The following is a 113,336-nucleotide window of genomic DNA, read 5'->3' as shown; positions in this document are numbered from 1 at the left end:
GCTGCGATCTGGTCGAACCAGTCGAGCGCGAAGTTGAACTCGCTGAAGCGGGGCCACTGAAATTCGCTGTGTGCGCGGGAGTAGTCGGTGCGCAGCTCAAGGAGCCGGTCGCGGGCTGCACGGAAGTCGTCGGTGACTGTCATTGTCTGCCTTTCGCCCTGCGTGGAATGGGTAAACGCGGACCGGGAAGGGACTGCCCGTGTGATCCGCCTCACCTGCAATATACTAGGACATCCAAGGGTTTGGAAGAGGCAGCCGAGCGGTGCTGCGTCCAGTCACGCTGGGCAGGCTTTTGTGGAATGACGACGGTGGCGCCCCCCGCTACGGCGCGGCAGACCGCCGTCGTGCGCTGCAAAAAGTCGCTCGGCGTGACGGCGGCGCGCCGGTTCAGGCGATTGCTATTTCCACCACGTGTCGAAAATCGTGACCGGAACGGTGCGCTTGTGCCGCGTGCGCAGGTACTTCTGTTCGATGGTCTCCGCGACCTCGTCGGAGACGTCCCGGCCTTCGAGGTAGTCGTCGATCTGGTCGTACTTGATGCCGAGCTCGTCCTCGTCGGTGCGGCCGGGCGTGCCGTCCAGGAGGTCGGCCGTGGGGACCTTGTCCCAAATGCGCGACGGGGCGCCCAGCTCGGCGAGGAGTGCACGGTTCTGCCGTTTGTTGAGGCCGAAGAGCGGCAGGATGTCCGCGCCGCCGTCGCCGAACTTGGTGAAGAACCCGGTGACGGATTCGGCTCCATGGTCCGTGCCGATCACCAGGTAGTTGTGCTCGCCGGCGAGGGCGTACTGGGCGGTCATGCGGGCCCGGGCCTTCGTGTTTCCCTTGTGGAAATCCGAGATGCGCGCGCCCGTGGTCTTTTCGAACTCATCCTCGAAACCGTCCACTGCGCGCGAGATGTTGAATGTCCATTCGGTCTTGGCCTGGATGAAGTCGAGCGCGGCCTGGGCGTCGTCCTCATCGTGCTGGGTGCCGTAAGGGAGTCGGACGGCCACGAAGTTCGCCTCGACGCCCTCAGCCTCAAGCTCTTGGACGGCCAGCTGGGCAAGCCGGCCGGCAAGGGAGGAGTCGAGTCCGCCGGAAATGCCCAGGACAAAGCCCTTGGTGTGTGTGGCCTTGAGGTATTCCTTCAGGAACGTGACGCGTTTGCGGACCTCCTCGGCAGGGTCGATCCGGGGCTGGACGCCCATTTCCGCAATGATCGTGGCCTGGAGTGTGCGCATGTCCCCAACACTAGTAACCAGTACTTGAAACACTCAACTGTGTCACCTCAAGTGTCACGCCAATCGAGGAACGCTCGCTCAGATATGGGCGCCAATCGAGGAACGCTCGCTCATGATGTGAGCGAGGGTCGCGCCAAAACGCACTATAAGTGAGCGAGCGTCGGTGGGGATTACGACGGCGCGGTGCCCGTCGATGCCCGGACCGTGAGGTGCGTGGGCATGACCGCCAGGCGCCGGCTGGTGCCGCCATATTGGGGATTGAGCCTGGACAACAGCATGGAGACGGCCACTCGCCCGGCCTGTTCAATGGGCGACGCCATGGTGGTCAGGGGAGGGTTGCAGAAATCGGCTCCGAAGATGTCGTCGCAGCCCACAATGCTCATGTCATCGGGCACCCGAATACCGCGTTCGCGCAGGCGCTGCAGCATTCCGATGGCCAGCAGGTCGTTGAAGACGATGCACGCAGTGGCCCCAGTGTGCACTGCGGCGTCCGCTGCGGCCGCTCCGGAGGTGGTCTTGGGCGCGAACGGCCCCACGCTGAACGTGGTCAGCTTCCGCTCGGTGGTTTCGTCCTGGAATGCCTGCCACCGCTTGGCATTGGACCAGGACGTGGCCGGGCCTCCAACGAAGCAAATACGTGTGTGCCCCAGCGAGACCAGATGTTCCAGCGCCTGGATGATGGCTGACGGCGTATCGATCACCACGGTGGGTGCGATAGCCGGAGCCCGGTTGATGGTGACCAAAGGCTGCTGTGCCGCCGCCTCGGCCAGCTGCGCATCCGTCAGGCGGGACGCGGCAAGGATGAATCCGTCTGCCGAGCGGCGCATTTTCTGCAGGGCATCTGCTTCCATCTCCGCTGATTCCTCGGTGTCTACGAGCAATTGCGTGTAGCCGGCGGCCTTCAACTGGTGCTGCGTCCCACGGATGATGTCGAAGTAGAACGGATTGGTGATGTCCGGAACCAGGACGGCAACTGTCTGGGTGCGTCCGGAGCTGAGCCCGCGGGCCTGGGAGCTTGGAATGTAATTCAGTTGCGCGGCCGCTTCTTCGATCCGCTCGCGCGTTACCCGGTTCACTCGGCCGGGATTGCTCAGGGCCCTCGAGACTGTTGATGTTGCCACTCCCGCAAGCTCCGCCACATCGCGGATAGTGGGCTGCCTGCCTGGTGACTGGAGCTGGAGTTCTGCCATCGCCTAGGTGTTCCTCATCTGCCGCAGCCGCTCTTCAACGAGTGACTTGTCCCACAATTGCAGCACCGATGACAATTTTTGGCAATCGCTTGTCATCGCTGTTGCGCTTCCCTAGACTCGGAGAAATCACCCGATGTGACGCGCACCACGCCAATGAGGCCATCGGGTCTCCAGGGAGGAAAACAATGAAGTTTGCATCGTCCGCCAAATTTGCCGCTGTTGTCGTAACAGCCGCCCTAGCTCTGACCGCCTGTGGAGGCGGAAGCACCAGCTCCGGGGGGAGCGTCGGGCCCGTCGACGGGAAGGGCAAGAAGCTGAGCGTCCTGGTCAACTCCAACGCAAACTATCCGGCACAGCAGAAGCAGTGGTTCACGGATATTGCCGCCAAGTTCAAGGCACAGACCGGTGCCGACGTCGAATTCGAAACGTTCGCGTCGGGAAATGACGAACTCACACGGATCCAGACCTCCGTGGTGTCGGGTCAAGGCCCGGACGTCTATAGCCTCGGTACCACCTTCACCCCCACGGCCTATGCAACCAAGGCCTTTGTGACCTTGTCCGATGACGACTGGAAGAAGGTGGGCGGTAAGGACCGGTTCAACCAGGCAGCCCTGGGCATCTCTGGCCCGGACGCCCAGCACCAAGCGGGGATTCCGTTCGTCAGCCGGCCGTTCGTGATGGCCTACAACAAGGACATCCTGAAGGCGGCGGGGATCGATAAGCCCGCCACCAGCTGGGACGAGCTCGCAGCCCAGGCCAAGAAGATGACCAACCCGGCCACCGGAACTTTTGGGCTCGCTACCGGGTACAAGGACAACTTTGATCCGTGGAAATTCATCTGGGCCATGTCCGTCCAGGCAGGCAACCCGCTCGTGGACGGCAAGACTCTCAAGCTCGACGACCCGACGGTCAAGAAGGCTTACGAAACGTACTTCGGATGGCTCACCAAAGACAAAGTTGTCGATCCGGCGTCTGTTGGCTGGAGTAACAGCAACGCCCTGGCGGCATTTGCGAGTGGCAAGGCCGGTTATCTGATGATGACGACCTCGAGTTCCGTCCCGACGCTTGAGAAGTCCGCTGTCGCCGGTAAGTACGCTTACACGGCCATGCCGACGACGGCCCCGGGCCAGACGTCTCCGCAGGGCGACGCCGCGAATGCGGCGAGCATCCTCTCCGGTGACAACGTGGTTGTCGCCGATTACTCGAAGCAAAAGGACCTGGCCTTCGCTTACATCAACCTCATCACGTCCAAGGACGAGCAGCTGAACTACCAGAAGATCTTCGGAGATCTGCCCGCCAATGCCGAGGCGCTGAAGTCTCTGAATAACCCGATACTCCAACCGGTTGCCGATACCGCCGCCAAGTCCAAGGCAACGCCCTTCACCGGCGCTTGGGGCGACATTCAGTTGGCCCTCGTCAACGTAGTGGTCCAGTCGATCCCTGATCTCTCCAAGGGTTCCGTGGACGACTCGAGCCTCCAGACGCGCCTCAAGGACGCACAAACCAAGGGCCAGGCCTCACTCGACCGGGCATCGAAGTAAGTAGGAACTGACATGTCCACCGATTCACTGACTGCGGGCAAGTCCACGCGCCGCAAGTCGTCCCGCGCTGCCAAGCCGGACCCGCAGTCACCGAATGACACTTCCCGGCGCCGCAAGGGGCTGAGCGAACGCAACCGCCCCTTGTGGATGCTGATTCCAGGCGGCCTGCTGATGACAATCATCATCGTAGTGCCGCTCCTGCTCGGAATCTTCATGTCGGGGCTGGACCTGGACCAGTATTCGCTGCGCAAGTGGGTCAGCGCTCCGTTCATCGGAGTCCAGAACTTCGTCGAAGCGCTGACCGCATCGCCTTTGCTGCACGCCATCTGGCTCAGCGTCAGCTACTCCTTGCTCGCCATGGTGGTCACTATCCCGCTCGGCATCGCCGGGGCAGTCGCCACCCAGAACGCGTTCAAGGGCCGGGCAGTGATCCGTTCCATCTTCCTGATCCCCTACGTCCTCCCTTCTTTCGTGGTGGCGACGGTGTGGCGGACCATGTTCCAGCCGGGCAGCGTCATCGACTCCATGCTGCATTCGGTGGGCATCGACCCCGGACTGTGGCTCAACGGTCCCCAGTCGTATTGGACGCTCATCCTTGTCCAGATCTGGGCGTCGTGGCCGTTTGTCTACCTGCTGGCTTTGTCCGGGCTCCAGTCCGTGGACCATGAGGTCCACGAGGCCTCGGCCCTTGACGGCGCCCTGTGGTGGAACAAGCTCCGCTACGTGGTGTTCCCTTACCTGAAGGGTCCGCTCTCCTTGGCATTCCTGATCGGCATGCTGCACCACATCAACAACTTCACCTTGCCGTTCGTCCTGTTCGGGGTACCTGCTCCGTCCGATGTGGAACTGCTCCCGATCCTCACCTACGTCACCAGCTTCCAGAGCTTCCGGTTCGGGCTCAGCGCGGCCATGGCGTTCATCTCGCTGATCCTGATCGCGATTCCCTTGTTCGTCTATCTGCGTGCCGTCAAACTCGACGACGCCGAAACTCCCGGAGGCAAAAAGTGAGCACCGCAACTACCGCCGTCGGACGCAAATCGAAGGAGGACTTCCGTCCGGGCTCCAAGCGCCAGCATGAAGTCACCCGGCTCATGCCAGGGCCGATGCTCGCCATCATCCTGACTCTGTTGTGTGCCCTGGTGCTGATTCCGGTGGCGTACATCTTCCTCGCGTCCGTGAACTCGGACATCGGCGTGGCCAGGGGCGAGTTCTTCCCGTCCAGTTTCTCCTTTGAGAACTACTCGACCATCTGGACGAGCGTTGGACTGGCCACCGGCTTGGCCAACAGCGTGCTTGTGGCCGGTTCCACCGCCGTGGTCTCCGCGCTCATGTCGATCGCCACCGCCTACGTCCTGGTCCGCTACCAGTTCCGCGGCCGCTTGACGATCCTTCGCGGGCTGCTGGGACTCCAGTCGGTTCCCGGCACCCTCATGGTCCTTCCGGTCTTCGTCCTGTTCTCTTCGTCCGCCACCTATCTGGGCATCCAGGTCATCGGCACGCAGTGGGGCTTGTTCATCACCTATCTGACGTTCGCGATGCCGTTCTCCACCTGGGTGATGGTCACCTATCTGCGCGGCCTGCCGCGCGAACTCGAAGAAGCGGCAAGGATCGACGGTGCCAGCAACCTGGGCGTGCTGGTGCGGATCATCCTCCCGCTGAGCTGGCCCGGCGTCGTCGTTTCCGGCATTTTCGCCTTCCTGCTCGGCTGGAACGACGTCCTGTTCGCCTCAGTCATGACGCGGCCGGAAAGCCAGACCGCCGCCGTCGCGCTCCAGGTCTTCGGCGCCTCGCAGGAAGGCGGCGCGATTCCCTTCTACGGCCAGATGATGGCAGCTTCCCTTGTGTGTGCTGCCCCGGTGGTCATCCTGTACCTGATTTTCCAGCGTTACCTAGTGGGCGGCCTGACCGCCGGAGGAGTCAAGTAACTATGAGCACGCCAGCTGTTGAATGGGAGCTCTCGGGCTTCGGCGACGAGATCGACGACGACCCCAAGATCCAGATTGCCGTGATGCAGGCATTGGGAGCCAAGCACATTGAGGTCCGCAGCGCCTGGGGCACCAACATCGTGGACCTGGATGACGCACAGCTTCGTGAATTGAAGTCCTTGCTGGATGCCGCGGACATGAAGGTTTCCGCGATCGCCTCGCCGATCGGGAAAGTGGACGTTTCCCTCCCCGTCGAGCACGAGGTGGAAAGGCTCCGCCGGGCAGTCAACGCCGCACAGGTCCTGGAATCCCGCTACATCCGGATCTTCTCCTTCTACTACGGCGAGGACGTGGCGGTGGAGAGCATCCGGGAGGCGGTCATCGAACGCATGCGTGCCCTCGCGGACGTGGCGGAAGAGTCCGGCGTCGTTCTTCTGCACGAGAACGAGAAGGACATCTACGGAGACATCCCCGAACGGGTCCTGGACATCATCGAAACCGTGGCCTCTCCCGCGCTGAAAGTGGCCTGGGATGCCGCGAATTTCGTCCAGGTGGGCGTCAAGCCTTTCGAGGACGCCTATGCCAAGCTCCGCCCGCACCTTGAGTACCTCCAGGTGAAGGATGCCTTGTTCTCGAACGCCCACGTGGTCCCGGCGGGCGAGGGCGACGGCGATGTGCTCCGCACTGTCGAGGCCTTGAAGGCCGACGGCTACACGGGTTTCGCGAGCCTTGAGCCGCACTTGGCCGGCGCCCACGGACTGGGCGGTTTCTCCGGCCCGACGGCGTTCGGGATCGCAGCGAGGGCGTTCGCGAAAGTCCTCAATGAAGCAGGAGTGGAGACGAAGTGAGCGAGGCCTCAAACGCTTCCGGCGCTTCCGGCGCGGAGATCCGGGCCGCAATCGTAGGGTGCGGCGTGATCGGCCGCACCCACTCGGCCGCGGTCCGCGAATTCCCGGAGATCGTCATCACGGCGCTGGTGGATGTGGTTTCCGAGGCTTCCGAGGCGCTCGCCACCAAGATCGAAGCCCAGGGCGACCCGAGGCCGGCAGTCTTCCCGACGCTCGCCGAGGCGCTCGCCGCTGTACCCGTGGACCTGGTCATCGTCTCGACGCCCAGCGGGCTGCATATCCAGCAAGCGCTGGAAGCGCTCGACGCCGGCAAGCACGTGGTGATCGAAAAGCCCCTTGATGTTGACTTGGGCAAGGCGGACGAGATCCTGGCTGCGGCCAAGGCCGCCGAGGCCAAGGGCTTGGTGGCCACGGTGATCAGCCAGCACCGCTTCGATCCGGCCAGCCGGGTGGTGGACGAGGCCCGCCGAGCCGGACGCTTCGGTACACTGACCTCGGCCGTCGCCTCGGTCAGCTGGTGGCGGAGCCAGGGCTACTACGATTCGGGCGCATGGCGCGGAACCTGGGCCATGGACGGCGGAGGCGCCATCATGAACCAGGGCGTGCACACCGTGGACCTGCTCTTGTGGTTCCTCGGCCGGCCCCTTGAGATCAGCGCCAAGACCGCCCTTCTCGCCCACGAAGGTGTTGAAGTGGAGGACACCGCCGTAGCTACCGTCACCTTCGAGTCCGGGGCCCTTGCCGTGCTGCACGCGACGACGGCGGCGTACCCTGGCTTGACGGTCCGCCTCCAGGTGATGGGCAGCAAGGGTTCCGCAGTGATCGACAACGACGACCTCGCGTACTTCCACGCATCAGACGCCGCCGATCCTTCGGAGAGCAGTGCGATGGGCATCCTCGGCGGCGGGAACCAGGCCGCCGTCGAGCTCGCCAAATACCCTGACGACACCGTCGAAGCACTGGATCCCACGGTGTACCCGGCCGGACATGTCCGGCAGTACCGCGACATCGTCGCGGCGATCCGGGAAGGACGCCCCGCGGGCGTTACCGTCCGGGACGCCGTGACCGCCTTGGCCACGGTGCGCGCCCTGTATGTCTCGGCAACCCTGGGCCAGCCGGTGCTGATCGACGATGTCATAGCGGGCAAGTACAACAACGTGGAGGTCCGTACCGGCGCGGCCGCTTCCCACCCGGACGCCCGCGAGGAGGTATCGGCATGAAGTTCTCCGTCTTCACCGCATCCACGCCCGAATGGTCGCCGCAGGAAGCCGCCACCAAGCTCGCCGCCCAAGGGTGGGACGGCATCGAATGGCGGGTCACGGACCAGGCAGAGGCAGCAGAACCGGGCTTCTGGGCAGGGAACCGTGCCACCTGGCCCATGACGGGCCTGGAAGATTCGATCCCGGAGATTGCCCGGCTCACCGCCGATTCAGGGTTGGAATTCTCCGGCCTCGGCGGCTACGCCCGCTGCGACAACCACGACGACGTCGATCGGGTCCTCGCAGCGACAGCGGCCTTGGGTGCCGGGCAGGTCCGGGTGAACGTGCTGCCGCTGGGCAACTCGAATATGGGCGGCCCGGAACCCACAGGCCTGCCCTACCCGGAACTCTTTGCAGCCACGCGGGAACACTACGAGTGGGTTGCTTCCCGTGCAGCACACCACGGCGTCAAAGCCCTCGTGGAACTGCACCATGGAACCGTGACGGCGTCGGCTTCCTCGGCCCGTCGATTGTTGGAAGGCCTGGATCCGCGGCATGTCGGCGTTATCCACGACCTCGGCAATCTGCTGATCGAGGGCTGGGAATCACCTTTGCCTGCCCTCCAGCTCCTCGGCCCCTATTTGGCACATGTCCATGTGAAGAACGCCCGCTGGGTCCGCACCGACTCGAAAGACGAATCGGGTGCGGCCGTGTGGGTCAACGAATGGGCCCCTCTTGCCGAGGGCCAGGCGAGTGTCCTCGCCTACTTCCGGGCGCTCGCTGACGTCGGCTACGACTCCTGGGTAACACTGGAGGACTTTTCCACCGAGCTTCCGTTGGAGGAACGGACGGCGTCCAACTTGGCTTATGTCCGGAAGGCAGCCGCCTTGGCGGGGTTCGCCGTCGTCGATCCCGCTTCTGCATCCTGACCGGTCCGGGCGTCCACGATTAAAGCACAGCAGCCGCTTGCCTTTCGGAGGCAAGCGGCTGCTGTGTTGTTTGGAGGTTGCTCAGATGGTGCGCGGTGCCTTCGCCAGGTTGTCCTTGAGTTCGGCAGCGTTCTGCCGCACCACGTAGGCCGGGCGGTCACGCTCCACGCGCCAGCTCTCATCGAGCGGGCCGATGTTGACGGTGTCGAAACCGAACTCGTCGTAGAGCTTCGCCACGAGTTCCGCCGCCTCGGGGTAGTCGCTGGCGGTGGCCAATGCGCGGCGGTTCTCGGCGCCTGACGGGGAGCCGTCAGTGCCGATCTCCTTCGCCATGATGTGGTTGAAGCCCTTGGCCACCTTGGACGTGGGCAGGTGCTTCTGCAGCAGGCCCGACGTGGTGGCCTCGCCCTTGTCGAGCTCCGGGATGCGCCCGTCCCGCTCCCAGTAGTAGTTGTTCGTGTCGATCACAATCTTGCCCGCGAGCGGTTCCACGGGAATGTCCTGGTAGCTCCTGAGGGGAACGGTCACGACGGCGAAATCGCCCGCCGCTGCTGCCTCGGCCGGTGTTGCGGCCCGGGCATGTTCGCCAAGCTCCGCCACCAGTTCCGCCAGGGTTTCCGGTCCCCGCGAGTTGCTGATCACTACGTCATAGCCAAGCTCGACTGCTTTGCGGGCGACTTGGCTGCCAATGTGTCCTGCACCGATGATTCCGATTGTTGTCATATGTGCGGGAACACCGCCTCCCGCGCAGATATTTCACAGGTTACGGCGGGTGACGTGCCGGCGCCGTGGACAGTGCATGACGCTCGCCATTCCCTTGCGTCGAACGGCTTTACGTAGAATGGGCACCATGACTCCCGCTGTTGACACTGCCGCTGCCCGTGCCCGCCTCCTCGAATTGATCAAAGAACTGGCGGTTGTCCGCGGCAAGGTGATCCTTTCCAGTGGTGCCGAGGCGGACTACTACATCGACTTGCGGCGCATCACCCTCCACCACGAGGCTTCGAAGCTTGTTGGCCAGGTGATGCTCTCCATGATCGACGACGCCGGAATCGCCGTTGAGTGCGCCGGTGGCCTGACGATGGGTGCGGACCCGGTCGGGACCGCCGTGATGCACGCCGCGGCCGACGCCGGCCGCGCGGTTGACGCCTTCGTGGTGCGCAAGGCCCAGAAGTCCTACGGCATGGGCCGCCAGGTTGAGGGTCCCTCAGTGGAAGGCCGGAACGTCGTGGTTCTCGAGGACACCTCCACCACCGGCGGCTCGGCACTGACCGCCGTCGAGGGCGTCCGCAAGGCCGGTGGCAACGTGGTGGCCGTGGCCGTCATCGTGGACCGCAACACTGGCGCCAAGGAAAAGATCGAGGCCGAAACCGGCGTGCCGTACCTCTTCGCCTTCGGCAAGGACGAGCTGGGACTCGACTAACTCTGCCAAGGCCGGGCGGGTTTGGGGGGACCGTGTGCCCGTCCGCCGAAGCGCCTAAGCTGGCTGCGTGAACTATCGGGCGGGGAAATTCCCTCGGAGGCAGCAGCGCTGGCAGGACCCGGGCTCCCTTGCCCGGGTGCTCCGCCAAGCCGCCGAGCTGAAGAGCTTTTCCCGCCGTTCCTTCCTGATTGGAGCCGGTGCTTCCACGGCCCTCGCAGCGGACATGCTGTTCACCCGCCAGGTCCAGGCGGAACGCCGCACCACCAAGATCCTCCCGGTCGGGGACGATTTCGCGGAGTCGTACTACCCCAACTCGAGTTGGATCCTCTTTCCCGGCTATAAGACGAGCTGGGAAGAGGCCCAATGGATCCTCAACTCGATCCGCGGTTCGCTCCGGCAGCGCGGCCAGATGGCCGCCGTCGGATACTCCAACCTGGGGATGGAAGTCACTGAGGTGGTGGACGCTGTGCTCGCCTATATCAATGAGCGCAAGCTGAACACCCTGTATTTCTACGGCCACAGTTTCGGCGGGATGTTGGCCACTGAGGTGGCCGCACGCCTGCGTGAACGCAACGTCAGCGTCAAGCTGATCCTGTTGGATTCCTCGCCGTTCAGTAAGTACGACATCCTCGACCAAAGCTGGTTCGACGGCGTCGTGTTCTTGTACGAGAGCGGCTTCCAGGTTCCGTCAGTCCTCCGCGGCGGCTATGAGCTGGGCGAGCGCGTGGTGAACAAGCACGAACGCACATGGGGGCAGATCTGGGACCAGACCTTGGAGCAGCTCTCGCCGATCGCGCCGTCGAGCGTGCTGATCCAGAGCGAATCGGACTACATCTACCACTTTGACGGCACACGGTTTGTCGACGGGCTGGGAGACACCCGCATGGCCTTCATCGGAAACCCGAACGATGACACCGTGAACTACGAAACCGCCCGGGCCGCGTGGGCCAAGGTATTCCCCCTCAACATCGCGTCCACGGGCCGCAGGACCGACGGCGCCCGCCCCGCCCATGCGAGCCCGCAGTGGAATCCCTTTATCTACAATCCGATCATTGAGGACCTGGAGAACGAGCTGTTTCCGCTGCCCCGGGCCGGCTCGCGGGTGGTGTTCTACTGACGGTGCCTCCCTACCTGCGCCGCAGTCCGTCCAGCTCGGAACCGCTGAGGCCGGCGACGCGCAAGTAATCCGCCGCGTCGCCGAACTCGTGCCCGAAACGGTCCAGGAAGTATTCCATCGCGGCTTCGGGGGATTGCAGCAGCATGAGCGAGGGACTGAATGCCTCCTCCGGAACCTCGGGGACAGCCAGCCGCCAAGCTGCTGACATGGTTTCCAGCATTGTGGGGAGGGCCGCGGTGCTTGCGGCGTAGTCCGCCACGACGGCCGCGCGGTCAGCGCCCGTCGCGAGGAGCGCCAGAGCGGATACGACGCCGGTGCGATCCTTGCCGAGCGAGCAGTGGATGAGCGTCCGCTTGCCCTGGGTCGCGGGACGCAGCGATTCGGCCACCCAATCCGGGCGGGCGCGAACCCACCCAAGGTACAGCTCGCCAAGGTCTTCGGCCGTGTGGATCGATTGGAGCCCAGCAGAAGCGGTACGCGGATCGAGGGGGTTCTCCACGAGCTCCACCGCGCCGTTGGCAAGTTGCCAGGGCACGATGGCGCGCTCGTACGCGCTCCGGAGATCCACGACGGCCTGGATGCCATGACGTTCCAGGAACGCGGCCGTCGCCGCGGTGTCCATGCCAAATGGCTGGCTGCCCCTCAGGATACGGCCACCGGCCAGGGACCGGAGGTTCAGCACAGCCATGGCACCGGCCCTTCTTCTTAGATCTGGTTTTTGAGGTCCGCTACCGAGTTCAGGACCTGGTTCGGCCGGAACGGGAAGGCCGCGATGTCCTCCCGCTGGGTGATGCCGCTGAGCACCAGGACCGTGTGCAGCCCGGCTTCCATGCCCGCGATGATGTCGGTGTCCATGCGGTCACCGATCATTGCCGTGGTCTCGGAGTGCGCGTCGATCTGGTTCATCGCGGAACGGAACATCATGGGGTTTGGCTTGCCCACAATGTAGGGCTCGCGGCCGGTCGCCTTGGAGATGAGCGCGGCGATGGCGCCGGTGGCGGGCATCGGCCCGTCCTTCGAGGGACCGGTGGCATCCGGGTTGGTGGCGATGAAACGCGCCCCCGCGAGGATCAGCCGGATGGCCATGGTGATCGCTTCGAAGGAGTAGGTGCGGGTTTCGCCGAGCACCACGAAGTCCGGGTTCTGGTCGGTGAGGATGAAGCCGGCCTCGTGCAGCGCCGTCGTGAGCCCTGCCTCACCGATGGTGTAGGCGCGGTTCCCGGACTCGGAGCCCTGCACCTGGTCCTTGAGGAACTGGGCCGTGGCCAGGGCCGATGTCCAGATGTTCTCTTCCGGGATTTCCAGGCCTGAGGAGCTCAACCGGGCTGCCAAGTCCCGCGGCGTGAAGATGGAGTTGTTCGTGAGGACGAGGAATCGCTTCGAGGTGTCCACCCAGCGCTGGATCAGTTCAGCCGCTCCGGGAACCGCTTGGTTTTCGTGGACAAGGACACCGTCCATGTCCGTGAGCCAGCATTCGATTTCGTGTCCGTTGCGGTAAAGGGCTGAGCTCTTGGGGGCCTCGGTTGCGTTCTCCATGCTTTTCCTCCGCGTAGTGGCTGCTTCTCGTCCCAAGTCTTTCATCTTTCGGTCTCCGAGACACCCGGGTGTCCTGCGTTACGGGGCCGGGTATCGGCGCCGCATGCGGCACTGGCCGGGCTAGGGTTGAGGAGTGACTGACCGGCCCCAGAACCCTGCCCCCACCGACTCCGCTGCTGTCCCGCCCATCCTCTCCTCTACCGAAGGGGAGTCCGAAGCGAAACCGGAGGTCGGCGTCGGGCCCTGGGAAGGCGACTGGCCGGAAGGCGAGCAGTGGGACCCGGACCTCCTGGCGGACGGCGACCGCCGCAATGTCGTGGACAAGTACCGGTACTGGAAGCACGAGGCGATCGTCGCGGACCTGGACGCCCACCGGCACGATTTCCACATTGCCATTGAGAACTGGCAGCACGACCTGAACATCGGCACCGTAGTGCGTACCGCCAACGCGTTCCTCGCCAAGGAGGTCCACATCATCGGACGACGCCGGTGGAACCGTCGCGGCGCCATGGTCACCGACCGCTACCAGCACGTCCGCCACCACCCCACCGTGGAGGATTTCGTGGAGTGGGCGCAGGGGGAGGGGCTGGCCATCATCGGCATCGACATCTTCCCCGATTCCGTGCCGCTGGAAACCTACGAACTTCCGCGCAACTGCGTCCTTGTGTTCGGGCAGGAGGGCCCCGGCCTGACTCCCGAGGTGCACGACGCCGCCGTCGCCACTTTGTCGATTGAGCAGTATGGTTCCACGCGGTCCATGAACGCGGCGTCGGCCGCGGCCATCGCGATGCACGCGTGGATCCGCCGGCACAACTTCGGCCAGCGCGTGTCTTGAGTCAGCCTGTCCTGAGAGGACCCGGCGGCAAAAGGTCCGCAAGTGTTACCCGTCTCCGTGACCGGAAACACGGTGTCGGATTCTTCAGTCGCTAGGATGGTGCCTAGCCGTATAGGTCTACTCCAGGGTCAACAAAACCCACAGACGAAAATCAGCATAGGAGTCAGCATGCCCATCGCAACCCCAGAGATTTACTCCGAGATGATCGACCGCGCGAAGGCCGGTGGATACGCGTTCCCGGCAGTGAACGTGACCTCGTCGCAGACCCTGAACGCCGCCATCCGCGGATTTGCCGAGGCCGAATCGGACGGCATCATCCAGGTCTCCACCGGTGGTGCTGCCTACTGGTCCGGCGCCTCCGTCAAGGACATGGTTGCCGGCTCCTTGGGTTTCGCGGCTTTCGCCCGCGAAGTCGCCAAGAACTACAACGTGAACATCGCCCTCCACACGGACCACTGCCCGCAGGACAAGCTGGCTGATTTCGTCCTGCCGCTGCTGGCCGCTTCCGAGGAAGCCGTCAAGGCCGGCAAGGACCCGATCTTCAACTCGCACATGTGGGACGGTTCGCACGAGACCCTGTCCGAGAACCTGCGGATCGGCCGCGAACTCCTGGAACGCGCAGCTGCGGCCAAGATCATCCTAGAGGTTGAAATCGGCACGGTCGGCGGCGAGGAAGACGGCGTCGAGAACGAGATCAACGAGAAGCTCTACACCACCACCGAAGACGCCCTCGCCACCATCGAGGCACTCGGCGCCGGCGAGAACGGCCGCTACCTGACCGCCCTGACCTTCGGCAACGTGCACGGCGTGTACAAGCCGGGCAACGTCAAGCTCCGCCCCGAACTGCTCAAGCAGATCCAGGCCGAGGTCGGTGCCAAGATCGGCAAGACCAACCCGTTCGACCTTGTCTTCCACGGCGGCTCCGGCTCCACCGAGCAGGAAATCGCTGACGCTGTTTCCTACGGCGTCATCAAGATGAACATCGACACCGACACCCAGTACGCGTTCACCCGCCCGGTTGCCGGACACATGTTCTCGAACTACGACGGCGTCCTGAAGGTCGACGGCGAAATGGGCAACAAGAAGACCTATGACCCCCGCGTCTGGGGAGCCTCCGCCGAAGCCGGCATGGCTGCCCGCATCGTGGAAGCCGCAAAGCAGCTCGGTTCGGTAGGCAAGACCTTCTAATGTCCGACGAATTCCGCAAGAACCTGATGGGCCCGGAGCCGACGCTTCTCCCTGCCGAGACCGAGGTGTACCAGCACCTTGCCTTGGGGCAGGAGGCCCTGGACCTCGTGGCCAAGTACCCCACGTCTTCGTTGCTGTGGGCGATCCTGGCCGAAGAAGCCTGGGCTGACGGCCGGACCATCGATTCCTATGCGTATTCCCGCGTGGGTTACCACCGCGGACTGGATTCGCTGCGGCGCAACGGTTGGCGCGGCGTCGGGCCCATCCCGTGGGAGCACGAGCCCAACAGGGGATTCCTGCGCGCCCTGTACTCCCTCGGCCGGGCGTCGGCTGCCATCGGCGAGGCTGAGGAACCGGAGCGGATCGAGAAATTCCTGAACGACTCCGATCCCGCCGCGAAGGCAGCGATCGAAGGCTAGGACAAGTGAATTAAACGCCGACGGCGGCCTCCCACTCAGGTGGGCGGCCGCCGTCGCGCTTTCCCCACCCAACTAACTCGCATTTGTTGTCGTTATGAGGCGTCATAACGACAACAAATGCGAGTCAGTTGGGTCGGGCGGGTCCTAGGAGACCGGGGTGAGGCCGGTCCGGGCCATGGCCTCGGCGTAGGCGCCATGAATGAGGTCCAGGTACTCCTGCTGGCGCGTGGGGGAGCCGGCGAAGGAACGCCCACCGAGCGAGCGGACCTTGAATGTCTTGAAGCCGCGGCGGTGGATGCTCTGCGGAGCAGCCTTCATCAGCTGGTCTGCCAATCGATGGGCTTCATTGCCGTGGGCTACCAGCACGGACGTGCGCGGCACGATCGCCAGCAGGCGCAGGAGCGGTTTGAGGCCTTCGGTGATGTTGGCAGGAGTCAGCTTGCCCGGTTCGCCGTCGGGCTCGATCCACGGGTAGACGTTCCACGGCATCATGAGTTCGGGACGAAGGCCCAACTGCCACTGCATGCCCACCATGCGGGTGGTGGCATCCGCGTCACCCGGGACGATGAAGCCCGAGCCCTCCGTGGTGCGGGTGTTGGAGAAAAGGCTGATGATGCGGCACTCGTCAACGCTGTGGACGGGGTCCACGTAGAGGACTTCGCTGCCCGGCTTCTGTTCTTTGAGGGAATCGCAAAGCCCCGTGACCTCGGCGATGTGGGGTTCGAAACGTCGGTTCCAGAGCTGCTCTTCGCGTGTTTCAGTCGCCAGGTCTTGCATATGGGCTTGGGTCTCCTACGTGTAGCGAGGCGCACTTATCCGGCCGGGAGCGGTTTGCCGCGACCGGTCAGATTGGGTGCAGTGTTGGGGGCTGGTTAACTCTACCGGAACGGCGGTGAGCTGTGGGGTGAATCGGGACTTCTGTGGTGGGACTCTCGACGGCGGGAGCCGGCTTCCGGGCATGGACCGGGCCGTGCGCTAGGCCGTACGTTAACGGAAACGGCACCATCCCGATGCATTCGGGACGGTGCCGTTTCGGAAGTACCTTGCTACTGCTTGTTCTCGTTCTGGTCGTCGCTTTCCTTGGTCCGGGAGACCACGGTGCCGTTCGATTCGTTGAGGATAAGCTTCACGTCCCGCGCGTTGTCAAAGTTGAACATCGCGTTGATGGAGCCGGCCTTGGCGTCCGCCGAGGAGTCGCCGATCTGGCCGGTGTGCCAGTTGTCCTCGATGAAGCGAAGGATGGATGACTGGTCCGTCTGGGTGTGGTCCACGAAGTTCTTCTTCGCGAAGGGCGAGATCACCACGAGCGGCTGGCGGGGGCCGGGGCCGCAACGGTCCGCATAGCCTCCGGCCATCGGGACACCCTTGTTGTACGCGTTGAGGCACCATGCGGCGTCGTCAGTGGTGTTGGAGGAGTTCTTCACGCCAGCCGCGACGTGGTCGTACCAGCCATCGGAGTCATCGTAGGCGAGGACGATTGCGGTGTTTTCCCAGTTCTTCGAGTTCTGGATGGCGTTCACCTGCTGCGTGATGAACTTCTGCTCGTCCAGGGGATCGGAGTAGCCGGCGTGGCCGTCCTGGTAGTTACCCGCCTTCAGGAAGGAGACGGCAGGCATGTTGTCCGAGTTGACCACCTTCGCGAAGTCCGTGGTGTCGTACTGGTGGTTGGCCTGGCCGTTGTGTCCGATTTCGTCCACGCTGGCCGGAGCAAGGTGGTGGGGGTTGGACGTTGACTTGTAGTACTGGAACGGCTGGTGGTGCGGGTTGTAGTCAGTCACCGTGGCACCCGCGATGTTGGTGTGGGTGGTCATGCAGGCTGCCGGGGTGGTGTCCGTGGCCGGCGTCGTCGGGGCGAAGCCGCCCTGGAACCAGCCCCAGCTGACGCCCTTGTCGTTGAGCAGGTCGCCGATGTTCTTGCCCTGCATGCCGGCGAGATTGTTCTTGCTTGCGTGGCTCTTGTTGGAACAGTCGTCGTAGACCGGATCCGGGTCTTCCGTCATGGTGCCGACGCCGTTCGCGTCAGGGAACTTGACCGTGTAGTCGCTGGTTGCCGGTTTGACGGGCTGTCCGGCGGCGGTGAATTCGGTGACGCCGTGGGTCTGGCCGGACACGAGGTTGAGCGCGCCGGGGCTGGACGGGCCGAAAACGGTGCTGAAGTGTGAGTCGCTCATGGCGAAGTTCTGGGCGTAGTTCCAGATCCCGGTGACGGTGTTGCCGTCGTAGTAGTCCATGGTGAGCCCGGGACGCCCGAACTGGCCACCCGAACAGGTGTCCATACTCGTGTTCTCGACGAACTTGTTCATCAAGCCACCGTTGTAGGCCTTCTGCTCCGCGGTGTATTCGTGGTCCTGGTCGCACGTGATTGCCTGGCCCGGAGTCAGCCGCTGGGGCTGGACCGAGTTGGGATTGTTAGGTGCCAAGAGCTTGTCGTTGGCGAGGGTGGCGATGTTCTTCGGCGTGTTCTTGGCCGCCGTGAACGCGGGAGCCGCTGCGCCGCTGCCTTGCTGGGTTTCGCCTGCCGTGTTGGCTGCCTGCGGATACGTCGCGAAGTAGTGGTCGAAGGAGACGTTCTCGCCGAAAATTACGACGACGTGCTTGATAGGCGTCGCGGTGTCCTTGTGGTCGTTATTGGCCGAGGCCGGCGTCATGCCGAACCCGATCAGGCCGGCAGCGATCGTGGATGCTGCGAGTGCGCTCACTCCTGCCGTGGACAAGAGCCGCTTGTTGCGAAAATTCATCGATTTCCCTTCAGATTCACGGAAGTGCCCGCTGGGGGTGAGGATTCACAAAGAATGTAGCCGCTCGCCTGGGGCCCGAGGGCCGTTTTGGAGGCTCGAAGCGGACTGTTTGGGAAGAGTTCACATTCTGCTCACGGGGAACTTGGAGGGCGCCCTCCCTGTTTTCATGTCGCCTTCCGACCGTGTGACAACAGGTCCAAGAGCCGCATCGGCTAAACTTGGCTGGTAAGAGCCCCGGAACTCTTGCTGATCCCGCCGATGAACTTTTGCGAAAGTCTGCGGGCAGGACCGAAAGATTCGGGGCGTTCTCATGTACGGCGCTGAGCCTTGGTGATCCCGCCAGGACCGGCCCGAAAGAATGGGGGAGGATCCCATGCCAGCTATCGTGATCGTCGGAGCCCAATGGGGCGACGAAGGCAAAGGCAAAGCAACCGACCTGCTCGGTGGCCGCGTTGACTACGTGGTCAAGCCCAACGGCGGCAACAACGCCGGGCACACCGTTGTGGTGGGCGGTGAGAAGTATGAGCTCAAGCTCCTTCCTGCCGGCATTCTGAGCCCCAACGCGATTCCGATCATCGGCAACGGCTGCGTGGTGAACCTTGAAGCGCTGTTCCAGGAGATCGATGGCCTGGAAGCCCGCGGCGCCGACACCTCCCGATTGCGTGTCTCCGCGAATGCCCACCTCGTGGCGCCGTACCACCAGGTGTTGGACAAGGTCACGGAGCGCTTCCTCGGCAGCCGCGCCATCGGCACCACAGGCCGGGGCATTGGCCCGGCCTACATGGACAAGGTGGCCCGCCTGGGTATCCGCGTGCAGGATGTCTTCGACGAATCGATCCTCCGCCAGAAAGTGGAAGGCTCGCTGCGCCAAAAGAACGAGCTCCTGGTCAAGGTCTACAACCGCCGCAATGTGGTGGTGGACGAGATCGTGGATTACTTCCTGTCCTACGCCGAGCGCCTGCGGCCGCTGGTCATTGACAGCACGCTGGTCCTCAACAACGCACTGGATGAGGGCAAGGTGGTCCTCATGGAGGGCGGCCAGGCCACGTTCCTGGACGTCGACCACGGCACCTACCCGTTCGTGACGTCGTCCAACCCGACCGCCGGCGGCGCGTCCGTTGGCTCGGGCATCGGACCCACCCGCATCTCCCGCTCCATCGGCATCATCAAGGCCTACACCACCCGTGTCGGCGCCGGCCCGTTCCCCACGGAACTCTTCGACGAGATGGGCATGTACCTGCAGAAGACCGGCGGCGAGTTCGGCGTGAACACCGGCCGCCCACGCCGCTGCGGTTGGTACGACGCCGTCCTGGCCCGCCACGCATCCCGCGTCAACGGCTTCACGGACTACTTCGTCACCAAGCTGGACGTCCTGACCGGCATCGAGCAGATCCCGGTCTGCGTGGCCTACGACGTCGACGGCGTCCGCCACGACGAAATGCCCATGACCCAGACCGAATTCCACCACGCAGTGCCGATCTTCGAGTACTTCGACGGCTGGACCGAGGACATCACCGGCGCCAAGACGCTCGAAGACCTCCCCGAGAACGCCCGCCGGTACGTGCTGGCCCTCGAGAAGCTCTCCGGCACGCGCTTCTCCGCGATCGGCGTCGGCCCGGACCGGGACCAGACGATCGTGGTGCACGACCTCATCGAGGACTAGTCACCAAAGCTAAATCACGACGTCGGCGGGTCGCCCTTTCAGGGGTGGCCCGCCGTCGTGCGTTCCGCGCCAAAAGGCACACAAAACGCCGTCGGAAAAAACTTTTGGAATCCGCGTAACCCTTTGGGGTGCCCCGACGATTACCTCTTTGAAAGGCCGAGCTGAAATTTGTCCCCCATCATGTTTCAGCTCGGCCCTTTTCATGTCTGAAGGGGTTTCGTGGATGTGCAAAAAGTCCGGGAGAGGCAGGTCCCCGGAACCGAAGGCTGGTCCTTGGGCATAGCGGGAGCAGCGGTTAAGCTAGGTGAGGTTGCCCGGCCCTGCCGCGTTTGGGCGGCACCGAGGATCTCGCATGGATCCGGACATTCGCTCCCCAACGAAAGCCACGCTTCAGTGACCGACGCCTTGACCGATGCAGCATTGCTGGCCCTTCGCGGCCGCGAAGCTGAACTGTTCAGCGCCGTCTACCAGGCCTTTGCGGGCCAGGTGCTCGGTTACCTGACGGCGAAAGGTGTCTCGGATCCCGAAGCTGTCACACAAGACGTTTTTCTTGCCGTCCTGCCTCGCGTCGAGACGATCACGGGCGGCGTCAGCGGTCTGCGGACGTTCGTGTTCTCGGTGGCCCATGCGCGGATGGTGGATGACCACCGCCGTCAAAGCAGGGCACCTGAGCATCACGAGTTTGAACCTGAACGTGACACGCGCCAGTCGAGTTCGGCAGAAGCCGAAGCGATGAACCGCGTGGCGCCCGGGGAAGTCATGGCGCTGCTGGACCTCCTTGGGGAAGATCAGCGGGAAGTCCTGACCCTTCGTATTGTTGCCGGTCTGACCGTTGACCAAGCAGCCGAAATCATGGGGAAAAGCCAAGGCGCAGTCAAACAACTGCAGCGCCGGGCGTTGAATTCACTCCGCGAGCACTCGGTAGTAAAGGAATACGTGGCACCATGATGCGTTGGGATTGCAAGGACATTGACCGCGACGCGGTCATCCTCGAGCTCATGCTTGAGGCTGGCCTCACGGACGCCCCTGAAGTCACGGATTCGTTGAAGGCACTGGAATCGTTTGCCTCCATGCCGGCGCCTGTCCCCGGGCCCGCGCTCGCGGCGATGTTGGCTGGCTCGGCTGTGGGCGAGACTCTTCCCCTCGACGAGCTCGGCAAGCGGCGTCAGTTGCGCAAGCATCGCCCCGCCGTTATTGGTGCTGCGGTCCTGACCGCCATGGGCCTGGGTGTTGGTGGCGTTGCGGCCGCGAGCGGCGGATTCAGCAAGGGAACGCCGGAATTCATGCAGACGCTGATCTCCGGCTGGGCGCCCGCTTGGACCACAGCTCCGCCGTCGCTGGTACCTCCGGCCCCCGCCCAGGACTCCCCGAAGGTTACGACGCACCCGGCGCCCGTTGACCTGCCGCCGGCGGCCCCGGTGGCGGGCCCCTCGGCGGATCCCGTGGTCACTGCTCCAGCTGGTACTGGCGAGGCGGCGCACGAGCCGGAAGCACCGGCGGCCGGTCGGGCTCCGGCAAGCCAGCCAACGCAGGAGCAAGCCCCGAAGGCAGCCCACACCGAGCCTAAGAACGATTCTCAGGGAATCCTTCCGCAGCCCAAAACTGCCATCCCATCAGCCCCCACGGCGAAGGACCTCCAAAACGGAGTGCAGCAAGCAGTCGAGAACACCCAGGACGACGTGTCCCTGAAGCCTGCCGGGCCCTCGCTGCGTTGGCTCCTTGGACTGCTGTCCCGCTAGTAGGCTGAAGCTATGACACATGTCAACGATCCGGCAGTCATAGACCGGCTGATGCGAACAAAGGGCCGCTGGGCCATCGTGGGACTCAGCACGAATGAATGGCGCTCCGCGTTCGAAGTAGCCCTCTATATTCGCGACACCATGGGCATGGAGATCATCCCGATCAACCAAAAGGGCGAAGACGTCCACGGCGAAACCGGGTACAAATTCCTTGCGGACGTGCCCCTCGAGAAACAGCCCATCGACGTCGTCGATTGCTTTGTGAACTCCTCGCGCGTCGGCGCGGTCGTGGACGAAGCGATTGCCGTGGGAGCGAAAGCTGTGTGGCTCCAGCTCGGAGTCATTGACGAGGACGCAGCGGAGCGGGCCAAAGCTGCGGGCCTGGACGTCGTCATGAACGCTTGCCCGGCCCAGATGGGCTGGCGGAGCGGCATCTAGCCGTCGTTTTCTGTTAACCGGCCGCTGGTATGTTTTGGAGGCAATCACCCTTTCGAGACCAGGGAATCCCCATGTGTGACCACCATCCCTCCACCGCCAGCCGACGCACAGCGCTCGGTTTCCTCGGGGCTTCCCTCGTGGCCGGGCTGGGGGCTTGCGCGGTCCCGGGAAACCAGTCCGCGGAAAGCCCGACGGCGGCGCCCCGCACGGTAGGCCTCTCGCCGTCGTCGTCCGCAAGCGCCGCGATGAGTCCCACGCCAAGCCCTGCGGGTCCCGGGCGGCTCCGGAACCCCTTCACCCCCGACTTCACGCTGCCGCCAATCCAAGGCGGACTGGCTCCCGTGATCACCAAAATCCCCACCAAACATCCCGTGGTGTTCCTCACGATCGACGACGGACTGGTCAAGTCCCCGGAAAGCGTCCGGCTCCTCGCGGAGAACGGCTACCCGGCCACGCTCTTCCTGACGAGCAACACGGTCCGCGACAACCCCGCCTTCTTCAAGGCATTCATGGCGCAGGGGAGCCTGGTTGAAAACCACACGGTCAGCCACAACGTCAACATGACCACTCAATGGGGTTACCAGCGGCAGCTTGACGACATCGCAGGAATGCAGGATTTCGCCCTCCAGCAGTACGGCCGCAAGCCCACACTGTTCAGGCCTCCGGGGGGTGCCTATTCGACCGCCATGCGGCAAGCCGTGGCCGCCGCCGGCTTGAAGGCGATCGTTACGTGGGAGGCCAAGGCCAATGCCGGGCGGATGGACTACCAGTACGGCAATTCCCTCCGGCCCGGCGACATCGTCTTGATGCACTTCCGCCCCGAATTCGCGGCGGACTTCGAGGCCTTCCGCTCGGCGCAAGTGGCTGCCGGGCTGGAAGTGGTGCTCCTCGAGGACTTCCTGGACGTTGCGTGAGGCGATCGGTCCGCTAGTCTCGCTACATGGACGCTGCGACACTCCGCCAAATCTGCCTTGGCTTCCCCGGGAGCTATGAAGACTTCCCGTTCGGCCCGGAAACCTCGGTTTTCAAGGTCCGGGCCGCCGTATCCGGCGGATCCAAGCAGGAAGGCAAGATGTTCGCCGCATCCGCCATGGACGACCAGAACCTGGCAGTAAGCCTCAAATGCGATCCCGCCTTGGCCGTGCAACTCCGCTCGGCCCATCCGGAAATCACCGGTGCCTGGCACATGAACAAGACGCACTGGAACGGCGTGCGCCTGGATGGCGCGCTCCCTGACTCCATGGTCCGGGACATGGTGGAGGATTCCTATGACCTGGTGGTTTCCTCGTTGAGCCGCAAGCAGCAGGAGCAACTGGGCTGGGCCCGGCTCGCCAAGGACTGACACGCGGACCCCGCCTGCCGCTTCGGCTAGATTGTGAGTGGACTGCACCTTCCATCGCCTCGAAGCAATCAGGAGGAGCCAGATGCTGGAACAAAAGACCCTCGATGAGCTGTGGAATTTTGAGGACCCCGCGTTGTCGGAAGCCCGATTCCGCGAAGCCATGGCCGATCCCGCCTACGATCCCTTTGAACGGGCCGAGCTCGCCACCCAATTGGGCCGGGCAATCGGCCTGCAGGGCCGCTTCGAGGAGGCGGACGCCCTCCTGGACGGGATCGACGCCGAAGAGGAGCCCACCATTGCGGTGCGGATCCTCCTGGAGCGCGGCCGCCTGCTCAACTCCGCCGGCCACCCTGCCATGGCCGTTCCGCTCTTTGAGCAGGCCGCCGAGATGGGCGACCTCCTGGGCGAAGATTTCCTCGCTGTGGATGCACTTCATATGCTGGCTATCGCGGACTCCGGCCACCAGGAATCGTGGACGCGCAGCGCGCTTGAGTACGCGTCCGCCGTCGAGGATGCACGCACCAAACGGTGGATGGTTTCCCTGCACAACAACCTCGGTTGGGCGATGTACGACGACGGTCGCCGCACCGAGGCGATGGTGGAGTTCCAGCTCGCCGAGCAATGGGCTGAGCGGGTAGGAACCGAGCAACAGCAGCAATGGGCGCGCGAGGCTATCGCCCAGTGCGCAAAATCCCTGAATTTACGGGGCTAAAACACCCAAACGACCCCTCCGGACGGCAGAATCGTCAGATCACATTTTGACAAAAGTTGATTGAAACTGCCCTCAAATATTGCTTTTCAATCACTCGTGGTGAAGTATGTCACACGAAGGGCGCGTCGCAGCGGCGGTGCCCTGACCGATCGACTGCCGGCCGAGGCGCCGTCAGCGTGAGGTACTACGAGTCTCTGGAGGGTTTTAGGATGAACGTTCAGCAGCAGTCTTTTGCACGCCGCGGTTTCCTCCGCGGCGCGCTTGCCGCGGCCGTGCTTGTGCCGTTGGCCGGCTCGATGGCGTCCTGCGCGGGGGGTGGCGGCGGAGGAACAACTGGTCCAACGGGGACCGTTTCGGACACCAATCCCTTCGGCATGGCAGACAAGTCCACCGTTGACGCAGTGATCTTCAAGGGCGGGTACGGAATCGACTATGTCGACTTCGCGGGCAAGGGCTTCGAAAGCGCACATTCAGGTTCCACTGCCAAGATTTCCCCGTCCACGGACATCGCACAGGAACTGCAGCCACGATTCGTCGGAGGCAACCCGCCGGACCTGATCGACAACTCGGGTGCCAAGGCAATCGGCTTCAGCACCATCCTGGCCCAGCTTGAAGACCTCACCAGCGTGGTCAACGCCAAGAACCTCGAAGGCAAGGTCATCAAGGACACCCTCTACGGCGGAGTGCTCGCCCCGGGTACCTTCGAGGGCAAGCTGGCGGCCTTGAACTACGTCCTCACCGTCTACGCGATGTGGTATTCGGATGCCCTGCTCAAGGACAACGGCTGGTCCGTTCCCAAGACCTGGGATGAGATGTACGCGCTCGGCGAGCAAGCCAAGGCCAAGGGCAAATACCTGTTCGTCTGGGGCAAGGAAGCCGCCACGTACTACCAGGAAATGGCGATCGCCTCCGCTATCAAGGAGGGTGGCCACGACGTTCGCCTCGGCCTTGAAAACCTGAAGGCAGACTGCTGGTCCCACCCTGCACTCCAGAGCGTCTTCACCGCCCTGGAAAAGATCGTCAAGGCAGGCCACTTCAAGCCAGGTGGCTCGGGCACGCAGTTCACGGCAGCACAGGCACAGTGGAGCAACGCCCAGGAAGCAGTGTTCTACCCGTCCGGTTCGTGGATCGAAAACGAGATGAAGGACCAGACCAAGGCCGGCTTCAAGATGACCGGTGCGCCCGTCCCCTCGGTGACCACCAGCTCCAAACTGCCCTACGCGGCACTGCACAGCGCAGCGGGCGAGCCCTTCGTGGTTCCATCACAGGGCAAGAACGTTCCCGGCGGCAAGGAATTGCTCCGCGTCATGCTCTCCAAGGACGCTGCGACCAACTTCGCCAAGACCAAGCTGGCCCCCACCATCGTCAAGGACACCGTTCCCTCCGATGGCTTCGGCTCCACGGCACTCGTCTCCCAGACGAAGCTGCTCAGCGACGCGGGCGACAACATCTACACCTGGAACTTCATTGACCTTTACGGCACCAACAAGGACCAGCTGGTTGTGTGGAACACGTTCCTCGATGGAAAGTCCGATGTCGCCACACTGACGTCGGACCTGCAGAAGATCACCGACAAGGTCCGTAACGACAGCTCGGTCAAGAAGATTGAAGTGAAGTGACTTCAGTGAAAGCAAAAACCCTCCGGGTCGACGGCGGCGCGTCCGCCGTCGTCGTTCCGGATACCGCACCACCCGTCTACAAGAGGCGGCGCAAGCCCCTGACGTTCGACAAGGTCAGTTTCTTCGTGGTCTTCCTGGGCCTGCCTCTGGCGATCTACCTCCTCTTTGTGATTTGGCCTTTCATCCAGGCGTTCGGCTACTCCCTGACTGACTGGAGCGGTTTCTCACCCGACCAGAACTTCATCGGACTCGAGAATTACCGGAAGCTCTTCACGGATGACATCTTCATGAAGGCCATGGGGAACAACATCCTGCTGGTCATCTGCCTGCCCATCATCACCATCATCCTCAGCCTGGTGCTGGCAACCTTGGTGACAGTGGGCGGCAGCAGCAAGGGCCAGATCAAAGGCCTGCGCAACTCCAGCTTCTACCGGGTTGTCTCTTTCTTCCCCTACACGATTCCGGCGATCGCCATCGGCATCATGTGGGGCCAGATCTACGATCCTTCCGGGGGTCTGTTGAACGGCATCCTCACTTCCCTCGGCATGGACCAATTCAAGTCCTACGCGTGGCTTGGAGATAAGAACACCGCCATGATCGCCACGATGTTCGTGATCGTGTGGGGCTTCATCGGCTTCTACATGGTGCTCTTCGTGGCGGGTATCAAAGGTATCCCCGCCGAACTGTTCGAGGCCGCCCGGATTGACGGCGCGGGGCGCTTCCGCACTGCCGTGTCCATCACCATCCCGCTGATCCGGGACAACATCCAGACGGCGTACATTTACATGGGCATTTTGGCGCTGGATGCCTTCGTCTACATGGCCGCCCTGAACTCCGGCGGTGGTCCGGACAACTCCACCCTGGTGATGTCGCAGCAGCTCTTCTTCACCGCCTTCACGAAGGGCCAGTTCGGACTGGCCAGCGCCATGGGCGTTGTGCTGGCCGTAGCCACCCTGATCTTCTCCGGCCTCGTGTTCCTGGTCAACAGGCTCACTGGTGGCGACAAGGATGTGTCCCTCTGATGACTACCAAAATAGCCAGCCAGGAAATGAAGTCGCTGCACTTCAACCCGCGCAAACCGGCCACGACACCAGGGGACAAGGTGGTGGGCGCCGTTTCGCACACTGCCTTGACCATCTGGTCGCTGATCGTGATCCTGCCCTTGTTGTGGACTTTCATGTCCTCCTTCAAGACCTCCAGCGAGATCTTCGCTTCGCCGTTCGCCCTGCCCTCCCTGTGGCGCTTCGACAACTACGTCAAGGCCTGGACCGAGGCCGGCATCGGAAGCTACTTCCTCAACTCCGTGATTGTGGTGGGCTGCGCCCTGGTCATCGTCATGGTCCTCGGGGCCATGTGCGCCTACGTCCTGGCGCGCTATGTCTTCTTCGGTAGCAAGGCGATCTACTACCTCATGCTGGCCGGCCTCACGTTCCCGATCTTCCTCGCCATGGTGCCTTTGTTCTTCGTCATGAAGAGACTCGGCCTCCTCAACACCCTCCCGGGTTTGACCTTGGTGTACGTCGGCTTCGCGCTGCCGTTCACGGTCTTCTTCCTGTTTTCCTTCTTCAAGTCGCTCCCTCACGAAATCACGGAAGCGGCTGCCTTAGATGGAGCAGGCGAGTGGCGGACGTTCTTCCAGGTCATGCTGCCGATGGCCAAGCCGGGACTCGCTTCCGTGGCAATCTTCAACTTCCTGGGTTTGTGGAACCAGTTCCTGATTCCGGTGGCCATCAACGCGGCCGGGCCGCGCGTGCTGTCCCAAGGACTGGCCGCTTTCGCCGGCCAAATGGGTTATGCGGTGGACTTCGGCGCCTTGTTCGCAGCAGTCACCGTCACGGTGGTTCCGGTTCTGATCGTCTACGTCATCTTCCAGCGCCAGTTGCAGGGTTCGGTGTCGCAAGGCACGTCCAAGTAGCACAACCTGGCTAAAAAAGCGCCCGACGGCGGTTCCCACCTTTGGTGGGGGCCGCCGTCGGGCGTTTCTGCCCACCACCCGAAGGTTGGGCCCGCTTTCAGAGCCGCTGGTAACGGGAACGGAACAAGGAGTAGACGCCGTAGGCCATCAGTCCGAGGCTGACGAACCCGAGCACCCATCCGCCAAAGGGCTGTTTCAGGAAGGCCTTGAGTGCGGAGTCGAGGCCCCCTTGTTGGGAGGGGTCGTGCTCCGCCGTGGCAATCAGGATGAGCAAGCCGACTGCGCCAAGCGCCACCCCTTTTGCGCAATAGCCCACTACTCCAAGCACCGTGAACGCATCTCCCAAGGCTCCCGACGGTTTTCCCCTCAGGTTCTTTTCGTACCTGCGTGTGATCCCCAGGAAGACGTAGGTGCCGGCAGCCGCCAGCAACGCCACTCCGATGATCACCAAGAGGACAGTTCCCGGAGTGCTGGACATGAGGTCTGCACTGGTCGAGCGGGATTTCTCGCTGCTGCTGCTCGGACGGCTGAGCGCGAAGCTTCCGAAGGTCACCGCGGCAACAGCGAAGACGATCGCCTGCCCGGCTGCCTTGAGCCGATTCATCCAGGGCTTCGAGCTGCCACCCCCGCTCCACCCCATCACGGCGTCGCTCGCCATGTACAGCGCGAGGACACCGCAGGCCACTAGTCCCGCCCATAACAGGACGACGCCGCCAGGCGTGGCAGCCAGCTGGCCGACCGCACCGCTTTGGTCGGCTTGGCCGGATGCGCCCAGCGCGATCCCCAAGGCGATGATCCCGATCAGGAGGTGTATCAGCCCTAAGGCGACGAACCCGGCCCGTGCCACTACCCTGACGGTGCGTGAATCCTTCGCATCGTCTACGGCGTCTCCCACCGAATCGGCACCCCGGGATACTGCGTTGCCGGCCTTGTTCGTATGATCGTCCGCGCCCATGGAGCTCCTTTAGTCTGCCCTTATCTTGCCACCGTGGGCTCCGAAGCGGGAGGGCGCGCGGACTACTGGATACGATGGGCGCATGTGGATCGCGTGGATTGAGTTCGACATCCTCCTCGGCGAGGTGCACAGCCTGAAGGAGAAACGTTCCCTCGTGCGTCCGCTGATCGCCGAGTTGAAACGGCGTTTCGAAGTCTCTGCCGCCGAGACCGGGCATTTGGACCAGCATCGCCGCGTACTCATCGGCGCGGGGGCAGTGGCAGCAGACCGGGCGCATCTCGTCGAGGTGCTCGACGCCGTCGAACGCTTCGTTGCAGCACGCCCGGAACTGGAGCTCCTGAGCGCCCGACGCCGGGACCTCCACAGCGAAGACTGAAAACACAACGCGGGGTCACCTACGGCCCATCCCGAGGGGATTCTTGGGCCGTAAGTGACCCCGCGTTGGGGGTCCCAGGGCTTAGCCGAAGTACTTCGGCAGGGTGGCCTCGTGGGCTTCGTTGAGAGCGTCCAAGGAGAGCTCGTCCACGCCGTTGATCTCCAGCTTGCCGCCGGCAGCGTCGACGACGCCGATCCGGAGGTGGGCGAAGCCGCGGGCCGTGCACATGTCCTTGAAGCGGATTTCCTCGGAGCGCGGAACGGACACGATGGCCCGGCCCTGGGACTCGGAGAACAACGCGGTGAACAGATCCACGCCGTCGCGCTCCACGAGTTCGTCCAGCGCAATCCGGGCGCCGACGCCGTAGCGCAGCGCGGACTCCACCAGCGCAGCGGCAAGGCCGCCCTCGGAGAGGTCATGCGCGGCGTCGATCATGCCGTCGCGCGAGGCGTTGATGAGGATCTCGCCGAGCTGGCGCTCGATGGACAGGTCAACCTTCGGCGGCAAACCGCCGAGGTGTCCGCGCAGGTTGGACCATTCGGAACCGTCCAGTTCCGCGGCCGTGGTGCCCAGGAGGTAGATGGCCTGGCCATCTTCCTTCCAGCCCGACGGCGTGCGGCGCGCGACGTCGTCGAGCTTGCCCAGCACGGCGACCACGGGGGAGGGGTGGATGGGCACGGTACCGGTCTGGTTGTACAGCGAGACGTTGCCGCCGGTGACCGGGACGCCCAGTTCCATGCACGCGTCCGACAGGCCACGAATGGACTCGGCCAGCTGCCACATGACGTCCGGGTCCTCGGGGGAACCGAAGTTCAGGCAGTCGCTGACGGCCATCGGGACGGCGCCGGAGGTGGCGACGTTCCGGTAGGCCTCGGCCAGTGCCAGCTGTGCGCCGTGGTACGGATCGAGGTAGGTGTAGCGGCCGTTGGCATCGGTGGCCAGGGCCACGCCCAAGCCGGTTTCCTCGTCCACGCGGACCACGCCGGCGTCGTCCGGGAACGCCATGGCGGTGTTGCCGCCGACGTACCGGTCGTACTGCTTGGTGATCCAGGCCTTGCTGCACATGTTCGGCGAAGCAATGAGCTCGGTGATGGCGGCAGCCAGTTCCCCGGAAGTGGACGGGCGGCCGGCGTCCTGCACGGAGCCCGTGAAGGTATCGGCCTGGACGGAATCCTGCCATGAGGGGCGGGCAAACGGGCGGTCGTAGACCGGACCGTCGTGGGCGACGGTGCGCGGGTCGACGTCGACAATGACTTCGCCTTCCCACGTGATGATGAGGCGGCCGGTGTCGGTCACTTCGCCCAGCCAGGAGTACTCCACGGCCCACTTGTCCATGACCGCTTCAAACGCGGTGATGTTCTCCGGCGTGACAACGGCCATCATGCGTTCCTGCGACTCGGACATCAGGATCTCGCCCGGGGTCAGAGTGGGGTCGCGGAGCAGCACGGAAGTCAGCTCAACCTGCATGCCGCCGTCGCCGTTGGAAGCGAGCTCGGACGTGGCGCAGGAGATACCTGCCGCGCCGAGGTCCTGGATACCCTCAACGAGAGAACCCTTGAACAGCTCCAGGCAGCACTCGATGAGCACCTTTTCGGCGAACGGGTCGCCTACCTGGACGGCGGGGCGCTTGGAAGGCTTGGTGTCGTCGAACGACTCCGAGGCCAGCACAGAGGCGCCGCCAATGCCGTCGCCGCCGGTGCGCGCACCGAACAGGACTACTTTGTTGCCCTTGCCGGACGCGTTGGCCAGGCGGATGTCTTCGTGGCGCATGACGCCGACTGCCAGCGCATTGACCAGCGGGTTGCCCTGGTACACGGAGTCGAACACCATTTCGCCGCCGATGTTCGGCAGGCCCAGCGAGTTGCCGTAGCCACCGATGCCGGCAACAGCACCGTGCATGACGCGGGCAGTGTCCGGGTGGTCGATGGCGCCGAAACGCAGCGGGTCCATCACGGCCACCGGGCGGGCGCCCATCGAGATGATGTCGCGGACAATGCCGCCGATGCCGGTCGCGGCACCCTGGTAGGGCTCCACGAACGACGGCGAGTTGTGGGACTCGATCTTGAACGTCACGGCCCAGCCGTCGCCCAAGTTGGTGACGCCGGCGTTTTCACCGATGCCCACGAGCATGTCCTTCTTCATCTCCTCGGTCACCTTTTCGCCGAACTGGCGCAGGTGGTTCTTCGAGGACTTGTAGGAGCAGTGCTCGCTCCACATCACGGAGTACATGGCGAGTTCGGCGCCCGTGGGGCGGCGGCCCAGGACCTTGACGACCTCGTCGAACTCGTTCTGCTTCAGTCCGAGCTCGGCCCAGGGGAGCTCGGTGTCCGGGGTCTTCGCGGCGTTCTCGACGGTGTCGATGTTGAACTTCTTGCCAACGGTTTCAGCTGAGGTGGTCACTGTGCGCCTCCCACGATCTTGTTCAGGACGGAAGTGAAGAAGCCCAAGCCATCCGTGCCGGCGTTGGACTCCGGACCGAATCCGGGCTCCACCGCGTGCTCGGGGTGAGGCATGAGGCCCACTACGTTGCCGGCGGCGTTGCTGATGCCGGCGATGTCGCGGCGTGAACCGTTCGGGTTCCAGCCGACGTAGCGGAACACGACGCGGCCTTCGGCCTCAAGGGCGTCCAGGGTCTTTTCGTCGGCGATGTACTGGCCATCCTGGTTCTTCAGCGGAACCGTGATTTCCTCGCCAGCCTCGTAATCCGAGGTCCACAAGGTCTTGTTGTTCTCGACGCGCAGCACCTGGTCGCGGCACAAGAACTTCAAGTGGTCGTTCTTGATCATGGAGCCCGGGAGCAGGTGCGACTCGGTCAGGATCTGGAAACCGTTGCAAATACCCAGCACGGGCAGCTTGGCGTCGCTGTTGGCGGCATCGATGATGCGGGACATCAGCGGAGCGAAGCGGGAAATCGCGCCGGCGCGCAGGTAGTCGCCATAGGAGAATCCGCCCGGGATGACCACGGCGTCCACGTCGGCCAGCTGTGTGTCCGCATGCCAAAGTGCGACGGCGGTGCCGCCTGCGAGGCGGACCGCACGGGCGGCGTCGCGGTCGTCAAGGGTGCCAGGGAAGGTGACGACGCCGATTTTGGCCCCGGCCAAATGGGGTTCGACGGCCACGGGGGCTCCGCCGATCAAAGGAAGTTCAGTCATGTCAGGCCTCGACGACCTCGACGTTGACGACGTCTTCGATCACCGGGTTGGACAGCAGGGTCTCGGCGGCCTCACGGGCTTGGGCGAGGATGGCATCGGTCACCTCGCCGTCAACGGTCAGTTCGAAGCGCTTGCCTTGGCGGACAGCGCTAAAGCTGGTGAAGCCGAGGCGGGGCAGTGCGCCCACGATGGCCTTCCCCTGAGGGTCCAGAATCTCGGGCTTGGGCATGACGTCGACGACGATCCGGGGCATCCGGTAACTCCTGTGCGTGAGCGTTGGTTAAACCTTGGTTAAAGGCTGCCGCGGAGTGGTGCCGTCTCACGCCGGAACTGCCTCCAAACAGTGTTCAGCAACAGTGTTTAACGGCAGGGTCTTACGGAATAAGGGGGGCGCTCCGCGAGCTTGCATGCCCATTCTACCGGCCAAATCGCTACATACCCTATTTGCGGGAGATCGGTGAAGAGGTGGCTACCAAGCAAAAGGTACGCGCCAATTGGCGGCGGCGCCCCGCCGTCGTCGGGGGTTTTGGATGAACGACGGCGGCTCTGGCCACCGAACGACGGCGGCTCTGGCCGGAGGTGGTTTGGCTCACTAGGATTGCGGCATGGCCGAGAACGCTAAGTCGATGGTTTTGCCCGTGGTCCTTGCCGCTGTATTTGCCGGCCTGGGGAGGATGGTTTTCCAAAGGATCATGGCGGACCGGGCGGCCCGGGAAAACCGCATTTCCGTCCCGCCGGATGCTTCGACGAGGGCCAAAATCAGCGACGCGTTGCGAGGGATCCATTCCTAGCGCGGCCTGCCCGCTGGCGCCACGTTGAGCGCAATAGGGTACGCGCAAATGCGCTAATCCTCCGGGTTAAAGGCGCGTATTCGGGAGTAGCTTGGAATTACTGTCCAGGAAATTCCCCGTCCACCAGGAGGAGCAATGACCGAACACGTCGCCGAAGTATCCGCCTGCAGCGTTGGCAGCTGTGGATTCAACCATCATGGCTGCACTGCCTTCGGGATCACCATTGGCGGAACCGCGGACCACGCATCCTGCGCCACCTTCATTGACACCACGCTCATGGGAGGACTCCCCAAAGTCCTGGCGCATGTCGGTGCCTGCCAGCGCTCGGAATGCACCCACAACAACAACCTCATGTGCGAGGCCCACGATGTCCGGATCGGCCCCGGTGCCGAAGCGGCTGATTGCTTGACGTACCAGCACGCCTGAGGCGCCTTTCAGTCCGTCTTCGCCTGAATATTTGAATATCCGCACAGCGGGCACGTCCCCTTCCGACGGGGGCGTGCCCGCTGCTGCGTGCGGATGTATTCTGATGCCGAATGACATGACAAAAAACGTGAAATGTGTCCTATGTCATATTCGACTATCGCTCTGTACTCTATGAATCGGCTGGGCTTTACCTGATTACAAGAACTGTCAATCGGTGCCCATCCTTTGTTGATTGATCTTGACATGACCGCCACGATCGCCCGGAAAGGTGCAATCACTCGTGAATTCACAAGGAAAGAGCTTCATTGGAAGCGGGGGGCTTCGAAAAGCTGCGGCGCTAGCCGTCGGATTACCGGTTCTGCTCTCCTCGGTGGCGTTGACACCCGCACAAGCAGCGCCCGCTTCCGGTTCAACGGTCCTCGGATCAACGGCCGTGGGAGTTGCCCGCAATGTCGACCCCAAGTCTTACCAGGATGGCCGTTACGTTGTGGTGCTGGCAGAGAAGCCAGCGGCAACTTACGACGGCGGAACCCCCGGCTATGTGCCCACCAAGCCGCAGGCGGGCAAGAAACTGGATGTCGGCAAGGCCGAAGTGAAGCAGTACCAGGCCCACTTGCAGCAGAAGCAGCAGGACGTGGCCAAGCAGCAGAGCGTAACCATCAACCGCGACTACACCACAGCCATCAACGGCTTTAGCGCCACGCTTTCCGCGAACCAGGCGGTCAATCTCGCGAAGAATCCCGATGTTCTCCTCGTGGCCCCGGACACGCAGTCTGCTCCTGACTACTCCACCACCGATTTCCTCAACCTCAGCGGACCGAATGGTGCTTGGAATACCCAGTTCGGCGGCCAGGACCAGGCCGGCAAAGGCACCGTGGTGGGCGTCATCGACACCGGCTACACGCCCACAAGCAAGTTCTTCGCCGGCGATCCCGTCCAGCCGCTGGTCGGGGACCCCCAGGTGGGCGTCCCGTACCGCACGGGTGACGGCAAGATCGCCATGCTGAAGGCCAACGGAGACACCTTCGTCGGCGAGTGCCAGAAAGGCACCGACACCGGAGCGGCCTTTGACGGAACTGCCTGCAATTCCAAAGTCCTCGCCGCCCACTACTTCGCAGATGCCTTCCTCCAGACGGTTCCGCCAGCCCAACGGGCACCCCAGGAACAAATCTCGCCCATCGACGTCGTGAGCCACGGTACGCACACGGCCAGCACCGCCGCCGGCAACCCTGGCGTGGAAACGTTCGTGGATGGCCGGAGCTTCGGCAAGACGAGCGGCGTGGCACCAGCTGCCAAGCTCTCCATCTACAAGGTGTGCTGGGAAGACACCGACCCCAATACGGGCGGTTGCTACAGTTCCGCGGCCATCGCCGCCATTGACCAGGCCATCGCCGACGGCGTGGACGTCCTGAATTACTCCATTTCAGGCGCCACGGACACCACCACCGACCCGGTTTCGCTCGCGTTCCTCTCTGCTGCGTCGGCCGGCATCTTTGTGGCGGCATCCGCGGGTAACTCGGGACCTCAGGCCAGCACCGTCAACCACGGCGCACCCTGGATGACCACGGTTGCGGCTACTTCCTTCTCCCAGGAACTCCAGGGAACGGTCGAATTCTCCGACGGCACCAAGTTCCGCGGAGCCAGCATCATGAACCACCAGGTGAGCGGGGCCGGCGTCGTGCTTTCCGCAAACGCCGCCTTAGGCGCCGGTAACGCGGCACTTTGCGCGCCTGGGTCCCTGGACCCGGCGAAAATCGCCGGCAAGGTAGTGGTGTGTGACCGTGGAGTGGTTGACCGCGTCGCGAAGAGCGCCGAGGTGCTCCGCGGTGGCGGCGTGGGCATGATCCTGGTGAACCTCACCAGTTCCTCGTTGGACACGGACAAGCACGCGGTGCCTACTGTCCACGTGAATCCTCCCGCCTCGCAGGCCATCAAGGACAAGGTCGCGGCCAACTCGGCACTTACTATTTCCCTGGTTGACCACGACACCACCGGTCTTCCGCTCGAGGCCCAGCCGCAGATCGCCGGATTCTCCTCCCGCGGCCCGCTCCTCGCCACCGATTCGGATCTCCTCAAGCCGGACGTCTCGGCTCCCGGCGTTGCGGTGCTCGCGGGTGTTTCGCCGATCGGCAGCAAAGGTGATGAGTACGGATTCATGTCCGGTACCTCCATGGCGTCCCCGCACATTGCAGGTTTCGGAGCCTTGATCCTGGCGAAGAATCCCGATTGGTCCCCTGCGACGGTCAAGTCGGCCATGATGACGACGGCGAGTGACGTCAAGCTGGCCGATGGAAGCAAGAACCAGGACGTCTTCGCCACCGGTGCGGGAGAAATGAACCCTGCCAGCGTGCTGGAACCGGGCCTGGTCTACGATGCCGGAACCGAGGACTACCTGAAGTTCATCCAGGGTACCGGCGTCGATCTCGGCAAGCCGGGGCTGGGCTCGACACTGCCCCGCGACATGAACCTCCCCTCGTTCGCCCTGGGTAACCTCGCGGGCAGGATCGAGGTCACCCGCACCGTCACCGCCCTGACTCCGGGACAATACCGGGCCACAGTCAATGTCCCCGGCGTTGACGTCAAGGTCACTCCGTCCGTGCTGAACTTCAACGAAGTCGGCCAGAAGAAGACCTTCAAGGTGACCTTCGAAAACAAGACGGCCGCACTGGGTACTTTCGCGATGGGATCCCTGAAGTGGGAAGGTGCCAACAAGTCGGTGGTCTCTCCAATTGCGGTCCGTCCGCAGTCGGTGCTGGCCTCCAAGAGCGTCGCCTTCACGTCCCAGGAGGCAAGCGGATCGGCGGACATCAACATCGTTTCCGGTTCCGACTCACCCACTGCTGTGACCATTGACGGTCTCTCCAAGGCTGATTCCTCGGCCGCGGAACTTGTTCCGGGTCCCGTGGCTGTTGCGAACAACGCCTCGAACTTCGTCAAGACCGCCACGGTTCCGCCCGGAGCGGCGTTCGCGAAGTTCTCGGTGATTTCCTCCGATCCCACGGCGGATTTCGATCTGTATGTCCTGTCGCCGTCGGGCCAGTTGTTCACGGCAGCGACACCGAGTGCCAGTGAGTCGCTCTCGCTCGACAACCCCCAGCCTGGAACGTACACCATCATCGCGAACCTATATGCAAGCCCTAACAACCGGCCCACCAAGGCCAGCGTTGACGCCGCGATCCTGGGCGCGAACCAAGGCAACGCCACGGTCACGCCCAACCCGATCAAGATGAAGAACGGCAAATCCGGGAAGCTCACTTTCGCGTGGAACAACCTGACTCCGGGTTCCTACATCGGCCGACTCACTTTTGACGGCACCAGCGCGCCGACGTTTGTGTCCGTCCTGGTCTCGGCAAGCGGCACCGTGTCCGTGGTGCCGAACGATGACCAGGAAGGCGAACACGGCAAGGGCAAACTGCAGAACGCGGGGGAGGACCAGTCAAACAACGCGCCGTAGCGCGGCATTAATGGTCTGACGGATATGCGAGGCAGCGGCCGGCGGGATATCCCGCCGGCCGCTTTCTTATCGTCCCCCCGGACGCTCGCTCACCTATATGTCCCTTTTGCCGGACGCTCGCTCACCTTAATGGCCAAACGGCGGAACCTTCTTGCAGATGAAGTGAGCGGGCGTCCGGCTGGGGGGCACTTGTTTGTGAGCGGGCGTCCGGCTCGGGACGGTTGTTTGTGAGCGGGCGTCCGGCTCGGGACGGTTGTTTGTGAGCGGGCGTTGGGTGGGGAGTTAGATGCTTCCCGTGGATCCTGCCACGCCGCCGAGGAGGGCGGCCATGGTGCGCCAACGGGCGATTTCGCAGCCGTCCGTCCGGCTGAAGCGGCTGCTGACCTCGCGCCCGCGGAACCGGCCGGTCACCAAGGCCACTTGCGGACCACCGTATTGCTGGGTGCATATGCGGTCCGGCCGGGGAACGGGAAAGAAGATCTCCTCGCCGAACTGCTCGACGGCGGCAAGCGCCGCCCGGGGGTCCGGAAGGGTCGAGCCTTCGGAGACTTCGCCGCCCGAGCCGAGCAGGACGAACTCGTAGTCCGCGGCGCCCGGTGCCTCCGTCAGCGTGATGGTGAGCTCGACGTCGTACTTTGTGCTTGAAGTCATCGCTGTCCTTCGTGAGACGGTGTTTGTACCAGGAGATCCAGGAGCGGCCGCACGTGGTCGAGGACCCGCGCACGGAGCGCTTGGGCCTCGGCAGCGAACGCCCTCTGATACTCAACGTACTCGGCCTTGCCTTGTGGTGTCTCGATCCTGATGGCCGGGTATCCCCACTCTTCAAGGTCGTAGGGCGAGGCCTGCATGTCCATGGCCCGGATCCGCCAGGACAGTTCGAAACAGTCCATCACCAACTCGCTCGGTAAGGCCGGCGTCAGTTTGTACGCCCATTTGTAGAGGTCCATGTTGGCGTGCAGGCAGCCCGGTTGCTCCATGGTGCGCTGGTTGTCCCGTGTCGGGGTGAGTTCGTTGAGCGGAATGGCGTCCGGCGTGTAGAAACGGAAGGCGTCGAAGTGCGAGCAGCGGATCCGGTTGTCTTCCACCACGGTGTCAGTGCCTTCGGAACCGAGGCGCAGCTTGAGGTATTCGTGGCGAAGATCGAACTTGTCCTGGCGGTAGACCATGGCCCACTCGTGGAGTCCGAAGCAACCAAACTGGGCGGGCCGCGCTACGGTTCCGGCAAGGATGATGCCGGCGAAGCGGATGGCTTCGGTGCGGTCGGCCACGAAGCGGCTGCGATCGAAGGTGACGGCAACGGTACCGGCGGGCAGCCCCGCGGCCGCCAGCGCGCCGTCGTCGAGCACTCGGTAGTACTTCCACCCGGCCCGCTCAGCGGCTTTGGGGCCGGAGAGGACGACGCCGTCGCCCGGGTGCCAGCGCAGCAGCTGGCCGGGCTTCTGGGTGTAGTACGTGAAGAGGAAGTCTTCGACGGGATGTTTCTCGCCTGCGGAGCGCCGGGCCAAGTAGGGCTTGGCATAGCGTTCGACGCGGGCGTGGTGGGCAGCCTCCAGCGCGAGCCATTCCTCTTGCGGGACGTGCTTGTACTTAAGCTCCGGCACCGCTTGAACCAAGGATGTCGGCGACGGCGGCCCACGCGGCAATTTCGCAGCCGTCCGTGAGCTTGTAGGAGGACTCGACGCCCACGCCATCAACGGCCCCGGTGACTATTGCCGTCTGGGGTCCGCCGTAACGCTGGTCGCAGACCTGGTCGCTGGAGCGCGGCGTGCGCGTGAGAAGGGCGGGGTTCTTTTTCAGGGCGGCGCATGCTGCGGCTGCGGTGGGGTGGTGGCTTTCCGCGGAGGGGACGCCGCCGGTGCAGACGAGCGTGTAGCTTTCAGGGGCTGCCGAAGCGGAGAGCTTGACGATGATGGAAAGCTCGGCCTCTGCGGAGCCGGGAGAGCCGGGCGCCGTGGGGGAGATCGAAGGAGTCGGTTTGCCGCTGGGAGACGCCGTTTCGTCGGGCAAAAGCCCGGTAGGGCTGCCCGACGGCGGGGATGACGTGCTGCTACCAGGCGCCGAACTGCTGGGCGAACCGCCCCCGGGGCCGGGCGTGCAGGCGGCAAGACCGGCGACGGCGACGACGGCCAACACAGACCGGACTATTCGCAGGCGCATGGGGTTCTCCTTGATTTATGCCAGTTTATCGCCCGCACCGGCAGTGGGGTGTTGCGTGGCCGCGATGAGCCCGGTCATTGCACGGTGCAGTTCCGCTACTTCGGCACGCGTGAGTTGGAGCCGCTCCATGATGGTTCCCGGCACGGCCGTCGCCTGTTGCCTGAGGGCGGAGCCGGCTTCCGTCAAGGTGATGGCAAGTGCCCGTTCGTTTCCGTGGATGCGGTTGCGGGTGACGAATCCTGCTTCTTCGAGCCGGCGCAGGATGGGCGAAAGGGTGGCAGGCTCGTGCAGGAGTGCCTCACTGATGTCCTTGAGCGTGCGCGGACTGCGTTCCCATAGGGCGAGCATCACGAGGTACTGGGGATGGGTCAGCCCCATCTTTTCAAGCACCGGCTTGTAGACGCCCACCACGCTCCGCGACGCCACGGTCAGGGCGAAGCACAATTGGCGCTCGAGTAGAAGGTCGTCTTCAGGCGGGGCGGCGGTTTCGGGGGCAATGGGTGCGGCCATGGCTTGCTCCGTTCCGTGTCGATGACCGGACTGCGCCGGCCAATAGTTAGTGCACTAATTGTTAGTGTACTCTTAACCACAACATCCTTTTGAGAGAGGGTAGACCCGGTGGCCAAAGAGACCATGACCCAGAGATTCATGCGCGCAACTGGCAAGCTTCGGATCATTTTCGGACCGGCGCACAGCAGTTCCCTGGATCATGAAATGACCGAGGAGAACAAGCGTCTCCTCGTGCGGCGCCAGGCCGAAGCGCAGCAATGGGAGACCGTCCGCCGGCCGGACGGCAGCACCTACGTGGTCCCCAAGAACCCGGACGACAAGTCCCTTCGCTAGGGGCTTCTCGCTCTCAGCGATCGACGCCGACCCCGGGCCTTTTGCCGGTTCCGGGCGTAAAATTGGCCTCACTGGAACCACTCAGCTCCAACCGTGCGGCTGGACCTCGCAGCGGGGAAGGAGGTGGGAATTGTGGGACATGCACTCGATAGTTTCATGAGGGTAACCGATCGACTGCGTTTCTGGTTCGGCCCGGCAACCCGGGGCGACATTGATGCGCCCGTAGTCCACAAGCATGACGACTTCGAGACGGCGTCGGAAGAAGACCTAGGGCATTTCGTCGTCGAAACGGACGACCAGGGCCACCACTACGGAGTCCGCAAGGAAGGCGCCTGAAGCCGCTCGCGGCTCCAAAGCCGCAGGAAAGCAAAAGAACCGGAGCACAAGCTCCGGTTCTTTCACGTTAAGTACTCCAGATTCCGACGGCGGGTGCCCGACGGCGGGCGCCCGGCGGCGGAGTTCGTCTAGCGGCCGCTGCCGCCATAGACGGTTGCCTCGGCGTCGCCGTCGAGCTCGAACGCCTTGTGGATGGCGCGCACTGCGTCATCCAGCAGATCGGCGTGCGTGACCACGGAGATGCGGATCTCCGAGGTGGAAATCATGTTGATGTTGATGCCTGCGTCGGAGAGCGCCTTGAAGAAGGTGGCGGAGACGCCCGGGTGCGAACGCATGCCGGCGCCGATCAGCGAAAGCTTGCCGACGTTCTCGTTGTATTCGATGCTCTCGAAGCCGATTTCAGGCTGCGCAGCACGGAGGGCGGTGAGGGCGTCGGCGCCTTCCACGATGGGCAGGGTGAAGGAAATATCCGTGCGGCCGGTACCGTGCGTGGACACGTTCTGGACGATCATGTCGATGTTCGAATGTGCTTTGGCGATGACCTGGAAAATCGCGGCGGCCTTGCCGGGGATGTCCGGGACGCCGACCACGGTGACCTTGGCTTCTGAACGGTCGTGTGCAACACCGGAGATGATTGGCTGCTCCAAGGCAACTCCCTCTTGAATCGTGATCTTGTCATCGGCGCTGGGCAGGACCCAGGTGCCTTCGTTCTGGCTGAATGAGGACCGGACGTGCAGGGGCACGCCGAATCGGCGGGCGTATTCCACGCAACGCAAGTGCAGGATCTTGGCGCCGGAAGCTGCCAGTTCCAGCATTTCCTCGCTGGAAATACGGTCGATCTTCGTGGCAGTGGAGACCACGCGGGGGTCCGCGGTGTAGATGCCGTCGACGTCCGTGTAGATTTCGCAGACGTCTGCTTCGAGCGCGGCTGCGAGGGCCACCGCAGTGGTGTCGGATCCGCCGCGGCCAAGGGTAGTGATCTCCCGCGTGCTCCGGGTCATACCCTGGAAGCCGGCCACGATGGCGATGTGTCCCTTGTCCAAAGCGGTGCGGATGCGGTGGGGGTCGACGTCGATGATGCGCGCCTTCCCGTGGATGCCGTCCGTGATCATGCCGGCCTGCGAGCCGGTGAACGACTGGGCGGAGGCACCGAACTTGTTGATGGCCATGGCGAGCAGGGCCATGGAGATGCGCTCGCCTGCGGAGAGGAGCATGTCCATCTCACGGGCGGGAGCAGAATCGGTGACTTGGGCGGCGAGGTCCAGGAGCTCGTCCGTGGTGTCTCCCATGGCGGAAACCACTACGACAACCTCGTTGCCGGCCTTTTGTGCGTCAACAACGCGGCGGGCAACACGCTTGATGCCTTCTGCATCGGACACCGAGGAGCCGCCGAACTTCTGCACGATCAGCTGCTTGGTCTTGGCAGGCTGCGCGGTCAGGTCTTCGGTTTTCACATCGGTAGTGGGCAAACTCATGCGCGCACCCTCACTGCTCAATTGGGGATCATACGTTGCGTGGCCAGGTAGCGGCACGGCTACGTGGCTTATGTGGCCAGTTTATCGCCGGGCGCGGCGGGCGGGGGAATTGTGACCAAATCTCGGCCCTTGGGTGCACGCCGAGCGGTTTCGGCTTGGCGTACGATCAAGAAATACGCAGCCTGCGGGCATGTGGGCTCACGGGAGTTGAAGCGTACTTGTTCTGTTTGGGGGAAACAGGTGAGTAGAGCATGTCCATAGCTGAAAGTTCAAGAGTCCCGGTTGGTGACGCCCCGGGAGTATCCGCGGAAGGCGTCTCACGCCGCTTTGGCACGGTTCACGCCGTCGAGCACATCGATTTCCACGCCCCGCCAGGGAAGGTCACGGCGCTCATTGGGCCCAATGGCGCAGGCAAAACGACGCTCCTTCTCATGCTTGCCTCGCTTCTGCGGCCCGACTCCGGGACCATTCGGATCAACGGCTTGGATCCCTTGCACCACAGCGCGGCCGCGCGGCTTCGGATCGGTTGGATGCCGGACACCCTGGGGGTGTGGGAGTCCTTGACTGCACGCGAAATCCTGGTCCAGATGGCGCGCTTCTACCGCCTGCCCAGGGCAGGCATCGCCCAGCGTGTTGCCGGCTTGCTCGAACTTGTCCGGCTGGACACCCTTGCCGACCAGCCCGCCCGGGTCCTCTCCAGGGGCCAGCAACAACGGCTCAGCCTGGCCCGGGCCCTCATCCACGACCCGTCCGTGCTTCTGCTCGACGAGCCAGCGTCCGGCCTCGACCCGGGATCCCGAGTGGAGCTCCGAAACCTGCTGCGCCGCCTGGCCGGGGAAGGGAAAGCCGTGGTGGTTTCCTCCCACGTACTCAGTGAGCTCGATGAAATCGCGGACGGAGCGGTGTTCGTCAGCCAGGGCCGGACCGTGAAACAGCAGACCCTTGAGGAGGCGGCCCTGCAGGGCCGGCGCTACGCGATCACAACCCTCGACAATGCGGCCCTCACCGCAAAGCTCAGCGAACTCGGACTGGAACACCGGGTGGAAGCGGGCCGCCGCCCGTCGGTCACCTTGCTTTTGACGCACGACGACGGCGCTGCCGCCCTCTTGGGCGAACTCGTCCGGTCCGGCATCAGAGTAGTTTCCTTCGCCCCCGCAGCCGGTGCGTTGGAAGAGACGTACATGAACCTGGATACGGAGAGGCCATGAGCGACGTGAGTGAATCCGTGCCTGTTTCAGCGGGACCTCCGGCGGGACCGCAGGGAGCTACGGGAGGCTGGAGCGCCGTCGTCGGCTACCTTGGGGGAATACGCGACGTCGTGGTCCTCGAGATGAAACAACGGTTGCGCTCCCGCGGCTGGTACATCATGTTGGGCATCTGGTTCTTTGTCATCGCGGTAGTGACGTGGCTGACGTGGCTCGCCTGGAACGCGAGCATGGAAGCGCGGCGTTCCACGATGCCGCCTTCGGCGCTGGCGCCCCAGGACGGAGCCGGGTCCATGATCTTCGAGGTCGTGCTGGCCTTCGTGCTCCTCTTTGCCCTGCTTGTGGCACCTGCGCTGTCCGCCAATGCCATCAATGGAGACCGGGCCGGGGGCACGCTCGCCATCCTGCAAATCACCTTGCTGACCCCTGGCCAGATTCTTTGGGGCAAGTTCTGCGCGGGATGGCTCGCGGCGCTCGCCTTCCTGGCGACAAGCGCCCCGTTCCTTGTGTTCGGCATGTTCCAGGGCGGGCTGACCCCTGGGCACGTGGCGGTTTCCTTGTTGATGCTGGCGGTAGAACTGGCCGTTGTGTGCGGGATCGGAGTGGGGATTTCGGCGCTTGCCGGGCGGCCACTGTTCTCGATCGTGGTGACCTACTTGGTAGTCGCGGCGCTGGTGGTCGGCTCGTTGATTTCCTTCGGACTGGGATCGCAACTGGCGCAGGGCACGGTATTGGCCAACTCTCCCGTTGGCCGTGGCGTTTTGTATGCGCCTGTGCAGCCGAATCAGCAGCCGACGGAACCAGCGCAGCCGGCATACACCTGCGAGGGGCCCTTGGTGGAGCACCCGGCCGTCCGGACCGAACGCGTTGCGTGGATGCTCGCGTTGAATCCCTACGTGGTGGTGGCCGACGCCATTCCGTATCCGGACCGGAGCGGGACGGCGTTCTACTCGGTCGGGATGATCGAGGGCATCAGCCAGGGTGCCAGGTCCGCGCTCGCCGGGCCGGAGCACTCTTACCTATGTGCAAACGGCGTGCCGCAGCCGCAGTACCTCAAGCAGACAACGCCTTTGTGGCCACTGGGACTCGGCCTGCAATTGGTCCTGGCGGGGCTGCTCATGTGGCTCGGTTGGCGTTCGCTGCGGACGCCAGCAGGCCGGCTGGCCAGCGGGACGCGGCTCGCTTAAACCGGGCGGCTCGCTTAGGGGTCCGCAACGGCGTCGGGGGTGTTCCTGGAAGCGAGCCGCCTACATGAGGGCGTTGCGGCGGCCCTCGAAGGCCCTACCGAGGGTGACTTCGTCCGCATACTCCAGGTCTCCGCCCACCGGGAGGCCGGAAGCAAGCCTGGTGACGGTGATGCCGATCGACTTCAGCATGCGGGCCAGGTAGGTGGCCGTCGCTTCGCCTTCGAGGTTGGGGTCGGTCGCGATGATGATTTCCTGGATGGCGCCGTCGTTGAGCCGTGTCAGCAGCTCGCGGATACGGAGCTGCTCAGGCCCGATACCTGCGATCGGATTGATGGCGCCGCCGAGGACGTGGTACCGGCCGCGGAAGGACCGCGTGCGTTCCACAGCCAGGACATCCTTGGATTCTTCGACCACGCAGATCACCGAGGGGTCGCGTCGCGGATCGCGGCAGATGTTGCACAGCTCCTGCTCGGTGACGTTGCCGCAGACGGTGCAGAACTTCACCCGTTCCTTGACGGTGGTGATGGCCGCGACCAACCGCTTCATGTCCTCGGGATCGGCCTCGAGGATGTGGAAGGCCAGGCGCTGCGCCGACTTCGGCCCGACGCCGGGGAGCCGGCCGAGCTCGTCGATCAGCTCTTGTACTGCGCCTTCGTACACAATGTCCTCGTTCGTTCGGTGTGGACGCCTTTGCCGTTCGGCGGCGTCGCGGTTTGGTGGCACCCTTTGTGGCGCCGGCGGGGCTCTCGCGCGCAGGGTGTGGTGACGGCGTCCGTTTGTTAGCGACGCATGCTGTCCAGCGACCGTTCTTCCAGTAGCTTTCCGCCCAGAATACGCTCGACCGCGGCCCGTCCAAAGACTCCCGATTCCTCGATGGTTTCATCGTCGGCACTCGGGATGTCTTCCACCACGGTGCCGGGAGCGACGGCGGCCCGTGCAGGTGCTTTCTCGCGGCCGGCCATCGCTTCGGGGCTGTTCGAAAGCCGTTGGTAAAGGCTCTGCTTCCCGCTTCCCGAAGGCGCCGACCCTGTTGCAGGGGCCGCTTGGGCAGCGACAGGGGCAGGGGCTTGCGCGAGTGTTACGGCCGAACGCGCGGGTTCGGCGGCCGGCTCGGTGCTCAGTGCCGGCACTGACGCCTGCGGCTGGTTTGGAACCTGCGCGGCGGCAGGTTCATAGACGGGGCTCGGCGTGGCCGGCGAGGGCGAAGTGGCCTGGCCGTCAGGGTCGGCGGAGGTGCCCGAAGCCGCCGAACCAACGTTGGACTCGGTGCCGACCACCCACGAACCCGGCGCGTGCTCTACAGCCCTGGACCATGGATCTTCCGGGGTCTTCGATTTTTTCCCCGAAGGTGCTTTCTCCGGAGATGCTTGGGTGGAGCGCTTGTTCGTGGGGGCTGGGGAATCAGTGCGTGGCGTAGCGGCCGGGGCGCGGGGGCCCGCCGTGGGCATGGCGGAGAAGCCCGGGGACGCCGACGGCTCCCAATCCACGGGCGGTTCTTCGTCCAGCGGGGGAGCGTCCTCGTCCCGAGGGGGGCCCCAATCATCGTCCGAATAGGAGTAGTCCGCGGCCGGGTCTGCCGGTGCGGTCGAGGCAGCTTCTGCGGCGGACGATGCCCCGGTGGCTGCTGGGGCCGGATCCGGAGCCGCGGAAACGGCTTGGCTCGGAGCGGACCCGGATGCCGGTGCCGCCTCGGGCTTGTCTGCTTCCGGTACGGCAGGGCTTTGGAGCGCAGGGGCAAGTCCCCATGCGCTATCCACAGCAGACGACACAGCCGGGGAGCCGCCACCCCCTACAGGGGGCGCCGGGTCAGCCGGTGCTTTTGGGTTTGGTTCAGAGCTACCTGAGCTGTTGCCTCCGACGACCGAAGTGATCTGGCAGTCGATGCCGATCGTCTTGTGGATGGCCTGGCGAAGGTTCTCGGCATGGTCTGCGCGGCTGAAGGCGCTCGCAAGGCCGTCAGTGCTGAATGCAAGAGTGAGAAGTTGACCGTCGAACTGTGCCACCTGCGCGTTTGCTCCGACCAACGCCCAGCTGCTGCGCTTGATCTTGGTCAGCGTCTGGAGGATTTCGGGCCAAGCCCGCCGGATGACCTCTACATCGGCACCACCGGCAGCGGGGCGAGGCGCCTGAGCGGGCGCTGGCTGCGGGGCGGGCGCCTCCGCGGGCGCCGGCGGTTGTACGGGGGTTGACGCCGGAGCCTGGGCCGGCGAGGGCGTTTGAGCTGGAGCTTGGGCGGCTGGCTCGGGAGCGGGGCGGCTGGCCTGCTGCCTGGATTCGTCCACGGGCCAGTCAGTAGTGGACACCCGTGGCGGCGTCAGTTGTTCCCTGGACGGTTCCCCGGAGGCAGGCGAACGGCCGGGGGCCGGAGCCTCGGCGAACGTGGCTGACAAGGGCGCGGCCAGCCCGGACGCGGCTGCCCCGGGCGTTGGTGAGTGGAGCGCTGGTGAGGCGGGAGCGGGACTGGCGTCCGCCGTCGGGCGTTCCACTGGTTGTTCCGCTGGGCGCGCAGTTGGCACGGCGGAAGTGGAAGGAGCCGCAACAGCTTCCGGCGGCGTCTGGGCTTCCGCGAGGGGAAGTGCCCCGCCGTAGTTGAGACGGCGTTCGACGCGGTCGATCCGGGCCGCGATCCCGCGTTCGGTCTGCTCGGAACTGGGCAGTAGGATCCGGGCGCAGAGCAGTTCGAGGTGCAGACGCGGCGAAGTGGCGCCGGTCATCTCAGTGAGCGCGGTATTGGTCACATCGGCGGCACGGGATAGCTCGGCTGCACCGAGGTTGTTTGCCTGGCTGCGCATCCGGGCTATCTGGTCCGCAGGCATGCCGCGGAGGATGGCTTGGGCGCTTTCCGGCATGGCTTGGACGATGATGAGGTCGCGGAACCGCTCCAGCAAGTCTTCGACGAAGCGGCGGGGATCGTGCCCGGTTTGGATGACACGGTCCACGGCCCGGAAGACGGTGGCGGAATCAGACGCGGCGATCGCCTCGACGACGTCGTCCAGCAGTGAAGCGTGGGTGTATCCAAGCAATGCGACGGCGAGTTCGTAGTCCAGGCCGTTGGGTCCGGCGCCGGCCATGAGTTGGTCCAGTACGGAGAGCGAGTCGCGCACCGAACCGCCGCCGGCCCGGATCACGAGGGAAAGCACGCCGGGAGCCACCGGCACGTTTTCCTGTTGGCAGAGAAGCTCGAGGTACTGCATCAACGGCTCGGGCGGCACCAGCCGGAAGGGGTAGTGGTGCGTACGGGAGCGGATGGTGCCGATGACCTTGTCCGGCTCCGTGGTGGCGAAGATGAATTTGATGTGTTCCGGCGGCTCTTCGACGATCTTAAGCAGCGCATTGAAGCCGGCCGAGGTGACCATGTGGGCTTCGTCAATGATGAAGATCTTGTAGCGGTCCCGGACCGGGGCGAAGGTGGCGCGTTCGCGGAGATCCCGGGCGTCATCCACGCCACCGTGGCTGGCAGCGTCGATTTCGATCACGTCGAGGGAGCCGGAGCCGCCGCGGGCCAGCTCAACGCAGCTGTTGCATTTGCCACAAGGAGTGTCCGTGGGGCCTTCGGCGCAATTGAGGCAGCGGGCGAGGATGCGGGCGGACGTGGTTTTTCCGCAGCCGCGGGGGCCGGAGAAGAGGTAGGCGTGGTTGACCCGGTTTTTGCGCAGGGCCGTCATGAGCGGCTCGGTGACGTGTTCCTGCCCGATAACGTCCGCGAAAGAATCGGGGCGATATCTGCGGTAAAGCGCAGTAGTAACAGTCACAGGGGAAACCTACCTATAGGGACTGACATTTAAATAAGAGACCCCTCATGCACCCGCCAGAGCCCATCTACCCTTGCTACCTTCCGGTCCTGGGGGAGTTCAACAGGATGACGCCACATGAGGGGCCGTCGACAAGCTTACCCGAAGTTTTCGAGCCCTCCGAATTTGCGGACATGTGCCTTGTGGGAGCCAAAAGATGGACATGTCCAGTTAGCGCCAGCCGTTCACGGGCCACGTCATGAACGCGGGCTCCTCATAAGGGTGGGCTGAGCGCAGGGCCTGCACTACGGCGTCGAGCAAGTCCGTCTCAACCACGCACTCGACCCGGATTTCCGGCACCGTTTCGCCTTGCCCCACGGCGCCGATGAACGGTTGTGCCCCTGGCGTGGGGGTGAAGCGTCCGGTGCCTGGAGTGGTGAATGAGCAATGCGAATAGTCGCCGATTCTGCCGGCCCCGGCATCACCGATCGCGGCCAGCAAGCTCTCGCTATGGGATACCGGGACGTAGACAACGAGGGCGTGCAGTTGGCTCATTCCACCATCCTCCCAGCGGCCGCTCAAAAACAGGTCAAAGGATGGTTTCCAATCTCCATTGCCAAACCGCTGAACCCAGCGGACTATTGGTATGTACACCGATTGGGGCAATCTCAAGATTGTGAGCCGCAGGGCCTGGTTTCAGGGGCTGGACCCAGCAGCTCAACGGAGTGCCGGAGGAATGGACGCATTGGGGGCGTCCATTTTTACGTTTAAGCGCACGGAGGGCCCGCTCGACACCATGAATGTCCCGATTGGGCGATGCCGAAATTCTCGGGTACAGTGGAGTCTGCTTTTGATTCAGAAGCATGGAGAATTCGCCTAGCGGCCTATGGCGCACGCCTGGAACGCGTGTTGGGTTAACGCCCTCGGGGGTTCAAATCCCCCATTCTCCGCGTTTGGCCCCGGTCCTTGGACCGGGGCCTTTTTGCGTTTTGGCTCTATTCGGATTGTGGGCGCGAGCGGAATTATCCGTGCAGAATCCGACGGCGCCGGCCAATCAACCCCGGCCCTACATCCGTTCCGCAGCCACCCGTTCCAGCACTTCCCGGCATGCCAGGATTGCGGGGTGGATCCGGCCGGCGGTGCGCGTCGACGTGAAGACTGTCCGCTTGGGGAGCCCGGGGAGGTCCAGCAGTTGGACCGGAGTGGTCCGGCCCGTCCAGACGAGGTCCGGCATGAGGGCCACGGCATTGCCGGACTCGATGAGCCGGATTTGCGCTTGGAGGTCGGCGGTTTCGTACCGGACGTCGGGCTCGAAGCCAGCGGAGCGGCATGCTTGTTCTGCCCAGTGCCGGGACGCCGCACCATGCGGTTCCATGACCCATGGCAGGGGAGCCGTATCCGCGAGCGAGGAAATCGACTCGCCACCGAGGCCAATCGGGGGAGTGGCCAGCCTGATGGCGTCGCTGGTCAGGGTTGCGCGGTCCAGGCCGGGGTGGTGTGGTGCTGCGTGCCCTGGGTATTGCTCGGCCACCACGATGTCGAAGTCTCGGGCCCAGGTTTCATAGAGCGCAGTCTCGGGTTCGCGCTGGATCATTTCCACTCGCACTTCGGGATACTCGCCCTTCATGATGGTGAGGAAGTCCGGCATGAGGGCCAGGGCGGCGGTTTGGAACACGGCGAGCCGCACTGTTCCCGTCACTGTGGAGAGGGACGCCGCGAGATCCGTCTCTGCCCGCTCGAGGGTGGCCAGCAAAGCGGCTGCATGTTCCACGAGGATCTCGGCCTGCGGTGTCAGCTGCACCCGTCGGCCGGATTTTCTCAGCAGTTTCACGCCCGCTTCCTTCTCCAACAAGGTCAACTGCTGGGACACCGAGGACGGGCTGTACTTCATGGCGTCGGCCACTTCTGCGAGCGTTCCGCGGATCTTCAATTCGTGCAGCAAGCGCAGCCTGCGGACATCCAGCATTCGGCTCTCCAGAAGGGTCGAGAAATCTAATGAATATTCTTCAGAAAAGATCGCTTTTCCTAATCTGATTGTAGATCCATACTGATGGAAACAAAGCACTCTCCGCACCAAAAGGAACGAAGCGCATGAGCACACCAACTCGGGATTCGAGCATCGACGCCAGGACACAATCCACCCCGGAATCCGGACACCTCCAGGAGTTGGCCCACGAAGCCATCCAACTGGTTCGACACTGGCTCACCGAAGCCTCGAAGGTACCCGTTGACGTTTCCGCGCAGCGCCTCGCCGGCGTCCTGAAGGATCCGAACGGCCTGGACTTCACGGTGGGATTCGTCGACGGCGTCATCCGCCCTGAGGATCTGTCCGTCGCCGGCCGCAACCTGGCCAAGCTTGCCCCGAAGGTCCCGGCCTTCCTTCCTTGGTACATGCGCGCTGCTGTGCGCACCGGCGGCGTCATGGCTCCGGTCCTGCCGCAGGTGGTCATCCCGATCGCACGCAAAGTCCTCCGCGACATGGTGGGCCACCTGATCGTGGACGCCACCGATGCCAAGCTTGGCCCGGCCATCGCCAAGATCAAGCAGAACGGCGTCCACCTGAACGTGAACCTGCTGGGCGAGGCCGTCCTGGGCGAACGCGAAGCCAGCCGCAGGCTCGAGGGGACCCTCAAGCTCCTGGCCCGTGACGACGTCGACTACGTCTCCATCAAGGAGTCCTCCACGGTGGCCCCGCACTCGCTGTGGGCCTTCGACGAAGCAGTGGACCACGTGGTGGAGAAGCTCACCCCGCTCTACGAGCTGGCCGCATCGTTCCCCAAGCCCAAGTTTATCAACCTGGACATGGAGGAATACAAGGACCTCAGCCTGACCATGGCCGTGTTCACCCGGATCCTGGACAAGCCCGAATTCAAGAACCTTGAGGCCGGCATCGTGCTGCAGGCCTACCTCCCGGACGCGCTGTCGGCCATGCAGGAACTGCAGGAATGGGCTGCGGCCCGCCGGGCAAACGGCGGCGCTCCCATCAAGGTGCGCGTCGTCAAGGGCGCCAACCTGCCTATGGAACAGGTCCAGGCGTCCGTCCAGGGCTGGCCGCTCGCTACGTGGGGCACCAAGCAGGATTCGGACACCAACTACAAGCGCGTCCTGAACTACGCGCTCACTCCAGGACACATCGATGCGGTCCGCATCGGCGTCGCCGGCCACAACCTCTTCGACATCGCGTTTGCGTGGCTGCTCGCGAAGGAGCGCGGCGTTACGGCGGGCATTGAGTTCGAGATGCTCCTCGGTATGGCCACGGGCCAAGCCACGGCCGTCCGCAAGGACGTCGGCAGCCTCCTGTTGTACACGCCGGTGGTGCACCCGGGCGAGTTCGACGTTGCCATCGCCTACCTGATCCGCCGCCTCGAAGAAGGCGCCAGCCAGGACAACTTCATGTCCGCTGTGTTCGAACTCAGCGAAAACAAATCGCTGTTCGAGCGTGAGAAGCAGCGCTTCCTCGCCTCCCTCGCAGAATTGGACGACGCCGTTCCGGGCCCCAACCGCACGCAGGACCGCAACAAGCCCGCGGCCGCCATGCCAAGCCAGGGCTTCGCCAACACTCCGGACACCGATCCTGCCCTGCCCGCCAACCGGGCCTGGGGCCGTGCCATCCTCGACCGCATCCCGGGCTCCACTGCGGGAAACGCGATCGTTGAAGCCAGCAAGGTCAGCGACCCGCAGGAACTGGAACGCATCATTGCCACCGCAGTGGAACACGGCAAAACTTGGGGCGCCATGCCTGCCGCCGAGCGCGCAGCCATCCTGCACCGCGCAGGCGACATCCTGGAATCCCGCCGCGCCGAACTTCTCGAGGTTATGGCCTCCGAGACCGGCAAGACGATCGAACAAGGCGACCCCGAAGTCAGCGAAGCAATCGACTTCGCGCACTACTACGCCGAGCGCGCCAAGGACCTGGAAACGGTCGACGGCGCCAGGTTCGTCCCAGCGAAGCTCACCGTTGTGACCCCGCCGTGGAACTTCCCGGTGGCGATTCCCGCGGGCTCCACGCTGGCGGCACTCGCGGCGGGATCCGCCGTCGTGATCAAACCCGCAAAGCAGGCCCGCCGCTCCGGTTCCGTCATGGTGGACGCCCTGTGGGAGGCCGGCGTGCCGCGCGAAGTGCTGGCGCTCGTGCAGCTCGAAGAACGCGAGCTGGGCACCCAGCTGGTCTCGCACCCCAGCGTTGATCGCGTGATTCTCACCGGCGGCTACGAGACCGCTGAGCTCTTCCGGTCCTTCCGGCAGGACCTCCCGCTGCTCGCGGAAACCTCGGGCAAGAACGCCATCATCGTCACCCCGCACGCCGACCTCGATCTTGCCGCCAAGGACGTTGTGTACTCCGCTTTCGGGCACGCAGGGCAGAAGTGCTCCGCCGCTTCACTGGTGATCCTGGTGGGTTCCGTAGCCACGTCCGAGCGCTTCCACAACCAACTCGTGGATGCCGCCCGCTCGCTCAAGGTGGGCTACCCGGAAGAGGCCACCACCCAGATGGGCCCGATCATCGAGCCGGCCAACGGCAAGCTCCTCAACGCGCTGACCACCCTCGGCGAGGGCGAGACCTGGGCCGTGAAGCCCGAGAAGCTGGACGAGACCGGCCGTCTGTGGTCCCCGGGCATCCGGTTCGGCGTGAAGCGCGGCTCCTACTTCCACCTGACCGAGTTCTTCGGCCCGGTCCTCGGCGTCATGACGGCGTCCACCTTGGAAGAAGCCATCGCAATCCAGAACGAGATCGAATACGGCCTCACCGCCGGGCTGCACTCGCTCGATTCCGGTGAAATGGGCGTCTGGCTGGAGACCATCCAGGCCGGCAACCTCTACGTGAACCGCGGCATCACGGGCGCAATCGTCCAGCGGCAGCCGTTCGGCGGCTGGAAGAAGTCCGCCGTGGGCGCCGGCACCAAGGCCGGCGGACCCAACTACCTGGTGGGGCTGGGTAGCTGGCTCCCTACGGAGCCCCGCGCCAAGCGCGGTGCCACGCTCAAGGGTGCGGCCGCTTCGATCCTGGCCGCCGCCAAGGCCGCAGGCTCGCTTGTCGAAGCCAGCGAGGCGGAGGCCCTGCAGAAGGCGCTCTTCAGCGACGCCGAGGCATGGGCCACGGAATTCGGCACCCGCAAGGACGTCTCCGGCCTGAGCGCCGAGCGCAACGTCTTCCGGTACCGGGCCATCCCCGTGACCATCCGCTTGTCCGAGGGCGGGAAGCTCGTGGACTTGCTTCGCGTCGTGGCAGCCGGTGCAGTGGCGGGTTCGGCGCTCACGGTGTCCTCCGCCGTCGAACTTCCCGAAGCTGTCATCGCAGCGTTCGCGGGGCTCGGCGTGGGCACCCGCATCCAGAACGACGCCGAATGGCTGGTTTCCGCGGCAGGCATCAACGGCGGCCGTATCCGCCTGATCGGCGGGGACAGCAGCGCGCTGAGCGCAGCGACCGGCGGCCGTCCCGACGTCGCGATCTACCACGGCACGGTGACCCCGGCCGGCCGCATCGAGATGCTGCCGTTCCTGCACGAGCAGGCCATCAGCATCACGGCGCACCGCTTCGGCACTCCGAACCACTTGTCGGACGCGCTGATCTAGCGATTCGTCAAGGAAGCCCGGCGGAACGGCCACACCGTTCCGCCGGGCTCCTCTGCGTCTAAGCCTCGTACCCCAGGCGCCGCAATCGTTTCCGGGCGGCCTGCTCGCTGGGGCCGCTGCGGCCCAACGTCAGGCGCACGACAGCGAGCACCACCCGCGCGGCGAGAATCGACGGTAGCGGAATGGGGCCGATACGGGCTTTTTCCAGCCCCAGCAATTCCCGATATCGGGGCTCCAGGCTGGCGACGGCCGCGGCGAACAGAATCCGGTAACCGGGTTGCAGCGACGCTTTCAACGGGGGGTACCTGATGAATTCGATGGTTTCCCTGAGCCGCTCGTCCGCGCGGAGATGTCCGGAGGCGTACCACTGGTCCATTTCCGCCGTCACTTCCGCGAGACTCAAGGGAGGGTCCTCGACTCCCATGAGGCGGCCGGCCTGGGCCCATTCGCGGATGTAGGCGTCGGCGCCGCCGGGGACCGCCCCGCCCCAGATCCGGTGCGCCGCAACGAAGGAATCCGCGTACGCAACGTGGACCCAGCGGAGAAGCTCGGGATCGTTTGCTGAGTACTCGCGGGTTTGGCCCTGGGCGTCAACGTAGTTGCCCTTGACGGAATCGTGCACCCGCCGCACGAAGTGGGTTGCCGTGTGGGCTGCGTCCATGGAGCCGTAGCTCACCGTGAAGATCCAACGGATGGTATTTGCCAGGCGGCCGAGGGGATCCCTTTTGAAGCCTGAATGGTCGTACACCCCCGCCAAAGCGCCGGGATGCAGGGATTGCATGAGCAGCACCCGGATTCCCGCGATGATCGTGGACATGGAACCGTGGACGGCCCAGACGGCCGATCCGGGAAGGTGGTACCCGGGGTCGTTTCCCTCGGCAAGCCGCAGCACCCAGTCAGGCGTGGACTGCGGGTGACCCGTAAAAGTCATCCGCAGTTCCGCTTGCCACTTCTTCAGGAAGTTGACCATGCTCCATTGTTGCGCTTCATTCTGCTGGCGCAAGGTGCCGTCTTGTTTACGCAGCGGTACCGGGCTAACGCAGAAGTGCCGGCCCGCTCTGGAATGAGCCGGCCGGCACCTTTCACGCGAGTCCGCTTAGGCTGCGGGCTGCTCGGCAAGTGCCCGACGGCGGCGCGCCGGGGACGCTGCCACGAGCAGGGCTGCGATCGCCACCGCAGCGCTCAGGACCAGGCCGGGCCGGTACTGATCGAGCATGGCTGCCGCGCTGACGGTGCCGTTTGTGCCTGCGCCGGTGTCATGCCCGCTGACGAGGGCGGTCGTCACGGCGAGGACGAGTGCCGCGCCAACCTGCGTGCTGGTCTGGATGAGTCCGGCGGCCAGTCCCTGCTCCGAATCCCGGATTCCAGCGGTGGCTTGGACATTGATGGACGGGAAGGCCAAAGCGAAACCGATGCCCAGCAGGATGACCGAGGGCAGGATGTCCAGGACGTAGTTGGGCGACGTTCCAACGCGGAGGAACAAGACGTAGCCCAGTCCCATGGCGGTCAGGCCGGTGAGGATGAGCTTCGGGGCGCCGAATTTCTCGATGAACCTGTCCGCGAAGGGTGCGCTCGTTGCCACCAGGAGCCCGGTGGGAAGCAAGGCAAGCGCCATGCCGAGGGGAGACCAGCCGAGCACCGACTGCAGGTACATGGTGAGGATGAACTGGAAGCTCAGGTAGGAGCCGAACAGTCCAACGGCACTCAGGTTGGCGCGGGCCACCCAGCCTTCACGCAGGATGCCGAAGCGGATAAGCGGGTGCTTGACGCGGTTTTCGATGACGGCGAAGGTTGCCAGCACGGCAGCAGAGATGGCGAATCCGGCGATTGTTGCCACAGATCCCCAGCCCTTCTCCGGCGCTGAAACCAAGGTATACACGAGGCCAAGCATGCCGAGTGCGAGGGTCACCGCGCCCCAGACGTCGTGGCCGCTTTCTTCCGTGGACGGCTTATCCCGGGGAATGAACAACATGCCAAGAAGCACGACGGCGACGGCGATCGGTACCGATACAAGGAAGGTCCAGCGCCAGCTCAAACTGGTCATGAGCCCGCCAACCACCAGCCCGAGCGAAAAGCCGCTCGCCCCGAAAGTGGTGAAGATGGACAGCGCCTTGTTGCGCTCGCGGCCTTCGGCGAAGTTGGTAGTGATGATGGAGAACCCGGTAGGGGCAGTGAATGCCGCGGCCAGGCCCTTGACGAAGCGCGTTGCGATCAAGAGGGTGGGATCGTTCACGAGGCCGCCGAGGAGCGAAGCCGCAGCGAACACGGTCAAGGCGATCAGGAAGATCCGACGCCGACCCAGCAGGTCGGCGAGCCGCCCGCCCAGGAGCAACAGGCTCCCGTACCCCAGGACGTAGGCGGAAACGATCCACTGCAGGGAATCGGTTCCGAGGTGGAGTTCGTGGCCGATGGAGGGAAGGGCTACGCCCACCATGGAAACGTCCAGGCCGTCGAGGGCCAGAACGGTGCACACCACCATCAGCAGCAGCCACTGGGCCCGGGTCCAGCGGACGGCTGTATGGAGCTGCTCGGCAGATCTAGTGAGGGTGCTTGGTGAAGTCATGCAGATCAATCTATATGACGCGTCATTCAATGACAAGGAATATGACTAGGAATCTTATGACGTGGACTTTATTTGGGGTTTCGACTAGAATCGGGCCATGGCAACAACGCAGGATCGCCAGCTGGTTGAGCAATGGCGCAGCATCCAGAACTCGTACTTCCGCACCGCGGCCGCGATCGACCGCGCCCTCGAAGCCAAGTTCGACATCGGCCTGAACGAGTTCGAAATCCTCGATCTTGTTGCCGAAAGTGTTGACTCTGCCTGCCGAATGAAGGCGCTCGGCGAGCGGACTCCCATGACCCAGAGCGCTGTCTCCAAGGTTGTTGACCGCTTGGAGAAAGCCGGACTCGTGTCCCGCGTGACCTGCGCGGATGACCGCCGCTCGCTGTACCTCGAACTGACCGACGCCGGGCGCACGCTGCATTCGGATGCCGCCGTCGAGCACCGCGCCCTGCTTAAAGAGAACCTCGGCGAGTAGCCCGCCACGGTCCGGCGAGTGTTTCGCGGACCGGCCAAGTATGAAGTCGAGTGTTCCCATTCGATTTCGCAACGGCCACAATGGGACAAGCGCGCCCGTACTGGGGATGAGCGCCCGTCTCAGGAGCCGCTGTGGGAAAGCATCATGAGTCTGGCCAGGTCGTCGACCTGGTGCTCACAAGAAAATTCGGCCGGGTCCTTTCGGCGTGCTTCCTCGCTGTCGTGGTAATCCTCGCTTTCGGTTTCCAGGGCCCGGGTTTGGGCGGAGCGGCAAGCGATGGATCCTTGGCCACTGGCCAAGTCGAACCCGGAATGCTGCCCACCGATGGTGCCACCTCGAGCGCCGAGGAGACCGTGCCCCCAAGCCCGCCGTCGGCCCCGGTCCAGGCAGGTGACAAAGCCACGGTGTCTTTTGAACGCTCCCCGGTCCAAACCCTCGATAAGAACGGCGTTGGCACTCTCAATGTCTCGTCGAGCTCCCTCGACCGGCCGCCTGCCGGGAAACTCTACGCGCCGCTCGAAATGCTGCTTCCGAGCTCTCCCTTCGGGTTGAGGATCGATCCGTTCACCGGATTGCCGGGCGAGTTCCACTGGGGCCAGGATTTCGCCGCGGCTTGCGGCACGCTGGTCTACGCAGCCGACTCCGGCGTGGTCCGGGCCGTGGGTTGGCACCCCTGGGGCGGCGGCAATCGCGTGGAAATCGATCACGGCAACGGCCTTGTCACCACGTATAACCACCTGCAGGGCATTGCAGTGACCAAGGGGCAATCGGTCCGTGTAGGCGAAGTCATTGCCAGGGTGGGAACCACGGGTTCCTCGACCGGTTGCCACTTGCACTTCGAGACGATCCTCAACGGTGTCTATACCAACCCGATGAACTGGACGTTCCTGCCCACCAAGCAGGTGGATCCCCTCGGCGACATCCCGATGGTCAGCTACCAGCCAGGTTCCGCCACCGCGACCTCGGCCGGGTCTGTCTGGTCCATCCCCGGGGCTGTGCCGACCGACCCGGGAGCCGTACCCTCAAGGGAAGCGGTGACCGGCGGGGTGCAGGAAGCGAAGGTTGTGCCGACCGCGACACCGACGGCGTCACCCAGCGGCAGCCCGACGGCGTCACCCAGCGGGACGCCGACTGCGAGCCCGACGCCGAGTCCGACCGGGACGCCGATTGGCACCCCGACCGGGACGCCAACACCGACCCCGAGCGGCACTCCCACGCCAAGCAAGACACCGAGCGGCACCCCGAGCCCTACCTTGACGCAGGCTCCTACCGGGACGCAACCGCCCACGGCGACGCAGGGGCCGGCAACGGTAGTCCCGCCTACCGTGACCGTACCGCCGCCGGTGGCGCCGACGTCGAGCCTTCCCGTTCCGGTGCCGAGCGTGACCCAGTCCGTGCCCACGCCGCCGGCACCCACCCAGCCCACGCCGTCGGCGCCCAGTAGCCCCACGCCGTCGGTCACGGCAACTACCAAAACGGCGTCCCCCAAGCCGTAAGTCGTCGCATTCCTTGTAGCCTGTCCAAGCGCCCTGCCGCGCGTAGACTCGAAGGCGGCAGTTTGCCAAGGTTCCCCGTGGTAAGGAAGCGATTCAATGTCCCCGCTCTACAGCATCCCCCTGACGTTCAACGACGGCTCCCAGGCCGACTTCGGGCATTTCGAGGGCAAAGCCGTACTGGTTGTCAACGTGGCTTCGAAGTGTGGGTTCACGCGCCAGTACTCGGGACTGGAGGAGCTCTACGGCAAATACCGTGACCGTGGATTCGAGATTCTGGGCGTGCCGTGCAACCAGTTCGCCGGCCAGGAACAGGGTTCGGACGCCGAGATCGCGGACTTCTGCCAGCGCAATTTCGGCGTCTCGTTCCCGCTCGCGAGCAAGGCCAAGGTCCGCGGCAAGCAACAGCACCCCCTGTACGCCGAGCTGACCCGGACGGACGACGGCTCCAAACCGCAGAAGGTGAAGTGGAACTTCGAAAAGTTCCTCGTGAGCCGCGAAGGCGCGGTGCTCGCCCGCTTCCCGTCCGCCGTCGAGCCCGATTCCCAAGAGCTCATCGAGGCACTCGAAGAGGCCCTCGCCTAGGCTCCCTGGACGGAGTCCAGAGTGACTCCCGCCGTAAGCACCTGACGGCCGTCGACAACGATTTCACCGTCAACAACGGTCAGGATCACCGGCGTCTGCGCGAATTCGTCCGGCGCGGTGGTCAAAGGATTGTGCCGGACCACGGTCAGATCGGCGCGTGCCCCGATCTCTACGATTCCGCCCTCTTCACCGACAGACCTCCAATATTGGCTCGTGTAACCTTCGAGCGCGGCACGCGCGGACAGCGCCTGCCGGGGTTGGACGGGTTCGACGTCGGGCCGGCCGGCCGGGCGGCGCGTCTGCGCTGAGGCGATGATCGCCCGCGGGTCGAAGGGAGCGATGGGCCAGTCCGATCCGAGCGCGACGATCGCTCCGGCGTCGCGGAGATCGCGGGTCCGCCACGCGTGGTTGGCCCGTTCGCTGCCAAGCCTGCGGGACCAATTGTCCGTGTGGTCGGCTCGGCTGTAGAGGGCGCAATGGGTCGGCTGCAGGCTGGTAGCGGCGCCCGCATTGATGATTTCCGCCAACACCGAATCCGGGATGGACTCGATGTGCTCGATCCGGTGGACCGTGCCGTTCTTGGGAAGGGCACCGATGGTCCGGGCGACAAAGGACACCGCCTGATCGCCGATGGCGTGCGTCGTGGTGGGGATCCGGTGGTCGTGGAAGAACTTCATGGCCGCGGCGAGGGCTTCAGGATCGTGCCAGAGCGGGTGGAGGGATTCTCCGTGGGCGTCGGGCTCAAAGAGCCACGCCGTGCCGTTGTCGATGGTTCCATCCATCATGAGCTTGATGCCGTGAACGTGCCAGCGCCTTCCGTGCCTGCCCTGCATCGCGAGCATGGCCTTCAGGTCTTCCTCCGTGGCGCCGGGCATGACCCACGGGGAGATCCGCAGCCGGATGGCGAGCTCGCCTCGGCGCTCCAAGGCCTCCAGCACCTCCAAGGTGTCCGGGGCGCCGAAGTCCAGCATCTGGCCCGCCACCAGCCCGGATTCGGCCATGGAACGCAGGAGTTTCTCCAGCCCGTCGACGCGCTGCTCGAAGGAGAGCTCGGGAAGGACGCCGCGGACGAGCTCCTGGGCGGCCATTTCGTAGAGCATGCCGTTGGGCTTGCCGAGCTGGTCGACGCCGACATAGCCGGTGCTCGGCAGTTTCTCCGCTCCGGTGACCCCGGCGAGCTTGAGGGCGGCGTCGGAGACGAGCGAGGCGTGGCCGTCGAACAGGGTGATGAACACGAGTTCGTCGTCGAGGATGCCGTCGAAGAGGGAGTTGTTGAAACCCGTATCCCCGAAAATGACAGGGTCGAGGCCCCAAGCGAACAACCAATCGGAGCCGACGGCGTGCGGCGTGGAAGCGGCATATCGCACGAGGGCGAAGCGGACGTCGTCGAGCTCGGTGATCCCGCCCAGGTCAAGGCCGCGGGCGATTTCCGCGCCGTGGATGGGATGGATGTGGGCGTCGATCAGGCCGGGGCAGACTGTTGCCTCGCCGACGTCGATCACATGTTTGGCTCGTGCCGTCCATTCGGCGGCGGCGTTGGGTGTCTGCTCGCCGTCGGTGCGGCCGACGTGCGCAATCCTCCCATTCGAGACGGCGACGAAACCGGCGGTCTCAGTCAGCGCCTCACCGTGGAGGATGCTGGACGAGAAGATGACGAGATCGATGGGCTCGGGCGTGGTCAAGATATAACTCCTTGTTGTGTTCGGGTTTTCGACGCCGGCCCGGTGAGGATCAGTCGTCGTCGATGGCTGCCTTCAATCCTGCCGAGAGGACATCGGCCAGGAACGCGAAGCGGTCCACAGGGTGCTCTGCCACGGCCTTCTTTGCCGCGAACAGATGGGGATAAGTGCCTTCTTCCTCTTGGTTGATGCTCCATGCGGATTCCATCGTCATTGCGTCGAGGCTCGCGCCGATCGCTGCGCTGTCGAGGGTTTCCAGTGCGGGAATGATGAGGTGCCGTGGCGCCCCCGCGATCTCAAACGCTTCGACGTACTGGTCGTAGCGCTCCAAGGCTGCCGGGTGCGACACCGGCTGCGTGAGCAGGAGGGGAAGGAGCGCCGGAACCAGGCTGTACGCCTTGCGGAGGGAGTCGAAGATCTCGCGGATGACGTCGTCGAGGCTGCCGGACGGCAACTCGGGCATCGGAGCTCTGTCTACGAGCGCGCCACGGGCCAGTTCGATGATCTCCTGCCGACCCGTGACGTGCTTGTAGAAAGATGACTGCCTGACGCCCAGGCGTTCCGCGAGCCGAGGGATCGAGAGGCTCTCTTCCTTTTCGAACATCTCAAGTGCCGCGCGGCCGATCGCCTTCCGTGAGAGCCTCGGTGTCCGGGGCCGTCCTAGCTGGCTGGTTTTGCTCGGAGTCTGCATCCCTCAAGACTAGGCTCCGGGATCACTCGGCGTGTCCGATCCGCTGGTATGCGGCCGGGTTGACCTTGCGCAGCACGAGGGCCAGTACGGTTCCGGCGGCAAACAAAAGCGGGGCGAAAACGAGGAGCGTCGTGTTGACGGCGTCCCCGGCCGGAAGGCCGGTGATCAGTTGGGCATTGTTGGCCATCAGGTAGATGACTACGCACATGATGATCGTGGCTGCCACGGCAGAAGGCACGACGTACCAGCGAAGGCCATGGTCCTTGAGTCGCGTGAAGAAGACCACGACCCCGACGCCGGTGAGTGCCTGCAGGAGGAGGACGCCGATCACTCCCGGGGTGTTCGTCCAGATCAGGAACTGGGTGAAGGGGTCCAGCTGGAAGAGGGCCGCGCCGATCACGAGGGCGAGCGCGAGGAGGGTCTGGTCGAAGCCCGCCACGGACGGCGTGCGATATCGAGGGCTGATCCGGCCCGAGCGCTTCGGGAAGATGCCCTCGCGGCTCAAGGACAACGTGTAGCGGTTGATGGTGTTGTGGAAGGAGAGCTGGGCCGCGAAGATGCTGGTAACGATCAACACGCTCATGAGGTTCACGCACCAGCCGCCCGCGAAGTTGCCCGCTGCGATGTAGGCGGTGTCTCCGGCGTCGAGGTGGCCGGCGGCAAAGGCCTGGACGGCGTCCGCTCCGAAGGCCTGGACGATGATCCAGACGGCGAAGGCGTAGAACGCGCCGATGAAGGCGATGGAGATATAGGTGGCACGGGGGACACTGCGGTCCGGGTCGCGGGCCTCTTCCCGGTACAGGGCTCCGGATTCAAATCCCATGAAGGCGGAGAAACCCAGGCCCAGGACGGCGGCGAACTGCGGGGAGAAGATGGCCTGCGGGCTGAATGATTCAAAACTGATACCGTGTGCGCCGCCCTGGGCCAGGACGAACGCGGCGACGATGGCGACGATCGCGGTTTCGAGGGTGAGCAGGACCGCGAGGACCCTGGCGCCTACGTCGATCCCGCGCCAGCCCAAGTACCAGACGGCTCCGATCGACACGATCGCGTAGAGCCACCAGGGAAGTTCCACGCCGGTGAAGGACTTCACGGCGAGGTTGGCTTGGATCCCCAGCAGTCCATAGAGGCCGATTTGCAAGCCGTTGTAGCTCATCCAGGCGGTGAGGCCGGAGCCGAGGCCAACCACGCGGCCGAGGGTTTTCGAGATGTAGCCATAAAAGCCGCTGTAGGACCGGACATGGCGGGTGAGCGCCATGAAACCGATGGCGAACAGGCCCAGGCCGATAGCCGCGGCAATGTAGATGGCGGGCGCACCGACGCCGCCCACAGCGAGGGCGAGCGGGGCGATGCCGACGACGATGGTCAGCGGAGCGGCCGCTGACACCAACATGAACACAATGTCGCGTGTGCCGATTGCGTTCTTCTTCAATCCGCCGTCAACGCTGACGGTCGCGGACGGCACGAGCGCCGCCTCTTCTTTAGTGAAAGCCATTCGCTTATTGTGAGGGGAGGCACAGGTTCGAGTCAAGAGGGTCTGTTTTGGAGCTCGCTTCCAACCGGCGCCAACGCCACCGACGCCTGCTCACCTATGTGGCCTTTTGGGCGGACGCTCGCTCATTTTTGGTCTTTTGGGCGGACGCCCGCTCACCTATGTGGTCTTTTGGGCGGACGCTCGCTCACCTATGTCGTCTTTTGGGCGGACGCTCGCTCATTTTTGGTGAGCGAGCGTCGGGTGGAATGCGGCTAAAGGTGAGCGAGCGTCGTCGAAAATCGCCCTAAAAGTGAGCGGGGATCGCAGGGGGAGCCCCAGTAATTTTCCAACATTCCGACGGTAAGTTACCCTGCGTTAGCCTTTTGTCTGGTTGGATTGGGTTTATTGGGGCAGACACTGGAGGCGCCGTCTCCTACCGACCCGAAGGTAGTAATGGAGCTCATCGAGGCCGAGCACCCGCGGCCAGGACACGTACTTCTGCACCTTAGCGACTCCCATCTGTTGGGAGGGCCGGAACCCCTTTACGGCGCCGTCGACAGCGAAGCCCATCTCAGGCAACTCTTTTCGGAAGTACACGCGTCAAAGGTCCGTCCCGACGCCGTGATCTTCACCGGTGACCTCGCCGATCAGGGTGAGCCGGGCGCCTACGTCAAACTCCGGTCGATCGTCGAGCCTGCCTGTCGAGAGATGGGAGCGCGGGTGATCTGGGCGATGGGAAACCACGACGACCGGGCGAATTTCCGTGCTGGCCTCTTCGACCAGAGCGACAATGACGCTCCGGTGGATCACAGCTACTTCGTCAACGGGCTGCGGATCATCACGCTGGATACCTCCGTGCCCGGCTTCCATCACGGTGAGCTGAGCCAGAGCCAGCTCGACTGGTTGGAATCGGAGCTCGCGACGCCGGCTCCGGACGGAACGATCCTTGCCCTCCACCACCCTCCGGTCCCGAGCGTCCTCGACCTATCCATCCTGGTGGAGCTGCGCGGCCAAGCGGCACTGGCCGACGTCGTACGCAATTCGGATATCCGTTCCATCCTGGGCGGCCACCTGCACTACTCCACCATGGCCATGTTCGCGGGCGTCCCGGTATCGGTGGCTTCCGCGAGCTGCTACACGCAGGACCTCAATGTTCCGCAGGGCGGCACCCGCGGCCGGGACGGTGCCCAGGCATTCAACCTGGTCCACGTTTACGAGCAGACGATCGTTCATTCGGTGGTGCCGCTGGGCAAATCGCCTACCGTCGGTGAGTACGTCAGCCCGGAAGCTACGAGGCGGCGGCTCGCCCAAGCGGGCATCCGGATTCCCCAGCGAGCCACGCACGAACGCGGTTCCATGGCCGATGCGAAGCATCCGGAGATGACCCGACGCTAGGGGCAGCAGGTCTCTACACGTTCGATGCCCGGACTTCCATTGGCGTGGTGCTCGGCGCCGGGCTTACTGGATTCCGGGCCGTCATGGTGCGGTAAAGAAGAACGGCTCCCACGAACAAGACAGCTAGGTAGGCCACAGTAAGGGGAATCCATCCAAACGGCGGCTGCCACTGGGGCGCCGTCAGCATGTCCCGCCAGTTGGACTCGTCATGGAGACCAATGACGTACCGGCGCATTCCATAGATAAAGCTGTAGAAATGGCCAAATACCAGGATAGCGAGCACTACCGATAGCGCCCGTCGTCCTGTGCGGCGGAAGTCGATATCGAAAGAGCGCATTGCAACCCCGCATGCAGTGATCATCACGGCCACAAGCGCCAGGATGTACCGACCCTGCCAGATAATTCCTACCTCCTTCGCAAGGGGAATCTGTAGCACCGGAGGGAGAACGATGATCGCAGCCACCAGGAAAGCGATGGTCAGCCGCGCTGAACGGCTGGGCACGGACAATGCTGCCACGATCACCCCGATGATCAGCGCCGCCCAGACAGTGAGCACCCCGCTTGGCCCCAAAGTATCCAGCCAACCAAGGTAGGACACGTAACCGGCCGCGAAATCGAACGTCTTGTCCAGCATGATAGCGGCGATCCGGGCCGGTGATGTGTCGATCCCCGCGCCCATGAGGCTTTGCAGGCTATCCGCGCTCTTGAGCCAAAGCACGGCGAGCCCGCACGCGACGGCGACCACGAATGCCATCGCCTGCACAAATCGCAGACGCAACACGGAAACGAGCGGACGAAGCCCGAACATCAAGAGTGACGCCGCCACGGCCAAGGCGAGCCAAAGAAGTGAGGCAGCCCGGGTGTTGGCCAGGACAGCAGCTGAAATCGCCGCAGCGGCAAGGGGTAGCCGCCAATGAGCGCCGGAGGCGATTCTCTCCCACGACAAACACAGTGCGCTGAACACAGCCATCGACGCGGCGATTTCCAGTGAATTGGGGTTCACTCCTCCGGACAGGAACAAAACCATGGGGGTCACGGCTATCGACCCGACAAACAATGGCAGTTTCCAGCGTTGAAGGCTCGCCAAAGCAGTCAGGGCAACAGCAAGGAAGGCAACGCTGAGAAGACCGCCAACGATCCGCATGGCGTAGATGGCCTTGGCGCCGGTAAGGAACAGGCTCGGAAGCCCAGCCACCGCGTAGTACATCGGGTTGTAGTTTCCCGCGCTGGTGTATGCCTTCAGCTCTGAGACGTCATCTGACAGCGTAGGGCTGCAACCGGCGGACACCGCCGGATTCCAAGCGAAGCAAGTTTGGAGTCCATCCACCGTTCCCACGAACGCAGGGACGAGCACCTGGGCCCGATCACCTTGATTCGCGCCAGGTTCCCCTCGCAACTGCCCTCGAACAACGGCCCCTGCCTTCACGGTGTGAGCTGGCTCGTCCGGCACGGACATAAGGGGGCTTGCCAGTGCCCAGATCGAGGTGAGGAGCCCAAGAATGGCGAATATTGCGAGAAAGCGTAGGAACCAACGGGGAAGGCTGAGGGGGTTCAATAGACATGTCTGTTCGTTGATCGGGTGCGGAGATTCACAGCTACTTTACTTCTCCCACGGCGCCTTGACCGGGAAGTACTTCTCCATGAAGTCCGTCACGAGTCCGGCCCTTTCGTCGGCAGCCACCTCGGGGAAGCTGCCATCGTTGAGGCAGAAGAAGTCCACATTGCGTTTGGCGAGCAAAGTGGGCAGGTAGTGCAGCCCGGACCACAGGGTTGTGTCCACATACCTGACCTTGGCTGCCGTCTGCGTCACTGCCCGGCCGGTGAGCAACGAGTAGTAGTGGTAAAACGAGTTGGTCACCGAGATGTTGTCCGCCGCACGGAATCTACTGGCCGCCGTCTTGGCGAATTCGGCGGGAAACTCCCGCTCCATCTCTGCGATTACGCTGCGGCGGAGGGGCGCGGCAGTGTGTTCCAAATGGCGCGTGGTGATGCGCCCGAACCGTTCCCAGAGAAGCTTCCTGTTGACGCGGGCCGCGTTCTCGAAGCCGCTGCGCTCGGCGTCGTTCTCTCCCAATCCGATCCGGGTGGAGGCTTCGATGAACTTGGTGATTCCGCCGGGAGTGAAGAACATGTCCGGTGCTACGGGCCGGCCGAAGAACATGTCGTCGTTGGAATACAGGAAATGTTCGGAGAGGCCATCAATGTGGTGCAACTGGGATTCCACGGCCTGGGAATTGTGGGTGGGCAGCACTGTGGGGTCCTTGAAGAACTCCTCGCTGCGCATGATCCTGACGCTCGGGTGCTCTGCCAGCCACTCCGGCGCGGGAGAGTCCGTGGCGATGTAGATCCGGCGAATCCAGGGCGCATACATGTACACGGAGCGCAGGGCATATTTGAGTTCGTTGATCTGGCGGAAACGGGCTTCGTGCGCGTCGCCCTCGCCCACCACAGCGTCTTTCATCTGCTCGCGGCGGGCCGCGATGTATGCGGGATCGTTGCCGTCCACCCATGAAAAGACGATGTCGACGTCGAAGTCGATGTCGCTCGCGTGGTCCGCGAACATGTTCTCGATGGTCGGCCAGCTCAGCCCGTGGCGTTCCACCGTGCCCCGGACAGCGTCCTGGCGTAGCATGGTCCGCCGGGTCAGGGAGTTCTCCACCGGCAACACGAGTTGTTCGCCGTCGAACTCCCACAGTTCCAGTTGCACGCCCAGCGATGGACCGTATGTCAGCCCGCCCCCGGGTTCCACGCGTGGACGGAAGAGCCGGAAGATCCTGGCCTTCCGGTTGTTCGAGAGCTCGCCGTCGGCCACCAGCAACGTGGATTTCTTCCGTGCGTCGACGGCCATGGAGTAAAACGGCTCGTTCCGGAAAGCCGAGACCAAAGCCTGGCGCAGTTTCTTCCGGAGCTTCCAATCGACGGCGATCACGGGCCGGTGGTCGTTGCCGCGGACCAGGATGAAGTCCAGCCCCGCCGCGTCGAGCGCGGCGCGGATCACGAGAAGGTCTTCGACCATCACCTGCTGCGGAGTGCGGTTCTGGTTCAGCAAGCTGTAGCGGCCGCGATGGCGGACGACGTCGGGACGGTGCTTGAGGCGCGCCTCGACTGCGGGCGACGTCGGTTCGGGAACGACCGCATCGTCGTCGGACGGGGGGCTACCGAAGTAGATTGCTTGCTGGTCCATGTCTGTGATGGCTTTTCTCCGAAAGGTTGTGGTTCGCGCGGGCTTGGTGGACCTAGCCCACCAAGGCTTCGCGCCAACTGCGCAGGAATGCGCCTCCGGCGTCGTCGTGAATGACGTCGTCGCCCAGGCCGAGGTCTGTGGCTGTAAGAACATCGTAGGGCTTGTTTGGCACGCCGTCGGCGGGCCGGACGTCGACGTGCTTGACGCTGTGGTCATTGTGGTGGAGCCAATCCGCCATGGCGTAGTCCGTGCGCGAATCGCCCACTGTCCGCCAGGCCTGCGGGGTGATGCCCTGGGCGGCGAGGAGCTCCACTGCGCGGCTCGCGCCGAGATCCTTGCCGAGCCGGATGGACTCGATGTCGGTGGAGATGATGGTGGGATCCAGGCGGTAGTCGGCGGCGTCGTCGGACTCTGGTGCGTGGTGGTCCAGGAGCGCGGCGGAGAGCCCATGCCTGCCCATGAGTTCCAAGGCATCGGCGTCGAAGAGCTTCTGCTCGGCCAGGTAGTCGTCGCTTGAAACGTCCAGATGCTGTTCCACTGAGACCATGGCGCGCTTTGTCTCATCGAAGAACATGTGCGTCGCATAGTCCTCTGCCACCATGCGGCGGACGTCGTCGCCGTAGGCCTTCGGGACAGCTAGGTCATGATCCACATGGATGGGTCCTGGGCCGCCCGAGGTGTAGCTGAACCACACAGCGCCCTTTTCGCAGATCGCGTGGACCACCGTTCCCGCAGGCATTCCGGCGGCGATCATGGGTGCCATGACCTGCTCGCGGATGAAAGCGTCTGAGCGGCCGGTGTTGAAAATAACGGGGATGCCTGCGGATGCCAAGCCCACGAGGTCGGCGATGATTTCCGGCTTCACGTCGCGCGTCACGGGACTCGCGACGGGGCCGTCGACGTCGAGGAGGAGTGCGAGGGCGGGAGCAGCCGGGTGCGTGCCTGGCATTGAAGCAGTCATGATCCTATTCTGTCAGTCCGCCGTGATGGCGGCAGCGCTGTGACGGCCGACGGCGGGAGGCGGCAACGATTCAGCGCGCACCGCCCGTCAACGGTTACCTTTTGGCCACAACCTTGGTGACCGACTTCTCACAAGTTCCCTTGGAGGCCTTACTTCTTTAGGCTTGCAAAGTGATATTCAAAGCTGTGGGCGAGGGACGCCCGTACCCCGACCATGGTTTTTCCACGCCCAAGGACTGGGCCTCGCTGCCGCCCCGTCCTGTCCGGCTCGACGAACTTGTCACCACCAAACGCACGCTTGACCTGGAAGCACTGTTGGCTGAGGATTCAACGTTCTTCGGCGACCTTTTCCCGCATGTGGTGCAGTACCAAGGCCTGCTGTACCTCGAAGACGGACTCCACCGTGCTGTCCGCACCGCGCTCCACCAGCGCACGGCCATCCACGCCCGGGTCCTGGTGATAGATGGTTAACGAAACAATCCCGGAGGAGCAGGTGGCAGTGCCCGAAAATGCGGATCCGAGGAAGCGCCGGAAACGTCCCGGTCGTCAGAAAGACCCGACGAGTCTGCACGGGCATCGCGTTGTCACAGGGCCGGAGCTTCGGGCAACTTTTGCCGATGCTCCGGGACCCGAGAGCCACCCGGGGTGGTTCAGCCGCCGCCTCCTGCATGGGATCGTGCTCGCGCTGCTGGTCGGACTGGTGGTTGCCGGACTCGTGGGCGCCTGGGCAGTCATCAACGGCGTGATTCGATTTCCCTCCGCCGTTGCAAGCCAGGCGCCGGCGGCGGTATGTCCCGCTACTGTTTTCGACTACACGCCCAATAACAAGATCAGCGTGAATATCTACAACGCCGCCGGCAGGGCCGGTCTGGCCAAGAACGTCGCGGACCAGTTGAAGGCCCGGGGCTACAACGTTGGCACGGTCGATAACTCCACCACCAGCTACAACGGCCCGGCCATGGTTGTTTCGGGATCGAGCGGCCAAGCGGCGGCTTTCAACATCCAGAGGAACATCGCGGGCACCGACTACTTCCAAGACCAACGCACGGATGCCTCCGTGGACCTTATCCTCGCGCCCGGCTTCTCGGCGCTCGTGCCGCCGGAACTCGTGGACAATACCCCTGGCAAGCTCAGCTGTCCCCGCCTTGAGCAGCGGATCGCGGACAACGCCAAGCTGCCTGTGATGCCGACGCCTTAGCGTTGGCCTCCAGCGGAGAGGGCCAGCCCCGCGGCCGGGTCAGGCCAAGCGCGCGGGCCGGCCGTCGTCGTCGAACCTTGCTCCTGCGCCCAACTGGATAAACCGCACGGTCTGGACCAGCCGCTCTTCAAGCTCGTCCAGCTCCGTTCCGTTCGCCGCATTGCCGCGTGCCGCGCTGGAGGAAAGAGTTCCGTGGATGAGCCTGGCGAGCTGGCCGACGTCGGTGGGCGGGAGGTAGCCGGCGGCGATTCCGTCGCGCAGGATGTCCTGGAGCAGCAGGTTGAGTTCGCCCACGTGGTCTGCCAGTTTCGCGAAGGAAGCGGGGGAGAGGACGGCCGCCATCGCAGGACCCGGCGGGAGGTGCCGGCGGCTGAGGTCTTCCACTTGGGCGCGCACGTAGAGGGCCAGACGGTCCACCGGGTTCTGCAGTGCGGCTAGCGATTCACGCAGGTCGCCCAAAAACCGCTCAGTCTCGTCCAGGGCGTACGCGATGAGGAGCTGTTCCATGTCGGCGTAGTAGTTGTACACCGCGGTCCGGCCGACTCCGGCGTGCCGGGCGACGTCGGTCATGGTCAAGCCGGGCAGGCCATGGGTGAAGAGCAGTTCACCGAAAGCTGTCAGGACCCGGCGTCGGGTTTCAGCGCGCTGCGCCGCATTGGTGGCGGCCGTAATCCTAGGCATACAGACACTTTACAGGGATCTGTCAGCAAAGTTGCGTGGGCGTGGCGCGAGCTGGCAGCAGATGCCCTCAAAATCGCGTGCACAGGTCATCAGCTGCCAGTTCGCGCGGGGGATCCTAGATCGCGCAACCGTCCGGGCCGCAGGTTTCGGCGTCGGCGCTGCCGACGGCGACCAGCGGATTCGCTTCCTGCCATGCCTGTGTGAGGGCCTGGGTGAAGACCTCCGAGGGCTGGGCTCCGGAGAGTCCGTACTTGCGGTCGATGACGAAGAACGGCACGCCAGTGACGCCGATCATCCGGGCTTCGGCGATGTCGCCGCGGACGTCCTCCGCGTACTTGTCGGTGCTGAACAACTCTGCGATTTCGGCTTCCGGCAGGCCCAAGTCGCTGCCGAGTTCGGCCAGGTATTCCTGGCTTCCGATGTCCTTGCCGTGTTCGAAATGGCCGCTCAGGAGCAGTTCCTTGGCTTCGTCCTGCTTGCCGTGAGCCGCCGCCAGGTGGATGAGGCGGTGTGCCGTGAAGCTGTTGGCCACCACGACGTCGTCGAAGCGGTAGTTGAGGCCCTCGCCCTTTGCCTGCAACGCCACGTGCTCGAACATCTGGCTGACCTGCCCTGGGTTCATGCCCTTGCGCTTGCTCAGGTAATCGAGCTCCGTGCCGTCGTAGTGCTCCGGGATGCTCGGATCCAACTGGTAGCTGCGCCAATGGATCTCGACCGAATCGCGGTGCGGGAATTCGGCGAGGGCCCTTTCGAACCGACGCTTTCCGATGTAGCACCACGGGCAAGCGACGTCTGACCAGATCTCAATCTTCATGGTGGCGACAACCGGAAGCGGGGGCCGGGCATTCCCGGAATGGCCTGTTGGGCTGGTCACAGCCTGCGCGTTCACGACGCGCTAAATGGTGTGCGACGCAGATACAGGCAGGCGCTACGCGAATTCCGGTCGCGTGAAACTGTTTGCGCGTCGCCGGGAATTTTGCGCGTCGCAGACCGGGCGGCTCAGGTGTCCCAGGTGTCCTAGACCGCCCGCTCCATCACGAAATCGTGTTCCACCGTATCGCCCAGGCGGAACGACTTGGTCCCGACCTTCGTGAACCCGCTCTTCTCATAGAAGCGGATGGCTTTGGCGTTCTGGCTGTTGACGCCTAGCCACACCCCGGCCGCACCTGAGCCGGCAGCGCGGTCCAAGGTGGCCTTCATGAGCTCCGCGGCAGCGCCCAGGCCGTGGTGTTCCGGATGCACATAGCACTTGCTCAGTTCCGTGGAGGGGGTGTGCGTCAGGGCCGTAGCGACGTCGGTATCGCTCGTGGGTCGGGCCACGAGCATGCTGTAGCCGCGGAGTTCCCCGGCGGCGTCGATGGCCAGGATGGTGACGTCCGGATCGGCAAGGTATTCCGTGAACTTCTCCGCACTGAGCGTCCTGCGCAGGTGCGCGGCGATGTCTTCGGGCGAGGAGTCCGGCGGGCAGGCGAGCGGAAAGGTGACGGCGGCAAGCTCCGCCAGCCGTCCGGCGTCGTCCGCTGTTGCTTCACGGATGGTCTGGCTCATGCGGTCCTCCCGGGCGATCGGGCGCAGAAACGCCCCTCAAGACTGATCTTAAGGGGCGTTTCAGGAAAGAGTACGACGGCGGGGGCCCGCCTGGGTGCTTCGTTTCCGGGGTACCGGGCTGCTTAGGCGCTGGCTTCCGCAAGCAGGCGGAGGTCCTCGTCCGGCTCGGGATCCCGGCCCAAGGTGAGGCCGATGATGGTGACCACGGCGGTGACAAGCAAGTATGCGGCGATCAAGATCCAGTTTCCGGTAGCGGCGTAGAGGGCCGTGAAGATCAACGGTGCCACCGCTCCACCCACGACGCCGGCCACCGTGTAGGCGAGGGAACTGCCGGCATAGCGGAGCCGGGCCGGGAATTGCTCTGTGATGAAGGCGGCCTGCGGTCCGTACATGAAGGCGTGCAGTCCGAGGCCGATCACGACGCCGACAGTCAGCACCAGGACGGAACGGGACTGGATCATGAGGAAGAACAGCGGAATGTACACGGCTGTGGCCGCGGCGGTGATGCCGTAGACGAGCCGGCGGTTGAAACGGTCCGTGACGGCTCCCGCGGCCGGGATCAGGAACAGTTGGAAGGCCGAGCCCACCAGGACTGCGCCCAGGACATTGCCGGTGGTCATGCCGAGTTCCTTAGTGGCGTAGACCGCGACAAAGACGGTGAACAAGGCGTACAACACGTCTGGGCAAATCCGGCACAAAGCGGCGGCGAGCAGGGGGCGGAACTGGGTGGTGAGGACTTCCTTGATGGGAGCCTTGGGCCGTTCGCCGGTGGCCTCGATGGCCTTGAACACCGGGGTTTCCTCGAGTTTGAGCCGGATGACCAGGCCAAAGGCAACCAGGATGGCCGAGCTGAGGAAGGCGACGCGCCAACCCCATGCAATGAAGGCGCCGTTGCTCATGACGGCGGCGAGGACGGCCAGGGCGCCATTGGCCAGCAGGTTGCCGGCGGGCGGACCGATTTGGGCTGCGGAAGACCAGAATCCGCGCTTGTTGGGATTTGCGTACTCGCTGGACAGCAGCACGGCGCCGCCCCATTCGCCGCCGACGCCGATGCCCTGGGCCAAGCGAAGGAGCACCAGGATGATCGTGGCCCCGATGCCGATGGTGTGGTAGTCCGGCAAAGCGCCGATGAGGACCGTGGCCGCGCCAATGAGGATGAGGGTGATGACCAGGACGTTCTTGCGTCCGATCTTGTCCCCGAGCCGGCCGAAGACAACCCCGCCAATGGGCCGGGCGAGGTAACCCACCGCGAAGGCCGAGAAGGACAACAGGAGGCCCGTGGTTTCGTCGTTCGTGGGGAAGAAGATCTTGGGGAAGACGAGCGCGGAGGCGACCGAGTAGATGGCGAAGTCGTAGTACTCCAGGGAGGTGCCTGTGACGCTGGCAATGAAGGCTTTGATGGCGCCTGCCGAGGGTTTGCTGCGCCTGGTTGGACTTGGCGAAGTGGTCGCGGACATGGTTCCTCCATGGAACGTTGGGCGGGCTTTGTGATCCCGATCTCAATCGGGGCCTACACCCAATGATGCATCACGCGGAGGAATTGTTCAACAATTTTTTGATAGGAGTTCTTGGTTAGGGTGCGAGATGTTGGCGGATCCCTTCGACAATCAGGTCATGATCCTCCTGCGATGAAAGGCCTGACGCAGTGACGGCCGCGACCACACCGACGCCGCGGACCCGAACGGGAAACGAGCCACCTGTCACGGCATAGTCGGCGCCGAGCCACCCCGTGGCCACCGGATCGATACCGGCGGAGGACAACCGGGCTTCGACGAGTGCGCTGCTTGCTTCCATCCGCAAAACGAGTGCGGATTTCCGGGCGATCCACGATTCCTGGTCCGGTGTGATCCCGGGTAGCGCAGCGCGGAAAAGGATGAGCCCGGGGCGCCGGATGTCGATGCCGACCGCATGGCCGGCCGCCTGGGCCATGCCCGCGAGCCGCGAGCCGAGCCTCCACGCGTCTCCATGGTCGAACGAGGTGAAAATCAGCTCCTCTTCCTGGCGTTTGAGCGCTTCCAGCACATCAAGGGCGGGGACGTCATTCATGGTGCCTCTTCTCAGAGATTGATGGGATAGGCAACCAAAGCAAACCGGTCCGAGTCGGGTGACCAGCTGTTGACGTTGAGGGTTCCCTGGCCGCCGAAGAGGGGCCAGGTGTGGAGCGGCGTCGCCCAGTCACTCGTGGAAACAACGACGACGTCGACCGGCAAGTCGGCGGGATGGCCCACCGTCCCGCCGGGGAAGCGGATGTAGCTGGCCAGGTGCCCGTCGGGTGAGAGGTGCGGGAACCAATCGACGGTGTCGCTTTCAAGCAGGCGCTCCGGCGCGCTTGCGTGGCTGGTCCGCACCCGGGCAAGTTGGGCGTGGCCCGGTTGGTCCGTGAAGGCTTCGGTATTGAAGTACAGCCAGTCCCCATCGGGCGAATACTCGGGACCATCGCAGTGGCCGTCGACGTCGATCGCGGTGGTCTGGCCGCCCCCTGCAGGAATCGTGATGAGCCGGCCCGGCTGCGTGAAGTCACCGGCTTCAATTCCGACGTAGGCCAGCGTCTTTCCGTCGGGGCTGACGCCGTGCAGAAAATGGAACCACCCGTCGTCGTCCGTGATCCTGGCGGCTTCCCCGCCGTCGAGGGCTGCGCGGTAGATGTGGCCGTCATTCGCCGAGAGGTAAATGGTGGCGCCATCGGGTGCGAGGACGTGGTCGTTATTGAGGTCCGGAATGCCAGTGACAGCTATCTTTTCGAGTCCGCCTGTATCCAGTTCCCCGGAAACATCCAACCGCCACAGCGCACCGTCTCCGTTGAGGATGAGGGCCCGGCCATCGAGCGTCCAGTTCGGTGCCTCCAGCAGCAGATCTTCCGTGGCAAAGACGAGCTCGGAAGTGCCGCTGACAGAGGCGATCCATACTTCGCAGCGCTGGCCGGGTTGGAGGGTCCGTATCACTGTGAGCCCCCGCCGGAGCCGGCCGGGAGTTCCTTGATCCGGATGTTCCGCCACCGGCATTGCGCCCCGACACCCCAGCGGGCTTCGCCGAACATGGAGTCGTTGTCGTGGACTTCGAGGGCGATATGCCCGCGGTCGCCCAGCACCTCGAAGACCGCGTCGGCGTCGTAATTGGGCGATTCCAGGGTGGCGGTATCGATTTCGGCGATCTTGACGCCGTTGATCCAGGTGGTGATGACCGGCATGGCACCCACGCAGCGGATCCGTAATTCGTTCCAGTCGTCCCAGCGCCAGACTTTCAGGAAATCGTCGACGTCGGCCGCGTAGCTGAGCCGGTCGCGCTTCGCTTCCGTGACCGGTTCCACAGAGGTGGCCGGGTTGTCGGCAACAAGGCCGGTGGGCCGGCCGGCGTCGTCGCGGACGACGTCGATCGCGAACGGAACCGCCGAGAAACTCGCCAGTCCGTTGCCGAAGAAGCCGCCGATTCCGCCGGACGGGCGATGGTCCACGAGGACCTGGAACCCTTCCCAGCTGTCCCGTTGACGCCGGATCATCACGCCGGTATCCGCAGGCCAATCGGGGCGCATCTCAAGGAGCAATTCGAAGTCCCCGAACGCCTGGTCGCTGACCAGGTAGCCGCCGTAGCCGCTCCCGGGGGCGTCCTGCTCGCCGACAAGGACGCCGTCTTCAACCTTCCAGCGGGCAGGATGCTTCTCCGGTTTCACGGGGCGCTCAAGTCCTAGGCTATCGAAATGCTCAAGGACGCTCGGCCCGCCGGGATACACCGAACCGTAGATCCGAGGTGCGGCGTGCCATCCGGCCAGGCTGACGCCGTCGAACAGCGGGACGAACCCGTCATTGCTCACGTCGGACATCCCTTAGTCCTGGTTGAAGGCGGCGTCGAAGCTGGTTTGGGAGGGCGGGAAGTCGTATTTCTTGAGGTTGGCGAGGGCTTCGGGGGCGCCGTGCAGGCGGTCCATGCCGGCGTCTTCCCATTCCACGGAGATGGGTCCGGTGTAGCCGATGGCGGTGAGGGCCCGGAAGCTCGATTCCCAGGGGACGTCGCCGCGTCCGGCGGAGACGAAGTCCCAGCCCCGGCGTGGGTCGCCCCAGGGGAGGTGCGAGCCCATCACGGTGTTCCGTCCTGTGGGGCGGAGCTTGGTGTCCTTGCAGTCCACGTGGTAGATCCGGTCCTTGAAGTCCCAGATGAAGGAGACGGGGTCGATGCCTTGCCACATGAAGTGGGAGGGGTCCCAGTTCAGGCCGAACGCTTCCCGGTGGCCGATCGCTTCCAGGGTCCGGACGGTGGTCCAGTAGTCGTAGGCGATCTCGGAGGGGTGGACTTCGTGGGCGAAGCGGACCCCGTTCTCGTCGAAGACGTCCAGGATGGGGTTCCAGCGGTCGGCGAAGTCCTGGTAGCCTGCCTCGATGACTTTCTCGGGGACGGGCGGGAACATCGCGACGTACTGCCAGATGGAGGAGCCGGTGAACCCGACGACGGTGTCCACGCCGAGCGCTTTGGCGAGGCGGGCGGTGTGTTTCATTTCCTCGGCGGCGCGTTGGCGGACGCCTTCGGGGTCCCCGTCGCCCCAGACCTTGGCCCCGACGATGGCCTGGTGGCGGAAGTCGATGGGGTCATCGCAGACGGCCTGGCCTTTGAGGTGGTTGGAGATGGCCCAGACCTTGAGGTTGTATTTGTCCAGGATGGCGAGTTTGGATTCGACGTAGCCGGGTTCGTCCCAGCGCCAGGCGTCCAGGTGGTCCCCGGACACGGCGATTTCCAGGCCGTCATAGCCCCAGCCGGAGGCGAGCTTGGCGACTTCCTCGAAGGGCAGGTCGGCCCACTGGCCGGTGAACAGGGTGTACGGGCGGGGCATGGGTTCTCCTTGGGAAAAGTTTCGGGGCGTGCTTCAGGCCAGGGCTATTAGTGGCCGGCGACCTGGATGATGGCGGACTTGGCGTCGGCGGATTCCTCGATGGCGGCCAGGACCTGCTGGACGGCGAGGCCTTCCTCGAACGACGGCGAGGGCGGCGTCCCGGCGTCGATGGCCACAAGGAAGTCACGGATTTCGTGGGTGAAGGTGTGCTCCCAGCCGATCACGTGGCCTTGCGGCCACCAGGCGTCCATGTAGGGGTGTTCGGGTTCGTTGACCAGGATCCGGCGGAAGCCCTGCTCCCGGACGGGCACGGTGGCGTCCATGAAACCGAGCTCGTTGATGGATTCCAGGTCGAACAGGAGCGAGCCCTTGTCGCCGTAGATTTCCATCGTGAGGGAGTTCTTCTTGCCCGTGGCCATGCGGGAGACTTCCACGGAGGCGACCGCCCCGGAGGCGAGGGTCAGCGTGGCCCAGGCGGCGTCGTCGACCGTTACTTGTTCCGGGCCGTCCGCGCCGGGGCGGCTGTCCACGAAAGTGTGCAGCCGGCCGGAGACCTCGGTGACGGTGTCCCCGAGGAGGAAGAGGACCTGGTCGATGGCGTGGGAGGCGATGTCACCCAGTGCCCCGGATCCGGCGGTTTCCTTGTTCAGCCGCCAGGTCATCGGGGAATCGGCGTCCACGAGCCAGTCCTGCAGGTAGGCGGCGCGGACGTGCCGGACGGTGCCCAGCCTGCCCTCGGCGATGAGCTCCTTCGCGAGGGCCAGGGCCGGGACGCGGCGGTAGTTGAAGCCGATCATGGACTGGATGCCGCGCGCGCGGGCGGCGCGCGCGGCGTCGGTCATGGCTTCGGCCTCGGCCAGGGTGTTCGCGAGGGGTTTTTCCACGAGCACGTGCTTGCCCGCTTCCAGTGCCGCGATGGCGATTTCGGCGTGCATCCAGCCCGGGGCGCAGATATCCACGATATGGATGTCATCGCGTTCGATCACCTGGCGCCAGTCCGTGGCGGACTCGCTCCACCCGTACCTGGCCGCGGCCTCGGCGACCTGTTCCGCGTCCCGGCCCACGAGCACTTTCTGCTCGAAGGCCGGGACGTCGAAGTAGCTGGCCACGTTCCGCCACGCATTGGAATGGGCCTTGCCCATGAACGCGTAGCCGATCGCGGCAACACCCAGGGTTGTCTTGCCCGGTTCGCCGTTCTGGGGGGTGGTGGGGGTAGGGGCGGAGCTGGTCATGAGGGATTCCTAGAGGGTGGCGGCCATCGGGTCCCAGTCCTCGGGGAGGGCCTGGGAGGTCACGGCGGAGCTGTCGACGCCTACAAAGGTGCCGGTTTCGGCGGACTCGGAAATGGAGACCAAGGTATCTACCACGTGGTAGGCCAGGGCTCCCTGGGCGCGGTGCGGGACACCGGCGCGCAGGGACCGGGCCATGTCCAGCACGCCCATCCCGCGGCCGTTGGCCGGTCCCGTCGCGGGAATGATTTCCGCTTCCTCGGCCCCCGCGCGCCAGAGCTTGAGGTCGCCGTCGAAGTAGTTCGGATCCGGCAGCTCGAGGGTGCCCTCGGTGCCGGTGATCTCCACGAAGCCCATCCGCAGGCGGGGGGATTCGAAGCTGAAGACACTGTGCGAGGACGCGCCCCCTTCGAACTGCAGCATGGCCGAGATGTGGGTGGGGACCTCGACGGGGAATTCCTCCCCGGCCTTCGGTCCGGAACCGACCACGCGGACGTCCTTGGCTTTGGACCCGACCGCGGCCACCTTGCGGACCGAGCCGAACGCCTGGACCAGGGCGGTGACATAGTACGGGCCCATGTCGAAGAGCGGGCCTGCGCCGTGGGCGAAGAGGAAGGACGGGTTCGGGTGCCAGGATTCGGGGCCGGGGGTCTGGAACATGGTCAGGGCGGTCAGCGGGGTGCCGATGTCGCCGCGTTCGATGATCCTTCGGGCGGTCTGCAGTCCGGCGCCCAGGAAGGTGTCCGGTGCGCAGCCCAGGCGGATCCCCGCGGCGTCGGCCGTCTTCAACAGGGCCAAACCGGATTCGCGGTCCAGGGAGAACGGCTTCTCGGTCCAGACGTGCTTGCCGGCGTTCACGGCGGCCGTGGCCACCTCGACGTGCGCGGCCGGGATGGTCAGGTTGACGATGATCTCGACGTCGGGATGGTTGAGCGCCAGCTCCGGCGAACCGAACTCGGGGATGCCGTACTCCTTGGCCCGTGCCTCCGCGGCTTCCTCGAACAGGTCCGCGATGACGTGGACCTTCAGGTCCGGGAAGACCGTCAGGTTGTCCAGGTAGGCCTTGCTGATGTTGCCCGCGCCGATGACAGCGACGCCAACGGGTCCCCGGCGGGCGGATGGGGTGGACTGGTGCGTTGCGGCGCTCATGCGTTCACGTCCTGTGCTGCGTTGTTCTGGAGGAAGGCGAGGCTCTGGGCGATGCCTTCGAAGATGTCTCCGGCGTAGTCGTCGAACTCCACGACGCCCACTTCCAGGGACGTGGCGGCAGCAACGACGTCGAGCACCGGGATGGTGCCCTGGCCGGCAGGCTGCTGGGCCTTGGTGTCGGTGGTGCCGGGGCCGTCCTTGATGTGGATGAATTTCACGCGGTCACCGAGGCGGGCGAGCAGTTCCACCGGGTTCTGGCCACCGACGGATGCCCAGTAGGTGTCCACTTCCAGGACCAGTTCCGGGTCGAGGAGGCCTTCGAAGTACTCCAGGGCTGTCTGGCCCTCGATGATGGACTCCAGTTCCCAGGCGTGGTTGTGGTAGCCGACGCGGATGCCGTATTCGGCGCCCTTCTTGGCTGCGGCGTTGAGCTTGGCAGCGGTGGCCTGGATGTCCCCGGCGTTCTGCCAGTGCTCGGCAGGCAGGTACGGGTCGATGACCGTGGAGATGCCCAGTTCCTTGGCGGCGGCGAAGATCTCATCCTGGTCCTGGCTCAGCAGCGGCGCGTGGCCGGACGGGGCCGTGAGGCCGTTCTCCTTCAACGCGGCGCCGAGCTCCTTCGCGGTGGCCACGAAATTGTAGGGTTCAACCTGCGTGAAGCCGATCTCGGCAACCTTCTTGATGGTGCCCGGCAGGTCTTCCTGCATGGCATTGCGCAGGGTGTAGAGCTGGATGGAGTAAGACATGGTTTTCCTTTGCGTTGTCAGTTGCGTGAAAAGGTTCGGTTATCGGCCGGCGAGGGATCCGCCGATGCCGCCGACGCTGAAGTACTTGTTCAGCGTGGCGAAAACGATGATGGGCGGGAGCATCATGACGACGGCGAGGGCCATGACGCCGGACCAGTCGGTCATGTTCTGCTGGAAGAAGGACTGCACGCCCACCGGCAGGGTAAAGATCTCGTTGGAGCGCAGGAACACGATCGCGACGAGATAGTCGTTCCAGGCCAGGAGGAAGGCGAAGATCGCGGTGGACAGGATGCCGGGCAGGGAATTGCGCAGCACCACCTTCGTGAACGATCCGAATACGGAGCAGCCGTCGATCCACGAGGCCTCCTCGAGGCTGACCGGGATGGAATCGAAGTATGCCGCCATCATCCACGTGGCCACGGTCATTGTCGAGCCGACGTAGATGATGATCAGGCCGAGCAGATTGTCCACGAGTCCCATGCCTGCGAAGAGGATGAACAGCGGCACCACCGAGGTGATGATCGGCAGCGACTGCATAACGAACAGCAGCAGGGAGTATCCGGAGACGGCTTTCGAGCGGCCGCGGGAGAGGACGTACCCGGCGGGTGCGGCCACGGCGACGGCGACGATCACCGTGGAAAGCGTGGTGACGAGGCTGTTGGTCAACCAGGTGCTGGCGAGGGTCTTGGAAAAGACACCGGTGATGTTTTCCAGCGTGAGGCCGGTAGCGGTGCTGTTCGGACCCGGGGTGAGGGCCAGGATGACGGTGACCATGATCGGGACGAGGACGATCGCGGTGATGGCAAGGATCAGGACGAACCGCCACCAGCGTCCGCGCATGCCTGCTTCGGAGAGGACGCGGCGCGATTTTTCGGGTCCCGCGACACCGAGTGCGGGTCCGGATTCGGGGTGGGCGTGGAGTACTGCGCTCATTATTCGACGCTCGACTTTCGGATCTGGCGGTACAGGAAGACCGACACGACGACGAGGGTGAGGGTCATAAGGAAGGCGATCGCGACGCCGGGACCGGTCTGGAAGTCCTGGAAGACGCTGCGGTAGGCCAGGACCACGAGGGAGGTCGTCGCGTCCACGGGGCCGCCGCCGGTGAGCAGGTAGATGGTGGGGAAGTCGTTGACGCAGAAGATCGTCATCAGGATCCAGCTGATGTACGTGGAGCGGGCGATCATCGGCAGGGTGATCTGGGTGAACTGCTGCCACTTGCTGGCGCCGTCCATGCTGGCTGCCTCGTAGACGGTGGTGTCCACGGAGGCCAGGGCGGCGGAGATCATCATCATCATGAAGGGGAAGCTGACCCAGACCTTGAAGACCATGACCATGACGGCGGCGAGGTGCGGGTCGGCCAGGAACAGCGGTGTGCCGAGTCCGAGGTTGCGGAAGATGGAGGGGATGAGGCTGTCCGGGGTGGCGACGAGCCAGTTCCAAGCGGTGGAGGACACGACGATCGGCACCACCCAGGGCAGGAGGAGCAGGACCTTGAAGGTGCCGCCCGCCGGGATCTTGGTGCGCAGGAGCAGTGCCAGGCCCAGGCCCACCAGCCAGGAGCCGAAGACGCCCACGATCGTGAACCACAGCGTGAACTGTGCGGCCTTCCAGAAGGCGGGCGAAGACAGGACGGTGGCGAAGTTGTCGACGCCGACGAAGTTGCCGGTGTCGATGAGGGAGCCGTCGTGGGTTGCCTGCACACCGGCGTAGATCAGCGGGTAGCCGTTGATCAGGATGAGCAGGACGATCGAGGGCAACAGGAGCCAGAAGAACGTCCGCTTGGTCTGCCCCGACAGTTTGCTCTTGCGGTTTACGGACCCGCCGCCAGACCCGCCGGGAGCGAGTCCCCGACGGGCCCGGGCGAGGCCGGACTGTGTTGTGGTGGTTGACATGGCGACGGCTTTACTTCTTGATGACGGATTCGAGGCCGGTCTTGAAGGCCGTGAGTGCAGTCTTGGCGTCGGTCTTTCCGGTCAGGATGGTCTGGGTGAACTGGTTGAGTGCCTGGCCGCCGTCCAGGACAGCGAGGTTGGCGTTGAGAGAGGTGCCTTGCGCGGCGAAGGTCTTCGCGATGGGCTGGTATTCCTTGACGATCTTGACGTTGTTGGGATCGCCGGCAAACTCGGGAAGTTCAGTGATGGACTTGAAGACCGGCAGTCCGTTCATCAGCTTCTGGCGCCACAGCTCCTTGACCTGGCCCAGGTAGTAGGTCAGGAAGGCCTCGGAAGACTCCTGGGAGGGGGTGTTCTTGTACATCATGATGTTGTTCGGGAACACCAACGCTGCTTTGTCGCCGTGCGGACCGGCCATCGGGCTTGCCACCAGGAGGTCTCCGGAGGTGTCCCCCACGCGCTGCGGCAGGCCCAGCACATACATGCCGAAGGCAGCCTTCTTGCTCTTCCACTGCGCATCGAGGTTGTCCGTGGTGTAGCTGACCGCCGCGGGGTCGACGACGCCGTTGGAGACCAGCTCGAGCAGGAATTCAATGGCTTCGACGTTGCGGTCGTTCATGACGTCCAGCTGGCCGTCCTTGGTGAAGACGCCACCGCCGTTGTTGATCATCATCATGATCATCAAGTGGTTGCCGATGTTGTTGCCCGCGCCGGAACCCGTAGCGAAGCCGACCGCACCGATGGACTTGAGCTTCTTGCCTGCCTCGAGCAGGCTGGGCCAGTCGGTCGGAACCGCCACGCCGGCCTGGTCGAAGAGGGACTTGCGGTACCACAGCGGGCGCATGTCCAGCTGCCACGGAACGGCGACGTAGCCCTTGTCCGTCTTGAAGGGCTCCAGCACGCCCGGCAGGAAGTCGTCGAACTGACCGTTCTTCTTGAGCGCCTCGATGACCTTGTCTGCGTAGGCGATCTGGCCCTGCTGCTCGAATTGGAAGGCCTGGAAACCGCCACCGGTGGATACCGCAGGCCCGGTCTTGGACGCGATGGCCGAGGAAAAGGTCTGATAGAAGTTGTTCCACTGGATGATCTGGTAGCTGGCCTTGCCGTTGCTGCCTGTGGGTACGTAGCTCTCTGCAATCTTCTTGGCGGCATCATTGTAGGCCGGGGTGCCCCATGGCATGTCCCAGAACTTGATCGCGCCACCGGCGCTGGAGCTTGAGCTGGAGCCGCCTCCGCAGGCTGCGAGCAGGGGGACAGCCGCTGCTGCCGCCGTGAGGCCGAGGAAACCCCTGCGGGAGAAATTGCGGCTGGCTTCGGACTGAACATTCATGATGATTCCTTTCGGGACCGCTGCGTGGTCTTCGCGTTTGGTGCGGTCCGGCTCGTCGTCGAGAAGGCTAATGATTGCTTGGTGCTCTGTTGCGCTCGATGGTGCTGGTTGCGTGTTTAAGGAGAGGTGCAGGTTCAGGAGAGGTGCGCGATGGATTCCGTCAGCCGCGCAAAGCCAGCCAGATCGGAGGGGAGAGTACCGGCGTCGAGGTGTTCCTTGAGCCGGCGCCAGGTGGTGCGGTGGGCGGATTCGTAAAGCGTTGGCAGGAGGATTTCCCCCTGTTGCCCGGTAGCGCGGACTTCTGCCGGCCAGGCGGCAAGCGGTTCCGGGACCGCAATGCTGACACCGCCGTCGTCGGTATACAGGCGGAAGTCGACGCCGGCGGCCCGGGAGTTGCTCAGCACGCCTTGGAGCGAAACCGGAGCTCCGTTGGCGAGCCGCCCGGAAACCGCGTAGCCGTGCGCGCCGCGGCGCAAGAGGCGAAGCGCGTCCAGTTGCCCTGTCACGCGTACGACGGCGGCGAGGTGCTCGGTGAGCAGCCGTTCCGGATCCGTTCCTGCCGCGGCCGTCGCGACGGTGTCCAGCATGGCGGCGCGGCCGGCTACCGTGCGGACGGCGTCTTCGGCTCCGGCGAGACCCGGGCTGGATGCCCAGCGCTGATCCAGGACCACCGCGACGCCGGACGCTTCAGCGGCGTCGAGCAGGGCGGCGGTGTTTTCCGGGACCGGGTTGACGACGACGATGCCCGACGCTCCGCCGTCGATCGCCTTGATGGCCTCGGTGGTCCAGCCCGCGGCGCCGTCGATGGCGGAAATCCGTGCGGCCTCCCCGGTTGCTACCGGGCCGAAGCTCGCTGGAAGAGAAGCCACCGCGAGTGCTACGGAGCCGCTCTCTTCCGCCTGCGGGGTAGCAGTGACCGTGTACTGGGTGCTCATGAGCGGGCTCCTGCATGGCTGTTTGCGTGCTCCGCCGCCGCGAGGTCCACCGTGGCGTCGGCAATGGCTATCGCGAAGGTGAGGTCATTGATGAGGCTTTCGGCCGACGGCGGTTGCTTGGTTCCGAGTGCCAGTTGGGCGAGTTCGCGCCATTCGCCCTCGTAGCCGTTGTGCTCGAACGGTCCGTAGGTGGTACTTGTGGTTCCGCGGGTGATGGTTGCGACCGCGGAACCCGCCTGTACATAGGAAGGAGTGAAGTCCACGCGAAGGGCTGCGTCGTCCGAGATCGCTTCGAAGACCCATTCCGGCTTCCATGTCTTGTTCATGGCTGCCCTGAGTTCGATGATCCGGTCACCTGCGCCCGGTTTTCCAGAACGAAGCGAAATCACGTAGCCGAAAGGCCGCACGTGGCGCGCCTGCAGCACCTCGAGGTCTTCGAAATCCGGCGTGAAGCGGCGGACGAGCGGAAGGTCGTGGATGGCGAGGCCCATGATGCCGCCCCGCAGGAAGTTCTTGATGACCTCGATATCGCTGTAGTCAGGGTTGCCGCTGGCTGGCCGGGTAATGATTTCGGTGGCGAAATCTTCGAACCGGGCATTGGGCGGGAGAACGATGGAAGAACGGATGGTGTGGACGTTCTCGGGGAGATCGCCCCAGTTGGCTTCGGCTGCGAGCCAGCCCGGATCGAAGGTGTGCATGGCGCCCACGATGATCGGCACGCCGGTTTCCGCGCTGACCGCCGAAATCCGGGCAGCCTCCTCGCCGCTCATGGCGAAGGGCTTTTCGCAGAGGACGGCCTTCTTTCCCGCGCGGCACGCGGCGATCACTTGGTCCGCGTGGAACTGGTGGGGGCTGCAGATGGCGACGATGTCGACGTCGGGATCGCCCAGGAGTGCGTCAATGCTGGTGCTGTGTTTGGCGCCGACGCGTGCTGCGACCGATTCGGCAACCGCGGAGTCGACGTCCATGATGTGGCGGACTTCCAGGATGTTCCGGAGCCGGGCCAGGGAAGGAAGGTGGATTGCTTGGGTGACCGGGCCGGCGCCAAGGATGCCGACGCCGAGGGGGCCTGGTGATCCCAACGGTGTTGCCTGTGAGTGGCTGGACAAGATCAGTTACCTCTTCGTAAACGGAGTCTCTGAGTTTCAGCGTGGCTTTGTGGGCTACGTGACCCTTCTCACAAACAACCTACGACGACTTTTGTCGATGAGCAAGCAAAAGTTGAAAATCATTCGACAATCTTTTTGCTGCGTGACAGCCATAAGCAATCGTGCTATCACTGATGCATGACTTCAGCACCCGAAAAAGCCCCGGGCAAGGACGGCTCCGTACAGGACGCCGGGAGCCTTTCGCGTGCAGGAGACCTGTTTCAGCTTCTTCGCGACGGCCAGGCACGGACCCGCGCCGAACTCGCCATCACCACCGGGCTGGCCCGTTCCACCGTCGCCTCGCGCATCGACGCCCTCATGAACTCCGGACTCGTGGGTCCCGCCGGCGAGGCAAGCTCCAGTGGCGGCAGGCCGCCGTCGCGCTTTGCCTTCAACCCTGCGGCCCGCGTTGTCTTGGCGGTCGACGTCGGAGCGACGCACGTAATCGTTGCGGTCACCGATCTCGGTGGAACAGTCCTGGCCGAGCGCCGCCTCGCGCAGGAAGTCGCAGACGGTCCCGAGGTGGTGCTCGGCAGGGTGGTGGCGGAAGGACGGGAGCTTCTCACCGAAGCCGGCCGCAGCCTTGACGACCTCGCCGGGATCGGCATCGGGTTGCCCGGTCCGGTGGAACACGACACCGGCAGGCCGATCAAACCGCCGATCATGCCCGGCTGGGACGGATTCGACGTGGTCCGTTACATGCAGCGCTCGCTGCCGGTTCCGGTCCTCGTGGACAACGACGTCAACATCATGGCACTGGGCGAACGCACAGCGTATTGGCCGGACCACGACAATTTGCTCTTCATCAAGATCGCCACGGGCATCGGCGCGGGCATTATCAGCAGCGGCGAGCTGCAGCGCGGCGCCAACGGCACGGCCGGGGACCTCGGCCACGTCCGGGTTCCCCGCGGCGACGACGTGCTCTGCCGCTGCGGGAACTACGGCTGCCTCGAGGCACTCGCCTCGGGACCCGCCGTCGCCCGCCAGCTGCACGCCCAAGGACTCCCGGCCAGCAACGGCGGGGACGTGCTGCGGCTCGTGGCCGAGGGAAACCTCCAGGCCATCCAGGCACTCCGGCAGGCCGGACGCGACGTCGGCGATGTCCTGGCAACCGTGGTCAATTTGCTCAACCCCTCCATGATCGTGATCGGCGGCAGCATGGGGGAGGCCGGCGAGCACCTCGTGGCCGGCATCCGCGAAGTTGTCTACCGGCGTTCCCTTCCCTTGGCCACCTCGCACCTGCGCATCGGCATCTCGATGGCGGGCGACCAGGCCGCGATCCTCGGTGCGAGCCAGATGGTTACCCAGCACGTTTTGTCTCCGGCAGTGATTGAAGCCACGCTCCAAGCAACCGGCTGACGGGCTTTTAACCCCCGCGCGAACTGGCAGCAAATGACTTTGCCGCGGATTTTGGGGTCATCGCCTGCCAGTTCGCGCCGTGGAGGCGTGATAGCAATGAAGGTGATGCCTACTTTCCCCGCCTTGCAGTGCGCCCCATGACCGGTCCATTCCTCGCCAAGGTCCCCCGAGGTTGGCTGATTCTTGCGTGCATAGGCCTCATCGCCCTCAACATGCGGGGACCCTTCGTCGCGGTGGCGCCGGTGGTGGAGTCCCTCAAACGGGATCTTGGATTTTCCCCTGTGGAACTCGGGCTGCTGACGGGCATCCCCGTGCTTTGCTTCTCGCTCGCCGCGCCGCTGGCCTCAATGGCCGGACGCAGGCTCGGCGCCGAATTCGCCGTGATGCTCACTCTTGTGGGTGTGCTGGCCGGCGTCGTGATCCGCTCCAGCGGTGTCGGTGTCCCGGTCATGGTGGGCACCGTCCTTATCGGCCTCGCGATCACCATCGGCAACATCGCGGTGCCACTCATCATCCGCCGCGATTTCGCGCCGCGCCGCCAGGCAACCGCCATGGGTGTCTACACAGCAGCGCTGAACATCGGGTCCTTCCTGACTTCGGTGGCCACGGCCCCCCTCGCGGAACTCGTGGGATGGCGTCTTGCCCTCGCCGCGAGTGCCCTCCTGGCCCTCGCGGCCATCCTGTTCTGGATCCCCACCGTCGGTGCCCGGCAAGCTTTCGTTCCCGCTGCTGTGCCCGCCGCCGGCGGCTCACGAGCGGGGGGCGCCTCCGGGGTTGGCTGGCTGACCGTTGGCCTGACGCTCGGCTTCGCTGGCCAGGCTTTCTCGTACTACGGCGTGACCGCGTGGCTCCCGAGCTTCCTGGCCGACGAGCTGGGCATGGGCACCGCGCAAGCCGGCGCGGGATCATCGCTCTTCCAGATTTTCGCGATAGTCGGTGGCCTCGGCGTGCCGCTGCTCGCCCGTTTCGCCAGTACGACGGCGGTGGCGGCCACCTTGGGTGCCTTGTGGCTCACGGTGCCCTTGGGCTTGTTGCTGGCCCCGGGCTGGTGGTGGCTATGGTCGTCCCTCGGTGGAGTAGCGCAGGGCGGCGGCATCACGGTCATCTTCATCGCCATCATCAAGTTCGCGCGCGACCAAGCTTCGGCAGGCAACATGTCCGCCGTCGTGCAGGGGATCGGCTACTGCTTCGCGGCCTTGGCTCCGACCGTCATCGGCTACGTGCACGGCATCTCCGGCAGCTGGACCGTGCCGCTCCTGGTGATCCTCGGATCGGTCACCGCATTCTGCATCTGCACCACCCTCTCGGTGCGCTGGGTGGCCCGGCAGCGCTAAGTGCGCGCCGCCGTCGTCCCTTAACCCCGCGCGAACTGGCAGCAGATGACCGTTCCCAAGCGGCAAAGTCATCTGCTGCCAGTTCGCACGTGTTGATGAAGGGGTTCCGTCGCTGGGCTGCCGCCCCGACCATCGGGGTCACTTGTTGCGAAGAGTGCAGGCAGCCCAGCGGCGGGGGCTTTATCTACGGGTTCAAGCGGCGACGAGTTCTTCCTTGGTGGCTTCCTCGCGGGCTTCCGTGAGGTAGCGGGCGTAGGCCGGGATGGTTAGGAAAGTGGGGAACTCCTCGGCGAGGGTGACTTCCTCGAAAATGCTGCGGGCATCGTTGAAGCGGTCGTCGTCGAAGCGTTCCAGGCGGGCGAACTCTTCGTCCAGGAGGTCGTTGATCCACTCGCGGGTGATGACTTCACCGGTGTCGGTGATGGCGTGCGAGTAGATCCACTGCCAGAGCTGTGAACGGGAGATCTCCGCCGTGGCTGCGTCCTCCATGAGGTTGTGGATGGCCACGGCGCCGTTGCCGCGCAGCCAGGACTCGATGTAGCGGATGCCCACCTCGATGTTGTTCCGGATGCCGGTCTCGGTGATGGTGCCCGTGGTGGAGGCGACATCGATCAGGGCGCGGTCGTCGGGGGTGACGTCCTCGCGTGAGCGGTCCAGTTGGTTCGGACGCTCGCCGAGTACGCCGTCGAACACTTCGCGGCACACCGGAACCAGGTCCGGGTGGGCCACCCAGGAGCCGTCGAAGCCGTCGCCGGCTTCGCGGGTCTTGTCCGCGCGGACCTTCTCGAACGCTGCCGTGTTGGCGGCCTCGTCCTTGCGGTTGGGAACGGCTGCGGCCATGCCGCCGATCGCCATGGCGCCGCGCCGGTGGCACGCCCGGACGAGTTGCTCGGTGTAGGAGCGCATGAAGGGCTGGGTCATGGAGACCTGGGCGCGGTCCGGGAGCACGAAGCGGGGCCCGCGGGTGCGGAAGTTCTTGATCACGGAGAAGATGTAGTCCCAGCGGCCGGCGTTCAGGCCCGAGGCGTGATCGCGCAGCTCGTACAGGATCTCCTCCATTTCGAACGCCGCGGTGATGGTTTCGATCAGTACCGTGGCGCGGATGGTGCCCTGCGGGATGCCGAGCAGGTCCTGGGCCTGGATGAAGATGTCGTTCCAGAGGCGGGCTTCGAGGTGGTTCTCGATCTTGGGCAGGTAGAAGTACGGGCCCTTGCCCTGTGCCAGCAGGCGGCTGGCGTTGTGGAAGAAGAACAGGCCGAAATCGACCACGCCACCGGCAACGGGCTTCCCGTCGATGAGCATGTGCTTCTCCGGCAGGTGCCAGCCGCGCGGCCGCACCACGATGGTGGGCAGTTCTTCGGCGGCACGGAGCTTGTATTCCTTGCCCTCCGGTGAGGTGAAGTCGATGCGCCGTTCCAGGGCATCGGTGAGGTTCAGCTGGCCCTGGATGACGTTGCGCCACGTGGGGGTGGAGGAGTCTTCCATGTCGGCCAGCCACACCTTGGCGCCGGAGTTGAGCGCGTTGATGGTCATCTTCCGGTCAACCGGCCCGGTGATTTCCACGCGTCGGTCTTCCAAGCCCGGTGCCGGAGGAGCGACCCGCCAGGTGGGATCATTCCGGATTTCCGCCGTCTCCGGGAGGAACCGGGGATCCTGTCCGCTCGCGATCTGGCCGCGGCGGGCGTGCCTTGCCTGCATCAGCTCCTGGCGGCGCTCCGCCGTCGCGCGGTGCAGGGCTGCCACGAACTCCAGGGCATCCGGGGTAAGGACCTCGTTCTGCCGGTGAATGGGCTGGGCGGTCAGCGTGATGCCGTTGATCGTGTAATTGTCGGTGAAACTGTTCATTTCAATCTCTCCTCAGAGAAGCAAATGTTCGACGGCGGGCCTAACTGGGTTCGATACGGTGCGTGGCTGGCTCCGGCCTTCGGACCGGCATTGCTCTGCCTGCTATTCCCCGTTTCCGGGTCCGACCTCGCTGAGCGAGGACGGACCCGGAAACGGGGCCCCTATTACGCAGGCTGCCGCAATACCGGACTCTTCGGCCTCGTGCGCCAGTCGCCAAGCGCCGCAAGGTCGGCGAAGGTGATCCGGAAGCGTGCGTAAAAGGGGCCCTGTCCCCGTCCTCGGCCGAGCTTTGCGAGGCCACAGGACGGGGATGGGGAATAGCACGCGGAGGATTGACTTTGTCGGCCGCACCGCTGGGGCAGCGGCCCGCCGTCGGGAGGTTAGTGGAACTGGCCTTCTTCGGTGGATCCCACCAGGGCCAGGGTGGACGCGTTCGGGTTGAGCGCAGTTGCGATGTCGTCGAAGTAGCCGGTTCCGACTTCGCGCTGGTGCTTGGTTGCGGTGTAGCCGCGGGACTCGGAGTCGAATTCCTTTTCCTGGAGTTCGACGTAGGCGCTCATGCCTTCGCGGGCGTAACCGTGGGCGAGGTCGAACATCGAGTAGTTCAGGGCGTGGAAGCCGGCCAGGGTGATGAACTGGAAGGTGAAGCCCATGGCGCCGAGTTCACGCTGGAACTTGGCGATGGTGGCGTCGTCCAGGTGCTTGCGCCAGTTGAACGACGGGGAGCAGTTGTAGGAGAGCATCTGGTCCGGGAACTCGGACTTGACGGACTCGGCGAACTTGCGGGCCAGCTCGAGGTCCGGAGTGCCCGTTTCCATCCAGATGAGGTCCGAATAGGGTGCGTAGGCCTTGGCGCGGGCGATGCAGGGTTCGATGCCGTTGCGGACCTTGTAGAAGCCCTCCGCGGTGCGTTCGCCGGTGATGAATTCCTGGTCGCGCTCGTCGACGTCGGAGGTGATCAGGGTGGCTGCCTCGGCGTCGGTGCGGGCGATGATCACCGACGGTGTGCCCGCGACGTCGGCCGCGAGGCGGGCGGCGTTCAGGGTCCGGACGTGCTGTTGGGTGGGGATCAGCACCTTGCCGCCGAGGTGGCCGCACTTCTTCTCGGACGCGAGCTGGTCTTCCCAGTGCACGCCCGCGGCGCCGGCCTGGATCATGGATTTCATGAGTTCGTAGGCGTTCAGCGGGCCGCCGAAACCGGCTTCGGCGTCGGCGACGATCGGGACCAGCCAGTCCTCGACGGTCTGGATGCCTTCGGAGAATTCGATCTGGTCGGCGCGGAGCAGGGCGTTGTTGATGCGGCGGACGACGGTGGGGACCGAGTTCGCCGGGTACAGCGACTGGTCCGGGTAGGTGTGGCCGGAGTTGTTGGCGTCGGCCGCGACCTGCCATCCGGAAAGGTAGATGGCCCGCAGCCCGGCCTTGACCTGCTGCACCGCCTGGTTGCCGGTCAGCGCACCGAGGGCGTTGGTGTAACCGCCGGTCTTAGCCTCTTCCGTGAGCTGCTTCCACAGCTTCTCGGAGCCGCGCCTGGCCAGGGTGTGTTCTTCGGAGACGCGGCCGCGGAGGCGGACGACGTCGGTGGCCGAATAATCGCGGGTGACGCCTTCCCAACGCGGGTTGGCAGCCCATTCGAGCTCCAGTGCGGCGGCCTGCTGCTGAGCTATCTGCTGAGCGGGGGTGGGCTGCCCTGGTTCAAATGCTGCGGTCATTGTTCTGTCTCCTTTGACGCTACTGTGGCGTTTTGCTGTGTATGTCGCCCCGGCCGATCTTCGCTGCGCCTTTGCATTTCAGATCGACCGGGACTTCGTGGTTATTACTTTTCAGCACTTCCACGGGGCTTTCTAGATAAAAACCATGGAAAGAAATGCACTTCTTCGCGTATCCTCAAGAAATGCCACCTGTGAGCTGGAACCGCGAAGTACCGCCGCCGTCGTCGTCCGCTTCCACCGCCGAACTGGACGTCATCAGCCTGGGCCGCCGCGTGCGGTATCTGCGCAAGCAGGCCGGACTGACCCTCGACGACGTGAGTGCCGCCGTCGGGACCGCCCCGAGCCAGCTGAGCCTCATTGAGAACGGCAAGCGCGAGCCCAAACTGGGCCTGCTGAAGCAGCTCGCGGCGGCACTGAATGTCGGCATCGAACAGCTGCTCGGAGCGGAGCCGCCCAGCCGCCGGGCGGCCCTGGAAATCGAGCTCGAACGGTACCAGCGCGGGCCCCTGTACGAGTCGTTGAACCTGCCGAAAATCCGTGTCAGCTCGCGGCTTCCACTCGATGTTCTCGAGTCGCAAGTGGGCCTCCTGCAGGAGCTTGAACGCAAGCTCAACGAGCAGGTCGCGACGCCGGAAGAGGCTCGCCGGGCGAACGGCGAACTGCGTGCCATGATGCGCGAGCGCGGCAACTATTTTCCGGAGTACGAGGCCGAGGCGCAGAAGGTCCTCAAAGGCGTTGGATACACGACCGGGCCCTTGAGCCAGCACGTCATTGCGGACATCGCGGACCACCTCGGATTCACGCTCCACCACGTGGGCGACCTGCCCCATTCCACCCGTTCAGTGACCGATCTAAAGAACCACCGAATTTATCTCACGCAGAGCCAACGGCAGGACCATGATCCCCGCTCGGTCCTCCTGCAGGCCCTGGGACACTACGTCCTGGGCCACGAGACACCCAAGAACTACGGCGACTTCCTGGCGCAGCGCGTCGCGACGAACTACTTCGCCGCGGCTCTCCTCCTGCCCGAGAACGCCACCCTGGAGTTCCTGCAGAAGGCGAAGGCCGCCAAGGAGATCGCGGTGGAGGACATCCGCGACGCCTTCGCCGTCTCCTACGAAACCGCTGCACACCGCTTCACCAACCTCGCGACGAAACACCTGGGCATCACCACCCACTTCCAGAAGACCCACCAGAGCGGCATCATCTACAAGGCCTACGAGAACGACGGCGTGGCCTTCCCCCAGGACCATACCGGCGCCATTGAGGGCCAACCGGCGTGCAAAGCCTGGACTTCGCGTGCCGTGTTCGACGTTCCGGACAAGTTCAGCGCCTACAGCCAATACACCGACACCGTCTCCGGCACCTACTGGTGCACGGCGCGCACGGAGCGATCGGCGGCTGGCGAGTTCTCGCTCAGCATCGGCGTGCCGTACCAGCACGTGAAGTGGTTCCGCGGGAGGGAGACGACGGCGCGGGCTACCTCGACGTGCCCGGACCCGAACTGCTGCAAGCGCCCGCCGGCGTCGTTGGCTTCATCCTGGGCAGGCAACGCCTGGCCGTCCGCCCGCGCCCACTCGCACCTGCTGGCCGCCATGCCGCCGGGCGCGTTCCCCGGCGTCGACGAGACCGAGGTGTACGCGTTCCTGGAGGCGCACTCGGGGTAGTTTCGTGCGGGGCTTTTGGGGTCTACTCCTTGAGGACCGGGTAGCTCAAGTGCGTGACACCCACACCCTCGACGACGGTCGGGTTGCCCAAAGTGAGCGGCGCGTTCCCAACGCGGTCGAACATCCGGATACCGGATCCGAGCAGCAGCGGAACCAGGTCGACGCGGATTTCGTCCAGCAGGCCGGCATCGAGGCACTGCCGAATGGTGTCCGGCCCGTGCATGCCGACGATCTTGTCGCCGGCAGCGGCCTTTGCCTGCGCGACGGCGCTTTCCAGTCCGTCGGTGACGAAATGCACCGCCGTGTCGGGGCGGGGCCACCCCTCCGGCATCTGATGCGTCACCACATACGCGGGCACGCCGAACGGGTGCTGGCCGCCCCAAGCGTCGGCGCGGTCGGAGGTGCGTCTCCCGGTGAGCATCGCGCCTACCTCGCCCATCAAAGCCCGTAGGTGTTCAGCGCTCGATTCGGAAACATGGAACGTGAAGCCCGGATTGAAGGTAGGGACGTCGACGTCGCCGGCGAAGTACCAGTCGAAGACCTCGTCAACGCCGTCCTCGAGATCGGCCACGTAGCCGTCGAGGGACATCGACATGAACGCCACTACCTTGGTCATTACCTAGCTCCTTCGGTTTCGGACGGGTTCGGGCCGGCCGGGGCCGGGTCAAACGGACATGGCCCAAGACAAAGCCGCATCCCGTCGAGGCTCGGATGGGTCTATCAGCCTGATTCTGTCCACGAGCCGGACGCGCTCGATGAGGGATGACTCGATGAGTGCAAGAACGAACGCGTGGTCTTTGGGGCGTGCAGCAATGAGCTTCGCCGCGCAGAGATCGTAAGGGTCCAGGCAAAGCCCGGTGCTGTTTCGGGTCCGCTCATTGCGCACGCCGACCAGGCGGTACTCCCAGTCGTCGGGGAGCACCGCGGTCTCCCTTTCGGCCGCCTGGACATAGAACCCGAACTCCTTGTGGAAAGGCGACCACTCGCCAAGCACAGAGTCGATGCTGTCCGCGAGCGTGCCGGCGTCGTCGTCGGAAAACGGCGCGATGTCGACGGCATCCGACATGGTGATTGTGGCAGGTAATTGGTCCTCCGTGAACGATCCCAGAATGGACTGGCTGCCGATCACGATCACCCGGTCGCCGTGGATGATATCCGTGGCGGCCCGGATGGCGTGCTCGAGCTCATCGCGGCGCATGGCTGTACCGTACCCCTGCCCAGGCCGATTGTCAGTACCCGCCCCGTCGCCTCTCGCGCTCAGACAGCAGCGTCGCCACCTCTTCGATGATCTCGTACGGCATAGGCTTCCCGAGGGGGAATTTCAACGTCCCCTTGGCCGCCCGGAACGGGGCGATTTCGCGCTCGAAGTCCTCGCCGCCGTCGGGCACTGGATAGACGGAGATGTGGTGCTTCCACGCCGCGAAATACACGACGTAGTGGCCGTCGAGCGTGATGGTGGGGATCCCGTAACTGATCCTGTCCGCGGCTCCGGGCACTGCTGCCAGGGCCCGCCGTCGGATCTCGTGAAGGATGGGTTGGACCTCGCCGGGTTGCGCCGCGATGTAGTCGTCCACCGTGTCAAAGTTCGCTGCCATGTGCGTCCCTCGCTCCGTTCCGTATCCCGCCGCTCTGCTGGTCTTCGACCAAGCTTGCCGTACCCCGCGCCGCCCCGCCAGAGGGGGTCGAACGGGTCCGGGGCGACCCCGACGCTCGCTCGCTTATGTTGGGTTTGGGCCGGACGCTCGCTCGCTTATGTTGGGTTTGGGCCGGACGCTCGCTCGCTTATGTTGGGTTTTGGCCGGACGCTCGCTCACCTGGGGGTGACACGCGTCGTCGGCGGTGGCGAGTTCGCCTGACAATTCTCGATTCCCCGATGCGAGAATGGGGGAGGCTCCGCGGTTTTGCAGGCGGGTCCACCACCAGTGCTAATACAGCGGGGCGCCGTGCTTACTCCAGCCGCCTGCGCGAACCACTATGAACGGACAAGCTATGACGTCAGCACCAGAATCCCAGACCCTCAGTAAACCCGCGCCGCGCTTCGCGTCGATAGGCTCCCCGTACTTTGGCATCATGCTGGCATGCATGGCCGTCGTGCTGATCCTGTCCAATATTGGCGCTGCCAAAGGCGTCGTCTTCGGTCCGATCATCACCGATGGCGGATTCTTCCTCTTCCCGCTTGCCTACATTCTTGGCGATGTCATGAGCGAGATCTATGGATTCAAGGTTGCCCGCAAAGCGATCATCACCTCGTTCGCGCTGTCAGCATTCGCATCGCTCTGCTACTGGATCATCATCGCGCTGCCGGGTTTCAATGACGACTATGGCAACGCCAAGCAGGCCGCCATCGAAGGCGCACTGGGGCCGGTTCCCCAGATCGTCCTTGCTTCCCTTCTCGCATTCCTGGCCGGCCAGACAATCAACTCCCTGATCCTGGTGAAGATGAAAGCCCGTTCGGGTGAGAGAACTCTCTGGGCCCGGCTCATGGGCTCGTCCGGGGTTGGCGAATTCGTCGACACGCTCATTTTCTGCAGCATCGCGGCCTCGGTCATTGGCATCACGGACTTCGGAAGCTTCGTCAACTACGTGCTGGTTGGCTTCGTGTACAAGGTCGGTGTCCAGTACATCCTCGTGCCGGTGACGTCCTTGGTCATTGGCTGGATCAAGAAGCGCGAGCCCAGCTACTGGGCCTGAGCAGGAAATCCAGGATGGCATTTATGTGAGCGAGCGTCGGGCCGGGATGGCATTTATGTGAGCGGGCGTCGGGCCGGGACGGCATTTATGTGAGCGGGCGTCGGGCCGGGACGCGATATATGTGAGCGGGCGTCCGGCCGTCGGCTCAGGGGAACCGCAGGGAAGTCCGGTAGTTTCAGAGGATGAAGCTGGGAAGCGCCGTTCTGACGGCCGAGAATCTTGTTGCAGGCTATGGCGAGCATGCTGTGTGCGGGCCGCTCGACGTCGAGGTTTTCGCCGGGCAAGTGCTCGGGATGGTGGGCGAAAACGGTGCCGGCAAGTCCACCCTGCTGCGCACGATGATTGGCGCCCAGGCCGCCATTGAGGGCGATGCCCACGTTCTTGGCTTGATGCCGGACGACCGCTCGGCCCTCTTCCGCAGCAAGGTCTCGGTGCTGCTGGATGAGGATGCCTACTTCGATTCACTCACGGTCCGTGAGCACCTTTCCTTGGTGGCCCGTGGGCATGGCCTCGCCAACCCCGACGGGGCTGTGGAGGAAGAGATCGGCTTCTTCGAGCTTCAAACCGCCGCCGATGCCTTTCCCGATCAGCTTTCCTCCGGACAGCGCCGCAAACTCCTCCTCGCCTCGGCATTCATCCGGCCCTTCGAACTGCTTGTCCTGGACGAACCGGAGCAGCGGCTCGATACCCGCATGCGCGGCCTGCTTGCGCAGCGGATCGCCCGGACTGCCAAGAAGAGTGCCGCCGTCGTCATGGTCACGCACGATGCGGACGTCGCCCAAGCGGCGTGCACCCGGGCGGTAATAGTCGACGACGGCGGTGCGCGCGTGGTCAGTACGGACGAGGCTGTGGCAAGGATTCGCCGGTGAGCATGTCCACTGCTGCCGTAGCGCAGCCGGAGTTCGTGGATTTCGACCCGGAGCGTGCCACTCGAAAGGTGATTCGCCCGCGGGGCCAGTCCTTGCTTTCCAGGCTCAACGAACTGTACATCCAGTTCCTGACGTTCGGCGTCGGCCTGATTTACGCGATTGGCCTCCTCAACGGGCTCACTGCCGCAGCGGAGCATGGCTTCGGCGGCCACCTGATTTCGGTCGGCTACGGCGTGGTCCCCGTTGAATACGGCCTGGTGGTTGGGTTCGGGCTCTTGGGCCTCGCGGCCTATTGGGTGGCGGGCAGGCTCGGGCCACTCGCCATCACGGCGAATCAGCGGCACTGGTGGTACTCGCTGGCTATCGACCGCGAGCCGCTTCTAGCCCGAGGATTGCGTCGCGCAGTCTCGGCTGCAGCCGTCGTCGGAGCCCTCGCCACCATTCCGGTAGCAGTCATCAGCCGTTCGAACGCGATGGTGTTTGCCGGACGGGTCCTGGCAGGGGCACTGACAGGTGCCGCTATTCTCGCGCTGGCCGCGTTCGCCCAGACGCGTTCACGGGCGGCGGCCGGGCAAGGTAGGCCGATGAACTGGCTGTTGGCGGCTGCTTCGGCCGCACTCGGCGCGATGCTGTTCGGGACGCTGCAGGGGAACTGGATCTTCGCCGTTGCCCCTGCTGTCGCTTTGGTTGCGGCGGCGCTCGGGATGCGGAACAAGCTTTCCAGCGTCCGCACGACATCGCTGCTCAAAGCCGGGTCCGCGAGGGGACATGTTCAGGCTGCACTGACGCTCATGGACACCGGGGAACTCAGTGCCTCGCTTTCCAGCGGCGGCAAACGGAGCCGGGTCAAGCTCCCCGGCACGCCCAGCACCGCAGCAGGCGCGCTCTTCCACGCGGAGGCAACTGTACTCGCCCGGCAACCCGGGCGGCTGTGGCGCTGGGGCCTGGGTCTCGCCGTCGTTCCCTTGACCGGGCTGGTCCGGACGTTCGATTCACCCGTCATCCTGCTTCCGGTGCTGCTTGCCGCGGCGATCTTCTCGTCCACAGCGGCGGCAGGGCCCCTTTGGCAATTGCGCATGGCCCCCAGCCTCGACGCCCTCCTCCCGATTTCGAGGACAGCTTCGCGCTGGGTCCACGTCGCGCTGCCGGTCATGCTGATGGGTTTGTGGACGACGGCGGCTGCCGGATTTTTCGTGCTGGCGGGCGGCTTCCGGGTGGAGCTCCTCGTCCTGGGTGCGGCGGCGGGAGGCGGTTTGGGCGCGGGGATGCTGCGACGAGCCTTCCGCCAGCAGGAAGACCTGACCAAGCTCGTGTACCTGATGCAGCTTGGGCGGAGCGGACCCGCCATGCTTGGAACCAGGATCCGGGGCTACGTGCTGTGCCTCTTCGCCCTGGCGCCTTTGGCCTTGGGCATGCTGTTCAACGCGCCGGAGGTTTTGGTGACGCCCGCCGTCGTGCTCAATGTGGTGCTGCTGGTGATCGGCGTGGTGACGGCCGACCGCCCCTGAGGCGCCCCTTGGCGCGATCTCGACGACGACGGCAGGTCGCCTGCCCGGGAAGCGACCGGGACCCTAGGAGTAGTACCGCCCCAACGTCTCGGCCTTGAACTCGAAGAAGTCGCCGGATTCGATGGCCAAGCGGGCGTCGTCCACCATCTTCACCACGAAGCGCTCGTTGTGGATGGAGATGAGCGTGTGCGAGAGCAGTTCATGCGCCTTGTACAGGTGGTGGATATACGCGCGCGAATAGTTGGCGCAGGTGTAGCAATCGCAACCGTCCTGCAAGGGTCCGAAATCCGATTTGTAGCGGGCCCCGGAAAGGTTGAACCGACCGGACGGAGTATAAAACGCCGAGTTGCGGGCCACGCGGGTGGGGGAGACGCAATCGAAGGTGTCGGCACCGTTTTCGATGGACGTGAAGATATCGTCCGGCTCGGAGATGCCCAGGAGGTGGCGGGGCTTGTTCTCGGGAAGTTCCTCGTTGCACCAACGCACAATGGTGCCGAGGTTCTCCTTCTCCAGTGCACCGCCGATGCCGAAACCGTCAAAGGGCATCCCACCAAGATCCCGGCAGGCCTTGCGGCGGAGGTCCTCGTATTGCGCCCCCTGGATGACGCCGAACAGGGCTTGGTAGGGCTTGCCCACCCGCTCCGCCGTCAGCCTCTCATGCTCCACCACGCAGCGCTCGGCCCAACGACGTGTGCGCTCCAGGGATTCCTCCTGGTAGCCGCGGGAATTCTGCAGGGTGGTCAGCTCGTCGAAGGCGAACATAATGTCTGCGCCGATCTGGTGCTGCACCCGCATGGAGATCTCCGGCGAGAAACGGTGCCTGTCCCCGTTCAAGTGCGACTTGAACCAGACGCCGTCCTCATCCACGTGCGCCAGCCGCTCCTTGCCAGGGGCCACGGCATCGTCTGGCCCCGACGCATCCACGGAGGTCATGTCGATGACCTTCTTGAACCCCGAGCCGAGGCTCATCACCTGGAATCCGCCCGAGTCCGTGAATGTGGGTCCGTCCCAGTTCATGAAGGCGCCAAGACCGCCCGCCGCGTCGAGGATCTCCGGCCCTGGCTGCAGATACAGGTGGTAGGCGTTGGCCAGCAAAGCCTGCGCGCCGAGCTCCTTCATGGATTCGGGCAGAACGGCTTTGACAGTGGCTTTCGTCCCGACGGCGATGAACGCGGGCGTCTGGATCTGGCCGTGCGGGGTGGTGATGGTGCCGGTGCGGCCCAGGAACTCTCCGCGCTGGCCGCCGTCGTGACGGCTGCCGCCGTCGGCGTTCAGGAAGCCCGACGACGGCGGGCGCGTTTCGCTGAGCCGCGCACCCACCTCGAAGGAAAACGCGGACTGCTGGGCAGCTGCGAGCGTGGACGGATCGGACTCGGAGTTAGACCCGGAATGGGGCACGGAAGAATCGGCTGGCACCGTTACAGTCTGCCAGCCCCGGAGCGTGAATCGTCAGTGCGAATGTACCTCGGTGGGGTAGTTCTCAGCCTTCCAGCTGTCCCAGTGGGAGCGGATCGAGTCCAGGCTGGCCGCGCCCAGGTCGTAGGTCGAAGCGATCACGATCGTGCCGCCGTCGGGCCTCTTCTCCGGAATCACCGGCTGGTCAGCCACAATCAGCAGCCCGTCGCCATGTTCCGCGTAACTGTGGACGGTGAGGCCCACCTGGTGGTTGCTCCGGAACCAGACCTTGCCGGAGAGGGCCTCGCCCGTGGGTAGCGTGAGCGAGTATTCCTCGCCAGGTGCCGGGACGTCGGCCAGTCCAAGTTTCTGGATCCCGGATCCGCTGCCGCCAGGCAGGGAGACAAAATGCGTGCGCCGGTGCCCGTGCGGATGGCGTTCCAGGGCGAATCGGAGCTGGTGCAGGAACGTCAGCCAGCCCTGGGTGATGTCTTCGTCCCACGCAGCCCATTCGGAATCATGGTCCAGGGCTGCCCGCGTCACGCGGACCTCGGTGCCTCCGCTGACCGGGGTGAGCTCGAAGACGTCGCCGCCGTTCACAGTGAGGCTTGTGTGGTCGGGACCCTCGACCACGTCGGTGCTGAAGTAGATCTGGTTGATTTCGTCGCCGAGTTCGTCGGCCTCCCAGCCGTGCCATTGAGCCACGAGCGACGGTTCGCGCAGCGAAGTCCAAACTTGCTGCGCGTCGGCATTAACAACAACGCTCAGATTGTTCGTCATGGCCCGAATCTACCGCCGTTGGCGCGAACGCGACAGGTCTTGCGAAATCCTCCGATAGCGCCTACGCCCGCACGGCCTCGAGTTCGTTCGCGATCCGGTGATCGAGTTCCCCCACGCCCAGGGTGTTCGAGCCGCCGTGCGAGCGGAGGAACAGCAGGGTTTCGAGCCGGAGCAGCCGCCATTCGCGCTCGGCATCGCGGTTGCCGTTGTCGATGGAGCGGAAGATTTCCTTGTCGTAGAGGTTCGGTTCGTTGAGCCCGCGCTGCCGGACTTTGGCGGCGATCCGGGCCTTGAACGGGTCTGTCTCCACGGTGTCCGGGGCTTGCAGGAGTTGATCGTAGACTGCCGCGCGTTCCGTTTGGCCGAGCTCACGGCAAATGAAGCTGGAAAGTGCGAGGGAACGTTCAACGGACATCCACCGGTCGCGGTTTCCGTCGTAGGGGAGCACGTTGAGAATATCGGCCACCGCGAGGGCGCGGTCCGGATCCCGCAGCTCGATGAAAAGGTCGTGGGCCAGGTCGCTCAGGTCCCGCAGGCAGCTTCCCGACTTCGTATTGATGCCCTTCACGAGACGCTCGCTCAGCACCGCGACCCCATTCCGGCCGGGGTGGGCTTCGCCAGCGGCGCCCACGATGTTCTCGGGAGAGTCTGTCGGTTCGGGGATCAGGGCGAGCTGCGCGGGATCCGGCCCCGCCGGCCGGCTGACAGTCGGTGCCACCGGAGGCAAAGGAGGCACGACGACGGCGGGAACGGCTTCCGCGGGCGCGCCGCCGCCGTCGGAGGTACCGCCGTCGGGCGCATCGCTAGTATCCGGCTCCAGGGCCGGCTCTTCGCCGAGCGGGGCCGGAACTTCGGCGAGCGGCGTGTCGGCGACGTCCGGGATGGCGGTCGCTTCGCCCACCGGAACGCTGGACCCGATCGCGATCCGCACGTTCCCGCCGTCGAGCGTGGTCACCAGGATGAGCGCGGGCACGCCAAAATCGTCGTGTTCGAGCTCAATCTGGGTGATTTGCTCCGCGGGACCATCACCAGGGAGGAACAGGTAGTCCCCGATTTGCAGGGCCCCAGCCTGCTTTTCACGGTACTGCTGGTCGGCTGGGCTGTGAGTCATCGGAAGTCCTTTGGTTCTCTTGGGGTCCGCCCAACAGTCTATAAAACCCCACCGAGCAAATCGGGGAGGCGGCTATTACCCGCGCTGCCGCTACTAACTGCGCGGGCTACTGTCCGACGCCGGCGAAGGCCAGAGCCTGGCGCACCAGATTGCCGCGGCCGCCGCTGAATTCCTGCTGGACGTCGTCGCTGAGGATTTCCTGCGGAGTCATCCACGTCAGCTCGAGGGCGTCCTGGCGAGGTTCGCACTCGCCCGTCACGGGGATGACGTAAACAAGGGACACGGCGTGTTGGCGGTCGTCCGTGAAGCCGGTCTGCGACGGTGCCGGGAAGTACTCGGCCACCGTGAACGGCACGGGACTGACGGGCAATTGCGGGAAGGCCAGCGGGCCGAGGTCCTTTTCCATGTGGCGCAACAGCGCGGCCCGGATAGTTTCGCGATACAGCACGCGGCCGGACACGAAGGAACGGACCATGGTGCCGTCAGCGTCGCCTTGCAGAAGGGTGCCTACCTCGTTGACGAATCCGAGCGGATCCAGACGCACGGGAACCGCCTCCACGTAAACCATGGGGAGGCGGCCGCGGGCTTCGAAGAGGTCTTCATCGGAAAGCCAGCCGGAGTACGGGTCAGGGGTACGAACACTCATGGTTAAGTTCTACCCCATCCCGTGCTGTTCCATGCCGTACGAATCAGACAGCTAGGATTGCGTCGAGCCAAACTCCTGCACGCTCGCTCACTTATGTCGTCGAATCGGGCGACGCTCGCTCACGTATGTGGCCAAACTCGGGATCCCTCGCTCAGATGATCTGAGCGAGCGTTTCCGGAAAGGCCGATATACGTGAGCGAGCGTCGGGGTAAGGGCCCATATAGGTGAGCGAGGGTTGGGCGTGAAGTCAGTGGGCTTTCGCCACAGCCTAGCTGGCACCAGAATGGGGCCATGGCTGTTGAACTTGAAGAACTGATCGTCAAAGATGCTGCCGAGTGGCGGTCCTGGCTCGAAAAGAACGGCGCCGATAGCCCGGGCGTGTGGCTCGTGCTGCACAAGAAGGGCGGCAACGTGACGGAACTCGATTACGCCGCGGCCTTGGATGAAGCGCTTTGCTTCGGCTGGATCGACGGCCAAGGCAGAAGGCGCGACGACGAAAGCGTCTACCAGCGCATGACCCGCCGCGGCCCCAAAAGCCCATGGTCCAAGCGGAACGTGGGGCACATTGCCCGTTTGGAAACTGAAGGCAAGATGACTCCGGCCGGATGGGCCGCCGTCGACAGCGCCAAGGCCGACGGTCGTTGGGAAGCTGCCTATGTGGGCCAAGCGGACGCGGAAGTCCCCGAGGACCTCGCTGCCGCCATCGCCGCGGTTCCCGAAGCCCAGGCGATGTTCGATGTGCTGACCGCGGTCAACCGCTATTCCCTGATCTACCGCACCAACTCGGTGAAGAAGGCGGAGACGCGGGCCAGGAAGATTGCTGGCTTTGTCGAGATGTTGGCGAGGCAGGAGACCCCGTATCCGCAGAAGAAAAAGCCCGCGGTGGCAGAGTAGGACCTACTCGGACTTCTCCCGGGACAGAGCGACGATCCAGCCTGGACTGTCCTCACCGAGCCGCTTATCTAGCAAGACCCTGGCCTTGGCAGCGGCGATCTGCACCTTGCGGTCCTCGGCGCCCACCGAGGCAGGACGCTGTGAGGGGACGACGGCGCGGGGTTCGGACGCCGTGGCGGCTGCCAGGAGCGCGTCCTCAGTGCCGACTTTGAGGAGCGAGAGTTCCTCCCGTGACGCGAGTTCGCTGTGGCCCAGAATTTCGATGGCTTTTTGACCCATTTCGGCTTCGGAGCGGCTGCGGGACAGGGACGCGTCGAGGGCCCATTGGGCGCGGCGCCACCACTCGGACCTGTCATCCGCGCGCGCCTTCTGCCGCAGGGACAGGAGGCCTACGATCGCGGCAACCATCGCCGCGACAAGGACAGCGAGCGGGCTGAGCGCGCCAACGATCTGCCACCATTCCGGCGGCGCACCGACCAGAGTGACGGGTATCGGGCTCGGGATCGGGTTCACAGCTCCAGACTAGGCCCCGGCACTGACAATTATTGGACGCGCGCGGCGGCTTCCAACACCATCCACGCCTGCAGCTGGGTGGAGAGTTCGACGGCGGTGCCCGGCGCGTACGTCTCGGCCGCCGGGCGCTGCGGTTCCGTCGAGAAGACGAGCCAACCGCCGTCGTCCTTTCCGGAAGCTTCGTTGGCATCGTCGGTGCGCACCGTCCGTCCCGCCCACAGAGCCTCCGCGGTATCGAGGACCAATTGCCGCGCGGCAGCGCGGGTGGGGGCGGGCAACCGCACGTCTCCGGCGGCGAGCGCCAGGTAGCGGACGAGGATTCCGGTGAAGAGCCCGCCGTCGCCGGTGCCCTCGCCGCGGAGAACGAGCCTCCCCTGAGTGTCAGGCTCACGGACCGTCAGATGTTCGGCCACCGAGCCCACCAGGGCGGCGCCGCGTGCCAGGTTCGCGTCTCCACCGAGTTCCAACAAGGCGCCGAGCACTGGACCCTGGTTGTAGGTGTAGATCTCTTCGGCGACGACGAGCTTGCCCTCCTTGATCCACGCGCCGTCGAGGTATAGGCCGCGCGCGGGTTCGAAGAGCGTGGCGTCGAGCCAGTCCAGGAGCCCCTGTGCCCGCACTGGATGACCGGTCCGGGCGAAGTGCAAGGCCACCGGCGCCGTGGCCGGGGTGTTCTTGAAATCGCGCTTGGTGCTCCAGAAGGTGCCGCCGCCCATGTGTTGGGTGGAAGCCGATTCGAACTGCGGAGAGAGGCTTTTCTGCAACCGGGCGTTGCGTCGTCGGCCAGGCTTCTGCGCCCGCGCGGCCAAGGAATCCAAGCGCAGCACGGCGAGGGCCAGCCACGCCATGTCGTCGTAGTAGCTGTTGACGTAGCGCAGGAAGTTGCGCAGCCGGATGCTGGCGACCACGCGTGAAGCGAGCTCGCCGGCACTAGGGCGATCACCGCCGTCGAACCTTGATCCCGAGGCCAGTTCGCGCAACCCCGCGTCCACGAGGCAATCGACGTAGTGCGCCTGCCACCAGTAGTTCCACGACTGAAACGGAGAATGGCTGGAGGGCCGGACCGACGCCGCAAGATGGGTTCCTGGAAGGAAGAGGAGGCGCCGTCCGAAATGCCGGGTCACCGAGCGTGCGGCGTGGTCGGCCCGCGCGGCCCAATCCGGTGTTCCGGGGGTGCCTTGCGGGGTGTCGGCGGCGGACATGGTGACAGCCTAACGCCGCGCGCTTGGCCGCAGGCCCCTCACCAGTGCACAATCAAAGTGATTCAGTTAACATTCATTAACGGATTTTGGTTCTGCATCGAGGAGGATGGATGGACATCAAGGGCGCAGTTGCGTTGATAACCGGCGGGGCTTCGGGTTTGGGGGCCGCAACCGCAAGGCGATTGCTCGACGCCGGAGCGTCGGTAGTGCTGCTTGACCTCCACTCATCTCCCGGCGAGTCCCTCGCCGCCGAACTCAATGCCGCGGGAGCCGACGGCAGGGCCGTGTTCGTCCCCGCCGACGTCACGAACGAAGAGCAGGTGCAGGCCGCCGTCGATGCTGCCGTCGCGCTGGGCCCGCTCCGGATCCTGGTCAACTGTGCTGGCGTAGCAACCCCGGGCAAAGTACTGGGCAAAGACGGTGTGCTGCCGCTCGAGAACTTCAACAGGGTCATCCAGATCAACCTCGTGGGGACCTTCAACGTGATCCGCCTCGCTGCCGCCGCGATGGCCCGGAACGAACCTGCGTCCACCGAACTTGGTGGCGAGGAACGCGGAGTCATCATCAACACAGCCTCCGTGGCGGCTTTCGACGGCCAGATCGGACAGCCTGCGTATGCCGCGTCCAAGGGGGCCGTGGCCGCGATGACATTGCCCCTGGCCCGTGAATTTGCGCGCTCGCTGGTGCGCGTCATGGCCATTGCGCCAGGCATCTTCGAAACCCCGATGCTGGCCGGCTTGCCCCAGGACGCACAGCTCTCCCTGGGCCAGCAGGTGCCGCACCCGGCGCGTCTTGGCCGCCCCGCCGAGTACGCCAACCTCGTGGCGCACATCGTGGAGAATGCCATGCTCAACGGCGAAACCATCCGCCTCGACGGCGCAATCCGGATGGCACCGAAGTGAGCCAGACGCACAAGCTGGCGGCCGCCGTCGGACACCCGGCTGGTTCCAATAGCTCCCTGCCTTCTTTGCCGGGGGCAGACTTTTTCGATTTCGAGTCCCTCCTCAGCGTCCAGGAACAGCGCAAGCTCAACGAGCTCCGGCAATTCCTGGCCACGGAAATCGCGCCGTATGCCAAGGATTGGTGGGACAAAGCTGAGTTCCCGGCGCACATCCTGCCCAAGCTCGCAGCGCTTCGCCTGAGCACCCCCACGCACCGCGGCTACAGCAACCTGTTCGCAGGGTTGGTGATCGCGGAAATGACCCGCGTGGACACCTCCATTGCCACGTTCTTCATGGTCCACCACGATCTCTTCATTGAGGCGCTCTACGAGTTCGGCTCCAAGGATCAACAGGACCGCTACCTCGACGACGCCTCCAATCTGCGGACCACTGGTGCGTTTGCGCTCACGGAACCGGATCACGGATCCGACGTGGCCGGCGGCCTGCAGACTGTGGCCCGCCGGGTCCCCGGGGGAGCCGACGACGGCGGCGACTACTGGGTGCTGAACGGCGCCAAGCGCTGGATCGGTAACGGGACGTTCTGCGACCACATGCTAGTCTGGGCCCGGGACGAGGCCGACGGCGCTATTCGCGGCTTCATCGTGGACGGCACGCTGCCTGGCGTGACCCGCACCAAGATCGAGAACAAGATCGCCCTGCGTACGGTGCAAAACGCTGACATTGTCCTCAAAGACGTCCGGGTTGCCGAGGCAGATCGTTTTTCCGGGATCAACAGTTTCGCGGACACCAACCACCTGCTGCGCGGATCACGGCTCATGGTGGCCTGGCAGGCCGTGGGGCAGCAGTTGGCGGCGTTCGACGTCGCCCGGAAGTACGCGCTCGAACGCCAGCAGTTCGGGCGCCCGCTCGCGAAGTTCCAGCTCATCCAGCAGCAATTGGTGGACATGCTCGGAAATGCCGTGGCCAGCATGGGCATGATGGTGCGGATCGCCCAGCTGCAGGAGGGTATCTACACGGACAGCAAGGGAGTGCGGCACGGCGGAGCCCAAATGGCCCAGGTGGCCCTGGCCAAGGCGTACTGCAGCGCCCGTATGCGCGAAACCGTGGCGATGGGCCGATCCATCCTGGGCGGGAACGGCATCGTGACCGACTACCGGATGGCAAAGATCTTTGCCGATGCTGAGGCGATCTACACCTATGAAGGATCGTTCGAGATCAACTCACTCATCGTGGGCCGGGCCGTGACAGGGGTTTCCGCGATCGTTTGAGGGCTTTTGGCGGAGTATCGCGCCGGTTTGCGGAACCGGCTGCCTACATCGCGAGTCGCCTCACGTTGGTGAGCCTTTGGACCTGCACGGGAGTGCTGCTGCTCACCTTGGTGCCATTGGAGAGCTGGCCTTCTCCGTTGTAGCCCCATGCCCGGACGGTCCCGTCGGTGAGAAGGGCGTACGTGCTGAATCCGTTCGACGTGATCGAGGCGACCCTGCTCAGGCCGGTGACTCGGGCTGGGGATGCGGTATGGGTGGTGGTCCCGTTTCCAACCTGCCCGTTCGGGTTGTAGCCCCAGGCGCGGACCGTCCCGTCAGCCAACACTGCATAGCTCGTGCCGTAGCTGACCGAGATCGAAGCGACCGCGGTGAGACCAGGGACCCTAACCGGGATGCTGCTGTTTTGGCCGATCGGGCCGCCGCCCAGTTCTCCGGCGTGAAGTCCCCAAGCGCGAACCGTGCCATCGGTAAGGAGCGCATAGGCATGTCCCCCGTCAACCGCGAGGGAGGCAACGCCGGAAAGGCCGGCGACCTGAACGGGGATGGCGCTTTGCGGTGCCGAACTGCCGGAACCAAGCTCGCTGCTCAGGTTGTTTCCCCAGGCACGGACCGTTCCGTCGGTCAGAAGGGCATATGCGTTCCCCCAGCAAGTGGAAAGTGATTCGACGCGCGCGAGGCCGGACACTTTGACCGGAGCGTCCCTGTTGATCGTGGTGCCATCCCCGAGCGCACCGTCACTGTTTTCGCCCCAAGCCCGGACCGTTCCGTCGGTCAACAACGCATAAGTCGCACTAAATGTAGCGCTGAGGGAAGCAACTCCCGTCAGGCCAACAACCTGGACCGGGGTGCTGCTAAAGGACAAGGCGCTGTTGTAGCCCGTGGTGGGACTATACCCGCGGGTGCCGTTTCCCAACTGGCCGTCGTAGTTGTTTCCCCATGCCCGGACCGTCCCATCGGCCAACAATGCATAGGCGTTGTCCGTATTGGCGACGATGGAGGTCACCCCTGTCAGGCCCGCGACTTGAACCGGGGTGTTCCGGTACTCGGTGGTGCCGTCGCCCAGTTGACCCCAGTAGTTGATACCCCAAGCCCAAACCGTGCCGTCAGCGCGCAACGCATACCTATTGGCGCGACCTTGAGCAGTCATGACCACATCGGTCAATCCCGAAACACCGATCGCCGAAAGACTGTCCGTATAGGTGCCATTGCCAAGCTGCCCGTAGCGATTGTCGCCCCAGATGCCCACGGAGCTCGTAGATGCCCCGGGAAGGTAGTAGCCGGAGACGTCCGCAATTAGCTGGGTGGTGCCCCACGCGCGGTTGTAGAGCGTAACCTTGCCGTCGGCCCCGACCGGGACCGTGACGGAATTCGGAACAGTCTGCCCAGGCGAAAAGTTCACGTTCGATGAACCCGGCCGATCCGTCCCTGAGGCGTACGCCGTAATGAACCCGACCGACGTCGGGCCCGTGACAGTGAGGTTGAAAGTAACTGCCGCAACGTTGGCTGGAACTCCATTCGCCCCACCTGCCTGGAAAGACACCACCCCGTCAGCCCCCACAGGACCCCTGTTGCGGGTATCCAGGAAGCGTGTGGGCGCTACGGGAACAAATGCACCTGCTACAGTCGGCGTCCCGGCAACGTAGTAGCCGGATACGTCGGCGAGCAGTTGGGTGCTGCCGGACGAGCGGTTGAAAAGGGTGACCTTTCCGTCGGAGCCGACGGGGACGGTGACCGAGTTCGGAACTGTCTGGTCTTTTGCGAAGTTGACGTTGGAGGAGTTCGGGCGAGGTGTGCCGGAAGCGTAGGCGGTGATGAACCCGTACGACGTCGGGTTCACAACAGTGAGATTGAACGTGACTGCCGAGACCGTCGCCGGAATCCTACCCAACCCACCGACCTGGAAGGACACTGTCCCGTCCGGACTCGCGGGAGCGCTGGTCCGGGTTTCCAAGAGCCTGACGGGTGCGACAGGCACGAAGGCGCCCGGCACAGTCGGCGCTCCAGGGAGGTAGTAGCCCGAGACATCAGCGATCAATTGGGTGGTTCCCGACGAGCGGTTGAACAGGGTGACCTTTCCGTCGGCCCCTACCGGGACCGTGACGGAGTTCGGAACGGTCTGGCCGCCGGCGAAGTTCACGTTGGATGCGTCAGGTCGGTTGGTCCCGGAAGCATATGCGGTAATAAACCCGAAGGACGTGGGATCGGTAACTGTGAGATTGAAAGTAACCGCCGCCGCATTGGCCGGAATCCCGTTCACCCCGCCAACTTGGAAGGACACCGTTCCATCAGGGCCCACGGGAGCACTGTTTCGGGTATCCAGGAACCGCGCCGGAGCCAACGGGATAAATGCGCCCTCGGCGGTGGGTTTCGAGGTGGTACCCATGAGCGCTAAGGGTGTCGGTGCCGGAGCAGAGGCTGTATCCGCCTCTGCTGCGGGCGCCGCCAAGCCAGACAAAACCAGTAGGATCCCCACGGTCGCTGCCACACTGGCAGTTCCACGCTTTATCCGTGCACTCAAAGAAACCACAACGCCCCCAATAAACATGCCCGGAAGTCTTAGGCAAGCCCCAATTCGTTCTTGCGGAAAGTACCACACTGGGCCGCTGTCCGGAATTCCAAGGGGCAGAGCACTTCCGGGGCTTGTTTCCCAGACCGGAGCTTGAAGCGCGGCGATGGGAAACAAGCCCCGGTTTTCGGAACCCGAGGCCTCACCCCCGGAACAGCTGGTCCTCGAGATTGAAGATTTCCGTGAGCTGGACGAATCCTTGGTCGGGTGCCTGTGCGTCGTTTTCGAACAGGAGCGCCATTTCCGCCTGCCAGCGGGCATTCACGTCAGTCAGGGCCATGCGGGCCCGGGCCGCATCGAAATCGTCGCATTCCACGTACCCCACCAGCAGCCCGTCGTCAGCCAGGAACAGCGAATAGTTGTTCCATCCGGCTGCCTTGAGTTCACGCAGCATCTCCGGCCAGACGGCCGCGTGGCGCCGCCGGTACTCCGGAATATGGCTGGGTTTGACCGAGGAGCGGAAGCAGACGCGCATCGAGGTTCCTACCTTCTGTGAATCGTTTCATTCGTAGGCGGCGAAGAGCCGCAAAATCGCGCAGCTTACCGGGTGCCGGCCCGGAACTGGCGGTATTCCTCGCGGGGAACCGGCGTCGCGTCCGGCGTGCCCAGCTGATTGAGCGGGATACGGTACGTTTCCCGGGCCGACCAAGCGGCCACGGCGCCGATGATGCAGATTCCGAAGCAGATGGACCCGATGATGAGCGGTACGTTCGCGGATCCCGGCGGCGCGATCGCCGTGAAGATACTCGGAAGGAATGCCGTGATGACGAGGCCGATGTTCTGCGAGATCGCGAATCCCGTGACGCGGGTACGGGCGGGGAAGAGCTCCTGGAAGTAGCTGGCGAACGTTGCATTCCAGACTTGGTAGAGCGTGCCCCACATGAGGATCGAGAGGATGATCGTGAGCAGTACGTTGTTCTGGCTGACCGCGTACAGATAGGCGTAGGCCAGCACGCCGGAGCTCAATGAGCCGAAGATCATCAATGGCCTGCGGCCGAACCGGTCCGAAAGATCTCCGAACAACGGGATGAGGGCCAGTGCGACGACGTTGGCCAGGACCGGGATCCAGAGATAGACGGTGGTGCTCATGCCGACGCCGTAGCCCGGCTGGGTAGCGTAGGCCGCTCCGAAGACTGCCACGGTGACACCGACGACGTTGACCAGGGTCATGCAGACTGCGCGAACCACGTTGAGACCGCTTTCGCGCAGCACGCGGACGATCGGCATCTTCGAGATCTCTTGGTGTGCCTTTTCTTCGGTGAAGATGGGGGTTTCTTCGACCCGGCGGCGGATCATGTAGCCTGCGAACACCACGAGGGCGCTGAGGAGGAATGGAATGCGCCAGCCCCAGGATTTGAACGATTCACTGGAGAGCATGGCAGAGAGCGGGAGGAAGACCGCGGCCGCGATAATCTGACCGGCCTGGGTACCCTGGAGCGCGAAGCTTGCGTAGAAGCCTCGGCGTCCGAAAGGTGCGTGCTCCACGATCATGGCGCTGGCCCCGCTGAGTTCGCCGGCCACCGCAAAGCCCTGGATGAGTCGGACGGCGACCAGCAGGACGGGCGCCAGGAGGCCGACCTGGCCGTAGGTAGGCAGCAGCGCGACGGCGAAGGTCGAAGCGCCCATCATAAGCATCGCCAGGACCAGGACATTCTTACGGCCATGCTTGTCGCCCCACTGCCCCAGGACGAATGCGCCGATGGGGCGGGCCACGTAGCCCACGGCGTATGTGCCAAGGGAAGCGATCAGCGCCACGGTCGGGTTTCCGGCAGGAAAGAAGACGCCGGGAAACACCAGAGCGGCGGCCTGTGCATAGATGAACCAGTCGTAGTACTCAAGGGCGCTGCCGATCCAGCCGCTGGCTGCCGCTTTCCTTGTGGTGCTGGACTGTCGCGGTTCGATTGAACTTCGCTGCCTGCTCGCGTCGATCTTCATATTGTCCTCCTTTGGACAAGTCGTTGGGGCCACTGGAAGGGCCTTCCCGTCTTTGGGTGTGGTTTCCAGCAGGAGTGCGGCGCCATCGCAAGAATCGGACTGAACTTCCGCTTGGTATGCGCTTTCCCATCTGGTAAGCGCTTTCCATGAGACACCCGCGCGGCCGTGCTGTCAAGGTTAAGTTGTTGCGTCGGTCACACTGGCGAGAGACGCTCGGCCCGGCGCGATCGCGTCATCGATGGAGCGGCCGCGAGCCAGGGGAACTACGGCGAACCCGTGCTCTTGCGGAGGGTGACGCTGCCCGCGACGGCGGCTGGACCGCCGCCGTCGTCGTCGGAAAGGGCCGCAATGGTTGCAAGCCGTCCGATTTCTTCGAGTGGCAGGCTTACGGTGGAGAGCGCCGGCCGGAAGTCCCGGAGCCATTGGATGTCGTCGAATCCTGCGAGGCTGGCGTCGTGGGGGATCCTGAGCCCCTGGTCCCTCAACGCGGCAGCCACGCCGATGGCCATGACATCGTTGCTCGCGAAAATGCACAAACGCTGCTCCGGCGCCGACTGGCCGGAGGCCTTGATCCGCCAGGCAAGCTCAATGCCGGCGTCGAAACCGCCGTTCCGGTTGAACGCGACGTGCACAACATCCGCGGCGGGTTGGCCGGCGTCGGACAAGCCGCGTTGGAATCCCATAACGCGCTCATCCGAAGTTGTTAGCCCTTCTGGACCTGCCACGATGACGAACGGCCCTTTGTGTGTGCGCGCCAACTCCCGCGCCAGATCCTGCGCAAGTTGTTCGTTCGGGACGGCGATGGTGCGGTAGTTGTCCGTTTCGGCGACGCCCAGGATCGCTTGCCCGACGACGCCCACTCGCCCGCCGTTGCGGCAGTAGCGGTCCAGTTCGGCGGCTAGCTCGGTGTTCGCGCGGGCGTCTTCGGAACGGGTTGAACGCGATCCTGCGATGACGATCGACTCGGCCCGCCGTGCAGCGAAGGCGGCGACGGCGTCCTTCTCCTCGGCGGGCGTGCCGTTGGTGGTGGCGAGCAGCACCATGCGGCGCTCTTGCCGTGCCGCGGCCTGCACGCCTTGCGCTATGGCGGAAAAATAGGGGTCCGCGATGTCGTGCACGATCAGGCCGATGAGGCCTGTGCTGGATTTCGCCAGGGCCTGGGCCTGGGCGTTCGCGATGTAGCCGAGGGTGTCGGCCGCCTGGCGGACGCGCTCGGCGATGTCCGGCGCGGGCGTCCTGGCGGAACCATTGAGTACCCGGGAGGCTGTGGCGGGGGAGACGCCGGCCAGTTTGGCCACTTCGGACAGCGTGCTTGCAGTCACGGACAACTCCTCTTCAAAGCCTCAGTCTCGGGCACTTCCAGCAACATCCGATTATTGCAGGCCCAACTAGCAGTGGGAAAGCGATTGCCAGACCCGGGGCGGCGTGTCATCATGAATGCATTGGGAATGCGCTTTCCCACCTCATTGCTTTCCATCTGAAGAAGGACTCATGGGCACCGAAACAAAGACGATCCGAATCGCCATGAACGGCATCACTGGTCGGATGGGCTACCGCCAGCACCTGCTGCGTTCCATCCTTCCCATCCGCGACGCCGGGGGCTTCACCTTGGCAGACGGCACCCGCGTCCAGGTCGAACCGATCCTGGTTGGCCGCAACGAAGCGAAGATCCGCGAACTCGCCGAACTCCACAAGGTGTCCGAGTGGTCCACCGACCTCGACGCAGTTATCAACGACCCCACGGTCGACGTCGTTTTCGATGCGTCGATGACGAGCCTCCGCGCGGCGACGCTGAAGAAGGCCATGCGCGCCGGAAAGCACATTTTCACCGAAAAGCCGACGGCGGAGACGCTGGAGGAGGCCATCGAGCTGGCCCGCATCGGCAAGGAATCCGGTGTCACGGCCGGCGTGGTGCACGACAAGCTGTACCTGCCGGGGCTGGTCAAGCTGCGCCGCCTGGTGGACGAAGGCTTCTTCGGCCGGATCCTCTCGATCCGCGGCGAATTCGGCTACTGGGTCTTCGAAGGCGACGTCCAGGCGGCGCAGCGCCCTTCCTGGAACTACCGCAAGGAAGACGGCGGCGGAATGACAACGGACATGTTCTGCCACTGGAACTACGTCCTTGAAGGCATCATCGGCAAGGTCAAGAGCGTCAACGCCAAGACCGCCACCCACATCCCGACCCGATGGGACGAATCCGGCAAGGAATACAAGGCCACGGCCGACGACGCCTCCTACGGCATCTTTGAGCTCGAGACCCCGGGCGGGGACGACGTCGTCGGACAGATCAACTCCTCCTGGGCGGTCCGCGTCTACCGCGACGAACTCGTGGAGTTCCAGATCGACGGCACGCACGGGTCCGCCGTCGCGGGCCTGAACAAGTGCGTCGCGCAGCAGCGCGCCCACACCCCCAAGCCCGTCTGGAACCCGGACCTGCCCGTTACGGAGTCCTTCCGCAGCCAGTGGCAGGAAGTTCCCGCGAACGCCGATCTGGACAACGGCTTCAAGCTGCAATGGGAAGAATTCCTGCGCGACGTCGTCGCCGGCCGGGAGCACCGCTTCGGCCTGCTTTCCGCCGCCCGCGGCGTGCAGCTCGCAGAACTCGGCCTGCAGTCCTCGGCCGAGCGCCGCACCATCGACATCCCGGAGATCGTGCTCTGATGACTTCCCTCCTCCTTCCAAACCACGACGGCGGGACCCGCCTCTACAAGGTGCGGCCGGCAACGTCGTGGGCCAGGCCGACGTCGCCCTTGACCTCACGGCG

General features: G+C 64.3%; 107 protein-coding genes, 1 tRNA gene and 1 other RNA gene (2 of these 109 cut by a window edge). 48 read left to right on the top strand and 61 right to left on the bottom strand.

Translation table 11 applies throughout. The features are described from left to right. The 3 genes from VLA65_RS10755 to VLA65_RS10745 form a co-directional block, all read right to left on the bottom strand. Positions 1-143, bottom strand: partial view of an AMP-binding protein gene (locus VLA65_RS10755; RefSeq protein WP_332602488.1) — the start only. Its footprint begins 1,573 nt before the window's first position; 143 of the gene's 1,716 nt are visible here — the first part of the coding sequence; the start codon lies at positions 141-143; its stop codon lies beyond the left edge, outside the window. A gap of 255 nt (positions 144-398) precedes the next feature. Next, positions 399-1,220 (bottom strand): ammonia-dependent NAD(+) synthetase, encoded by an 822-nt coding sequence (gene nadE, locus VLA65_RS10750; RefSeq protein ID WP_059388495.1) that lies wholly within the window; start codon positions 1,218-1,220, stop codon positions 399-401. Positions 1,221-1,390: 170 nt separating this feature from the next. Then, positions 1,391-2,410 (bottom strand): LacI family DNA-binding transcriptional regulator, encoded by a 1,020-nt coding sequence (locus tag VLA65_RS10745; protein WP_284988616.1) that lies wholly within the window; start codon positions 2,408-2,410, stop codon positions 1,391-1,393. 185 nt (positions 2,411-2,595) lie between these two features. Here VLA65_RS10745 and VLA65_RS10740 point away from each other — a divergent pair, with 185 nt between their 5' ends. The 6 genes from VLA65_RS10740 (at position 2,596) to VLA65_RS10715 (ending at position 8,852) form a co-directional block, all read left to right on the top strand. After that, a complete protein-coding gene (locus VLA65_RS10740) occupies positions 2,596-3,951 on the top strand; it encodes an ABC transporter substrate-binding protein (protein WP_332602487.1) in 1,356 nt (451 codons plus the stop codon). A gap of 12 nt (positions 3,952-3,963) precedes the next feature. Continuing rightward, a complete protein-coding gene (locus VLA65_RS10735; protein WP_332602486.1) occupies positions 3,964-4,959 on the top strand; it encodes a carbohydrate ABC transporter permease in 996 nt (331 codons plus the stop codon). An 83-nt stretch (positions 4,960-5,042) separates the two neighbouring features. Then, on the top strand, positions 5,043-5,876 hold the full coding sequence (locus VLA65_RS10730) for a carbohydrate ABC transporter permease (protein ID WP_307052942.1): 834 nt from the start codon (positions 5,043-5,045) through the stop codon (positions 5,874-5,876). A gap of 2 nt (positions 5,877-5,878) precedes the next feature. After that, positions 5,879-6,724 (top strand): sugar phosphate isomerase/epimerase family protein, encoded by an 846-nt coding sequence (locus VLA65_RS10725; protein WP_059388498.1) that lies wholly within the window; start codon positions 5,879-5,881, stop codon positions 6,722-6,724. Further along, complete coding sequence (locus VLA65_RS10720; protein WP_332602485.1) at positions 6,721-7,944, top strand: Gfo/Idh/MocA family protein; 1,224 nt, start codon at positions 6,721-6,723, stop codon at positions 7,942-7,944. Before VLA65_RS10725 ends, VLA65_RS10720 begins: the two co-directional genes overlap by 4 nt. Further along, positions 7,941-8,852, top strand: coding sequence for a sugar phosphate isomerase/epimerase family protein (locus VLA65_RS10715; protein ID WP_332602484.1), 912 nt, complete (start codon positions 7,941-7,943; stop codon positions 8,850-8,852). Before VLA65_RS10720 ends, VLA65_RS10715 begins: the two co-directional genes overlap by 4 nt. 81 nt (positions 8,853-8,933) lie before the next feature. On the opposite strand, the gene VLA65_RS10710 is transcribed toward VLA65_RS10715, so the two are convergent. Next, positions 8,934-9,575, bottom strand: coding sequence for an NADPH-dependent F420 reductase (locus VLA65_RS10710; RefSeq protein ID WP_284988624.1), 642 nt, complete (start codon positions 9,573-9,575; stop codon positions 8,934-8,936). A gap of 127 nt (positions 9,576-9,702) precedes the next feature. Between VLA65_RS10710 and pyrE the strand changes: the two genes are divergently transcribed. After that, entirely contained in the window at positions 9,703-10,275 is a 573-nt protein-coding gene (gene pyrE / locus VLA65_RS10705) for an orotate phosphoribosyltransferase (RefSeq protein WP_268023778.1), read from the top strand. A gap of 67 nt (positions 10,276-10,342) precedes the next feature. Then, a complete protein-coding gene (locus VLA65_RS10700; protein WP_284988625.1) occupies positions 10,343-11,392 on the top strand; it encodes a thioesterase domain-containing protein in 1,050 nt (349 codons plus the stop codon). Positions 11,393-11,402: 10 nt separating this feature from the next. On the opposite strand, the gene VLA65_RS10695 is transcribed toward VLA65_RS10700, so the two are convergent. Both VLA65_RS10695 and VLA65_RS10690 read right to left on the bottom strand, forming a co-directional pair. Beyond that, entirely contained in the window at positions 11,403-12,080 is a 678-nt protein-coding gene (locus VLA65_RS10695) for a tyrosine-protein phosphatase (protein ID WP_332602483.1), read from the bottom strand. A 17-nt stretch (positions 12,081-12,097) separates the two neighbouring features. After that, positions 12,098-12,928, bottom strand: coding sequence for an HAD-IIA family hydrolase (locus VLA65_RS10690; protein ID WP_113990628.1), 831 nt, complete (start codon positions 12,926-12,928; stop codon positions 12,098-12,100). A 187-nt stretch (positions 12,929-13,115) separates the two neighbouring features. Here VLA65_RS10690 and VLA65_RS10685 point away from each other — a divergent pair, with 187 nt between their 5' ends. The 3 genes from VLA65_RS10685 to VLA65_RS10675 all read left to right on the top strand — a co-directional run bounded on the left by VLA65_RS10685 (position 13,116) and on the right by VLA65_RS10675 (position 15,370). Further along, positions 13,116-13,763 carry a TrmH family RNA methyltransferase gene (locus tag VLA65_RS10685; protein ID WP_332602644.1) on the top strand — a complete coding sequence of 216 codons (648 nt, stop codon included), beginning with the start codon at positions 13,116-13,118 and terminating at the stop codon, positions 13,761-13,763. A gap of 96 nt (positions 13,764-13,859) precedes the next feature. Continuing rightward, the gene (fbaA, locus tag VLA65_RS10680) at positions 13,860-14,951 is read left to right on the top strand and encodes a class II fructose-bisphosphate aldolase (RefSeq protein WP_268819367.1); all 1,092 of its coding nucleotides are present in this window, start codon (positions 13,860-13,862) and stop codon (positions 14,949-14,951) included. Continuing rightward, positions 14,951-15,370, top strand: a complete 420-nt coding sequence (locus VLA65_RS10675; protein WP_059388503.1) for a DUF3151 domain-containing protein — start codon at positions 14,951-14,953, stop codon at positions 15,368-15,370. Before fbaA ends, VLA65_RS10675 begins: the two co-directional genes overlap by 1 nt. 144 nt (positions 15,371-15,514) lie before the next feature. On the opposite strand, the gene VLA65_RS10670 is transcribed toward VLA65_RS10675, so the two are convergent. Both VLA65_RS10670 and VLA65_RS10665 read right to left on the bottom strand, forming a co-directional pair. Next, a complete protein-coding gene (locus VLA65_RS10670) occupies positions 15,515-16,147 on the bottom strand; it encodes a hypothetical protein (protein WP_059388504.1) in 633 nt (210 codons plus the stop codon). A gap of 269 nt (positions 16,148-16,416) precedes the next feature. Continuing rightward, entirely contained in the window at positions 16,417-18,108 is a 1,692-nt protein-coding gene (locus tag VLA65_RS10665; protein ID WP_332602482.1) for a phospholipase C, read from the bottom strand. Positions 18,109-18,481: 373 nt separating this feature from the next. On the opposite strand from VLA65_RS10665, the gene VLA65_RS10660 reads away from it, so the two are divergent. From VLA65_RS10660 to VLA65_RS10615, 10 genes are all read left to right on the top strand, one after another. Then, entirely contained in the window at positions 18,482-19,771 is a 1,290-nt protein-coding gene (locus tag VLA65_RS10660; RefSeq protein WP_284988628.1) for an adenylosuccinate synthase, read from the top strand. A 393-nt stretch (positions 19,772-20,164) separates the two neighbouring features. Then, positions 20,165-20,719, top strand: a complete 555-nt coding sequence (locus VLA65_RS10655; protein WP_284988629.1) for an RNA polymerase sigma factor — start codon at positions 20,165-20,167, stop codon at positions 20,717-20,719. Continuing rightward, positions 20,716-21,510 carry a hypothetical protein gene (locus tag VLA65_RS10650; protein WP_332602481.1) on the top strand — a complete coding sequence of 265 codons (795 nt, stop codon included), beginning with the start codon at positions 20,716-20,718 and terminating at the stop codon, positions 21,508-21,510. Before VLA65_RS10655 ends, VLA65_RS10650 begins: the two co-directional genes overlap by 4 nt. A 12-nt stretch (positions 21,511-21,522) precedes the next feature. After that, complete coding sequence (locus VLA65_RS10645; protein ID WP_284988631.1) at positions 21,523-21,948, top strand: CoA-binding protein; 426 nt, start codon at positions 21,523-21,525, stop codon at positions 21,946-21,948. 71 nt (positions 21,949-22,019) lie between these two features. Then, complete coding sequence (locus VLA65_RS10640) at positions 22,020-22,862, top strand: polysaccharide deacetylase family protein (RefSeq protein WP_284988632.1); 843 nt, start codon at positions 22,020-22,022, stop codon at positions 22,860-22,862. 26 nt (positions 22,863-22,888) lie between these two features. After that, positions 22,889-23,290: an MmcQ/YjbR family DNA-binding protein gene (locus tag VLA65_RS10635; RefSeq protein WP_284988633.1), complete on the top strand. Its 402-nt coding sequence runs from the start codon at positions 22,889-22,891 to the stop codon at positions 23,288-23,290. A gap of 82 nt (positions 23,291-23,372) precedes the next feature. Then, positions 23,373-24,002 carry a hypothetical protein gene (locus VLA65_RS10630; RefSeq protein WP_284988634.1) on the top strand — a complete coding sequence of 210 codons (630 nt, stop codon included), beginning with the start codon at positions 23,373-23,375 and terminating at the stop codon, positions 24,000-24,002. A gap of 209 nt (positions 24,003-24,211) precedes the next feature. Then, the gene (gene ngcE / locus VLA65_RS10625; RefSeq protein WP_284988635.1) at positions 24,212-25,621 is read left to right on the top strand and encodes an N-acetylglucosamine/diacetylchitobiose ABC transporter substrate-binding protein; all 1,410 of its coding nucleotides are present in this window, start codon (positions 24,212-24,214) and stop codon (positions 25,619-25,621) included. Beyond that, positions 25,618-26,643, top strand: coding sequence for a carbohydrate ABC transporter permease (locus VLA65_RS10620; protein WP_172465567.1), 1,026 nt, complete (start codon positions 25,618-25,620; stop codon positions 26,641-26,643). Before ngcE ends, VLA65_RS10620 begins: the two co-directional genes overlap by 4 nt. Then, positions 26,643-27,536 carry a carbohydrate ABC transporter permease gene (locus VLA65_RS10615; protein WP_332602480.1) on the top strand — a complete coding sequence of 298 codons (894 nt, stop codon included), beginning with the start codon at positions 26,643-26,645 and terminating at the stop codon, positions 27,534-27,536. Before VLA65_RS10620 ends, VLA65_RS10615 begins: the two co-directional genes overlap by 1 nt. Before the next feature lie 97 nt (positions 27,537-27,633). On the opposite strand, the gene VLA65_RS10610 is transcribed toward VLA65_RS10615, so the two are convergent. Then, complete coding sequence (locus tag VLA65_RS10610) at positions 27,634-28,491, bottom strand: DUF1206 domain-containing protein (protein ID WP_332602479.1); 858 nt, start codon at positions 28,489-28,491, stop codon at positions 27,634-27,636. Between the two features lie 82 nt (positions 28,492-28,573). On the opposite strand from VLA65_RS10610, the gene VLA65_RS10605 reads away from it, so the two are divergent. Then, the gene (locus tag VLA65_RS10605) at positions 28,574-28,867 is read left to right on the top strand and encodes a DUF503 domain-containing protein (RefSeq protein ID WP_236814542.1); all 294 of its coding nucleotides are present in this window, start codon (positions 28,574-28,576) and stop codon (positions 28,865-28,867) included. 81 nt (positions 28,868-28,948) lie between these two features. Here the strand turns inward: VLA65_RS10605 and purL are convergent, their stop codons facing one another. Genes purL through purS form a run of 3 tightly spaced genes read right to left on the bottom strand, consistent with a single transcriptional unit; the run spans position 28,949 to position 32,272 of the window. Beyond that, positions 28,949-31,267, bottom strand: a complete 2,319-nt coding sequence (gene purL / locus VLA65_RS10600; protein WP_284988638.1) for a phosphoribosylformylglycinamidine synthase subunit PurL — start codon at positions 31,265-31,267, stop codon at positions 28,949-28,951. Next, on the bottom strand, positions 31,264-32,019 hold the full coding sequence (purQ, locus tag VLA65_RS10595) for a phosphoribosylformylglycinamidine synthase subunit PurQ (protein ID WP_307052872.1): 756 nt from the start codon (positions 32,017-32,019) through the stop codon (positions 31,264-31,266). Before purQ ends, purL begins: the two co-directional genes overlap by 4 nt. Before the next feature lies 1 nt (position 32,020). Next, positions 32,021-32,272, bottom strand: coding sequence for a phosphoribosylformylglycinamidine synthase subunit PurS (gene purS / locus VLA65_RS10590; protein WP_028265707.1), 252 nt, complete (start codon positions 32,270-32,272; stop codon positions 32,021-32,023). 352 nt (positions 32,273-32,624) lie between these two features. On the opposite strand from purS, the gene VLA65_RS10585 reads away from it, so the two are divergent. The 3 genes from VLA65_RS10585 to VLA65_RS10575 all read left to right on the top strand — a co-directional run bounded on the left by VLA65_RS10585 (position 32,625) and on the right by VLA65_RS10575 (position 36,690). Next, the gene (locus VLA65_RS10585; protein WP_059388516.1) at positions 32,625-32,810 is read left to right on the top strand and encodes a hypothetical protein; all 186 of its coding nucleotides are present in this window, start codon (positions 32,625-32,627) and stop codon (positions 32,808-32,810) included. 135 nt (positions 32,811-32,945) lie between these two features. Beyond that, positions 32,946-33,236, top strand: a complete 291-nt coding sequence (locus VLA65_RS10580) for a DUF1540 domain-containing protein (RefSeq protein WP_059388517.1) — start codon at positions 32,946-32,948, stop codon at positions 33,234-33,236. 280 nt (positions 33,237-33,516) lie between these two features. Beyond that, the gene (locus VLA65_RS10575; protein ID WP_332602478.1) at positions 33,517-36,690 is read left to right on the top strand and encodes a S8 family serine peptidase; all 3,174 of its coding nucleotides are present in this window, start codon (positions 33,517-33,519) and stop codon (positions 36,688-36,690) included. A 282-nt stretch (positions 36,691-36,972) separates the two neighbouring features. Here VLA65_RS10575 and VLA65_RS10570 read toward each other — a convergent pair whose 3' ends face one another. The 4 genes from VLA65_RS10570 to VLA65_RS10555 are packed head-to-tail and all read right to left on the bottom strand — an operon-like array spanning position 36,973 to position 39,357. After that, positions 36,973-37,341 carry a serine protease inhibitor gene (locus VLA65_RS10570; protein WP_332602477.1) on the bottom strand — a complete coding sequence of 123 codons (369 nt, stop codon included), beginning with the start codon at positions 37,339-37,341 and terminating at the stop codon, positions 36,973-36,975. Beyond that, positions 37,338-38,381 (bottom strand): 3-methyladenine DNA glycosylase, encoded by a 1,044-nt coding sequence (locus VLA65_RS10565; protein WP_442880280.1) that lies wholly within the window; start codon positions 38,379-38,381, stop codon positions 37,338-37,340. Before VLA65_RS10565 ends, VLA65_RS10570 begins: the two co-directional genes overlap by 4 nt. Next, positions 38,278-38,847 carry an SSI family serine proteinase inhibitor gene (locus tag VLA65_RS10560; RefSeq protein ID WP_332602475.1) on the bottom strand — a complete coding sequence of 190 codons (570 nt, stop codon included), beginning with the start codon at positions 38,845-38,847 and terminating at the stop codon, positions 38,278-38,280. Before VLA65_RS10560 ends, VLA65_RS10565 begins: the two co-directional genes overlap by 104 nt. A gap of 15 nt (positions 38,848-38,862) precedes the next feature. Further along, complete coding sequence (locus VLA65_RS10555) at positions 38,863-39,357, bottom strand: MarR family winged helix-turn-helix transcriptional regulator (RefSeq protein ID WP_306964157.1); 495 nt, start codon at positions 39,355-39,357, stop codon at positions 38,863-38,865. A gap of 123 nt (positions 39,358-39,480) precedes the next feature. On the opposite strand from VLA65_RS10555, the gene VLA65_RS10550 reads away from it, so the two are divergent. Together VLA65_RS10550 and VLA65_RS10545 are read left to right on the top strand one after the other, a co-directional pair. Further along, positions 39,481-39,690, top strand: coding sequence for a hypothetical protein (locus VLA65_RS10550; RefSeq protein WP_253257261.1), 210 nt, complete (start codon positions 39,481-39,483; stop codon positions 39,688-39,690). Between the two features lie 156 nt (positions 39,691-39,846). Then, positions 39,847-40,026: a hypothetical protein gene (locus VLA65_RS10545; protein ID WP_113990642.1), complete on the top strand. Its 180-nt coding sequence runs from the start codon at positions 39,847-39,849 to the stop codon at positions 40,024-40,026. Positions 40,027-40,154: 128 nt separating this feature from the next. Here the strand turns inward: VLA65_RS10545 and VLA65_RS10540 are convergent, their stop codons facing one another. Then, complete coding sequence (locus tag VLA65_RS10540; protein ID WP_332602474.1) at positions 40,155-41,501, bottom strand: aspartate kinase; 1,347 nt, start codon at positions 41,499-41,501, stop codon at positions 40,155-40,157. Positions 41,502-41,752: 251 nt separating this feature from the next. Between VLA65_RS10540 and VLA65_RS10535 the strand changes: the two genes are divergently transcribed. Together VLA65_RS10535 and VLA65_RS10530 are read left to right on the top strand one after the other, a co-directional pair. After that, positions 41,753-42,709 (top strand): ABC transporter ATP-binding protein, encoded by a 957-nt coding sequence (locus VLA65_RS10535; RefSeq protein WP_332602473.1) that lies wholly within the window; start codon positions 41,753-41,755, stop codon positions 42,707-42,709. After that, positions 42,706-43,893 carry an ABC transporter permease gene (locus tag VLA65_RS10530; RefSeq protein WP_332602472.1) on the top strand — a complete coding sequence of 396 codons (1,188 nt, stop codon included), beginning with the start codon at positions 42,706-42,708 and terminating at the stop codon, positions 43,891-43,893. The genes VLA65_RS10535 and VLA65_RS10530 overlap by 4 nt, the downstream gene beginning before the upstream one ends. Before the next feature lie 60 nt (positions 43,894-43,953). Here the strand turns inward: VLA65_RS10530 and recR are convergent, their stop codons facing one another. From recR to VLA65_RS10510, 4 genes are all read right to left on the bottom strand, one after another. Continuing rightward, positions 43,954-44,553: a recombination mediator RecR gene (recR, locus tag VLA65_RS10525; RefSeq protein WP_028265726.1), complete on the bottom strand. Its 600-nt coding sequence runs from the start codon at positions 44,551-44,553 to the stop codon at positions 43,954-43,956. Positions 44,554-44,672: 119 nt separating this feature from the next. Beyond that, positions 44,673-47,645 carry a DNA polymerase III subunit gamma and tau gene (locus VLA65_RS10520; RefSeq protein WP_332602471.1) on the bottom strand — a complete coding sequence of 991 codons (2,973 nt, stop codon included), beginning with the start codon at positions 47,643-47,645 and terminating at the stop codon, positions 44,673-44,675. Positions 47,646-47,678: 33 nt separating this feature from the next. Then, positions 47,679-47,775, bottom strand: an RNA gene (gene ffs, locus VLA65_RS10515) — signal recognition particle sRNA small type. A gap of 80 nt (positions 47,776-47,855) precedes the next feature. Beyond that, complete coding sequence (locus tag VLA65_RS10510) at positions 47,856-48,179, bottom strand: hypothetical protein (RefSeq protein WP_332602470.1); 324 nt, start codon at positions 48,177-48,179, stop codon at positions 47,856-47,858. A 310-nt stretch (positions 48,180-48,489) separates the two neighbouring features. Here VLA65_RS10510 and VLA65_RS10505 point away from each other — a divergent pair. Beyond that, positions 48,490-48,574: transfer RNA gene (locus tag VLA65_RS10505), tRNA-Ser, on the top strand. Between the two features lie 116 nt (positions 48,575-48,690). On the opposite strand, the gene VLA65_RS10500 is transcribed toward VLA65_RS10505, so the two are convergent. Further along, on the bottom strand, positions 48,691-49,590 hold the full coding sequence (locus tag VLA65_RS10500) for a LysR substrate-binding domain-containing protein (protein WP_284988649.1): 900 nt from the start codon (positions 49,588-49,590) through the stop codon (positions 48,691-48,693). Positions 49,591-49,715: 125 nt separating this feature from the next. On the opposite strand from VLA65_RS10500, the gene VLA65_RS10495 reads away from it, so the two are divergent. Further along, positions 49,716-53,195 (top strand): bifunctional proline dehydrogenase/L-glutamate gamma-semialdehyde dehydrogenase, encoded by a 3,480-nt coding sequence (locus VLA65_RS10495; protein ID WP_332602469.1) that lies wholly within the window; start codon positions 49,716-49,718, stop codon positions 53,193-53,195. 58 nt (positions 53,196-53,253) lie between these two features. Here VLA65_RS10495 and VLA65_RS10490 read toward each other — a convergent pair whose 3' ends face one another. Next, positions 53,254-54,165, bottom strand: a complete 912-nt coding sequence (locus tag VLA65_RS10490; RefSeq protein WP_284988806.1) for an oxygenase MpaB family protein — start codon at positions 54,163-54,165, stop codon at positions 53,254-53,256. 126 nt (positions 54,166-54,291) lie between these two features. Beyond that, complete coding sequence (locus VLA65_RS10485) at positions 54,292-55,758, bottom strand: MFS transporter (RefSeq protein ID WP_332602468.1); 1,467 nt, start codon at positions 55,756-55,758, stop codon at positions 54,292-54,294. Positions 55,759-55,855: 97 nt separating this feature from the next. Here VLA65_RS10485 and VLA65_RS10480 point away from each other — a divergent pair, with 97 nt between their 5' ends. The 3 genes from VLA65_RS10480 to VLA65_RS10470 all read left to right on the top strand — a co-directional run bounded on the left by VLA65_RS10480 (position 55,856) and on the right by VLA65_RS10470 (position 58,314). Next, the gene (locus VLA65_RS10480) at positions 55,856-56,236 is read left to right on the top strand and encodes a MarR family winged helix-turn-helix transcriptional regulator (RefSeq protein ID WP_059388526.1); all 381 of its coding nucleotides are present in this window, start codon (positions 55,856-55,858) and stop codon (positions 56,234-56,236) included. 131 nt (positions 56,237-56,367) lie between these two features. Beyond that, positions 56,368-57,732, top strand: a complete 1,365-nt coding sequence (locus VLA65_RS10475; protein ID WP_332602467.1) for a M23 family metallopeptidase — start codon at positions 56,368-56,370, stop codon at positions 57,730-57,732. A 96-nt stretch (positions 57,733-57,828) separates the two neighbouring features. After that, a complete protein-coding gene (locus VLA65_RS10470) occupies positions 57,829-58,314 on the top strand; it encodes a glutathione peroxidase (protein WP_306963255.1) in 486 nt (161 codons plus the stop codon). On the opposite strand, the gene VLA65_RS10465 is transcribed toward VLA65_RS10470, so the two are convergent. From VLA65_RS10465 to VLA65_RS10455, 3 genes are read right to left on the bottom strand one after another with little or no spacing between them, the layout of a single operon-like run. Beyond that, positions 58,311-59,996 (bottom strand): amidohydrolase, encoded by a 1,686-nt coding sequence (locus VLA65_RS10465; protein WP_332602466.1) that lies wholly within the window; start codon positions 59,994-59,996, stop codon positions 58,311-58,313. The genes VLA65_RS10470 and VLA65_RS10465 overlap by 4 nt on opposite strands. 49 nt (positions 59,997-60,045) lie before the next feature. Continuing rightward, entirely contained in the window at positions 60,046-60,684 is a 639-nt protein-coding gene (locus VLA65_RS10460) for a TetR/AcrR family transcriptional regulator (RefSeq protein ID WP_307052859.1), read from the bottom strand. Positions 60,685-60,706: 22 nt separating this feature from the next. Further along, complete coding sequence (locus VLA65_RS10455) at positions 60,707-62,179, bottom strand: APC family permease (RefSeq protein WP_332602465.1); 1,473 nt, start codon at positions 62,177-62,179, stop codon at positions 60,707-60,709. A 432-nt stretch (positions 62,180-62,611) separates the two neighbouring features. On the opposite strand from VLA65_RS10455, the gene VLA65_RS10450 reads away from it, so the two are divergent. After that, positions 62,612-63,553, top strand: a complete 942-nt coding sequence (locus VLA65_RS10450) for a phosphodiesterase (protein ID WP_332602464.1) — start codon at positions 62,612-62,614, stop codon at positions 63,551-63,553. Between the two features lie 13 nt (positions 63,554-63,566). Here the strand turns inward: VLA65_RS10450 and VLA65_RS10445 are convergent, their stop codons facing one another. The 3 genes from VLA65_RS10445 to VLA65_RS10435 are packed head-to-tail and all read right to left on the bottom strand — an operon-like array spanning position 63,567 to position 67,698. Further along, complete coding sequence (locus VLA65_RS10445; protein WP_307052857.1) at positions 63,567-65,108, bottom strand: DUF2142 domain-containing protein; 1,542 nt, start codon at positions 65,106-65,108, stop codon at positions 63,567-63,569. 45 nt (positions 65,109-65,153) lie between these two features. Then, positions 65,154-66,737, bottom strand: a complete 1,584-nt coding sequence (locus VLA65_RS10440) for a stealth family protein (protein ID WP_332602463.1) — start codon at positions 66,735-66,737, stop codon at positions 65,154-65,156. A gap of 52 nt (positions 66,738-66,789) precedes the next feature. Next, a complete protein-coding gene (locus VLA65_RS10435) occupies positions 66,790-67,698 on the bottom strand; it encodes a hypothetical protein (protein WP_307052855.1) in 909 nt (302 codons plus the stop codon). A 170-nt stretch (positions 67,699-67,868) separates the two neighbouring features. On the opposite strand from VLA65_RS10435, the gene VLA65_RS10430 reads away from it, so the two are divergent. Next, entirely contained in the window at positions 67,869-68,168 is a 300-nt protein-coding gene (locus tag VLA65_RS10430) for a type II toxin-antitoxin system VapB family antitoxin (protein WP_059388531.1), read from the top strand. After that, positions 68,161-68,895: a LytR C-terminal domain-containing protein gene (locus tag VLA65_RS10425; protein ID WP_084784460.1), complete on the top strand. Its 735-nt coding sequence runs from the start codon at positions 68,161-68,163 to the stop codon at positions 68,893-68,895. The genes VLA65_RS10430 and VLA65_RS10425 overlap by 8 nt, the downstream gene beginning before the upstream one ends. A gap of 39 nt (positions 68,896-68,934) precedes the next feature. Here the strand turns inward: VLA65_RS10425 and VLA65_RS10420 are convergent, their stop codons facing one another. The 16 genes from VLA65_RS10420 to VLA65_RS10345 form a co-directional block, all read right to left on the bottom strand. Continuing rightward, positions 68,935-69,576, bottom strand: a complete 642-nt coding sequence (locus VLA65_RS10420; protein WP_059388533.1) for a TetR/AcrR family transcriptional regulator — start codon at positions 69,574-69,576, stop codon at positions 68,935-68,937. A 115-nt stretch (positions 69,577-69,691) separates the two neighbouring features. Further along, positions 69,692-70,390 (bottom strand): DsbA family oxidoreductase, encoded by a 699-nt coding sequence (locus VLA65_RS10415; RefSeq protein WP_332602643.1) that lies wholly within the window; start codon positions 70,388-70,390, stop codon positions 69,692-69,694. 203 nt (positions 70,391-70,593) lie between these two features. After that, a complete protein-coding gene (locus tag VLA65_RS10410; RefSeq protein WP_332602462.1) occupies positions 70,594-71,124 on the bottom strand; it encodes a GNAT family N-acetyltransferase in 531 nt (176 codons plus the stop codon). Between the two features lie 122 nt (positions 71,125-71,246). Then, entirely contained in the window at positions 71,247-72,581 is a 1,335-nt protein-coding gene (locus VLA65_RS10405) for an MFS transporter (RefSeq protein WP_332602461.1), read from the bottom strand. Positions 72,582-72,696: 115 nt separating this feature from the next. After that, positions 72,697-73,170 carry a heme-degrading domain-containing protein gene (locus VLA65_RS10400; RefSeq protein ID WP_332602460.1) on the bottom strand — a complete coding sequence of 158 codons (474 nt, stop codon included), beginning with the start codon at positions 73,168-73,170 and terminating at the stop codon, positions 72,697-72,699. Between the two features lie 11 nt (positions 73,171-73,181). Next, positions 73,182-74,066 (bottom strand): TolB family protein, encoded by an 885-nt coding sequence (locus tag VLA65_RS10395; protein WP_332602459.1) that lies wholly within the window; start codon positions 74,064-74,066, stop codon positions 73,182-73,184. After that, positions 74,063-74,932 carry a 3-keto-disaccharide hydrolase gene (locus tag VLA65_RS10390; protein WP_442880279.1) on the bottom strand — a complete coding sequence of 290 codons (870 nt, stop codon included), beginning with the start codon at positions 74,930-74,932 and terminating at the stop codon, positions 74,063-74,065. Before VLA65_RS10390 ends, VLA65_RS10395 begins: the two co-directional genes overlap by 4 nt. A 12-nt stretch (positions 74,933-74,944) precedes the next feature. Then, the gene (locus VLA65_RS10385) at positions 74,945-75,943 is read right to left on the bottom strand and encodes a sugar phosphate isomerase/epimerase family protein (protein ID WP_332602457.1); all 999 of its coding nucleotides are present in this window, start codon (positions 75,941-75,943) and stop codon (positions 74,945-74,947) included. Between the two features lie 47 nt (positions 75,944-75,990). Next, on the bottom strand, positions 75,991-77,175 hold the full coding sequence (locus VLA65_RS10380) for a Gfo/Idh/MocA family protein (RefSeq protein ID WP_332602456.1): 1,185 nt from the start codon (positions 77,173-77,175) through the stop codon (positions 75,991-75,993). Positions 77,176-77,184: 9 nt separating this feature from the next. After that, the gene (locus tag VLA65_RS10375) at positions 77,185-78,321 is read right to left on the bottom strand and encodes a Gfo/Idh/MocA family protein (protein ID WP_332602455.1); all 1,137 of its coding nucleotides are present in this window, start codon (positions 78,319-78,321) and stop codon (positions 77,185-77,187) included. After that, positions 78,318-79,067, bottom strand: a complete 750-nt coding sequence (locus VLA65_RS10370) for a sugar phosphate isomerase/epimerase family protein (protein ID WP_332602454.1) — start codon at positions 79,065-79,067, stop codon at positions 78,318-78,320. Before VLA65_RS10370 ends, VLA65_RS10375 begins: the two co-directional genes overlap by 4 nt. 39 nt (positions 79,068-79,106) lie before the next feature. After that, positions 79,107-80,000, bottom strand: coding sequence for a carbohydrate ABC transporter permease (locus tag VLA65_RS10365; protein WP_059388540.1), 894 nt, complete (start codon positions 79,998-80,000; stop codon positions 79,107-79,109). Next, positions 80,000-80,962: a carbohydrate ABC transporter permease gene (locus tag VLA65_RS10360; RefSeq protein WP_059388541.1), complete on the bottom strand. Its 963-nt coding sequence runs from the start codon at positions 80,960-80,962 to the stop codon at positions 80,000-80,002. Before VLA65_RS10360 ends, VLA65_RS10365 begins: the two co-directional genes overlap by 1 nt. A gap of 10 nt (positions 80,963-80,972) precedes the next feature. Further along, entirely contained in the window at positions 80,973-82,292 is a 1,320-nt protein-coding gene (locus VLA65_RS10355; RefSeq protein ID WP_284988671.1) for an ABC transporter substrate-binding protein, read from the bottom strand. 134 nt (positions 82,293-82,426) lie between these two features. Continuing rightward, positions 82,427-83,227, bottom strand: coding sequence for a hypothetical protein (locus VLA65_RS10350; protein WP_284988672.1), 801 nt, complete (start codon positions 83,225-83,227; stop codon positions 82,427-82,429). Next, positions 83,224-84,336: a Gfo/Idh/MocA family protein gene (locus tag VLA65_RS10345; protein ID WP_332602453.1), complete on the bottom strand. Its 1,113-nt coding sequence runs from the start codon at positions 84,334-84,336 to the stop codon at positions 83,224-83,226. Before VLA65_RS10345 ends, VLA65_RS10350 begins: the two co-directional genes overlap by 4 nt. A 177-nt stretch (positions 84,337-84,513) precedes the next feature. On the opposite strand from VLA65_RS10345, the gene VLA65_RS10340 reads away from it, so the two are divergent. Both VLA65_RS10340 and VLA65_RS10335 read left to right on the top strand, forming a co-directional pair. Further along, on the top strand, positions 84,514-85,734 hold the full coding sequence (locus VLA65_RS10340; RefSeq protein WP_284988674.1) for an ROK family transcriptional regulator: 1,221 nt from the start codon (positions 84,514-84,516) through the stop codon (positions 85,732-85,734). 137 nt (positions 85,735-85,871) lie between these two features. Then, positions 85,872-87,068, top strand: coding sequence for an MFS transporter (locus VLA65_RS10335; RefSeq protein ID WP_332602452.1), 1,197 nt, complete (start codon positions 85,872-85,874; stop codon positions 87,066-87,068). A gap of 192 nt (positions 87,069-87,260) precedes the next feature. Here VLA65_RS10335 and aceB read toward each other — a convergent pair whose 3' ends face one another. Both aceB and aceA read right to left on the bottom strand, forming a co-directional pair. After that, positions 87,261-88,913, bottom strand: coding sequence for a malate synthase A (gene aceB, locus VLA65_RS10330; protein WP_332602451.1), 1,653 nt, complete (start codon positions 88,911-88,913; stop codon positions 87,261-87,263). 380 nt (positions 88,914-89,293) lie between these two features. Further along, positions 89,294-90,625 (bottom strand): isocitrate lyase, encoded by a 1,332-nt coding sequence (aceA, locus tag VLA65_RS10325; protein WP_332602450.1) that lies wholly within the window; start codon positions 90,623-90,625, stop codon positions 89,294-89,296. A gap of 155 nt (positions 90,626-90,780) precedes the next feature. On the opposite strand from aceA, the gene VLA65_RS10320 reads away from it, so the two are divergent. Beyond that, on the top strand, positions 90,781-92,292 hold the full coding sequence (locus tag VLA65_RS10320) for an XRE family transcriptional regulator (RefSeq protein WP_306963277.1): 1,512 nt from the start codon (positions 90,781-90,783) through the stop codon (positions 92,290-92,292). Between the two features lie 22 nt (positions 92,293-92,314). Here the strand turns inward: VLA65_RS10320 and VLA65_RS10315 are convergent, their stop codons facing one another. The 3 genes from VLA65_RS10315 to VLA65_RS10305 are packed head-to-tail and all read right to left on the bottom strand — an operon-like array spanning position 92,315 to position 93,887. Then, positions 92,315-92,908: a dihydrofolate reductase family protein gene (locus VLA65_RS10315; protein ID WP_307052840.1), complete on the bottom strand. Its 594-nt coding sequence runs from the start codon at positions 92,906-92,908 to the stop codon at positions 92,315-92,317. A 48-nt stretch (positions 92,909-92,956) separates the two neighbouring features. Further along, positions 92,957-93,490 carry a DUF6036 family nucleotidyltransferase gene (locus VLA65_RS10310; RefSeq protein WP_332602449.1) on the bottom strand — a complete coding sequence of 178 codons (534 nt, stop codon included), beginning with the start codon at positions 93,488-93,490 and terminating at the stop codon, positions 92,957-92,959. A gap of 31 nt (positions 93,491-93,521) precedes the next feature. Beyond that, on the bottom strand, positions 93,522-93,887 hold the full coding sequence (locus tag VLA65_RS10305) for an iron chaperone (RefSeq protein WP_284988681.1): 366 nt from the start codon (positions 93,885-93,887) through the stop codon (positions 93,522-93,524). Positions 93,888-94,281: 394 nt separating this feature from the next. On the opposite strand from VLA65_RS10305, the gene VLA65_RS10300 reads away from it, so the two are divergent. The 3 genes from VLA65_RS10300 to VLA65_RS10290 all read left to right on the top strand — a co-directional run bounded on the left by VLA65_RS10300 (position 94,282) and on the right by VLA65_RS10290 (position 97,360). After that, positions 94,282-94,983 (top strand): queuosine precursor transporter, encoded by a 702-nt coding sequence (locus tag VLA65_RS10300; RefSeq protein WP_059388549.1) that lies wholly within the window; start codon positions 94,282-94,284, stop codon positions 94,981-94,983. Positions 94,984-95,165: 182 nt separating this feature from the next. Continuing rightward, the gene (locus tag VLA65_RS10295; protein WP_307052837.1) at positions 95,166-95,852 is read left to right on the top strand and encodes an ABC transporter ATP-binding protein; all 687 of its coding nucleotides are present in this window, start codon (positions 95,166-95,168) and stop codon (positions 95,850-95,852) included. Positions 95,853-95,854: 2 nt separating this feature from the next. Continuing rightward, on the top strand, positions 95,855-97,360 hold the full coding sequence (locus tag VLA65_RS10290) for a DUF6297 family protein (RefSeq protein WP_332602642.1): 1,506 nt from the start codon (positions 95,855-95,857) through the stop codon (positions 97,358-97,360). A 63-nt stretch (positions 97,361-97,423) separates the two neighbouring features. On the opposite strand, the gene tgt is transcribed toward VLA65_RS10290, so the two are convergent. The 4 genes from tgt to VLA65_RS10270 form a co-directional block, all read right to left on the bottom strand. After that, the gene (tgt, locus tag VLA65_RS10285) at positions 97,424-98,758 is read right to left on the bottom strand and encodes a tRNA guanosine(34) transglycosylase Tgt (protein ID WP_332602641.1); all 1,335 of its coding nucleotides are present in this window, start codon (positions 98,756-98,758) and stop codon (positions 97,424-97,426) included. Between the two features lie 51 nt (positions 98,759-98,809). Continuing rightward, positions 98,810-99,535, bottom strand: a complete 726-nt coding sequence (locus VLA65_RS10280) for an SRPBCC family protein (protein ID WP_059388552.1) — start codon at positions 99,533-99,535, stop codon at positions 98,810-98,812. A 61-nt stretch (positions 99,536-99,596) separates the two neighbouring features. Continuing rightward, complete coding sequence (locus tag VLA65_RS10275) at positions 99,597-100,646, bottom strand: DUF6707 family protein (RefSeq protein ID WP_284988683.1); 1,050 nt, start codon at positions 100,644-100,646, stop codon at positions 99,597-99,599. Between the two features lie 106 nt (positions 100,647-100,752). After that, entirely contained in the window at positions 100,753-101,292 is a 540-nt protein-coding gene (locus VLA65_RS10270) for an NUDIX hydrolase family protein (RefSeq protein ID WP_059388553.1), read from the bottom strand. 291 nt (positions 101,293-101,583) lie between these two features. On the opposite strand from VLA65_RS10270, the gene VLA65_RS10265 reads away from it, so the two are divergent. Then, positions 101,584-102,186 carry a YdeI/OmpD-associated family protein gene (locus tag VLA65_RS10265; protein WP_306963287.1) on the top strand — a complete coding sequence of 201 codons (603 nt, stop codon included), beginning with the start codon at positions 101,584-101,586 and terminating at the stop codon, positions 102,184-102,186. Positions 102,187-102,189: 3 nt separating this feature from the next. Here the strand turns inward: VLA65_RS10265 and VLA65_RS10260 are convergent, their stop codons facing one another. Both VLA65_RS10260 and VLA65_RS10255 read right to left on the bottom strand, forming a co-directional pair. Next, on the bottom strand, positions 102,190-102,699 hold the full coding sequence (locus tag VLA65_RS10260; RefSeq protein ID WP_059388555.1) for a hypothetical protein: 510 nt from the start codon (positions 102,697-102,699) through the stop codon (positions 102,190-102,192). A gap of 29 nt (positions 102,700-102,728) precedes the next feature. Further along, a complete protein-coding gene (locus VLA65_RS10255) occupies positions 102,729-103,901 on the bottom strand; it encodes a glycoside hydrolase family 76 protein (RefSeq protein ID WP_332602448.1) in 1,173 nt (390 codons plus the stop codon). A 110-nt stretch (positions 103,902-104,011) separates the two neighbouring features. On the opposite strand from VLA65_RS10255, the gene VLA65_RS10250 reads away from it, so the two are divergent. Both VLA65_RS10250 and VLA65_RS10245 read left to right on the top strand, forming a co-directional pair. Then, positions 104,012-104,803: an SDR family NAD(P)-dependent oxidoreductase gene (locus VLA65_RS10250; RefSeq protein WP_059388556.1), complete on the top strand. Its 792-nt coding sequence runs from the start codon at positions 104,012-104,014 to the stop codon at positions 104,801-104,803. A gap of 14 nt (positions 104,804-104,817) precedes the next feature. Then, the gene (locus VLA65_RS10245) at positions 104,818-106,071 is read left to right on the top strand and encodes an acyl-CoA dehydrogenase family protein (protein ID WP_442880291.1); all 1,254 of its coding nucleotides are present in this window, start codon (positions 104,818-104,820) and stop codon (positions 106,069-106,071) included. A gap of 43 nt (positions 106,072-106,114) precedes the next feature. Here VLA65_RS10245 and VLA65_RS10240 read toward each other — a convergent pair whose 3' ends face one another. From VLA65_RS10240 to VLA65_RS10225, 4 genes are all read right to left on the bottom strand, one after another. Continuing rightward, positions 106,115-108,454, bottom strand: coding sequence for a hypothetical protein (locus VLA65_RS10240; RefSeq protein WP_332602447.1), 2,340 nt, complete (start codon positions 108,452-108,454; stop codon positions 106,115-106,117). Between the two features lie 325 nt (positions 108,455-108,779). Next, a complete protein-coding gene (locus VLA65_RS10235; RefSeq protein WP_332602446.1) occupies positions 108,780-109,112 on the bottom strand; it encodes an L-rhamnose mutarotase in 333 nt (110 codons plus the stop codon). A 65-nt stretch (positions 109,113-109,177) separates the two neighbouring features. Next, the gene (locus VLA65_RS10230; protein ID WP_332602445.1) at positions 109,178-110,572 is read right to left on the bottom strand and encodes an MFS transporter; all 1,395 of its coding nucleotides are present in this window, start codon (positions 110,570-110,572) and stop codon (positions 109,178-109,180) included. 263 nt (positions 110,573-110,835) lie between these two features. Beyond that, complete coding sequence (locus tag VLA65_RS10225; RefSeq protein ID WP_284988691.1) at positions 110,836-111,894, bottom strand: LacI family DNA-binding transcriptional regulator; 1,059 nt, start codon at positions 111,892-111,894, stop codon at positions 110,836-110,838. A gap of 169 nt (positions 111,895-112,063) precedes the next feature. Between VLA65_RS10225 and VLA65_RS10220 the strand changes: the two genes are divergently transcribed. Further along, a complete protein-coding gene (locus tag VLA65_RS10220) occupies positions 112,064-113,233 on the top strand; it encodes a Gfo/Idh/MocA family protein (protein WP_332602444.1) in 1,170 nt (389 codons plus the stop codon). Next, a protein-coding gene (locus VLA65_RS10215) for a dihydrodipicolinate synthase family protein (RefSeq protein WP_332602443.1) crosses the window boundary here: on the top strand, positions 113,233-113,336 show its 5' end (the start). Its footprint extends 1,111 nt past the window's final position; only the first 104 of its 1,215 coding nucleotides appear in the window; it begins with the start codon at positions 113,233-113,235; its stop codon lies off the right edge, out of view. Before VLA65_RS10220 ends, VLA65_RS10215 begins: the two co-directional genes overlap by 1 nt.

The sequence above is a fragment of the Arthrobacter sp. S2(2024) genome (assembly GCF_036662515.1).
Taxonomy (GTDB): domain Bacteria; phylum Actinomycetota; class Actinomycetes; order Actinomycetales; family Micrococcaceae; genus Arthrobacter.
Note: the sequence above shows the minus strand (reverse complement) of the source record. Positions and strands in the feature narration are given on the sequence as shown.

Coding starts and splice junctions, on each gene's coding strand:
- VLA65_RS10340 (WP_284988674.1), top strand. CDS start 84,514: ATGACTTCAGCACCCGAAAAAGCCCCGGGCAAGGACGGCTCCGTACAG.
- VLA65_RS10485 (WP_332602468.1), bottom strand. CDS start 55,758: ATGACTTCACCAAGCACCCTCACTAGATCTGCCGAGCAGCTCCATACA.
- VLA65_RS10715 (WP_332602484.1), top strand. CDS start 7,941: ATGAAGTTCTCCGTCTTCACCGCATCCACGCCCGAATGGTCGCCGCAG.
- VLA65_RS10355 (WP_284988671.1), bottom strand. CDS start 82,292: ATGAATGTTCAGTCCGAAGCCAGCCGCAATTTCTCCCGCAGGGGTTTC.
- VLA65_RS10365 (WP_059388540.1), bottom strand. CDS start 80,000: ATGAGCGCAGTACTCCACGCCCACCCCGAATCCGGACCCGCACTCGGT.
- VLA65_RS10235 (WP_332602446.1), bottom strand. CDS start 109,112: ATGCGCGTCTGCTTCCGCTCCTCGGTCAAACCCAGCCATATTCCGGAG.
- VLA65_RS10585 (WP_059388516.1), top strand. CDS start 32,625: ATGGCCGAGAACGCTAAGTCGATGGTTTTGCCCGTGGTCCTTGCCGCT.
- VLA65_RS10280 (WP_059388552.1), bottom strand. CDS start 99,535: ATGACGAACAATCTGAGCGTTGTTGTTAATGCCGACGCGCAGCAAGTT.
- VLA65_RS10490 (WP_284988806.1), bottom strand. CDS start 54,165: ATGGTCAACTTCCTGAAGAAGTGGCAAGCGGAACTGCGGATGACTTTT.
- VLA65_RS10745 (WP_284988616.1), bottom strand. CDS start 2,410: ATGGCAGAACTCCAGCTCCAGTCACCAGGCAGGCAGCCCACTATCCGC.
- ngcE (WP_284988635.1), top strand. CDS start 24,212: ATGAACGTTCAGCAGCAGTCTTTTGCACGCCGCGGTTTCCTCCGCGGC.
- VLA65_RS10545 (WP_113990642.1), top strand. CDS start 39,847: ATGAGGGTAACCGATCGACTGCGTTTCTGGTTCGGCCCGGCAACCCGG.
- VLA65_RS10580 (WP_059388517.1), top strand. CDS start 32,946: ATGACCGAACACGTCGCCGAAGTATCCGCCTGCAGCGTTGGCAGCTGT.
- VLA65_RS10360 (WP_059388541.1), bottom strand. CDS start 80,962: ATGTCAACCACCACAACACAGTCCGGCCTCGCCCGGGCCCGTCGGGGA.
- VLA65_RS10640 (WP_284988632.1), top strand. CDS start 22,020: ATGTGTGACCACCATCCCTCCACCGCCAGCCGACGCACAGCGCTCGGT.
- VLA65_RS10690 (WP_113990628.1), bottom strand. CDS start 12,928: ATGGAGAACGCAACCGAGGCCCCCAAGAGCTCAGCCCTTTACCGCAAC.
- VLA65_RS10695 (WP_332602483.1), bottom strand. CDS start 12,080: ATGGCTGTGCTGAACCTCCGGTCCCTGGCCGGTGGCCGTATCCTGAGG.
- VLA65_RS10420 (WP_059388533.1), bottom strand. CDS start 69,576: ATGCCTAGGATTACGGCCGCCACCAATGCGGCGCAGCGCGCTGAAACC.
- VLA65_RS10565 (WP_442880280.1), bottom strand. CDS start 38,381: ATGGCGTGGGCGTCGAGTCCTCCTACAAGCTCACGGACGGCTGCGAAA.
- VLA65_RS10570 (WP_332602477.1), bottom strand. CDS start 37,341: ATGACTTCAAGCACAAAGTACGACGTCGAGCTCACCATCACGCTGACG.
- VLA65_RS10730 (WP_307052942.1), top strand. CDS start 5,043: ATGCCAGGGCCGATGCTCGCCATCATCCTGACTCTGTTGTGTGCCCTG.
- VLA65_RS10710 (WP_284988624.1), bottom strand. CDS start 9,575: ATGACAACAATCGGAATCATCGGTGCAGGACACATTGGCAGCCAAGTC.
- VLA65_RS10665 (WP_332602482.1), bottom strand. CDS start 18,108: ATGAATTTTCGCAACAAGCGGCTCTTGTCCACGGCAGGAGTGAGCGCA.
- VLA65_RS10255 (WP_332602448.1), bottom strand. CDS start 103,901: ATGTCCGCCGCCGACACCCCGCAAGGCACCCCCGGAACACCGGATTGG.
- VLA65_RS10310 (WP_332602449.1), bottom strand. CDS start 93,490: ATGCGCCGCGATGAGCTCGAGCACGCCATCCGGGCCGCCACGGATATC.
- nadE (WP_059388495.1), bottom strand. CDS start 1,220: ATGCGCACACTCCAGGCCACGATCATTGCGGAAATGGGCGTCCAGCCC.
- VLA65_RS10670 (WP_059388504.1), bottom strand. CDS start 16,147: ATGCAAGACCTGGCGACTGAAACACGCGAAGAGCAGCTCTGGAACCGA.
- VLA65_RS10425 (WP_084784460.1), top strand. CDS start 68,161: ATGGTTAACGAAACAATCCCGGAGGAGCAGGTGGCAGTGCCCGAAAAT.
- VLA65_RS10230 (WP_332602445.1), bottom strand. CDS start 110,572: ATGAAGATCGACGCGAGCAGGCAGCGAAGTTCAATCGAACCGCGACAG.
- VLA65_RS10605 (WP_236814542.1), top strand. CDS start 28,574: ATGTGGATCGCGTGGATTGAGTTCGACATCCTCCTCGGCGAGGTGCAC.
- VLA65_RS10335 (WP_332602452.1), top strand. CDS start 85,872: ATGACCGGTCCATTCCTCGCCAAGGTCCCCCGAGGTTGGCTGATTCTT.
- VLA65_RS10265 (WP_306963287.1), top strand. CDS start 101,584: ATGGCTGTTGAACTTGAAGAACTGATCGTCAAAGATGCTGCCGAGTGG.
- VLA65_RS10645 (WP_284988631.1), top strand. CDS start 21,523: ATGACACATGTCAACGATCCGGCAGTCATAGACCGGCTGATGCGAACA.
- VLA65_RS10270 (WP_059388553.1), bottom strand. CDS start 101,292: ATGAGTGTTCGTACCCCTGACCCGTACTCCGGCTGGCTTTCCGATGAA.
- VLA65_RS10350 (WP_284988672.1), bottom strand. CDS start 83,227: ATGAGCACCCAGTACACGGTCACTGCTACCCCGCAGGCGGAAGAGAGC.
- VLA65_RS10410 (WP_332602462.1), bottom strand. CDS start 71,124: ATGAGCCAGACCATCCGTGAAGCAACAGCGGACGACGCCGGACGGCTG.
- VLA65_RS10320 (WP_306963277.1), top strand. CDS start 90,781: ATGCACTTCTTCGCGTATCCTCAAGAAATGCCACCTGTGAGCTGGAAC.
- VLA65_RS10370 (WP_332602454.1), bottom strand. CDS start 79,067: ATGTCTTACTCCATCCAGCTCTACACCCTGCGCAATGCCATGCAGGAA.
- aceB (WP_332602451.1), bottom strand. CDS start 88,913: ATGAACAGTTTCACCGACAATTACACGATCAACGGCATCACGCTGACC.
- VLA65_RS10530 (WP_332602472.1), top strand. CDS start 42,706: ATGAGCGACGTGAGTGAATCCGTGCCTGTTTCAGCGGGACCTCCGGCG.
- VLA65_RS10540 (WP_332602474.1), bottom strand. CDS start 41,501: ATGAGTTTGCCCACTACCGATGTGAAAACCGAAGACCTGACCGCGCAG.
- VLA65_RS10555 (WP_306964157.1), bottom strand. CDS start 39,357: ATGGCCGCACCCATTGCCCCCGAAACCGCCGCCCCGCCTGAAGACGAC.
- VLA65_RS10250 (WP_059388556.1), top strand. CDS start 104,012: ATGGACATCAAGGGCGCAGTTGCGTTGATAACCGGCGGGGCTTCGGGT.
- VLA65_RS10630 (WP_284988634.1), top strand. CDS start 23,373: ATGCTGGAACAAAAGACCCTCGATGAGCTGTGGAATTTTGAGGACCCC.
- VLA65_RS10635 (WP_284988633.1), top strand. CDS start 22,889: ATGGACGCTGCGACACTCCGCCAAATCTGCCTTGGCTTCCCCGGGAGC.
- VLA65_RS10675 (WP_059388503.1), top strand. CDS start 14,951: ATGTCCGACGAATTCCGCAAGAACCTGATGGGCCCGGAGCCGACGCTT.
- VLA65_RS10295 (WP_307052837.1), top strand. CDS start 95,166: ATGAAGCTGGGAAGCGCCGTTCTGACGGCCGAGAATCTTGTTGCAGGC.
- VLA65_RS10480 (WP_059388526.1), top strand. CDS start 55,856: ATGGCAACAACGCAGGATCGCCAGCTGGTTGAGCAATGGCGCAGCATC.
- VLA65_RS10275 (WP_284988683.1), bottom strand. CDS start 100,646: ATGACTCACAGCCCAGCCGACCAGCAGTACCGTGAAAAGCAGGCTGGG.
- VLA65_RS10220 (WP_332602444.1), top strand. CDS start 112,064: ATGGGCACCGAAACAAAGACGATCCGAATCGCCATGAACGGCATCACT.
- VLA65_RS10400 (WP_332602460.1), bottom strand. CDS start 73,170: ATGAATGACGTCCCCGCCCTTGATGTGCTGGAAGCGCTCAAACGCCAG.
- VLA65_RS10535 (WP_332602473.1), top strand. CDS start 41,753: ATGTCCATAGCTGAAAGTTCAAGAGTCCCGGTTGGTGACGCCCCGGGA.
- VLA65_RS10500 (WP_284988649.1), bottom strand. CDS start 49,590: ATGCTGGATGTCCGCAGGCTGCGCTTGCTGCACGAATTGAAGATCCGC.
- VLA65_RS10470 (WP_306963255.1), top strand. CDS start 57,829: ATGTCCCCGCTCTACAGCATCCCCCTGACGTTCAACGACGGCTCCCAG.
- VLA65_RS10660 (WP_284988628.1), top strand. CDS start 18,482: ATGCCAGCTATCGTGATCGTCGGAGCCCAATGGGGCGACGAAGGCAAA.
- pyrE (WP_268023778.1), top strand. CDS start 9,703: ATGACTCCCGCTGTTGACACTGCCGCTGCCCGTGCCCGCCTCCTCGAA.
- VLA65_RS10550 (WP_253257261.1), top strand. CDS start 39,481: ATGACCCAGAGATTCATGCGCGCAACTGGCAAGCTTCGGATCATTTTC.
- VLA65_RS10450 (WP_332602464.1), top strand. CDS start 62,612: ATGGAGCTCATCGAGGCCGAGCACCCGCGGCCAGGACACGTACTTCTG.
- VLA65_RS10610 (WP_332602479.1), bottom strand. CDS start 28,491: ATGGGCGCGGACGATCATACGAACAAGGCCGGCAACGCAGTATCCCGG.
- VLA65_RS10240 (WP_332602447.1), bottom strand. CDS start 108,454: ATGGGTACCACCTCGAAACCCACCGCCGAGGGCGCATTTATCCCGTTG.
- VLA65_RS10300 (WP_059388549.1), top strand. CDS start 94,282: ATGACGTCAGCACCAGAATCCCAGACCCTCAGTAAACCCGCGCCGCGC.
- purQ (WP_307052872.1), bottom strand. CDS start 32,019: ATGACTGAACTTCCTTTGATCGGCGGAGCCCCCGTGGCCGTCGAACCC.
- VLA65_RS10495 (WP_332602469.1), top strand. CDS start 49,716: ATGAGCACACCAACTCGGGATTCGAGCATCGACGCCAGGACACAATCC.
- VLA65_RS10510 (WP_332602470.1), bottom strand. CDS start 48,179: ATGAGCCAACTGCACGCCCTCGTTGTCTACGTCCCGGTATCCCATAGC.
- VLA65_RS10560 (WP_332602475.1), bottom strand. CDS start 38,847: ATGCGCCTGCGAATAGTCCGGTCTGTGTTGGCCGTCGTCGCCGTCGCC.
- aceA (WP_332602450.1), bottom strand. CDS start 90,625: ATGACCGCAGCATTTGAACCAGGGCAGCCCACCCCCGCTCAGCAGATA.
- VLA65_RS10315 (WP_307052840.1), bottom strand. CDS start 92,908: ATGACCAAGGTAGTGGCGTTCATGTCGATGTCCCTCGACGGCTACGTG.
- VLA65_RS10385 (WP_332602457.1), bottom strand. CDS start 75,943: ATGCCCCGCCCGTACACCCTGTTCACCGGCCAGTGGGCCGACCTGCCC.
- VLA65_RS10415 (WP_332602643.1), bottom strand. CDS start 70,390: ATGAAGATTGAGATCTGGTCAGACGTCGCTTGCCCGTGGTGCTACATC.
- VLA65_RS10650 (WP_332602481.1), top strand. CDS start 20,716: ATGATGCGTTGGGATTGCAAGGACATTGACCGCGACGCGGTCATCCTC.
- VLA65_RS10455 (WP_332602465.1), bottom strand. CDS start 62,179: ATGGCTTTCACTAAAGAAGAGGCGGCGCTCGTGCCGTCCGCGACCGTC.
- fbaA (WP_268819367.1), top strand. CDS start 13,860: ATGGTGCCTAGCCGTATAGGTCTACTCCAGGGTCAACAAAACCCACAG.
- VLA65_RS10380 (WP_332602456.1), bottom strand. CDS start 77,175: ATGACCAGCTCCGCCCCTACCCCCACCACCCCCCAGAACGGCGAACCG.
- VLA65_RS10305 (WP_284988681.1), bottom strand. CDS start 93,887: ATGGCAGCGAACTTTGACACGGTGGACGACTACATCGCGGCGCAACCC.
- VLA65_RS10460 (WP_307052859.1), bottom strand. CDS start 60,684: ATGCAGACTCCGAGCAAAACCAGCCAGCTAGGACGGCCCCGGACACCG.
- VLA65_RS10740 (WP_332602487.1), top strand. CDS start 2,596: ATGAAGTTTGCATCGTCCGCCAAATTTGCCGCTGTTGTCGTAACAGCC.
- VLA65_RS10725 (WP_059388498.1), top strand. CDS start 5,879: ATGAGCACGCCAGCTGTTGAATGGGAGCTCTCGGGCTTCGGCGACGAG.
- purS (WP_028265707.1), bottom strand. CDS start 32,272: ATGCCCCGGATCGTCGTCGACGTCATGCCCAAGCCCGAGATTCTGGAC.
- VLA65_RS10405 (WP_332602461.1), bottom strand. CDS start 72,581: ATGTCCGCGACCACTTCGCCAAGTCCAACCAGGCGCAGCAAACCCTCG.
- VLA65_RS10375 (WP_332602455.1), bottom strand. CDS start 78,321: ATGAGCGCCGCAACGCACCAGTCCACCCCATCCGCCCGCCGGGGACCC.
- VLA65_RS10440 (WP_332602463.1), bottom strand. CDS start 66,737: ATGGACCAGCAAGCAATCTACTTCGGTAGCCCCCCGTCCGACGACGAT.
- VLA65_RS10290 (WP_332602642.1), top strand. CDS start 95,855: ATGTCCACTGCTGCCGTAGCGCAGCCGGAGTTCGTGGATTTCGACCCG.
- VLA65_RS10435 (WP_307052855.1), bottom strand. CDS start 67,698: ATGACTGCTTCAATGCCAGGCACGCACCCGGCTGCTCCCGCCCTCGCA.
- VLA65_RS10615 (WP_332602480.1), top strand. CDS start 26,643: ATGACTACCAAAATAGCCAGCCAGGAAATGAAGTCGCTGCACTTCAAC.
- VLA65_RS10735 (WP_332602486.1), top strand. CDS start 3,964: ATGTCCACCGATTCACTGACTGCGGGCAAGTCCACGCGCCGCAAGTCG.